This window comes from Snodgrassella communis (assembly GCF_914768045.1).
Lineage (GTDB): Bacteria > Pseudomonadota > Gammaproteobacteria > Burkholderiales > Neisseriaceae > Snodgrassella > Snodgrassella communis.
In genome coordinates this window covers 57,672-173,014 of sequence record NZ_CAJZCD010000002.1, presented here as the reverse complement: position 1 = coordinate 173,014, position 115,343 = coordinate 57,672, and the positions used below count along the sequence as shown (strand labels likewise).

The 115,343-nt window shown below is 43.1% G+C and carries 105 protein-coding genes and 1 tRNA gene (2 of these 106 cut by a window edge); 51 read left to right on the top strand and 55 right to left on the bottom strand.

Annotation, left to right across the window (positions count from 1 at the left end):
* The 6 genes from scpB to ubiA all read right to left on the bottom strand — a co-directional run.
* Nucleotides 1-594: the 5' portion of an SMC-Scp complex subunit ScpB gene (gene scpB / locus MJ761_RS02825; protein WP_093090569.1), read on the bottom strand. It extends 6 nt beyond the left edge of the window; only the first 594 of its 600 coding nucleotides appear in the window; the start codon lies at nt 592-594; its stop codon lies beyond the left edge, outside the window.
* A gap of 50 nt (nt 595-644) precedes the next feature.
* Nucleotides 645-1,568, bottom strand: coding sequence for a ribosome biogenesis GTPase YlqF (ylqF, locus tag MJ761_RS02820; protein WP_093090571.1), 924 nt, complete (start codon nt 1,566-1,568; stop codon nt 645-647).
* Between the two features lie 90 nt (nt 1,569-1,658).
* Nucleotides 1,659-2,519 carry an RNase adapter RapZ gene (rapZ, locus tag MJ761_RS02815; RefSeq protein ID WP_093090573.1) on the bottom strand — a complete coding sequence of 287 codons (861 nt, stop codon included), beginning with the start codon at nt 2,517-2,519 and terminating at the stop codon, nt 1,659-1,661.
* On the bottom strand, nt 2,500-3,462 hold the full coding sequence (hprK, locus tag MJ761_RS02810; protein WP_037405632.1) for an HPr(Ser) kinase/phosphatase: 963 nt from the start codon (nt 3,460-3,462) through the stop codon (nt 2,500-2,502). The genes rapZ and hprK overlap by 20 nt, the downstream gene beginning before the upstream one ends.
* Before the next feature lie 12 nt (nt 3,463-3,474).
* A complete protein-coding gene (gene ptsN / locus MJ761_RS02805; protein ID WP_037406051.1) occupies nt 3,475-3,930 on the bottom strand; it encodes a PTS IIA-like nitrogen regulatory protein PtsN in 456 nt (151 codons plus the stop codon).
* 147 nt (nt 3,931-4,077) lie between these two features.
* On the bottom strand, nt 4,078-4,917 hold the full coding sequence (gene ubiA, locus MJ761_RS02800) for a 4-hydroxybenzoate octaprenyltransferase (protein ID WP_093090832.1): 840 nt from the start codon (nt 4,915-4,917) through the stop codon (nt 4,078-4,080).
* A gap of 246 nt (nt 4,918-5,163) precedes the next feature.
* On the opposite strand from ubiA, the gene MJ761_RS02795 reads away from it, so the two are divergent.
* Nucleotides 5,164-5,628: a SixA phosphatase family protein gene (locus tag MJ761_RS02795; protein ID WP_093090575.1), complete on the top strand. Its 465-nt coding sequence runs from the start codon at nt 5,164-5,166 to the stop codon at nt 5,626-5,628.
* Nucleotides 5,629-5,668: 40 nt separating this feature from the next.
* A complete protein-coding gene (locus MJ761_RS02790) occupies nt 5,669-6,025 on the top strand; it encodes a YkvA family protein (protein WP_093090577.1) in 357 nt (118 codons plus the stop codon).
* Nucleotides 6,026-6,079: 54 nt separating this feature from the next.
* Here MJ761_RS02790 and MJ761_RS02785 read toward each other — a convergent pair whose 3' ends face one another.
* The 8 genes from MJ761_RS02785 to MJ761_RS02750 all read right to left on the bottom strand — a co-directional run bounded on the left by MJ761_RS02785 (nt 6,080) and on the right by MJ761_RS02750 (nt 19,405).
* On the bottom strand, nt 6,080-6,805 hold the full coding sequence (locus tag MJ761_RS02785) for a type 1 glutamine amidotransferase (protein ID WP_093090579.1): 726 nt from the start codon (nt 6,803-6,805) through the stop codon (nt 6,080-6,082).
* Between the two features lie 159 nt (nt 6,806-6,964).
* A complete protein-coding gene (locus MJ761_RS02780; protein ID WP_037405641.1) occupies nt 6,965-8,557 on the bottom strand; it encodes a bifunctional aspartate transaminase/aspartate 4-decarboxylase in 1,593 nt (530 codons plus the stop codon).
* A gap of 31 nt (nt 8,558-8,588) precedes the next feature.
* Complete coding sequence (gene aspT, locus MJ761_RS02775) at nt 8,589-10,289, bottom strand: aspartate-alanine antiporter (protein ID WP_093090581.1); 1,701 nt, start codon at nt 10,287-10,289, stop codon at nt 8,589-8,591.
* A gap of 938 nt (nt 10,290-11,227) precedes the next feature.
* A complete protein-coding gene (locus MJ761_RS02770) occupies nt 11,228-12,748 on the bottom strand; it encodes a patatin-like phospholipase family protein (protein WP_176715020.1) in 1,521 nt (506 codons plus the stop codon).
* Nucleotides 12,749-12,977: 229 nt separating this feature from the next.
* Nucleotides 12,978-14,456: an efflux transporter outer membrane subunit gene (locus MJ761_RS02765; RefSeq protein ID WP_093090585.1), complete on the bottom strand. Its 1,479-nt coding sequence runs from the start codon at nt 14,454-14,456 to the stop codon at nt 12,978-12,980.
* A 31-nt stretch (nt 14,457-14,487) separates the two neighbouring features.
* On the bottom strand, nt 14,488-15,615 hold the full coding sequence (locus MJ761_RS02760; RefSeq protein ID WP_093090587.1) for an ABC transporter permease: 1,128 nt from the start codon (nt 15,613-15,615) through the stop codon (nt 14,488-14,490).
* Nucleotides 15,616-18,405, bottom strand: a complete 2,790-nt coding sequence (gene rbbA, locus MJ761_RS02755; RefSeq protein ID WP_093090589.1) for a ribosome-associated ATPase/putative transporter RbbA — start codon at nt 18,403-18,405, stop codon at nt 15,616-15,618.
* 1 nt (nt 18,406) lies between these two features.
* Nucleotides 18,407-19,405 carry an HlyD family secretion protein gene (locus tag MJ761_RS02750; RefSeq protein ID WP_093090591.1) on the bottom strand — a complete coding sequence of 333 codons (999 nt, stop codon included), beginning with the start codon at nt 19,403-19,405 and terminating at the stop codon, nt 18,407-18,409.
* Nucleotides 19,406-19,656: 251 nt separating this feature from the next.
* Here MJ761_RS02750 and MJ761_RS02745 point away from each other — a divergent pair, with 251 nt between their 5' ends.
* From MJ761_RS02745 to MJ761_RS02700, 10 genes are all read left to right on the top strand, one after another.
* A complete protein-coding gene (locus MJ761_RS02745; protein WP_093090593.1) occupies nt 19,657-20,514 on the top strand; it encodes a chorismate mutase in 858 nt (285 codons plus the stop codon).
* Nucleotides 20,515-20,904: 390 nt separating this feature from the next.
* A complete protein-coding gene (ilvB, locus tag MJ761_RS02740) occupies nt 20,905-22,677 on the top strand; it encodes a biosynthetic-type acetolactate synthase large subunit (RefSeq protein ID WP_093090595.1) in 1,773 nt (590 codons plus the stop codon).
* Complete coding sequence (ilvN, locus tag MJ761_RS02735; RefSeq protein WP_093090597.1) at nt 22,674-23,165, top strand: acetolactate synthase small subunit; 492 nt, start codon at nt 22,674-22,676, stop codon at nt 23,163-23,165. The genes ilvB and ilvN overlap by 4 nt, the downstream gene beginning before the upstream one ends.
* Before the next feature lie 84 nt (nt 23,166-23,249).
* Nucleotides 23,250-24,266, top strand: a complete 1,017-nt coding sequence (gene ilvC, locus MJ761_RS02730; protein ID WP_037490844.1) for a ketol-acid reductoisomerase — start codon at nt 23,250-23,252, stop codon at nt 24,264-24,266.
* A gap of 87 nt (nt 24,267-24,353) precedes the next feature.
* Complete coding sequence (locus MJ761_RS02725) at nt 24,354-25,694, top strand: MFS transporter (RefSeq protein ID WP_093090599.1); 1,341 nt, start codon at nt 24,354-24,356, stop codon at nt 25,692-25,694.
* Between the two features lie 127 nt (nt 25,695-25,821).
* Complete coding sequence (gene smpB / locus MJ761_RS02720; protein ID WP_037405662.1) at nt 25,822-26,268, top strand: SsrA-binding protein SmpB; 447 nt, start codon at nt 25,822-25,824, stop codon at nt 26,266-26,268.
* A gap of 255 nt (nt 26,269-26,523) precedes the next feature.
* Nucleotides 26,524-26,778, top strand: a complete 255-nt coding sequence (locus MJ761_RS02715; protein WP_093090601.1) for a hypothetical protein — start codon at nt 26,524-26,526, stop codon at nt 26,776-26,778.
* A gap of 801 nt (nt 26,779-27,579) precedes the next feature.
* Nucleotides 27,580-29,145: a glutamine-hydrolyzing GMP synthase gene (guaA, locus tag MJ761_RS02710; RefSeq protein WP_093090603.1), complete on the top strand. Its 1,566-nt coding sequence runs from the start codon at nt 27,580-27,582 to the stop codon at nt 29,143-29,145.
* A 487-nt stretch (nt 29,146-29,632) separates the two neighbouring features.
* Nucleotides 29,633-30,829 carry an MFS transporter gene (locus MJ761_RS02705; protein ID WP_093090605.1) on the top strand — a complete coding sequence of 399 codons (1,197 nt, stop codon included), beginning with the start codon at nt 29,633-29,635 and terminating at the stop codon, nt 30,827-30,829.
* 135 nt (nt 30,830-30,964) lie between these two features.
* Entirely contained in the window at nt 30,965-31,936 is a 972-nt protein-coding gene (locus MJ761_RS02700) for an alpha/beta hydrolase (protein ID WP_202806157.1), read from the top strand.
* Nucleotides 31,937-31,998: 62 nt separating this feature from the next.
* Here the strand turns inward: MJ761_RS02700 and MJ761_RS02695 are convergent, their stop codons facing one another.
* On the bottom strand, nt 31,999-32,877 hold the full coding sequence (locus MJ761_RS02695) for a LysR family transcriptional regulator (RefSeq protein WP_093090607.1): 879 nt from the start codon (nt 32,875-32,877) through the stop codon (nt 31,999-32,001).
* A 294-nt stretch (nt 32,878-33,171) separates the two neighbouring features.
* Between MJ761_RS02695 and MJ761_RS10850 the strand changes: the two genes are divergently transcribed.
* The 3 genes from MJ761_RS10850 (at nt 33,172) to MJ761_RS02685 (ending at nt 34,559) form a co-directional block, all read left to right on the top strand.
* Entirely contained in the window at nt 33,172-33,303 is a 132-nt protein-coding gene (locus tag MJ761_RS10850; protein ID WP_255356333.1) for a hypothetical protein, read from the top strand.
* Between the two features lie 591 nt (nt 33,304-33,894).
* Nucleotides 33,895-34,134, top strand: coding sequence for a hypothetical protein (locus MJ761_RS02690; protein WP_093090609.1), 240 nt, complete (start codon nt 33,895-33,897; stop codon nt 34,132-34,134).
* Nucleotides 34,135-34,307: 173 nt separating this feature from the next.
* Nucleotides 34,308-34,559, top strand: coding sequence for a hypothetical protein (locus MJ761_RS02685; RefSeq protein ID WP_093090611.1), 252 nt, complete (start codon nt 34,308-34,310; stop codon nt 34,557-34,559).
* Nucleotides 34,560-34,644: 85 nt separating this feature from the next.
* Here the strand turns inward: MJ761_RS02685 and MJ761_RS02680 are convergent, their stop codons facing one another.
* Nucleotides 34,645-34,839, bottom strand: a complete 195-nt coding sequence (locus MJ761_RS02680; RefSeq protein WP_037405673.1) for a CsbD family protein — start codon at nt 34,837-34,839, stop codon at nt 34,645-34,647.
* 394 nt (nt 34,840-35,233) lie between these two features.
* On the opposite strand from MJ761_RS02680, the gene MJ761_RS02675 reads away from it, so the two are divergent.
* From MJ761_RS02675 to MJ761_RS02645, 7 genes are all read left to right on the top strand, one after another.
* A complete protein-coding gene (locus MJ761_RS02675) occupies nt 35,234-37,495 on the top strand; it encodes a tetratricopeptide repeat protein (protein ID WP_093090613.1) in 2,262 nt (753 codons plus the stop codon).
* A 173-nt stretch (nt 37,496-37,668) separates the two neighbouring features.
* The gene (gene dusA / locus MJ761_RS02670) at nt 37,669-38,742 is read left to right on the top strand and encodes a tRNA dihydrouridine(20/20a) synthase DusA (RefSeq protein ID WP_093090615.1); all 1,074 of its coding nucleotides are present in this window, start codon (nt 37,669-37,671) and stop codon (nt 38,740-38,742) included.
* A gap of 35 nt (nt 38,743-38,777) precedes the next feature.
* The gene (locus MJ761_RS02665) at nt 38,778-39,572 is read left to right on the top strand and encodes a thymidylate synthase (protein ID WP_093090834.1); all 795 of its coding nucleotides are present in this window, start codon (nt 38,778-38,780) and stop codon (nt 39,570-39,572) included.
* Nucleotides 39,569-40,066, top strand: coding sequence for a dihydrofolate reductase (locus tag MJ761_RS02660; protein ID WP_093090617.1), 498 nt, complete (start codon nt 39,569-39,571; stop codon nt 40,064-40,066). The genes MJ761_RS02665 and MJ761_RS02660 overlap by 4 nt, the downstream gene beginning before the upstream one ends.
* Nucleotides 40,067-40,284: 218 nt before the next feature.
* Nucleotides 40,285-40,782, top strand: coding sequence for a thiol peroxidase (gene tpx / locus MJ761_RS02655; RefSeq protein WP_093090619.1), 498 nt, complete (start codon nt 40,285-40,287; stop codon nt 40,780-40,782).
* Between the two features lie 123 nt (nt 40,783-40,905).
* Entirely contained in the window at nt 40,906-41,583 is a 678-nt protein-coding gene (locus MJ761_RS02650) for an epoxyqueuosine reductase QueH (protein ID WP_093090621.1), read from the top strand.
* Nucleotides 41,584-41,904: 321 nt separating this feature from the next.
* Nucleotides 41,905-42,237, top strand: coding sequence for a DMT family transporter (locus MJ761_RS02645; RefSeq protein WP_093090623.1), 333 nt, complete (start codon nt 41,905-41,907; stop codon nt 42,235-42,237).
* 49 nt (nt 42,238-42,286) lie between these two features.
* Here MJ761_RS02645 and hfq read toward each other — a convergent pair whose 3' ends face one another.
* From hfq to MJ761_RS02575, 14 genes are all read right to left on the bottom strand, one after another.
* On the bottom strand, nt 42,287-42,535 hold the full coding sequence (hfq, locus tag MJ761_RS02640; RefSeq protein ID WP_025330801.1) for an RNA chaperone Hfq: 249 nt from the start codon (nt 42,533-42,535) through the stop codon (nt 42,287-42,289).
* An 84-nt stretch (nt 42,536-42,619) separates the two neighbouring features.
* Nucleotides 42,620-44,071 (bottom strand): ribosome biogenesis GTPase Der, encoded by a 1,452-nt coding sequence (gene der / locus MJ761_RS02635; RefSeq protein ID WP_093090626.1) that lies wholly within the window; start codon nt 44,069-44,071, stop codon nt 42,620-42,622.
* A gap of 134 nt (nt 44,072-44,205) precedes the next feature.
* Complete coding sequence (locus tag MJ761_RS02630) at nt 44,206-44,832, bottom strand: YfgM family protein (RefSeq protein ID WP_093090628.1); 627 nt, start codon at nt 44,830-44,832, stop codon at nt 44,206-44,208.
* Nucleotides 44,832-46,124 carry a histidine--tRNA ligase gene (gene hisS / locus MJ761_RS02625; RefSeq protein WP_093090630.1) on the bottom strand — a complete coding sequence of 431 codons (1,293 nt, stop codon included), beginning with the start codon at nt 46,122-46,124 and terminating at the stop codon, nt 44,832-44,834. The genes MJ761_RS02630 and hisS overlap by 1 nt, the downstream gene beginning before the upstream one ends.
* 64 nt (nt 46,125-46,188) lie before the next feature.
* Nucleotides 46,189-47,457, bottom strand: coding sequence for a flavodoxin-dependent (E)-4-hydroxy-3-methylbut-2-enyl-diphosphate synthase (gene ispG / locus MJ761_RS02620; RefSeq protein ID WP_093090632.1), 1,269 nt, complete (start codon nt 47,455-47,457; stop codon nt 46,189-46,191).
* Between the two features lies 1 nt (nt 47,458).
* On the bottom strand, nt 47,459-48,343 hold the full coding sequence (locus MJ761_RS02615) for a RodZ domain-containing protein (RefSeq protein ID WP_093090634.1): 885 nt from the start codon (nt 48,341-48,343) through the stop codon (nt 47,459-47,461).
* Nucleotides 48,343-49,107 (bottom strand): type IV pilus biogenesis/stability protein PilW, encoded by a 765-nt coding sequence (gene pilW, locus MJ761_RS02610; protein WP_093090636.1) that lies wholly within the window; start codon nt 49,105-49,107, stop codon nt 48,343-48,345. The genes MJ761_RS02615 and pilW overlap by 1 nt, the downstream gene beginning before the upstream one ends.
* Before the next feature lie 4 nt (nt 49,108-49,111).
* Entirely contained in the window at nt 49,112-50,194 is a 1,083-nt protein-coding gene (rlmN, locus tag MJ761_RS02605; RefSeq protein WP_093090637.1) for a dual-specificity RNA methyltransferase RlmN, read from the bottom strand.
* A 660-nt stretch (nt 50,195-50,854) separates the two neighbouring features.
* The gene (ndk, locus tag MJ761_RS02600) at nt 50,855-51,280 is read right to left on the bottom strand and encodes a nucleoside-diphosphate kinase (protein ID WP_093090639.1); all 426 of its coding nucleotides are present in this window, start codon (nt 51,278-51,280) and stop codon (nt 50,855-50,857) included.
* Nucleotides 51,281-51,371: 91 nt separating this feature from the next.
* Nucleotides 51,372-52,538 (bottom strand): cell division protein ZapE, encoded by a 1,167-nt coding sequence (gene zapE / locus MJ761_RS02595; protein ID WP_093090641.1) that lies wholly within the window; start codon nt 52,536-52,538, stop codon nt 51,372-51,374.
* 147 nt (nt 52,539-52,685) lie between these two features.
* Nucleotides 52,686-53,003, bottom strand: a complete 318-nt coding sequence (locus tag MJ761_RS02590; protein ID WP_037405699.1) for an integration host factor subunit beta — start codon at nt 53,001-53,003, stop codon at nt 52,686-52,688.
* A gap of 6 nt (nt 53,004-53,009) precedes the next feature.
* Nucleotides 53,010-54,692: a 30S ribosomal protein S1 gene (rpsA, locus tag MJ761_RS02585; protein WP_093090643.1), complete on the bottom strand. Its 1,683-nt coding sequence runs from the start codon at nt 54,690-54,692 to the stop codon at nt 53,010-53,012.
* Between the two features lie 224 nt (nt 54,693-54,916).
* Nucleotides 54,917-55,591 (bottom strand): (d)CMP kinase, encoded by a 675-nt coding sequence (cmk, locus tag MJ761_RS02580; RefSeq protein ID WP_093090645.1) that lies wholly within the window; start codon nt 55,589-55,591, stop codon nt 54,917-54,919.
* A 195-nt stretch (nt 55,592-55,786) separates the two neighbouring features.
* Complete coding sequence (locus MJ761_RS02575; protein WP_141683395.1) at nt 55,787-56,407, bottom strand: nitric oxide reductase; 621 nt, start codon at nt 56,405-56,407, stop codon at nt 55,787-55,789.
* A 200-nt stretch (nt 56,408-56,607) separates the two neighbouring features.
* On the opposite strand from MJ761_RS02575, the gene aroA reads away from it, so the two are divergent.
* The 3 genes from aroA to MJ761_RS02560 all read left to right on the top strand — a co-directional run bounded on the left by aroA (nt 56,608) and on the right by MJ761_RS02560 (nt 60,501).
* On the top strand, nt 56,608-57,921 hold the full coding sequence (gene aroA / locus MJ761_RS02570) for a 3-phosphoshikimate 1-carboxyvinyltransferase (protein WP_093090836.1): 1,314 nt from the start codon (nt 56,608-56,610) through the stop codon (nt 57,919-57,921).
* Nucleotides 57,922-58,002: 81 nt separating this feature from the next.
* Nucleotides 58,003-59,043, top strand: a complete 1,041-nt coding sequence (gene ruvB / locus MJ761_RS02565; RefSeq protein ID WP_093090649.1) for a Holliday junction branch migration DNA helicase RuvB — start codon at nt 58,003-58,005, stop codon at nt 59,041-59,043.
* Nucleotides 59,044-59,112: 69 nt separating this feature from the next.
* Complete coding sequence (locus tag MJ761_RS02560; protein ID WP_093090651.1) at nt 59,113-60,501, top strand: phosphomannomutase/phosphoglucomutase; 1,389 nt, start codon at nt 59,113-59,115, stop codon at nt 60,499-60,501.
* Nucleotides 60,502-60,620: 119 nt separating this feature from the next.
* Here the strand turns inward: MJ761_RS02560 and MJ761_RS02555 are convergent, their stop codons facing one another.
* From MJ761_RS02555 to MJ761_RS02545, 3 genes are all read right to left on the bottom strand, one after another.
* Nucleotides 60,621-61,886, bottom strand: a complete 1,266-nt coding sequence (locus MJ761_RS02555) for an MFS transporter (protein ID WP_093090653.1) — start codon at nt 61,884-61,886, stop codon at nt 60,621-60,623.
* Between the two features lie 700 nt (nt 61,887-62,586).
* Nucleotides 62,587-62,916 carry a thioredoxin TrxA gene (gene trxA, locus MJ761_RS02550; RefSeq protein WP_093090655.1) on the bottom strand — a complete coding sequence of 110 codons (330 nt, stop codon included), beginning with the start codon at nt 62,914-62,916 and terminating at the stop codon, nt 62,587-62,589.
* Between the two features lie 171 nt (nt 62,917-63,087).
* On the bottom strand, nt 63,088-64,272 hold the full coding sequence (locus MJ761_RS02545) for an O-succinylhomoserine sulfhydrylase (protein WP_093090657.1): 1,185 nt from the start codon (nt 64,270-64,272) through the stop codon (nt 63,088-63,090).
* Nucleotides 64,273-64,480: 208 nt separating this feature from the next.
* Here MJ761_RS02545 and yaaA point away from each other — a divergent pair, with 208 nt between their 5' ends.
* Together yaaA and MJ761_RS02535 are read left to right on the top strand one after the other, a co-directional pair.
* Nucleotides 64,481-65,263 (top strand): peroxide stress protein YaaA, encoded by a 783-nt coding sequence (gene yaaA, locus MJ761_RS02540; RefSeq protein WP_093090659.1) that lies wholly within the window; start codon nt 64,481-64,483, stop codon nt 65,261-65,263.
* Between the two features lie 108 nt (nt 65,264-65,371).
* Nucleotides 65,372-65,462 (top strand) — tRNA-Ser (locus tag MJ761_RS02535).
* A 606-nt stretch (nt 65,463-66,068) separates the two neighbouring features.
* Here MJ761_RS02535 and MJ761_RS02530 read toward each other — a convergent pair.
* Entirely contained in the window at nt 66,069-66,428 is a 360-nt protein-coding gene (locus tag MJ761_RS02530; RefSeq protein ID WP_093090661.1) for a hypothetical protein, read from the bottom strand.
* A 760-nt stretch (nt 66,429-67,188) separates the two neighbouring features.
* Here MJ761_RS02530 and clpB point away from each other — a divergent pair.
* From clpB to MJ761_RS02510, 4 genes are all read left to right on the top strand, one after another.
* Nucleotides 67,189-69,762 carry an ATP-dependent chaperone ClpB gene (gene clpB / locus MJ761_RS02525; RefSeq protein ID WP_093090663.1) on the top strand — a complete coding sequence of 858 codons (2,574 nt, stop codon included), beginning with the start codon at nt 67,189-67,191 and terminating at the stop codon, nt 69,760-69,762.
* 459 nt (nt 69,763-70,221) lie between these two features.
* Nucleotides 70,222-70,401 carry a hypothetical protein gene (locus tag MJ761_RS02520; protein WP_218060181.1) on the top strand — a complete coding sequence of 60 codons (180 nt, stop codon included), beginning with the start codon at nt 70,222-70,224 and terminating at the stop codon, nt 70,399-70,401.
* 9 nt (nt 70,402-70,410) lie between these two features.
* Nucleotides 70,411-71,541, top strand: coding sequence for a serine hydrolase domain-containing protein (locus tag MJ761_RS02515; RefSeq protein WP_338054950.1), 1,131 nt, complete (start codon nt 70,411-70,413; stop codon nt 71,539-71,541).
* A gap of 98 nt (nt 71,542-71,639) precedes the next feature.
* Complete coding sequence (locus MJ761_RS02510; RefSeq protein ID WP_093090665.1) at nt 71,640-72,104, top strand: CYTH domain-containing protein; 465 nt, start codon at nt 71,640-71,642, stop codon at nt 72,102-72,104.
* A gap of 48 nt (nt 72,105-72,152) precedes the next feature.
* Here the strand turns inward: MJ761_RS02510 and prmB are convergent, their stop codons facing one another.
* From prmB to MJ761_RS02490, 4 genes are all read right to left on the bottom strand, one after another.
* Nucleotides 72,153-73,058 carry a 50S ribosomal protein L3 N(5)-glutamine methyltransferase gene (gene prmB, locus MJ761_RS02505; RefSeq protein WP_093090667.1) on the bottom strand — a complete coding sequence of 302 codons (906 nt, stop codon included), beginning with the start codon at nt 73,056-73,058 and terminating at the stop codon, nt 72,153-72,155.
* Between the two features lie 84 nt (nt 73,059-73,142).
* On the bottom strand, nt 73,143-73,649 hold the full coding sequence (locus MJ761_RS02500) for a DUF4157 domain-containing protein (protein WP_093090669.1): 507 nt from the start codon (nt 73,647-73,649) through the stop codon (nt 73,143-73,145).
* Between the two features lie 4 nt (nt 73,650-73,653).
* The gene (locus tag MJ761_RS02495) at nt 73,654-74,157 is read right to left on the bottom strand and encodes a DUF2062 domain-containing protein (protein WP_239392850.1); all 504 of its coding nucleotides are present in this window, start codon (nt 74,155-74,157) and stop codon (nt 73,654-73,656) included.
* A gap of 247 nt (nt 74,158-74,404) precedes the next feature.
* Complete coding sequence (locus tag MJ761_RS02490; protein WP_093090838.1) at nt 74,405-75,034, bottom strand: Smr/MutS family protein; 630 nt, start codon at nt 75,032-75,034, stop codon at nt 74,405-74,407.
* Nucleotides 75,035-75,201: 167 nt separating this feature from the next.
* Between MJ761_RS02490 and ubiM the strand changes: the two genes are divergently transcribed.
* Complete coding sequence (gene ubiM / locus MJ761_RS02485; RefSeq protein ID WP_093090673.1) at nt 75,202-76,416, top strand: 5-demethoxyubiquinol-8 5-hydroxylase UbiM; 1,215 nt, start codon at nt 75,202-75,204, stop codon at nt 76,414-76,416.
* A gap of 79 nt (nt 76,417-76,495) precedes the next feature.
* Here the strand turns inward: ubiM and pyrF are convergent, their stop codons facing one another.
* The 3 genes from pyrF to MJ761_RS02470 all read right to left on the bottom strand — a co-directional run bounded on the left by pyrF (nt 76,496) and on the right by MJ761_RS02470 (nt 78,893).
* Nucleotides 76,496-77,224, bottom strand: coding sequence for an orotidine-5'-phosphate decarboxylase (pyrF, locus tag MJ761_RS02480; protein ID WP_093090675.1), 729 nt, complete (start codon nt 77,222-77,224; stop codon nt 76,496-76,498).
* 141 nt (nt 77,225-77,365) lie between these two features.
* The gene (gene lapB, locus MJ761_RS02475; RefSeq protein ID WP_093090677.1) at nt 77,366-78,550 is read right to left on the bottom strand and encodes a lipopolysaccharide assembly protein LapB; all 1,185 of its coding nucleotides are present in this window, start codon (nt 78,548-78,550) and stop codon (nt 77,366-77,368) included.
* A 1-nt stretch (nt 78,551) separates the two neighbouring features.
* A complete protein-coding gene (locus MJ761_RS02470; protein ID WP_080701853.1) occupies nt 78,552-78,893 on the bottom strand; it encodes a LapA family protein in 342 nt (113 codons plus the stop codon).
* A gap of 327 nt (nt 78,894-79,220) precedes the next feature.
* On the opposite strand from MJ761_RS02470, the gene MJ761_RS02465 reads away from it, so the two are divergent.
* The 6 genes from MJ761_RS02465 to MJ761_RS02440 all read left to right on the top strand — a co-directional run bounded on the left by MJ761_RS02465 (nt 79,221) and on the right by MJ761_RS02440 (nt 84,386).
* The gene (locus tag MJ761_RS02465; protein WP_093090679.1) at nt 79,221-80,144 is read left to right on the top strand and encodes a branched-chain amino acid transaminase; all 924 of its coding nucleotides are present in this window, start codon (nt 79,221-79,223) and stop codon (nt 80,142-80,144) included.
* 88 nt (nt 80,145-80,232) lie between these two features.
* On the top strand, nt 80,233-80,424 hold the full coding sequence (locus tag MJ761_RS02460) for a zinc-finger domain-containing protein (RefSeq protein WP_037491685.1): 192 nt from the start codon (nt 80,233-80,235) through the stop codon (nt 80,422-80,424).
* 138 nt (nt 80,425-80,562) lie between these two features.
* A complete protein-coding gene (gene trxB, locus MJ761_RS02455; RefSeq protein ID WP_093090681.1) occupies nt 80,563-81,519 on the top strand; it encodes a thioredoxin-disulfide reductase in 957 nt (318 codons plus the stop codon).
* Between the two features lie 152 nt (nt 81,520-81,671).
* Nucleotides 81,672-82,481, top strand: a complete 810-nt coding sequence (gene fabI / locus MJ761_RS02450; protein ID WP_037405736.1) for an enoyl-ACP reductase FabI — start codon at nt 81,672-81,674, stop codon at nt 82,479-82,481.
* Between the two features lie 152 nt (nt 82,482-82,633).
* Nucleotides 82,634-83,083 (top strand): large conductance mechanosensitive channel protein MscL, encoded by a 450-nt coding sequence (gene mscL, locus MJ761_RS02445; protein WP_093090683.1) that lies wholly within the window; start codon nt 82,634-82,636, stop codon nt 83,081-83,083.
* A 241-nt stretch (nt 83,084-83,324) separates the two neighbouring features.
* Nucleotides 83,325-84,386 carry a beta/alpha barrel domain-containing protein gene (locus tag MJ761_RS02440; protein ID WP_093090685.1) on the top strand — a complete coding sequence of 354 codons (1,062 nt, stop codon included), beginning with the start codon at nt 83,325-83,327 and terminating at the stop codon, nt 84,384-84,386.
* Nucleotides 84,387-84,457: 71 nt separating this feature from the next.
* Here MJ761_RS02440 and MJ761_RS02435 read toward each other — a convergent pair whose 3' ends face one another.
* On the bottom strand, nt 84,458-85,144 hold the full coding sequence (locus MJ761_RS02435) for a glutathione S-transferase family protein (protein ID WP_093090687.1): 687 nt from the start codon (nt 85,142-85,144) through the stop codon (nt 84,458-84,460).
* Nucleotides 85,145-85,324: 180 nt separating this feature from the next.
* Here MJ761_RS02435 and MJ761_RS02430 point away from each other — a divergent pair, with 180 nt between their 5' ends.
* The 3 genes from MJ761_RS02430 to MJ761_RS02420 all read left to right on the top strand — a co-directional run bounded on the left by MJ761_RS02430 (nt 85,325) and on the right by MJ761_RS02420 (nt 87,805).
* Nucleotides 85,325-86,173 (top strand): 23S rRNA (adenine(2030)-N(6))-methyltransferase RlmJ, encoded by an 849-nt coding sequence (locus MJ761_RS02430; protein ID WP_093090689.1) that lies wholly within the window; start codon nt 85,325-85,327, stop codon nt 86,171-86,173.
* A 105-nt stretch (nt 86,174-86,278) separates the two neighbouring features.
* Nucleotides 86,279-87,259, top strand: a complete 981-nt coding sequence (locus MJ761_RS02425) for a class 1 fructose-bisphosphatase (RefSeq protein WP_093090691.1) — start codon at nt 86,279-86,281, stop codon at nt 87,257-87,259.
* A 54-nt stretch (nt 87,260-87,313) separates the two neighbouring features.
* Entirely contained in the window at nt 87,314-87,805 is a 492-nt protein-coding gene (locus MJ761_RS02420) for a peptidylprolyl isomerase (protein ID WP_093090693.1), read from the top strand.
* A gap of 140 nt (nt 87,806-87,945) precedes the next feature.
* Here the strand turns inward: MJ761_RS02420 and MJ761_RS02415 are convergent, their stop codons facing one another.
* The 4 genes from MJ761_RS02415 to MJ761_RS02400 all read right to left on the bottom strand — a co-directional run bounded on the left by MJ761_RS02415 (nt 87,946) and on the right by MJ761_RS02400 (nt 93,645).
* Nucleotides 87,946-88,443 (bottom strand): prokaryotic membrane lipolipid attachment site family protein, encoded by a 498-nt coding sequence (locus tag MJ761_RS02415; RefSeq protein ID WP_093090840.1) that lies wholly within the window; start codon nt 88,441-88,443, stop codon nt 87,946-87,948.
* Nucleotides 88,444-88,601: 158 nt separating this feature from the next.
* Nucleotides 88,602-89,534, bottom strand: coding sequence for a cysteine synthase A (gene cysK, locus MJ761_RS02410; protein WP_037405750.1), 933 nt, complete (start codon nt 89,532-89,534; stop codon nt 88,602-88,604).
* 346 nt (nt 89,535-89,880) lie between these two features.
* A complete protein-coding gene (gene acnB, locus MJ761_RS02405) occupies nt 89,881-92,466 on the bottom strand; it encodes a bifunctional aconitate hydratase 2/2-methylisocitrate dehydratase (protein WP_093090695.1) in 2,586 nt (861 codons plus the stop codon).
* Nucleotides 92,467-92,748: 282 nt separating this feature from the next.
* Nucleotides 92,749-93,645 carry a M48 family metallopeptidase gene (locus MJ761_RS02400; protein ID WP_093090697.1) on the bottom strand — a complete coding sequence of 299 codons (897 nt, stop codon included), beginning with the start codon at nt 93,643-93,645 and terminating at the stop codon, nt 92,749-92,751.
* Between the two features lie 366 nt (nt 93,646-94,011).
* On the opposite strand from MJ761_RS02400, the gene trkA reads away from it, so the two are divergent.
* The 4 genes from trkA to MJ761_RS02380 all read left to right on the top strand — a co-directional run bounded on the left by trkA (nt 94,012) and on the right by MJ761_RS02380 (nt 99,483).
* A complete protein-coding gene (gene trkA / locus MJ761_RS02395) occupies nt 94,012-95,409 on the top strand; it encodes a Trk system potassium transporter TrkA (RefSeq protein ID WP_093090699.1) in 1,398 nt (465 codons plus the stop codon).
* Between the two features lie 12 nt (nt 95,410-95,421).
* A complete protein-coding gene (locus MJ761_RS02390) occupies nt 95,422-96,927 on the top strand; it encodes a TrkH family potassium uptake protein (protein ID WP_176715021.1) in 1,506 nt (501 codons plus the stop codon).
* Nucleotides 96,928-97,037: 110 nt separating this feature from the next.
* Nucleotides 97,038-98,846: a lytic transglycosylase domain-containing protein gene (locus tag MJ761_RS02385; RefSeq protein ID WP_239392851.1), complete on the top strand. Its 1,809-nt coding sequence runs from the start codon at nt 97,038-97,040 to the stop codon at nt 98,844-98,846.
* Nucleotides 98,847-98,940: 94 nt separating this feature from the next.
* On the top strand, nt 98,941-99,483 hold the full coding sequence (locus MJ761_RS02380; RefSeq protein WP_093090703.1) for an isochorismatase family protein: 543 nt from the start codon (nt 98,941-98,943) through the stop codon (nt 99,481-99,483).
* 206 nt (nt 99,484-99,689) lie between these two features.
* Here MJ761_RS02380 and MJ761_RS02375 read toward each other — a convergent pair whose 3' ends face one another.
* Complete coding sequence (locus MJ761_RS02375; protein WP_037405757.1) at nt 99,690-100,160, bottom strand: universal stress protein; 471 nt, start codon at nt 100,158-100,160, stop codon at nt 99,690-99,692.
* Between the two features lie 103 nt (nt 100,161-100,263).
* On the opposite strand from MJ761_RS02375, the gene MJ761_RS02370 reads away from it, so the two are divergent.
* The 6 genes from MJ761_RS02370 (at nt 100,264) to MJ761_RS02345 (ending at nt 104,704) form a co-directional block, all read left to right on the top strand.
* Entirely contained in the window at nt 100,264-101,037 is a 774-nt protein-coding gene (locus tag MJ761_RS02370; protein WP_093090844.1) for a tRNA threonylcarbamoyladenosine dehydratase, read from the top strand.
* 8 nt (nt 101,038-101,045) lie between these two features.
* Nucleotides 101,046-101,879, top strand: a complete 834-nt coding sequence (locus MJ761_RS02365) for a segregation and condensation protein A (protein WP_093090705.1) — start codon at nt 101,046-101,048, stop codon at nt 101,877-101,879.
* Between the two features lie 58 nt (nt 101,880-101,937).
* A complete protein-coding gene (locus MJ761_RS02360; RefSeq protein ID WP_093090707.1) occupies nt 101,938-102,417 on the top strand; it encodes a PaaI family thioesterase in 480 nt (159 codons plus the stop codon).
* A complete protein-coding gene (locus MJ761_RS02355) occupies nt 102,414-102,845 on the top strand; it encodes a PaaI family thioesterase (protein ID WP_093090709.1) in 432 nt (143 codons plus the stop codon). The genes MJ761_RS02360 and MJ761_RS02355 overlap by 4 nt, the downstream gene beginning before the upstream one ends.
* A 100-nt stretch (nt 102,846-102,945) precedes the next feature.
* On the top strand, nt 102,946-104,184 hold the full coding sequence (pncB, locus tag MJ761_RS02350) for a nicotinate phosphoribosyltransferase (protein WP_093090711.1): 1,239 nt from the start codon (nt 102,946-102,948) through the stop codon (nt 104,182-104,184).
* Nucleotides 104,185-104,293: 109 nt separating this feature from the next.
* Nucleotides 104,294-104,704 (top strand): RNA-binding S4 domain-containing protein, encoded by a 411-nt coding sequence (locus MJ761_RS02345; RefSeq protein ID WP_176715022.1) that lies wholly within the window; start codon nt 104,294-104,296, stop codon nt 104,702-104,704.
* A 135-nt stretch (nt 104,705-104,839) separates the two neighbouring features.
* Here MJ761_RS02345 and MJ761_RS02340 read toward each other — a convergent pair whose 3' ends face one another.
* The 8 genes from MJ761_RS02340 to sdhA all read right to left on the bottom strand — a co-directional run.
* Entirely contained in the window at nt 104,840-105,400 is a 561-nt protein-coding gene (locus MJ761_RS02340) for a TIR domain-containing protein (protein ID WP_093090713.1), read from the bottom strand.
* A gap of 175 nt (nt 105,401-105,575) precedes the next feature.
* Complete coding sequence (gene lpdA / locus MJ761_RS02335; protein ID WP_093090715.1) at nt 105,576-106,988, bottom strand: dihydrolipoyl dehydrogenase; 1,413 nt, start codon at nt 106,986-106,988, stop codon at nt 105,576-105,578.
* A 151-nt stretch (nt 106,989-107,139) separates the two neighbouring features.
* A complete protein-coding gene (gene odhB, locus MJ761_RS02330; RefSeq protein ID WP_093090717.1) occupies nt 107,140-108,354 on the bottom strand; it encodes a 2-oxoglutarate dehydrogenase complex dihydrolipoyllysine-residue succinyltransferase in 1,215 nt (404 codons plus the stop codon).
* Between the two features lie 65 nt (nt 108,355-108,419).
* Complete coding sequence (locus MJ761_RS02325; protein ID WP_093090719.1) at nt 108,420-111,245, bottom strand: 2-oxoglutarate dehydrogenase E1 component; 2,826 nt, start codon at nt 111,243-111,245, stop codon at nt 108,420-108,422.
* A 197-nt stretch (nt 111,246-111,442) separates the two neighbouring features.
* Nucleotides 111,443-112,726, bottom strand: a complete 1,284-nt coding sequence (gene gltA / locus MJ761_RS02320) for a citrate synthase (RefSeq protein ID WP_093090721.1) — start codon at nt 112,724-112,726, stop codon at nt 111,443-111,445.
* A gap of 72 nt (nt 112,727-112,798) precedes the next feature.
* Nucleotides 112,799-113,065 (bottom strand): FAD assembly factor SdhE, encoded by a 267-nt coding sequence (locus MJ761_RS02315; RefSeq protein WP_093090723.1) that lies wholly within the window; start codon nt 113,063-113,065, stop codon nt 112,799-112,801.
* Nucleotides 113,065-113,769: a succinate dehydrogenase iron-sulfur subunit gene (locus tag MJ761_RS02310; RefSeq protein WP_093090725.1), complete on the bottom strand. Its 705-nt coding sequence runs from the start codon at nt 113,767-113,769 to the stop codon at nt 113,065-113,067. The genes MJ761_RS02315 and MJ761_RS02310 overlap by 1 nt, the downstream gene beginning before the upstream one ends.
* Before the next feature lie 12 nt (nt 113,770-113,781).
* On the bottom strand, nt 113,782-115,343 hold the 3' portion of the coding sequence (gene sdhA, locus MJ761_RS02305; RefSeq protein WP_093090727.1) for a succinate dehydrogenase flavoprotein subunit. The gene runs 208 nt beyond the window's last position; 1,562 of the gene's 1,770 nt are visible here — the last part of the coding sequence; the start codon falls outside the window, past its right edge; it ends in the stop codon at nt 113,782-113,784.

The window sequence follows — 115,343 nt, the reverse complement described above, 5'->3', positions numbered from 1 at the left end:
TCCTAATCCGTCATGAGACGGTTCTTCTGCGGTAGCCGGTGCCACGGCAGGTTCATTTAAATCGGGTAAAACCAGTTCACCCAATTCTGTTAAAGGTGGTAGTTGATTTAAGTTTTCCAGCTGTAAATCACTTAAAAAAGCTGTTGTGGTGGCCCACAGATTTGGCCGTCCCACGCTATCGCGCTGGCCGATAATTTCTATCCAGCCCCGATCCTGTAAGGTTTGTAAAACATTGCTTGAAACAGCTACTCCTCGGATAGCTTCAATATCGCTGCGTGTTACTGGTTGCTGATAAGCAATGATAGCCAGTGTTTCCAGTACCGCGCGCGAATAACGTGGTGTACGCTGTACATCCAGACTGGCCAGTTGCGGATAGGCTGCACTGTTTACCTGAAAACGCCAGCCTTGTGCGGTGTGTACCAGATTTAATGCCCGCTCCTGCCAGCGCTCACGCAGTGCAGACAGTATGCCTTCTAATTCCTCTGCTGATAACGGCGGTTCTCTCAAGGATGCTAATACTTGTTCGCTTAATGCCTCGCTTTGGGTTAGTAGTGCAGCTTCAATCAATGCTTCGATGGAAACAGAATGATTCATAATTATGTATCTGTATGCGTTAAATGCTGATTTAAATTGTCCATGAGGAATTAACCTTTGCGTGCTGCTTTTCTGGCTGCCCGTTCCATTTTAAGCTGTGCTTCGTGCTGCTGTCCTTTTTTCAGCCATACTGCCCATTGATTAGGTGTTTCCAGTGTGATACGGCCAATCAGTCCGTCACGGAAATCTGTGAGCAGACGTTCAGCGGCTTTCTGGTAATCAATGCGGCCTCCACTTAACAATGCACCACGCTTACGACCAATCCATTCTAACCATTTGTCATCAAGCCAGTGCGGGCTTTCACTCAGATCAGCCTGATACCGTTGCTGTAGTAAAGGCAGATAGTGCCTGCGCAGGTAGTCCAGTAATTCCAGCGCAACAATTTCTTCATCCAGTGCATTACGACCTACCGCCCCACTGGCAGCGAGATTATAACCGGCTTCTTCTACAATAATTTTTGGCCATAACATTCCCGGTGTATCATATAACCAGAAATCATCAGCCAGTATCAACCGCTGCTCGGCCTTGGTGATACCCGGTTCATTGCCTGTTTTGGCGCTGCGTTTACCCAGCATGCCATTTATCAGTGTAGATTTACCGACATTAGGAATGCCACAGATAAGCACTCTTAATGGATGATCTAAACCATGACGGTTTGGCATCAGTGCGCGGCTGGTTGCAATAATTTTGCTGGCCGCCTGTTTTTCCGATGCATCCAGTGCCAGTACGTTGGTATTGGGCTGAGAACGATAATCTGCCAGCCATAATTCAGTGCGCTTGGGATCAGCTAAATCTTGTTTATTCAGAATTTTCAGTTTGGGCTTGTCGCCAGACAGTTTTGCCAGCAACGGATTGGCACTGGAAGCCGGTAAACGGGCATCGAGTACTTCGATAACCATATCCACACTTTTAATCCGCTCGGCAATGGCTTTTTTGGCTTTGTTCATATGCCCGGGATACCATTGAATAGCCATAAACTGTCCTTGTCTGATACACAAAACTCTTATACAAAAAAACACACAGGCAGCCTAAATACGGGCTGCCTGAATAACTCACTTTTCTTATTATACCGTTTTTTCAGAATTTTTACTTAACTCTAACTGCCGGTGCCGTACCAGTACGCTATATACATTCAGCTGCTGCGCCAGAGCTTCTACGATATAAACTGAACGATGCTGACCACCTGTACAGCCGATACCAATATTAACATAGCTGCGACTTTCCTTTTCCATTTGCGGTAACCAGCGCAGTAGAAAATCAGCTAAATCTTTAATCATTTCAGCCATCACCGTCTGCTGGGCAAAAAAAGCCCTGACAGGTTCATCCAGCCCGCTAAAGGGACGCAGGTGGAAATCATAATAAGGATTGGGCAGAAAGCGTACATCAAAGACGAAATCCAGCCCAGCAGGTACACCATATTTGTAGCCAAAGGATTCCAGCACTACGCGCATAGGTGCCACGGGCAAATGCAGCCATTGCTGTATCTGCCGGCGCAATTGCGGCACATTCAGCAGTGAGGTATCAATTACATAAGCATAGCTTTGTAAGGTTGACATGTATTGCTGTTCAGCCGCAACACTTTCATTTAGGGTTTTGTGCTCCTGTGAAAGCGGATGACTGCGACGAGTTTCAGAAAACCGGCGGAGCAATACGGCCACTGAAGAAGTTAAAAACAATAAATCAACCTGATGTCCCTGAGCACGCAGGCGGGTTACCAGCTCCAGTACTTCAGCCGGATTAAAGCGAGAACGTATATCCACACTTACACCCAGCTGTGCTACATGGCTGGCTGCATAGTGTTCAATTAGACCCGGTAAAAGCTTTACCGGCAAATTATCGACACAGACAAAACCAACATCTTCCAGTAAACGCAAAGCAATAGATTTTCCAGAACCGGACAATCCACTAATCAATATTATCCTCATGAATCACAGCATCCTCTTTCAGCATTGAGTTATGACGATCCAGAAATTGCTTTGTACTGTCTTGTCCTCGCATTTGTAAAATAAAATTACTAACAGCTGCTTCTACTAATACGGCCAGATTGCGCCCAACTGCTACAGGCAAGGTCACACTGCGAATGGATACGTTCAGGATACTTTCGGTTTCGCTTTTTATACTCAGACGATCTATTCGCTGCATATGACTGTCATCGGCCAGTGCCAGATTGATTATGAGCTGTAATTGCTTTTTGGGTCGCACAGCCGTTTCACCAAAAATTGCTCGGATATTCAATACGCCCAATCCGCGAACTTCAAGAAAATCTTTCAGCATGGCTGGACAGCGCCCTTCAAGTGTTTCCGGCCCGATACGGTACAATTCAACTGCATCATCAGCTACCAGACCATGTCCGCGCGATATGAGTTCCAGCGCCAGCTCGCTTTTTCCCAGTCCAGACTGACCGGTAATTAATACGCCAACTTCAAAAACGTCCAGAAATACGCCATATTTAACGGTGGAGGCTGCCAGCACCCGTTGCAGATAGATGCGTAATACATCCATCAGAAAAGGACTTTCAGCCTTCGAAGTTAGCAATGGTACATTATGCGTATGACAATAATCACGCAACATGTAGGGTACGGGTAAATCGTTGGCAACAATAATCAGCGACATGGTTAAATCGAATAATTCATTGAGTGTGGTGGTAATTTCACCAGCCTCAATTTTATTCAGATATTCCACTTCTGCTATGCCGATCACCTGTACTTGATTGGGGTGAATGAAGTTCAGGTGGCCGACTAGTGCCAGCACTGGCTTATCGGCATCAATACTGATGCGATTATCTGCACCAGCCGTACCAGCCGACCACGCAAGTTTCAGTTTGGTCTGGTTGTCATGATATAAGCGCCGTACCGATATACTGGGCATGATAATTTGTCCTTAAATCTGATCTGCGAGCAGTATTTCGCGCACACTTTCGGCACTGTTTGCGGATAATAAGGCATTGCGTACAGATTTTTGTGAAAATTTTCCGGCCAGTTCTGATAAGACATTCAGATGTTTGGTGGAAGCATTTTCCGGTACCAGTAACACAAATACCATACTAACCGGCTGTTCATCCGGTGCATCAAATGCGATGGGTGTCTGCAATCGAAAAAAAGCTCCTACGGTATCGGTTACTGCACTAATACGGCCATGAGGAATAGCTACACCTTTACCTAATGCTGTAGAACCTAGTTTTTCACGCGCAAACAGGCAATTAAACACATCCTCCTGCGACAGTCCTGCTACTTCGGCCAATAAAAGACCAGCCTCTTCGAACAGACGTTTTTTACTGCTTACATTCAAATCCAGAATCACATGTGAAGCCGGTAAAATATCCCCAATTAAGCTCATGCTCATTTTCAATTCCTATCAAATTGCACGCTAAGCCGTAAGCATCCGAGTAAGGATATTTACCGCCCGATTAATGTGCAATTTATTTAAATACAATCAAAGTACAAAAAATTTAATCTCTTGTCTGCTTGGTACTGCGCTAATTATTTATGGCTTACCCAGCCAGTAATGCAGTAACAATCCGGCAAACCAGATAAGTCCGATCCGGTTATTGCGCACAAAAACAGTAAAGCATACTTTACGGTCACGAGTACGGATTTTGAGCCACTGCCAGTATTGCAAACCAAGCACTAAAGGCAGGGCAAGCCAGTACCAGAAACTGGCATGAATCAGCCAGCCAGCCAGAATCATCAAAATATCGAAGCCTGCATGGCACAGCATAGCCGCAGTAATATCATGTTCACCGAAAGTAATCGCAGAAGTATGAATACCAATTTTCAGGTCATCTTCTTTGTCGGCCATGGCATAAATAGTATCATAGGCTAATGTCCATAAAGTATTGGCTGCCAGCAACACCCACGCAATCAATGGTACATGATTGCTGACAGCAGCAAATGCCATAGGAATACCAAACGAAAATGCCAGACCAAGATACAGCTGCGGCAGAGGGAAAAAACGCTTGGTAAAGGGATAGGTAATGGCGAGAAACAATGCCGGAATACTCATCATCCAAGTTAGCCGGTTCATGGGCAGTAAACACAATGCCGCCAGAATACACAATACTAAAGTTAAGGTAAGTGCCTCTTTTTTGCTAACCTTATTTAAGGCAAACGGCCGCTGACAGGTACGTTCAACGGCACCATCAAAATGGCGGTCTGCATAATCATTAATTACGCATCCAGCACTGCGCATTAGAAATGTACCTAGCCCAAACAGCAATACCAGAAGCGCGTCTGGGTGCCCATCAGCAGCAATCCATAGCGCCCACCAGGTTGGCCACAGCAGCAGCAAAGTGCCGATTGGGCGATCTATACGCATTAGCTGCATATAAGTTTGAAGGCGATCCACAAGCTGCCAGCTCTTTTTATGCGCCAGCTCTTCTTGAGCAGAAATTCGATTCACACCAGTCTTTCAATGTTAATGCATGATTAAAAAATACAAAGATAGTCTGTATAACGTTGCCAGAACCATCATAATGCCACTACTATCAGATAACTGTCTGCAAACCAAACAATTGTAACATAAGCATAACAGCTCTCTGCACACAGATACTATTATCCAAAGGAGTAAGATATGGATTTAATTTTATGGCGTCATGCCGAAGCTGAGAACAATTCGGATGATCTGGCTCGCAAATTAACCAATAAAGGCCAGCAACAGGCTAAGCTTAGCGCTCAGTGGCTACAGCAACATCTGCCAGACAATTATCAGGTATATTGCTCCGAAGCAGTACGGACACAGCAAACGGCAAGTTATCTTAAACAGCCTGTATCTATTCATAAGTTACTTAATCCGGACAGCCACCCCCTCGCTTTGGCTACATTTCTGCAACAGCAGTCTCCAGCCACCACTCAGGTATGGATTGGTCATCAGCCGTGGATTGGCCAGTTTTGCGCCTATTTACTTAATGGTTCTTGGTTACCTGAACAATTCTGGTCGGTAAAAAAATCGGCTTTCTGGTGGTTTGATGTTCGCTTTTACCAGCAACGCCATCAGGCTCGGTTAAAAGTAGCCCTACTTCCTTCTGTACTTAAATAAGTTTGAGCAAGCAACCAATTGACACGAAAGCATTAGTACTATGAATTTATTACCCAAAAGTGTAAATAGACGCCGTCACTGGTTTAATGAGCAGAACTTTCTGTCCAAGCTGGCCAGAAATGCCTTGCATCTGGGCAAACCGGTTGCTGTTCAGTTATATACTTTATATCTGCTGTTTAAATCACCCGAGACACCTTTACGCAGTAAAATGCTGATACTGGGTGCATTGGTGTATTTTATCAGTCCGATAGACCTCATTCCTGATTTTCTAGGACCATTCGGGTTTACCGACGACATAGCTGTTATCACCATGGTATGCAGACAATTGCAAGCAACCATTACACCTTCTCTGAAAGCGCAGGCTCAAGCAGCTATGGCGCGATTCTTTTCTCAGTAAGCAACAGTAATATTCGAATAAGCAGTTAAACCGAAATCAGAGAATGCTGATTTATCATCCTTGCAGCGTCTGGTAACGCTGCACAAATTTATCCAGAAAAATAAATAATTCCTGATTCATGGCTGAGTAATCAAATGATTGGATTTCTTGCTCAGATTGTATAAAAGGCAATTTGCCCGCATTACTCAAATCAGCACTGGAATGCGCAATTAATGCATCAATCGCTGCTGTATTCAGCTCTAAATGACATTGAAAGGCATATACTAAGGGCGCATAACGGATAATTTGTCGCGGACAGCCGGTACTGTAAGCCAGAACTTCTGCCTGCGGTGTTAACCCTGGCATGTCACCATGCCAGTGCCCCACAGTTAGCACTTTACCAAAATGCATAATGAGTTCATCAGCCAGGCCGGCTGGTGTCAGATGTATCGGAAAATAGCCTATTTCCTTATTGGGACTTGTTTCTACCATTCCTCCCAGTGCCTGCCCTATTAACTGTGCGCCCAGACAGATACCCAGTACTGCTTTACCTTGTTCAGCAGCATTAATAATCAGTTTTTGTTCTGCGTTACTATCAAAATAGCTGCATTCTTGAATTGAAGTTAATGGTGATTGCGGGCCACCCATAATAATCAGCATATCCAGATTGGCGGCAGAATCCGGCAGTTTCTCGCCAAGATACAGACGAGAATATGAGATCTGATGATTTCTGTTTTTCGCCCACTCTTCGCAAGCCGCAGGGCCTTCAAAATCCTCATGAATAATAAAATGTACACGCATTTTTACGCTCCTTTATAAATTCAAATCGGGTTTAACAGAGGGAATCATACCAGTTTAACGGTGAGATTTCGAATCAGACAGTTTTATATGCTGATAAAGATATAATAATAACGCCGTACTTTCAAAAGTACGGCGCTGATTCAGGCTAAATAAAATTAATTATTTGTTAGCCTTAAATTCTTCATAATACTCACAAGCCAATTTATGTAGTGAGGTACCAATGGCTTTATACTGGTATTCATTCAGATTGGCTAAAGACACGCGGCCAGATGGGTGGCGAACAGCAAAGCCTTTACCCGGCAACAATACTACCCCGGACTCATCTGCAATTCTGAACAATAGTTCATTAGGATTTTTGGTTTTAACAACCCACTCTGCAAACTCATCGCCATATAACTGACGAGCCGTATCTTCCATATCTACCAGAGTATAGTAATCTACGCTGTTTTCATTAAACTCATGTTTAATGCCAAGCTGTTTGTACATGGCAGCACTGCGGTTGCGAATCAACGCCATCAGCGCATCTTTGTACTGTTTCTTGGTATCCATCATTTCAGCCAGAGAGAACAGCACCATTTGTACCTGTTGTGGCGTAGACAAACCAGCAGTATGGTTCAGGGCAACAGCACGGCTATCGGCAACCATACGGTCGATCAGTTTCAGTTTTTCCGGTTCTGGTGTAATGGACAGATAACGTTTATGCAATACCTGACGTTCTTCTTCAGGCAATTCAGCAATTTTCTTGTCCAGTACATTTTCTTTTGCTGTCGCGATGACGCCCAGACGCCAGCCAGTTGCACCAAAGTATTTGGAGAATGAGTAAACCAGAATAGTATTGTATGGACACAATGTGAAGAGGGATTCAAAGTTTTCAGCAAATGTACCGTATACGTCATCAGTCAGAATAATCAGATCTGGACGTTTCTTCACGATGTCAGCAATAATCTGCAAGCTGCGATCATCCATCTTCACTGAAGGCGGATTAGAGGGGTTAACCAGATAGAATGCCTTGATTGAGGGATCTTCCAGTTTGCGCAATTCGCTTTCAGGATACTGCCAGTCTAATTTCGGATCTGCGTTGATCAGTACTTCTTCCAGTTCGTAATCATTCAGTTCGGGGATTTCCAGATAAGGGGTGAAAATCGGCGCACCCAAAGCAATCTTGTCACCGTGACGAATCAAACCGTTTTGTTTCAGTGAACTGAAAATGTATGCCATCGCAGCAGTACCGCCTTCAGTTGCAAACAGGTCAATATCGTCATTACTCATTGTTTTTGCACCCATTTCATTAAGAATATAGGTTTTAACAATTTCTTCAGACAGACGCAGCATACGGTCTGGTACCGGGTAATTACAGCCTAAAATGCCTTCGGTCATTTCCAACAAAAACTGATGCTGGTTGTAACCAAGCTGGTCACGCACATAAGACATGGCTTTGCTCAGAAAATCTACACCTGGTTTGTGGCGGTTGCGACGGATAAAATCGTCAAAGCGTGCCATTAAATCATCTTTAAAAGGCATGCCGCCAATATTCTGATCCAGAAAGGAGAAAGAAATTTCAGATTCTTCAGCAGCAAACAAACCTAATTCGAAAAACGCATTGCGAGGCAATGTAGCCAAAAAATTAGGATTACCACGACCAGCATTCAGCATCATGCGATCATTGCGGCTCTGTGCCAAGTCAATCAGATGGTTTTTCAACTCAAATGGACTTAAATTAGCATATTTTTCAAAATCATGTTTTGAATTCATAATAGTTTCCTCAAGAAATTAAAAGCACATATCAAACAAGAGCCACAATCAATGGTCCTAACAATGTCAGGAACACATTGGCTAATGCATATGTAACAGCAAATGGTGTAGTTGGAATGGCATTACCTGCTTTATCCAGAACTTCACCAAATGCAGGATTGGCACTACGTGAACCAGACAATGCACCTGCAAATATTGCTGCATTATCGTAACGGAGCACATAGCGACCAAAGAAGATAGCCAGAATCATTGGAACCAGAGTAACCACGACCCCAATCAAAAACAGAGTTAATCCATGTTCTTTGATAGTCGTAATCGCCTGTAATCCAGACTGCAAACCTACTACAGACACAAATCCAGCCAGACCAAAGTCTTTCATGAACTGCGATGCCGCAGCCGGCATATTGCCAAATGTCTGTTTGCGGGCACGTAACCAGCCAAAAAACAAACCAGATAACAATGCACCACCACCAGCACCTAAAGTAATCGGAATATTGCCGACACGAACCACTATCCAGCCGATAATCAGACCAAGTACCACACCTAAACCGTGATAAGCCCAATCAGTTTTACTGTTAACAGTAATCGGTGCGCCAATGATATGAACAACACGATTGATATCGCTGGTAGCACCATAAATGGTCATTACATCGCCCAGCTTGAATTCGGTGTCTGGCGTGATATCCAGCTTTTCACCGTTACGATGCAAGGCAACCAGATAGATACCATGCTGAATTTCAAAGTCGGCGTCACTCAGATGTACTTTAGAGCGGATTTCAGCCATGGTTTTGTTGGCATACTCAGGGTTACGGAATACGACATTTCTAGTTTCAACAATAACTTCCAGACCATGTTCTGAATCCAGCTCACGACCAAACAAGCTGCTGACAGAGGTAACCGCTTCGCGACGACCGACAATCAGAATAATGTCATCCTGTTTCAGTAGTGTAGACGGCGTACAATCAATCAGATTGCCATGACGTTTGATGCGCTCGATAGTAATACCCAGATTTTCCAGCTCTATATCTTTGATGGTTTTATGAATATCACGCTCAACCACATAAATACGACCAACCATCTGTGTAATCGCCATCCCCTGATTACCTTCAAGTGCCATAGCACCTTTCAGTTGCTCAGCTTCAGCGGCTACCGCATCATCGCGAATGTCGCGCCCCATGATTTTCGGCAGCACATTCATACAGATAATGATTGCACCCAATGAACCAAATATATAAGTCACTGCATAACCAATGGCTACATTGGCCTGCAATTGCTGTAACTGGTCTGCGGGCAGCCCCATATGGGTTAAGGCATCAGCTGCTGTACCCAGAATAGCGGACTGGGTTAAGCCACCGGCAGCCAGACCGGCAGCCAAACCTTTATCTAGATGGAACAAACGCGCCATAATCATGACGGTAATGAAACCGGTAATGGCAATAAAGAGTGCCAGAAAAATTTCACGCAGGGTTTTTACGCCCAGAGAACGGAAAAACTGAGGACCACTCTCATAACCTACTGCATAAATAAATAAAGTGAACAGCAATGCTTTAAGACCAGAATCAATGTGAACATTGAGCAGACTTAAACACACAGCCACCAACAGAGAACCAGCAACCCCACCGAGCTGGAATTTACCGAAGCGGATACTGCCCAGTAAATAACCCAGACTTAACGACAGAAACAGCAGAATGACCGGCGATTCCTGAATATTAGTCAAAACCCAATTCAACATATGTCTACCTTCTCCTGAATGAACGTAGATTAGTCTGCGCTTGTGAGATTTTAATTTTTGTCTTTATTTTCATAGGTATGAAAATAAATGATAACTTTAGTATTTTGTTAAAACCAAAAGCATATATTTAATTAAAACAGTAACTTTTAATTCATATGTAAGAATAATTTCACACTTGTTCCAACAGACGCATTTGGAGATTTTGGCATTGATTTAAAATAGAAAAGTTAAGACTTTGTTTAGAACAATTTATTAATATATAAATAAAGATGATAAAAAAACATGCTATGAATATAAAAATTTAAAAATTAACTTATTAATGGTAGCTTAAGCATACAAACATATAATTCATTTTTTTTTAAATATATTTATATACCTAGCATAAATAAATATTAAGCTATATAAACGTTTCCGCAACCCAGAAAAACGCCATAATAAATTGAAATCAAAACAAGAATTTCAATTAAAAAGCTGGTCTTTTTTTCTTGTTTTTGTGTCCATATCACAACAAAATCTGGTTTTTTTCAAAGGAAAATGCTAATAAAATTAACACAAATTGTAGATTAAACAATTCATACTGGCTTGTAAGCAATTGATTCCAATTTACTACATAAAGTTTACACAATGTAATTTCATAATGATCTGTAAAATCTATCAGTAGAACTGATCAATAACAGGCAATACAAGACTAATCAAATAATTCATACATTGATTAGATCAGGTTCTGATTTTTATTGTTCACGCAGTATAACCATGTCTTGAATCTGACCAGCTCATTAATACTTACCGGCAAAAAGAAATTAAAAAAGCCTGAAAGAAAAGTTTCAGGCTTTTTAGTAATGATGTTTTGTGCAGAAAATTATTGAATTCTGGCCAAAGACAACCACAAAATGCAAACTGCTTCGATATCGGCCTGTTTAATTGCTTTGGCCGGCAAATCAGCGTAATACCGGCAGCGATTCAGTGTTAATAAAATTGACTACATTATTCAGATCATTTTGTGGTTTATTAACTATATCAGTGTCTCTCGTATCCGTTGCAGAATCTGCATCTTCACCAGATACTTCATCATCTGGCGTATCTGATTCCGTCGCAGTTGCTGAAGCAGGCACACCAATGTCTTTAATTAACTGCTGATACTCAGAAGATTGTTCCAGCAACTGTTTAGCAGCTTTGCGCAGATTATTGACTTCGCTATGAGCCAGATAAAATGTAGTTGGAATATGAATAACCTTTTCTCGTAAAGGTGAAGGTGGCAAATCCAGCAAGTTCACACTAATATAATAGAGACGCGGCGTTTTTTCACTACGGTTATCATTCCACCATTCGGCATATTTCTGAAACTGATTCTGCGTATCTTCGGAATACTTTTCAATAGGAATACTGGTTAATGCCTTAACCACATCCGCCGTGCCCGGAACACTGGCACTACCGTCAATTTCACTTTTTCGCTGTGACTGTGCATTGACATTAATGATAAAGATTTTATGAATATTCGCTGATTCCAGACGGTCGTAGAGCGTTTTATTACTATATAGTTCGGTTGTATCCAGCAAACTGCGCAAGCCAAGATTATCAGTCAGCCCACCATCCAGTAAATGAATATAAGGCCTCTTCTGACTGTCCTGATACTGTTTCAGATTGGCGCGGTAAGCCGCGCGCATCTTAGCACGGAATTCTGTTGTACCAGTAGCATCCACATTATTGCTGTCCACCATATCATTTGGTAACTGGTAGTGACAGTTGCCGCCATTGTTGTTGAACGTAACCGGAGCAAATACCAGAGGTACTGCACTGGAAGCAGCCACAGCCCGCGCAATAGGCACCTTGGTTAAATCCAGACAAAGTAAATCAAAATATTCTTGAGTAAAATCCAGCCGACTGCCCAGACTCATATCCGTAGCACTAATTACTATAAACGGCCCTTGACGTTTATTCTTTAAATCGGCATAGGTAGCACCATGATATAAATGTAAATCCAGCTGTTCTTGTAGCAAATCTCCACGGCCAAACTCCGGAGAAGCCAGCCGCGACCAGTTTGCCATCGAAAAAACCTGCCCGATTAACATTTTCTGCAAATTCTGATTGAGAAATTTTTTCTCAAATCTGGGAATCGTTTCAGCACCATGTAGACCAAAGTAAGTAGCCAGTACCGAACCACCGGAAATGCCATAGGCCACATCCACTGTATCCAGTAAACTGGTTTGCCTGTTATCTATTTTGACCTGCTGTTTTTTCAGCGATTCAAGAACACCATAGCCAAAGGCTGCTGCGCGGGTTCCGCCACCAGAAAACATAACAATACCGATTACACTATCTTTTTTATCTGTATTATCGTTTAGTAAAGCGTTTTGCAGACGATAGCCCTTGTGTTCATCAACGTGATCAATCGTAGCCACAGGCTGATATTGCAAAGTAGCACAGGCATTCAATCCGAATATAGCAATTAAAGTTAACATCAGCCATACTGTGGATCGAGTAATACATAGCGGCATTCATGGCTCCCAGATCTAAAACGCGTATCAAGATATTTCATGCAATTGTCAATAATACAAATATTTATTGATTAAAGTACCAGTGTAACTTGTTGCCACTATTTAACCTTATCAATCTTACTTTGCAATTTCACTATCTATTCTACTAAATTATCAATGCACTCCGGAAATAAAATCCTGTTGCGGATACTTGCTATTGTGCATCATTAACCTGCCAGCCGCCTCCAAGTGCTTTATACAGATTCACCAGATTACGTGCCATTTCCAGCCTAGCCTGAATCTGCTTATCGTCCAAATCTTCTGCATTCAGACGTGCGCGCAGACTTTGATCCAGCGTCATATTGCCATAACGAAATAATTTTTCAGCAGCACTGGCCTGACTGGCGGCCTGCGTTTGCGCCTGATGCATTAACTGAGTTTGTTTATACAGGCTAAACTGCATCTGATAGGCATTATCCACTTCGGCAAGTGCCTGCAAAATCATATTATCATATTTGGCAATGGCAGCCTGTAACTGCGCATCCGCTCGTTCTATATTGTGTTTAATCCGGCCGGCAGTAAATACTGGAATCGTCATTCCGGCATCAAGCAGACCACCAACATTTTTTAAATATGATGTATTGTTATTTAAATGTATCTGACCAGTTTGCCACAAAAAATTAAGAAAAAATCGAGGTAATCGATCAGCTTTGGCACTGGCCAGACCCGCACTCATTGCTTTCACTATATTTTCCTGAGTACGGATATCCGGCCGGCGGGTAATGACGTCCAGTGGCAGTTGCCCGGCTGGTGCAGCAGGAATATGCTGAAAAATGTCTAAAGTTGCAGAAGCAACTGTAAATCCTTGCGGTGATTGGCCGATTAATACCGCTATATTGCGCTGATAGACATCTGCCTGCGCCTGATAAGTGGCAATCTGTGCCTGCATCCCAGCCAGTTTGGCTGCAACTTCCCTGACATCATAAGCTGTAACCTGACCGGCGCGAAAACGGCCTACTGTATAGCGTTGCAACTGTTTCAGCGTGGCTACACTGTGTTCACCTACTTTCGCCCGCTGCTGCATAGCACGCATTTTCAGATAATTATCAGCAATCTCACTACTGAGAACCATCTGAGCACCATGCCAGCGCTCCGTTTCACTCAGGCTCAGATAATACATTTCATCTGCATCACTACGCTTCTGGCCGAATACATCCGGCTCCCAGCTGGCTGTAAACCCCGCCTGTACTGTATTACCATGCCAGCGACTGCGATTAGCACCCAAAGGTGAACCAGTCATCTGTAAATAATCTTTGGTATTGCCGATTCCCGGTAAATTGAGGTCTTTAAGCGCATTAGCACCATTATAGCGGTGGAAGCTGCCACTGCTTTCTACTCCAGCCTGCGGGCTGAGATCCGACTCCACCATGGCCGCACTGGCACGGGCTGAAAGCATATTGGCCTTCATCTTGGCTAAATCGCGGTTATTTTTTAAACCTGAATTAATTAAGTCATTCAATACCGGATCTGGCCAGCTCTGCCACCAGCGGCTGATATCAACCGTGCCACGGGCAGCAGCATTGTGATCAAATTGAGGCGCGACAGCTACAGTGGATTTCACCTGAATATCAGTTCTGCTACAGCCTGCCATTAAGCCCATAGCCAGTAATAGCGGCAACCATCTTTTATTCATTACCTTACTTCCCGAAAGTTTGGCACAATCATTATGAATGCTGCGCCAGCATGCCACGAAAGCGCGACAAAGCCAAAGCCAGAAACAACGCACCCATGATTGTCATCATAATAATTTTCGGCCAGACGATATTCAGCCCAGCTTGGCGAAACAGCACATCCTGACTAAACTGAGTAAACTGAGTTTCTGGTGATAGCCAAGTTATATACTGAAAAAAAGCCGGCATACTTTCCAGTGGTGATTCTGAACCAGAAAGCAAACGCATTACCACATATATCGGCAAACACAGCAAACCGAATTGCGGCATGGTTGGTGCCAGCGTTGCAAACCAGATTCCCAGCGAAGCCACCGAAAACAGATAAATCAGCATCCCCAGACTAAACAAAGACACTGAACCATTAATCGGAATATTCAGCCAGCCCTCTATTACCAGCCACAGCGAAAGCAGCGAAGCAACCGAAATCACCGCGCCATTGGCAAAAATCTTGGCCATCACAATTTCACTGGGATGTACCGGCATCACCAGCAGCTGCTCAATCGTTCCGTGTTCACGTTCACGGATTACCGCTGCTCCAACCAGAATAATCGCCAGTAAAGTCAGATTCGATACCACATTCATCGTAGCGATAAACCATGAGGATTCACCATTGGGATTAAACTGGATATTTAGCACCGGCGTAACCGGCGAAAACTCAGTTGCTACAGGCTGACGTAAAAACCCACGTGTCTGAGTATCAATAATCTGGCTTAAATAATTAAAGCCAATACCAGCCTGCGTTACCGAAGTAGCATCAGCCAGTACCTGAATGGTAGGTGAACGCCCTGCCACTACATCACGTTCAAAATTAGCCGGAATATCCAATACAAATACATAATCACCCTTATCCATAGCCGCATCAATTTCCTCGCGCTTCACCTCGACCGGAGGTTTGAAGTACGGTTCCAGCAAAGAATCACGGATTCGGTAAGACAGAACACTGTGATCAGCATCCATTACCGCCACAGAAGCATGACGTACTTCCGTAGAAATACTGGTGGCCACTGAATATATCGCTACAGACAATACCACCACCATTAAGGCAATCAGTACCACATCGCTCAGCAGACTTTTCAGTTCTTTAATGCTCAGTACCCATACATTTTTAAACCATTGCAGCATTTATACCTCCTGCTTTTTCAACAAGCAGCCGGCCAGAAATACATACACCAGACAAAATGCCAGCAGTATCAGATAGTAGTTAATAAAATCCAGAAAACCCAAACCTTTGGTAAAACCGCCCAGACTGATTAACTGATACCATGCAGTGGGAAAACTCCAGCCAAACCAGTAATTCACACCAGTTAGCGTAGATAAAGGATAAAGCAAACCGGAAAAATTCAGTGCCGGAATCAATGACAAGATCGCGGAGCCAAAAATCGCAGCTACCTGAGACTTAACAAAACTGGAAATAAGTAAACCAAACGCTGTGGCTGCACAAATCAGCGCCAGTGCCCCCAGACTCATGGCAAAGAAACTGCCACGTACCGGTACACCCAGTACCACTACAGCCAGCCACACCAGAATCAGATAGCTGATAAAGGAAACAAAAACATAGGGTATCTGCTTGCCAATCAGAAACTGCCTTACCGAAGCCGGAGATGTATACAGATTGGTAATTGAGCCAATTTCCCGCTCACGCACCACACCCAGCGCTGTCATCATAACGGGTATCAGCATCATTGCCATCATAATCATACCGGGTGTTATCGCAAAAATACTTTTAAAATCCTGATTGTATAAATAGCGCGGTGCAATCTGCGCATTAGGCTGAAGTGAAATCGGCAAGCCTTTTTGCGCCCACTGAACCGTAGCATAGCGATTCAATATCACCAGAATAAAACTTTTAATATTCTCCGCCATAAACGGCATGGTACCATCTACATAAAACCCCACTTCCGGCTTATCACCACGCATTAAATCACGGCCAAAATGCGGTGGAATATCAATAACCAGTCTGGCTTGCGAAATTTTCAACGTTTGATCAACTTCACTGGCATTGTGCAGATTGCCAGTAAAAGTAAAATAACGCGAACCACGAAAATGTTCGATTAAAGCACGGCTTTCCACAGTCTGATCACGATCTAATACCGCAAACTTGACATGCTCCACATCAAAAGATACTGACCACGCAGCCATCATCATCAAAACAACCGGTCCGAACAAAGCAAAAAACAGGCGGATTTTATCGCGCAACAATTCCTTACCTTCACGTACAGCAAAAGTCCATACCGTCTGTAGCCAATAATTCAGACCATCAACATTCATTGCTTTAGCAGCAGACTGCGTCAACCCCGCTTCCTGTGGCTGATTATCCTTAGCTACTGCTGGCTGATTAGATTGATTTTTATCTACTGCTTCCTGCAAATAATCAATAAATGCAGTTTCCAGATCATCTGTATCCTTGTTGGCACATAGCTCCGCTGGTGAACCAATAGCCAGCACTCGTCCCTGATGCATAAACGATATCCGGTCGCAGCGTTGTGCCTCATTCATAAAATGCGTGGACACAAAAATAGTGGTGCGGTTATTCCTTGATAAATCAAGCAGATGATGCCAGAACATATCTCTGGCCACCGGATCAACCCCTGATGTAGGCTCGTCCAGTATCAATACCTGAGGATGATGCAGACAGGCTGCAGCCAGTTGCAAACGCTGCCGGATACCCAAAGGCAGCTCACTTGGCTGAATATCAGCAAACTCAACCAGATCAAACTGTTGTAAAGATTGCTGCACCGAATGCACAATCTGCGCCGCATCCATGCGATATAAACGGGCAGACAAAACCAGATTCTGCCGAACAGTTAATTCCTCATATAAAGAAAACGACTGCGACATGTATCCAATTTTCATGCGCGTCGTCATATCATCGGCATTAACCGTGTGTCCAAGCAGCTGAGCCGTACCCGAGCTGGCGTCGAGCAGACCAGTGAGCATTTTCATGGTGGTTGATTTACCGCAACCATTCGAGCCCAAAAAGCCAAAAATTTCGCCACGCTCAATCGTAAAACTCACATTATTTACTGCAACAAAATCCCCGAAACGCTTAGTTAAATCTCTTGCCTCAATTGCCGGTGGCGAATCCTTATCGGGTACAAACGGCGTCAACTTTAAGCTGCCGGCCTTATCCTGTTTTGACTCAGGCAGCATTTTCACATAAGCCTGTTCCAGCGTATCCGTATGCGTCTCTTCCAGAACCTGCTGCGTTGGTGCATTAACAATCAGGCGGCCATCATCCATCGCCAGCAAATATTCAAAGCGCTTGGCTTCATCAAAATAGGCAGTGGCCACAATAACCGTCATATCCGGATTTTCCTGCCGCAATTCATCAATCAGCTGCCAGAACTGCCGTCGAGATAAAGGATCAACTCCAGTAGTTGGTTCATCCAGAATCAACAATTCAGGATTATGAACCAGCGCACAACACAAACTTAACTTCTGCTTCATCCCGCCCGACAGCTTACCAGCCTGCCGGTCGGCAAAGGGTGTCAGCCCCGTAGCCTGCAATAACCGTGTAATACGCTCATGCCGCATCGCTCCGCGCAAACCGAATAAACGTGCATGGAAATCAACATTTTCATTAACCGATAACGTCGGATACAGATTCTGCCCGAGACCCTGCGGCATAAATGCAATACGGTGACTTAACAACTGACGGCTGTGCTTATTCGCCATATTGTCACCAAAAACCAGCACCTCGCCCTGCTGAATAATCTTCACACCAGCAATCAGCGACAATAGCGTCGACTTACCTACTCCGTCCGGTCCAATCAAACCCACAGTCGCACAGCGCCGGATTTGCAGCGACACATCGCGCAAAGCTTCCGTCTGCCGGTACTGATGGGACACATGGCGTAAATCAACAGCCCAGTTTTCTCCTGTGCCAGCCTGCGCTTTGGCAGTACTATCCATCTCAGACACCTTTGGCGGGTTGTTTCACACTGGGTAGATTAACCTGCCACTGCTGCGGCCACGCCTTACTATTATCAAAACGGATATAGCCATTACCCGTTAAGCCGCCCTTGAGCAAACCACTATATTGCAACGCAACCTGTGGTGGAATTTTCAGCTTAACCTTATACATCAGCTTTTGCCGCTCATTCAGCGTTTCCACAAACTTGGGCGTGAATTGGGCATTGGAATCAATAAAATCAACTTTTGCCGGCCAGACAGCATTCATCCCGTCCAGAACAATCCGTGCTTCATCGCCAAGCTTAAGCTTACCAATAGTATCCGTAGGCAAATACACTGACAGCGTTACATCAGTTGGGTCCAGCAGCGACACAACCTTACTGCCTTCGCCCAGCACATTACCGGCTTCAGCAATACGGTACTCAACCCTGCCGGCTTTAGGCGCCCGAATCAGCATATCGTTGTTTGCGGAAGAAGTAGCATCAATTTGCGCCTGCGCCTGTTTCACCGCTGCCTGTGCCTCAGCGCGCGCCGCCTGCGCCGCTTTAACTTTAGCAATAGCCGCATCGCGGTCAGCCAAACGCCGGCGTAATTCCGGCGAAGATACCAGCTCATCTGATCTGAGCTGGCGCGTATTATCCAGATCCATCTGTGCAACTTTATGTGCCTGTTGCTGAGCAGCAATTTCCGCCTCTGCTTTAGCTACATTTTCCTGTGCGCGTTGTTTATCTGCACGCGCAGCCGCCAGCTTACTACTGGTCTGATCAGATGAAAGTTCAGCCAAAACCTGATTCTTGGCTACCATATCCCCCTCATCCACTTTCATTTCCACTACTCGGCCAGAATATAAAGTAGCCACATCCAGCCGTTTTAACTCCATGCGACCATTGCCGCCAGCAAAACCATCTGGTAAAGATGTATGGCTGCGCATATTAACCCACACCGCCAACCCCACCAATGCCAGCACCACCAACACAAACAACAGTCTTCTTGTTTTCATTTATCCGTCCCTGAGTGAACTGTTTTTACTGATTTCGCGTCACGAAATTCGCCAAACTTTTCTCACCCAAGTTAACACATAAAATATATACCCTATTTATCGATAACAATAGTTTACTATCACTGTTGTACAGTTACCATAATCACCGACAGCTTAAATTGAAAGACTGATTCCTGATCCATATCAAGCAGTACTTGTCAGCATCCTGATTTTTTCTGACAATCAGCAAACCGCTTTCAAGGATTACCGACATGATTATCGTAATGCAGCGTCAGGCAACAGCAGCCCAAATCAACAACGTTATTACCTTTATCCGCCAGCGCGGATTGCATGAACACATATCACACGGCGAAGAACGTACCATTATCGGTGCAGTCGGTGATGAAAGAGTATTCGAACCCCGTGAGCTTGAAGCCCTAGCCGGCGTAGAAAAAGCATTACGCATCCTACAGGACTGGCGCATCATCAGCCGCGAAACACAACAACAGGACACCATCATCACCGTTCGCGGCCAGCAGTTTGGCGGACAGCAATGTCAGCTAGTTGCCACAATGACCAGTTCACAACTGCCAGAAAGCACCAACATATTTATCGACCCCTTCTATCAAGCAGCATCACCCTATACACCACCATTACAGCACAGCATCAACATGCAGCAACAGATTAAACAGGCACATCAGGCTAATAAATCTGTTTGGTTACGAATCAGAGATGTACGCCAGCTCGAACCGGCCTTACAGGCAGAAGCAGATATTATCTATCTGGGGGGAGAATTAATGTCTAACCGTACCTTACTCAACGAAGTGGGCTGTCTGAACATCCCAGTAGTACTGTGTAAAGACAAACATCATCAAGTTGATGACTGGCTGATTGCAGCGGAGCACATCGCCCTTAAGGGCAACCACCATCTGATGCTTGGCGAAGCCGGAACATTAAGTCTGGAGAGAAACGCCCCATACCGGCTCGACGTCGAAGCCATTGTTAAAGCCAGACAAATTACCCATCTGCCCATTGTTGCTAATATTTCCCACCTTGCCCATGCTTATATGAATAGCGCAACACTTATGCAACTGGCACAGGCAGCAGGAGCACACATTGTCATCTATTAACTGGACAATAAGTCTAAAATCCTATAATTATCAAAAACATATAATTTATTCAAATTTAGACAAATAAGCACAGAAAAGCATCAAAATTTGTCTAAATTTAGCATTTTATTTCCCAAATACGAAAAAAAAGAGCATAAAATAAATCAAAGCAAGTATAAAAGTAACATTTTTTCTGAAATTAGCACTTGCTTAACATCTATACCTGCTTTATTGTAAAGACTCATTTAGCTAACCCAAACTTGCTAATCCGACTACCGGACACAGAACCAAGAGTTCATCACAATAAGTGCATTCGCGTACCTTAAATCGCTGTTTACATTTATTAAATCTTACCGGATGAAGATGCATTGGTAACGTGTCAGTCGGACTACTAGAACATAAGAGGTTGATATGCAACTTTCAGGTGCACAAATACTCGTGCAGAGTCTCAAGGCCGAAAATGTAGAATATGTTTTCGGTTATCCCGGCGGAGCAGTTCTCGAAATTTACGACGCCATTTTTCAATTAAAAAAATTTCGCCACATACTTGTCAGACACGAACAGGCCGCAGTACACGCTGCCGATGCCTATTCACGTGCCAGCAATGGTGAAAAAATCGGTGTAGCACTGGTTACTTCCGGCCCGGGCGCCACCAATGCCATTACCGGCATTGCCACCGCCAACTCCGATTCAGTGCCCCTCGTAGTCATTTCCGGTCAGGTTGGCACACCGGCCATAGGTTCCGATGCCTTTCAGGAAGTAGATACCGTTGGCATTTCCCGCCCGTGCGTTAAACATAATTTTCTGGTAACACACATCAGCGAACTGGCCGAGACCGTAAAAAAAGCATTCCAGCTAGCCCGTACCGGAAGACCCGGAGTAGTGGTTATCGATGTACCCAAAGATGTTACTCAAGCAATGGCAAAATTCAGCTATCCGCAGGATGACATCAACATCCGCTCCTATCAGCCGGTTATCCACGGACATACTGGCCAGATTAAAAAAGCAGCACAGGTAATGGCTGCGGCAAAACGCCCGATTATCCTGTTTGGCGGCGGTGTAGTACTGGGTAACGCCAGCAATATCCTCACCGATTTAATCCAGTCTACCGGCATCCCCTGTGTATCCACCCTGATGGGACTGGGCGCATTCCCCAGCACTAATCGTCAGTTTCTGGGTATGGTAGGTATGCATGGCTGCTACGAAGGCAATCTGGCCTTACAAAATGCAGATGTCGTACTGGCCGTGGGCGCACGCTTTGACGACCGCGTTATCTCTGTAGCAGATAAATTTACCGATGATGGCAAAAAAATCATCCATATCGATATTGACCCGTCCAGCATTGCCAAACGCGTGAAAGTAGACGTGCCGATTGTTGGAGATGTAAAAAACGTCCTTGCTGATTTACTCGCCCTGTGGCAGAAGCAAAATCTGGCTTTCAACAGCAACGCACTGGAAAGATGGTGGAAAACCATTGAAAACTGGCGCAGCCATAACAGCTTGTGGTTTGAAAACACCGACGAATACATCAAGCCACAGCAAGTAATACAGGCACTGGCCAAAATTACCAACAATAATGCCCTCATTACCTCCGATGTCGGCCAGCACCAGATGTTTACTGCACAGTATTACCCCTTTCAGCGGCCTCGCCAATGGCTCAACTCTGGCGGACTAGGCACAATGGGCGTCGGTTTGCCCTATGCCATGGGTGCCAAATTAGCCAGACCAGAGGAAGACGTATTCTGCATTACCGGTGAAGGTTCCATCCAAATGAACATACAGGAACTGTCTACCTGTTATCAGTATCGCCTGCCCATCAAAATAATCAACCTGAATAACGGCTTTCTCGGCATGGTTCGCCAGTGGCAGGAGTTGTACTACGACAACCGCTACTCCGAAACCTATATGGATTCACTGCCCGACTTCGTCAAACTGGCAGAAGCCTATGGCCACGTAGGCATTCGAGTTGAAAAAACAGCCGATATAGAAAGTGCCCTCAAAGAAGCCATTGCCCTCAAAGACCGGCTAGTATTTATGGATTTCATTACCGATCGTACCCAGAATGTCTATCCAATGGTTGGCAATGGCAAAGGTCTGGATGAAATGGTTTTACCACCACATATGAATACAACCCAAGCTGCCGCTGGCAGCGACCGTGAACAGAATAGCCGGAGTGCATCATGAGACACATTTTATCTATTCTGATGGAAAATCAATCCGGAGCCATGAGTCGTATCGTAGGGCTATTTTCAGCTCGAGCCTACAACATCGATTCACTGTCTGTATCACCCACAGAAGACAAAACCCTTTCACGTATGACAATCGTTACCAGCGGTAGCGATCTAGTCATGGAACAGATAACCAAACAGCTGAACAAACTGATTGAAGTTATCAAAGTAATCGACCTCAATGACAGCCAATACGTCGAACGCGAATTAATGCTCGTTAAACTGCGTGCCACCGGCAAAGATCGCGATGAAATATTGCGTCTGGTTGATATTTTCCGCGGTCATATTATCGATGTTACCGATAAAACCTACACCGTAGAAATCACCGGCACCAGTAACAAACTCGACGCATTTCTGGATACCGTAGGTAAAACACTGATTCTGGAAACCGTCCGCACTGGAGCCGCCGGCATAGGCCGTGGTGAGCGCATGTTGCGTATTTAATCAGACATTCTGACAACATAACTGGCTTCACGCCATACCAAAAACCTGATTTTAAAATCAAAGTATTAAACCAAAGGAATAACCATGCAAGTTTATTATGATAAAGACGCCGACCTGTCATTAATCAAAGGCAAAACCGTAGCCATTATTGGTTATGGTTCACAAGGCCATGCTCATGCCGCCAACCTGAAAGATTCAGGTGTTAACGTAATTGTAGGCTTACGCAAAAATGGTAACTCATGGCACAAAGCAGAAAATGCCGGCCATGACGTACGCGAAGTTGCTGAAGCAACCAAAGCAGCTGATGTAGTCATGATTCTTACCCCGGATGAATTTCAGCCGGCAGTATATGTAAACGAAATTGCCCCCAATCTGAAAGACAATGCCACCGTAGCTTTTGCCCATGGCTTCAATATTCATTACAACCAGATTATTCCCGCCAAAAATCTGGACGTAGTCATGATTGCGCCCAAAGGCCCCGGCCATACCGTACGCAGTGAATTTCTCAAAGGTGGCGGTGTACCTAGCCTGATTGCCGTGCATCAGGATGCAAGCGGCCGCGCCCGTGACATTGCCCTGTCCTACGCAGCAGCCAACGGTGGTACCAAAGGCGGCGTTATCCAGACCACATTCAAAGAAGAAACCGAAACCGACCTTTTCGGCGAACAGGCCGTATTATGTGGCGGGCTGGTTGAATTAATCAAAACCGGTTTTGAAACACTAGTAGAAGCCGGCTATGCTCCCGAAATGGCTTACTTTGAATGTCTGCATGAAATGAAATTAATCGTAGACTTAATTTACGAAGGTGGCATTGCCAACATGAACTACTCCATTTCCAACAATGCAGAATATGGCGAATACTTCACCGGCCCGCAAGTAGTGAATGAACATTCACGTCAGGCAATGCGCGAAGCATTAAAACGCATTCAAAACGGCGATTATGCCAAATCCTTTATCGTGGAAGGTGCTACCAACTACCCGTCCATGACTGCCCGTCGTCGTCAGAATGCTGAGCATCCGATCGAAATCATCGGTAACCAGTTACGCAGCATGATGCCATGGATTGCCAAAAACAAACTGGTTGATCAGGATAAAAACTAGTTTAACTACCTAAGTTTGCTTGTACCAGAAAAGCTTGTGTATGCAACTTCATATACAAGCTTTTTCAACCACGAACTCAAAATAATTATGACAAACACACCCGCATCGCAGTCCGAATCTGCACCTCAAATCACCCAAAATTCCCCTACTAAAGTTGCCGTTGCCAGCTTGGTGGGTACAGCCGTAGAATTTTACGACTTCTATATATACGGCTTGGCCGCTGCACTGGTACTGGATACCCTGTTTTTTACAAACAAGGATCCGGCACTTGCCGTCATGCACTCATTTCTGACCTTCGGCATCGCCTTTATCGCCCGCCCCATTGGAGCAGCACTATTCGGCCATTTTGGCGATAAAGTCGGCCGCAAAACCACCCTGATTGCATCCTTACTGATAATGGGTATCAGCACTACCCTGATTGGCTTTCTGCCAACCTACCAACAAGCTGGTATCTTTGCACCAGTCTGTTTATGCATCCTGCGCTTCTGTCAGGGACTTGGGTTGGGTGGCGAATGGGGTGGTGCCGCCTTACTGGCTACCGAAAATGCACCCAAAGGCAAACGCGCCCTCTTCGCCATGTTTCCACAAATCGGACCTCCTATCGGCTTTATTACCGCGAGCCTGATATTTATTATCCTGTCTAAAAGCCTGAGCAACGAACAAATGATGGCTTGGGGCTGGCGTATTCCCTTTCTGCTGAGCATAGTACTAGTTGGCCTCGGCATGTATGTACGCATGTCCATCATTGAAAGCAATGCCTTTCGCAGCATGGTTGCCAAACAGAATGCAGTAAAAGTGCCACTGGCTGATACCGTCCGTAAGCATTACAAACAGCTTATCCTTGGTTCACTGGCGGCCATGTCATGCTTTACCCTGTTTTTTCTGTCTACAGTATTTTCCCTGCAATATGCCACCACACAGCATCCATGGCAAAGCGCACCATTGTTTAACAAAATTGATTACCTATTCATCCTGATGGGTGCCATAGTATTTATGGCTTTAGGCTCGCCTGTCTCAGCATGGCTTTCCGATAAAATCGGTCGCCGTCCAATATTTTTAATTGGTGGCATCCTAACCGTCACAATCGGTTATTTCTACGGTGATTTAATCAATTGTAACAGCACAACTGTCGCAGCCATCTTTCTGTCCTTTTCTTTATTCGTTATGGGCATTCTATGGACACCACTGGCAGCGTATTTACCGGAAATATTTCCTACCAACGTACGTTATACCGGTGCGGCCATATCATTCAGCTTTGGCGGCATCTTGGGCGGTTCACTCACACCCTTTACCGCCGCATGGCTAGTTAAAGAATACAGCTTACAAGGCACCGTGTACGTTGGCTGGTTTTTGATCGCCTCCTGCGTGCTCAGCATGCTAGCCGTCCTGCTATTGCCTGAAACCCACCGTCAGGAAATTGACAACTGAAGCAAATAAGAAACCGATTAATCCAATCGGTTTTTTATTTATTCGCCACATTCAACCGTAATCTGTCTCCATTACCCATTCTTTCTGCTAAAATAGACACAAAAATACAGCGTAGCAGAAAACTAATATGAGCATCATCAACAATAAAAAAGCCTTTCACGATTACTTTATAGAAGAACAGATAGAAGCCGGCATCGTGCTGGAAGGCTGGGAAGTCAAAGCCATTCGTGCTGGCCGGGTGCAAATCAAAGAAAGCTATATCCAGTGGAAAAAAGGTGCTTTCTACCTAGTTGGCAGCCACATCACCGCATTACCCACCGCTTCCAATCACGTTAAACCTGATCCAGTACGTCAGCGGAAACTTCTACTGAAACAGTCCGAAATCAACAAACTGATTGGTAAAGTAGAACGCAGTGGCTATACCCTCGTTCCCGTCAACATGCATTACAGCCATGGCTACGTCAAAATCGACATGGGCTTAGCCAAAGGGAAAAAACAGCACGACAAACGCCAGAGCAGCAAAGAAAAAGACTGGAACCGCGAAAAACAACGGCTAATGAAACAGGCTCGCTAACTCATGCCAAATCAAAAAATATTAAAAAGGGAAATTGATGTTTTTCAATTTCCTTTTTTAATAGAATTCAGATACCTGTTAATCCACCTATGCATAAAATAACAGCCACATAGAAAACATACCCAACTCAAAACAAAATTAAAAAGTACATCTTTTCAATATATAACTACACAAAACCTGTTAAAATATATTACACATAAAACTTAAAAGTACAACATAACCATTGTTTTCAAAAACAAAAAAGAGAAATTAGCGATGAAAAAAACTGCTTTTCTTTTAGGACTGCTAATATTAAACGGCTGCATAACAGTCAACGGAGATTACCGTCTCATTGCTCAGGATGAAAATGGTAAAGATTTATTACCTAAAATGAAATTGCTGGCACATGGCACAGGCATCTACACCGTTAAAAATTCCCTATGTGCATCCTTTCCCAAAGCCACTATTCGTATTTACGATCTTCACACCAACCAAGAACTAAAGGGCGAAAGTCCGCGTAAATGCCGATAAATCCGGCTTCATTAGCAATGCACTAGAGAAATATTTCCTCTTCAACAACTAATAGCGAGACTTTAATTGAAAAAATAACATCCAGCAAAAGCATAAGCTATCAACCAAAAAACTTAAAAATCATACAGAAATAGCAATGCAATTCTAAAGCATATGCAAAAAATTATCCGTTTTTGCCAGCGAGAGTGCCTTAACATCCCTACTTTGCAGACTACCAATCCCAATCAATGATAGTGATTGCAGCGTAGTAATTTTTTATTAGCAGCAATAGGTACCATCATATCCTTAAACTATATAAAAACAAACGGCGCAGCATCAAACCAATTCATTTCACGCCCAAGGCTATTTACGTAGAAACACCAAAATAAATATCTGCTATCTAGAATCAGTTACCTATATTCAAAAAATTCACAACAGGTATCGCAACACCATAGCCATTGAGTTCAGCACAAACTTTACCACCAACCCCATCATAAACCCAAAAGCTCACCCCTCTATCAATTTTGAAAAAAAATATTTGATACAAAATGTTACAACCATCATAGCCAGTTTATCAACATTCTGAAATCTCTGGCACAAAACCGAAAAGAGAAACTGATAAAAGCCATAATAGTATTCAACTCACAAAACAGCAAAACCGAATAACAGCATCTATAAAATAAACACATAAATCATATTAGCCAGCCAGACAACCTATTCTTCACAATACTAATCTTCCACATACAGAGCACTTGCAGAAATAAAAGCAGAAAAGTGTTAAAATAACTCGCTTCATACTCAAACACCTGTCAAGAGCCTAGCATGAATCAGGATAAAATTTTAATTCTCGATTTTGGTTCACAAGTAACCCAGCTTATCGCCCGGCGCGTACGTGAAGCTCATGTTTACTGTGAATTACATTCATTCGATATGCCCATTGCCGACATCAAGGCATTCGCCCCCAAAGGCATTATCCTGTCTGGTGGCCCCAATTCAGTATACGAATCAGACTATCAGGCCAATCCGGAAATCCTTAATCTGGGTATCCCCATTCTTGGCATCTGCTATGGCATGCAATGGCTGGCACACACCATGGGTGGTGAAGTCAGCGGTGGCGACCAGCGCGAATTCGGTTATGCTCAGGTGCATACAGAAGACAGCCAGTTTACCAATGGTATTTTCGACAACCAGCCCAACACACTGGATGTATGGATGAGCCACGGCGACAAAGTAAGCAAACTGCCAGCAGGCTTCAAAAGCATTGGCCACACCCCTAGCTGTCCTTACGCCATCATCGAAAACCCACAAAAACACTTCTATGGCGTACAGTTTCACCCCGAAGTTACCCATACCAAACAGGGACGCGAATTAATCAACCGCTTTGTACTGGACATCTGTCAGGCCAAACCAAGCTGGACAATGCCTAACTACATCGAAGAAGCCATTACCAAAATTCGCGAACAGGTTGGCACCGATGAAGTTATCCTCGGCCTTTCCGGTGGCGTGGATTCTTCCGTAGCCGCTGCCCTGATTCACCGCGCCATCGGTGACCAGCTCACCTGCGTTTTCGTTGATCATGGCCTGTTGCGCTATCAGGAAGCGCAAATGGTTATGGACATGTTCGGCAAAAACCTTGGCGTAAACGTAATTCACGTCGATGCTTCTGTCGATTTCCTCGAAAAACTCGCCGGCGAAACCGATCCCGAACGCAAACGCAAAATCATCGGTGCCGAATTTGTCGAAGTCTTCCAGCGTGAAGCCGGCAAACGGCAAAATGCCAAATGGCTGGCACAAGGCACCATCTACCCTGATGTAATTGAAAGCGCCGGTGCCAAAACCAAAAAAGCACATGCCATCAAAAGCCATCACAACGTAGGCGGCCTGCCGGAAACTCTAAACCTGCAACTACTGGAACCACTGCGCGACCTCTTCAAAGACGAAGTACGCGAACTAGGCGTCGCACTGGGACTACCACGAGACATGGTATATCGCCATCCCTTCCCCGGCCCCGGTCTGGGCGTGCGTATTCTGGGCGAAGTTAAACGCGAATATGCCGACTTACTGCGCCGTGCCGACCACATCTTTATCGAAGAACTGCGTAACACCTGTGATGAAGATGGCCTATCCTGGTACGACAAAACCAGTCAGGCATTTGCCGTTTTCCTGCCGGTAAAATCCGTAGGCGTTATGGGCGACGGACGCACCTATGAATATGTAGTGGCATTACGCGCCGTGATTACCAGCGATTTCATGACTGCCCACTGGGCACACCTGCCTTACGACTTACTCGGCCGCGTTTCCAACCGCATCATCAACGAAGTTCGCGGCATCAACCGCGTGGTTTACGATGTCAGCGGCAAACCACCCGCTACCATTGAGTGGGAATAACGCACCACACACAACATTAACGCAATTCAAAAAGCCTTGTTCATACAAGGCTTTTTCTTTTTCAGCATCCTATCGTCCCAAAACCCTGCTTATTCCAGCCACCAGCAATAAAAAACACATATTCAGAAAAATAACAGCAATATTTTCATTCTTAACCTTACTTCCAATCACAAACTGATTGAAACATCTTTCACACCTTCACTAACTTATCTTAGCCAGCTAACGCCAGCATTTACTCCTCTCTCCCAAGCAAATTTCAGTACAAATCATCCATAAAAAAATTATCTAACCATGCTTTTCAGGCATCAATAGCCATAAAATATAAGTATTTTACATAGTAATTCTAGCTACTTATACTGTTTAAAACAGCGTAAAAGTAGCAATCGTAGAATAAAACAGACAATAAAACAGCGTGAATGCCTACACAATTGCCAAAAAACCAATACCACATCAATTGCACAAAGCAAATAACGGAGATTGAGCAATAATGCAGCAGCAAACCCATCAGCCACCAGCAACAGCACACTGGTTTGCCGTTTTCTCATTATTTATGGGCGTTACCAGCCTCATCAGCGCCGAATTTGTCCCGATTAGCCTGCTTACACCAATAGCTAAATCTCTGAACATCACCGAAGGCATGGCTGGGCAAACAGTTAGCGCAGTAGGTATTTTTGCCGTAATAGCCAGCCTCTTCCTTTCATCCGTAGCCAAAACCACCAACAGACGCACAGTTTTATTAATCATGTCGGCCATGCTCATAGGAGCAAATACATTAATTGCCTTTGCCCCGAACTATATACTGCTGCTTATCGGACGCTGCATATTGGGATTATGTGTCGGCAGTTTCTGGTCATTAGCATCCGCCGTCACCATACAACTGGTACCGGAAAAGGATATTTCGCGCGCACTCAGCATTGTCTACGCCGGCGTATCCGTGGCCACCATCATTTCTCTGCCATTGGCCAGTTATCTGGGCAACATCATCGGCTGGAGAAGCATCTTCCTGCTCACCGCACTTCTAGGTGTTGCCGCATTTATCTGCCAACTCCTCACATTACCCGCCCTGCCGGCACAAGCAGATAGCAACTTCAAACAAATGCTCTTACTCTTAAAACAGCCATGGGTTGCCACCGGAATGCTGGCCACCATCTTCAGCTATGGCGGCTATCATATTTTCTTCACCTACCTAAGACCCTTTCTGCAACATACCCTAGCCCTGCCAGCTAATACCTTATCCATATTGTTACTGATTTTCGGAAGCGGCAATTTTGCCGGCACCATTGTCGCCGGATGGATAATGCATAAACACTTTAAACCGGCCATGATAATCAGCCACATCATTTTATTCATTCTGGCCGTTACATTACTGTTCAGCCACAACAATCCGGCTACCGAATCAGCACTTATCGTTGCATGGGGTTTCATGTTTGGTTTTCTACCTGTCGGCTGGTCAACATGGATAGCCATTACATTGGCCAACAAAGCCGAAATAATGGGTGGCCTGTCTGTGGCCGCCATACAATTTGCCATCGGTTTAGCTGCGGCCATAGGCGGCATCATCTATGACCATCAGAGCATACAAGGAATTTTCTTAAGTTCAGCACTAATTTTTATCGCAGCACTACTACTCATCAAAACCAGCTTTGCACAACATACCCGCACAACAGCCAAACCCTTTTCATAAATTATTTTTCACCCTATTCAACAAAGAAAGTTGCAAATCATGCAAAACATCAGCCTTTATCTCAAAAAGAAAATTTTCATAACCATATGTCTCAGTTTTTTCGGACTGTTTTCCCCACTATCAATCGGAGCCAATATGTCAAACCACGCAGATAACTTTTATCAAAGCAAACAAGTAACCATGCACAAAGTCAGCTTTCTCAATCAGTATAAAATGAAAGTGGCTGGCAACCTGTTTACACCGAAAACATTAGCAGCAAACACCAAATACCCGGCCATCATTGTCGGCCACCCCATGGGCGCAGTAAAAGAACAAAGCGCCAATTTATACGCCACCAAAATGGCCGAACAGGGCTTTGTCACACTGGCAATCGACTTATCATACTGGGGAGAAAGCGAAGGACAACCACGCAATGCCGTATTGCCCGACATGTACAGCGAGGATTTCAGTGCCGCCGTCGATTTTTTAAGTACCCAGCCTTTTGTTGACCGCAACAACATAGGCGTAATCGGCATTTGTGGCAGCGGCAGTTTTGCCATCAGCGCCGCCAAAATCGATCCACGTTTCAAAGCCATTGCCACAGTCAGCATGTACGACATGGGGGCCGCAAGTCGCAATGGCCTCAATCATTCACTCACCCTGCAACAAAGAAAACAAATCATACAGCAGGCAGCACAACAGCGTGACATAGAATTTACCGGCGGACAAACCTTATATACCGGCGGTACCATTAATAAAGGGCAAATTACCGCCAAAGACAGCCCGATTGCCCATGAATTTTATGATTTTTACCGCACCGCACGTGGTGAATTTACCCCGGCAGGCTCACAACCGGAATTAACCACCCATCCCACCCTGACCAGCAGCCCCAAATTCATGAACTTCTACCCCTTCAACGACATAGAAACCATCTCTCCGCGGCCATTATTATTTATCACCGGTGATAAAGCCCATTCCAAAGAATTCAGCGAAGATGCTTACCGCCGTGCAGCCGAGCCTAAAGAGCTTTACTATGTCAAAAATGCCGGCCATGTTGATCTGTACGACCGCGTTGACCTGATACCATTTAACAAACTTACCTCATTCTTCAAGGCAAATCTGCACTAAAACCACCTCATAAATATTTATAACCTGCACATTAAGCATCGCTTATAAGTGCAGGTATAGCCTTACAAAATACCTGCTTTCAAGCGTTGTAAAAACAGAGTAGAAACCCGCGAAAATAACTGATATCTTTTCCAGACAACATTCACATCAACTTCCAGTAGCGGCTCCAACGGTCTGAAACAGAGCCTACTTTCCCCACTAGTATTAACCAGCTTGTCCAGACACAGCGCATAGCCCACATTCTGCTCCACCAGCAACGCCGCATTAAAAATCAGATTATACGTAGCAACCACATCAAGCTTGTCATAATCCCTTTTGATCCATCTGGCGATACCGTCACTCACATACTTCTGTCTCGACATAATCAGTGGCAAATCCCATAAATCTTCCGGTCGGATAAAATCACGCTCAGCCAGCTCATCATCCTTTCTCATCAATACCCCCCATTTATCTTTCTGTGGCAAACACAAAGATTCATAATTCTCCAGATGAACAGGATCAATCAATACCCCGAAATCCAGTAAACCCTTATCAATCCGTTCCGTCACATCATTCGCATTACCACTATAAATATGAATACGAACATGCGGATAATCCAACTGCATCGCCTTAATCACCTTTACTACCGGCCTTAAAGCGTCTGTTTCACCACAGCCAATATAAATATCACCACTAAGCGTTTTATCAGACTGATGAAATTCAGCTTCAGTTTTGTGTACCAGATCAAGAATTTCCTCAGCACGCTGGCGCAAATGCATACCTTCTTCTGTCAGCATAATCTTCCGGCTGCCCCGGATAAACAGCTTACTTCCCAGCTTCTCTTCCAGCTCCATAAGCTGGCGCGACAGCGTTGGCTGAGTAATATGCAAATAATCGGCCGCAGCAGTCACACTTTCCTGTCTGGCCAGCGCCAGAAAATAACGTAAAACCTTAATATCCACCCGTTCACCCCTCCCAACCAGACAGCCAAAATATGCCGTCTGGACAAAATATCTAATTCAGCATAACTACTCAGTATTAACTTAATATTTAACCAGCAATCAATCTTATCTATCAAAAATCAGCCTACCACATAATCACATTGCAACCACATCAGCTTAAAATCAAACCCGACTATCCTGACAAAATGATTCAGCAAAGTCATTTCCCATTCTCAATCACCACTTTACAAAGAAAACCAGCCACAACCCTTATTCTTCGCCGATACAAGCCCGATTTTTAGCCAGAGCAATAAAATGCGCCCAACACCAGCTTTAACAGCACAACTAAGCGTAGACAGACTACTGGCGACTAAGCAGAATCATTTACAACAGTTTTTTCTAGCCATTGTATTGCCAGCAGGTACCGATGCGTTGCAGGCTAACTAATAAAATTCAGCCTCTATCAACTTAGCACCTTCCCTGCCCGCCAATTTGCCTTGCAGATGGCTTGCAACTGCATACAGACCAAACCCAAGTACGCCTAAGCACCAAATATTGATAATATCCCGTACAAAACATACAGCATACTTCTTAACTAAATCAGCAGCGCCATAGACCGATGCTTATTTTTTTACTACTGGGATTATTGGGTTTCATTGCTGCATTTATTCTGGCCTTTATCCCGCCCGCCATACGGCACTGCCTGATTGGGACAAAAGCAGTTTGCAACAATTATTCACCTTACACACTTAAAATTCGTACATATGATTGCTTCTGCGGCCATCATCGCCCATTTTGCAACCTTACTCATATAGAAGTTTTTTGGCCAAACAAATAGCCATCACTACCAACCAGATTGCCATTTATCGGTTGGCATTTACAGTCGTTGGTGTGATTGGCAATCTGTTAATCAATGCACACAAATTTCAAAATAAATCCCACTCTAAATCAATATAACCTTTGACAAAAAATAACTTCTTATTTTAAAGTTAAATCACGTAAACATAAATCAATCTCTAACTAAGCGTAAATTTGAAAATGGATATTATTTCAATAATCAAATCTTTAATATTTATATTTTCTTTGAGTTGTATCCGTGAATTTTTCTCACAACAATTTCTTCCGTCTGAAGACGATATGAAAAAAATTTCAGAGTACTTAAAAACAACCAGAAAAGAGCTTAATGATAAAAATGCCAGCCCCATGGAAAGAAAGCTGGCATTAATGTCAATACCCTATTTAAAGTATCTGGATTTAAGCCAAATAGATTTTTGGTAAGAAAATCATAGTGATGATATAGAGCTTTTATTCAATCTTTATGTGGCACAAGGAGTTCACCATAAAGGCCTCAGACGAGTTATATGGAATAAAAACGATTTAAATTATTGTTATCATAATCCCTTTTCACTGAAAAACAAAAGCAAAAAAAAAAATTACGGCTAAAAAGACTTATGAGCAGCACAGCATGGTCAATTATTTTTATATTCATTCTGGCCATATTGCTAACACTAATGCTATCTATTTTGAGTTCAAGTATCGGTCCATCAATATTTTCTTATGCTTTTGGTACTATGATTGGAATCGATCTGATTTTTATCAGCTTAATCCTGTATCGTAATCGAATTGTTATGGATGCCACTGAAAAAATCATTAATCAATATCCAGATTTAATAAAAGGATTAGATCTGGAGGAGCAGAAATAAATTGACGATAAACCATCAATTAAAATATTTAAGCCCATCACCAAAAAGCCGCTCTTATTGAGCGGCTTATTTATCATTTCAGATATTAATCCTGAAGTTTTTTCTTAATCGAATCAACAGCGCCATCTATCGCATTAGACATATCGTGAACGGCGTCTTTTACACCACCAACAGCCTTGTCTACCATACCCTCAGACTGAGTTTTAGTATCACCAACTACCTTACCAACGTTTTCTTTTACTTCGCCTTTAGCTTTATCAACGAATCCATTGTCACTCATAACCATCTCCATTCTGTTTGTTTACTGTTTACAACAGCATTAAATTAAACTACTGCTAAATTCTTATCCTTCAAAAACTTATCATAGAGAGACAATCAATCGCCTGCAATGGTTAAAGCCCACTTTTGCAGCTAATTACAAATATCATTGCAAAATAAGCAAATCATACAATTAATTAACCTAAACAAACACTTATCCATAACTACATATTAATAATCGCCGCGCTACAGTGCTTTTTCTCAGGCAAGATAAAACCTGCTACCTCAACAATAGTTATATGGAGTTTTATTTAAGACGGTTTTTAAATATAATTATTTGTTAAATTTAAACAAGATAAGTCAATAACCTAAAGTACAGTAACAAAAACCTGAAACCCGCTAAAACAGGATTAGTAATGGAAAATAATGATATTGATGCGTTAATTAAGCAATACCGTCAAATTACACGTAATGATGGGAATGAAAAATATGCAGATGCCCAATTTGGATTAGGGTTTATCTACGATGATATAAAACACGATTATGATCAGGCTGAAGCTTATTATTTAAACATCACCAGAGAAGATTGTCCCGAGGCTTATGCTAATGCCCAATTTAATTTAGGACTCCTTTATATAAAAATAAAATACGATTATGATAAGGCTGAAGCTTGTTACTTAAATATCATCAGAGAAAACTGTCCTGATGCTTATGCTCATGCGCAATTAAACTTAGGAAATATTTATAGTGAAATTAAAGGCCATTATGATAAGGCTGAAGCTTGTTATTCAAATATTATCAGAGAAGACAGTCCTGAAGCTTATGCTAAAGCTCAATTTAATTTAGGACTTCTTTTTGATGAAATAAAAGGCGATTACGATAAGGCTGAAGTCTGTTATTCAAACATCACTAGAGAAGATAGTTCTGAAATCTATGCTCGTGCTCAATTATGTTTAGGACTTCTTTATCATGAAATAAAACACGATTATGATAAGGCTGAAGTCTGTTATTTAAATATCACCAGAGAAGACTATCTTGATAGTTTTACTACAGCTCAACTTAATTTAGGATTTTTATATACTGATATAAAACCCGACTATGCTAAAGCCGAAGCCTGTTACTCAAATATCACCAGAGAAGACCATCCTGATAATTATGCTAATGCCCAGTTTAATTTAGGATTTTTTTACTATAATAAAAAACACGATTATGATAAGGCTGAAGCCTGCTGGATAAATATCATCAGAGAGGACAGTCCTGAAGCTTATGCTCGAGCTCAATTTAATTTGGGTTTTATTTATGAATATAAGAAAAATAATTTGGTTAAAGCCATTGAGTCTTATTCAAATATTTTAGAAAGTGACTATCAGGAAGCTTATTCTAAAGCTCAGTACCAGCTAGCTAATATTTATTTTTTTCATAAAAACGACAGCAATAAAGCCCGAGATTATTATAATAAAATCAAATATTGCAGTTCTACGTCTTATATTTATGTTTCCACCAGAGTAATATCAGAACTAATTGATACTAATTCCAACCTTATTTCAAATAAAGAGGATTTAAAAGAATCAATTCTTGCTAATATTAAAAATATTTGTACGTCAGTTAATGATATAAAAAATAGATTATTAGTTTCTTTCAATCTAAACAACTCACCTGATGCTGACACAGAGGTAAAGGAGCCGGAACGGCGCGTTGCCCATTATACCAAGCCGGCAGTCTTGTTTAATCTGCTTAAAGGAGACAATCCCAGTAAGTTTCGGATGAATATCGTCGATTTTATGAATGATCCCAGTGAAAATCAGGTATTAACCAACTGGCTGAATATCACTAATAATTCGGATAATGAAATCAAAAGTTTTTTAGCCAGTTTTTCTTTTAATCATAATTCTTTAAACCAGTTCCGTTTATATGGTAATGAAGATAATATCTCTGGCTCCGGCGTGAGTATTGCTTTTAATCAGAATTTTTTTGGTCTGGATACAGAACGCAGTATCAGTAATGAAATAGCACTAGTAGGCAGCATTAAGCCTATTATGTCCATCGACAATAAACAAATAAAACTTGAAACTATACAAACAGAAAATAAAAGTAACGATACACTTCATCCTCTGCCTTTATATCGTTGCCTGTATTTTGACCCAAAAACTGAATATATGGCTTTAGCCAAACGCAATAAACAATCGTTTTCTCTGGAAATGTATAGTGAAGAAAACAAAACTTTTGACATAGACGCCAAATGGGAAAATTATATTGAAAAATTAGAAGAAGAAAAAAGAATAAAAGAAATTCGCAAAGAGTTAAAAAACATAAAAGATTTAATGGAAGAGCTTTTAGAAAATGCAGTATTGCAAAAGATATCCAATCTGGAGCAATTGCTTAGTTTGGCCGTCTTACCCATTTCCTGTCTGATAAAGCATGCCGCCTTTGAAGACGAAGATGAATGCCGTATGATTTATATTACTCATATTGCAGATGATAAGATTGTAGAACCACAGGATTACCAGTATGCTAATAGTTTGTATGTTGAATACACTAATGTAGAAAATTATATTGATAATATTTATTTAGGCCCGCAGTGTAAATTACAGCATAAATTATGGCTGCAAAATCATTTCAAGAAAAAACTGCAAGGAAAACAAATCAAGCTGATTAAATCTGAAATGCCGCTGCGTTAAACTGCATAAATAATTAGAGATTGATGCAAAGATTCATTTTTAACACGCAGCAAAGGCAAGCTGCTTAGTTAAGCCATGTATAATCTAGCTTTATGAGAAAATGATTAGAGTGAATGGCTGAGCTGAGTTTCTGGCTCAGCTTGATTTCACTGATGTTTTAAGAATGCTGGATTATGCAAGAAAATAAACGGTTAAGCAGTACAGATGTTTCTGTGCAAGGTGGTGGTTGTCAGCCTGATAACAGCCCTCAGCCGAAAAGAACCTTGTCTGTGGCACCCATGCTGGACTTAACAGACAGGCACTACCGCTACATGGCCAGACTGATTACCAGAAACGCATGGCTGTATACGGAAATGATTAATGCCAATGCAATCATTCATGGTAATAGCGATAAATTACTGGCTTATCACCCGCAGGAGCAGCCTGTTGCTTTGCAGCTAGGCGGCAGTGATCCCGCAGCTTTGGCGCAGGCAGCAAAAATTGCCGCCGGTTATGCTTACAATGAAATCAATCTGAACTGTGGCTGCCCCAGCCCGCGGGTACAGCAAGGTGCTTTTGGTGCCTGTCTGATGCGCGAAGTCACACTGGTAGCGCAATGCCTGAATGCGATGCAGGATGCTGTATCCATTCCGGTAACCATCAAGCACCGCATCGGACTGGATAAGGAAACAGCCTACCAGCCGCTGGCCGATTTTGTGGGTACATTACGCGAGCAAACAGCCTGCCGTATTTTTATTGTGCATGCGCGCAATGCATGGCTGGAGGGTTTATCCCCCAAAGATAATCGTGATATTCCGCCGCTGCGTTATGATTACGTTTATCGTCTGAAACAGGAATTTCCTGATCTGGAAATTATTCTTAATGGTGGCGTTACCACCAATGAACAAATCAGCCAGCATCTGCAATATGTGGATGGTGTGATGGTTGGGCGCGAGGCTTATCATAATCCGATGCTGATGCGCAGTTGGGATGCTGAATTTTATGGCAGCAGGCAGCCTGCCATTGAATACGAGGCACTGGTTGAGCAGTTAATCAACTATACGCAACAGCAACTGACCAAGCCAGATCATTCTTTACGCCATATGGCACGGCATTATCTGGGGCTGATGCACGGGCTGCAAGGTGCACGCCAGTGGCGGCGCATGTTATCCGACGCTGCATTGTTAAAAAATAACAATGCCAGCCTGATTACCGCAGCATGGCAGGCGGTGAAAAACAGCAGCATCAGCCAGTCTGTATCAATTTAAGCTACAATTGCCCTATTTTGTATTGGATAATCCGCATGCAACAGTATCTTGATTTAATGCAACACGTGCTCGACCACGGTGTAGATAAGGCAGACCGTACCGGCACTGGTACCCGCTCGGTATTCGGCTATCAGATGCGCTTTAATCTGGCTGATGGCTTTCCTGTACTCACCACCAAAAAGCTGCACTTACGTTCCATTATTTACGAACTACTGTGGTTTTTACGTGGGGATACCAATATCCACTACTTGCATGAGCACAATGTTTCCATCTGGGATGAGTGGGCCGATGCCGATGGCAATCTGGGCCCAGTATATGGGTATCAGTGGCGTAGCTGGCCTGCGCCGGATGGCCGCCATATCGACCAGATAAGCAATCTGCTGCAACAGATTAAAACCAATCCGGACAGCCGCCGCCTGATTGTTTCGGCGTGGAATCCGGCATTAGTAGATGAAATGGCTTTGCCTCCCTGCCATGCACTGTTTCAGTTTTACGTCGCCGAAGGCAAACTGTCGTGCCAGCTTTATCAGCGTAGTGCGGATATTTTTCTGGGCGTACCATTTAATATTGCCAGCTATGCTTTGCTGACAATGATGATTGCTCAGGTATGTGATTTAAAGGTAGGTGAGTTCATTCATACACTGGGCGATGCTCATCTGTACAGCAATCACTTCGAACAGGCAAAGCTGCAATTAAGCCGCAGCCCGAAAAAACTGCCGCAAATGCACCTTAATCCCGAGATTAAAGACCTGTTTTCATTCCAGTTTGAAGATTTCACACTTTCTGATTATCATCCAGATGCCCATATTAAAGCCCCAGTAGCAGTATGAATAAACACAACAAAATTACCTTAGTTGCCGCACTGTCTGATAACAACTGTATCGGTGAAAACAACCGTATACCTTGGCACGTACCTGAAGATTTTGAATTTTTTAAAAATTACACCATGGGTAAGCCCGTGGTGATGGGGCGCAAAACCTGGGAGTCACTGCCGAAGAAACCGCTGCCGGGGCGGCCAAACTATGTTATTAGCCGGCAACAAGAGCAGCAATTCAGCGGGGCTATTTTGTGTCACAGTATCGAAGAGGCGATTCAGCAACTGGCGGATTGCCCGGAAATCATCATTATGGGCGGAGCGCAAATTTACGCTCAGGCAATGCCGCTGGCCACTGATTTGCGCTTAACCAGAATTCATGTGAGCGTTATGGGTGACACCTTTTTTCCAGCAATTAATGTCAATGAATGGCAGCAAACAGAAAGCAGCAGTCATATCAGCAGTAAAAATAATATTGCTTATGATTTGCAGCATTTTGTACGACGCTGAGCTTTTATCTAAAGATTTTTCTTGATAGCCAGTTTGATTCAGCCTGAATACAGCAATATCTGTAACAGCCATGCTGGCTGGTTGCATTAATTAACTTTGCTTATGCGCCGGCTTTTTAACAACTGTAATCAGCATAGATAAACTTTGACAGTTACCCGCCAATCGCCCACAATAAGCCTACACCTCATTAACCAGATTAAACATCAAAGGATACAATCATGAGTACAGTTACCCTGAAAGGTACACCCGTAGAAGTAGGCGGCCAGTTTCTACAAGCAGGCAGCACCGCTCCGGCATTCAGCCTTACCGATGCCAGCCTGAACGAAGTATCACTTGCAGATTTCGCCGGCAAACGCAAAGTGCTGAATATTTTCCCCAGCGTGGATACAGGTGTTTGTGCTGCGTCAGTACGCCATTTCAATGCAGCCGCAGCCAAGCTGTCCAATACTGTTGTATTGTGTATTTCTGCTGATTTACCTTTTGCTCAGGCACGTTTTTGTGGTGCTGAAGGGCTGGATCAGGTAAAAACTTTATCTACATTCCGCCATCCTGAATTTCAGGATCAATACGGTGTTAAGCTCAGTACTGGTCCTTTGGCTGGTTTATGTGCCCGCGCTGTCATTGTGCTGGATGAAAACAATCAGGTATTACATAGCCAGCTAGTGGCTGAAATCACCACTGAACCAGATTATGAGCAGGCATTAGCTGCGCTGTAAAACAGCCCTCTCATACAAGCGTTCAGATATCTGAACGCTTTTTTTCTTTCCGGCTATGTTGTTGTGCTGGCAGCTTTGTTAAAATCTCTTCAGAAAAATATCGAATAACAGGAAATCACATCAATGAATCCACAACCAGTTACCACAGCGGTACAGCGCCCCAAATTAACTCCTCCCAATGGCGCAAATAAGGTATTGCTACACTCATGCTGCGCCCCCTGCTCCGGTGAAGTCATGGAAGCCATGCTGGCCGCCGGTATTGATTACACCATTTATTTTTATAATCCTAATATTCATCCGAAAAAAGAGTATGAGATTCGCAAAGATGAAAACAAAGCCTTTGCCGAAAAATTCAATATTCCCTTTATCGATGCTGATTATGATATGGATAATTGGTTTGAACGCGCCAAGGGCATGGAGTTTGAACCTGAACGCGGTATCCGCTGCACTATGTGCTTTGATATGCGCTTCGAACGCACAGCTTTATATGCACACGAAAACGGCTTTCCGGTTATTACCAGCTCATTAGGTATTTCCCGCTGGAAAAATATGCAGCAGATTAACGACTGTGGCAAACGCGCAGCAGAAAAATATCCCGACCTTACATACTGGGACTATAACTGGCGTAAAGGTGGTGGCAGCCAGCGCATGATTGAAATCAGTAAACGTGAGCAGTTTTACCAGCAAGAGTATTGTGGCTGTGCCTACTCATTGCGTGATAGCAATGCATGGCGCCGTGAGCATGGCAGGGAAACAATTAAAATTGGTACCAAATACTACGGTGTTGAAGACGAAGCATAAGCGATCAGCCTGAATACAATAGTATACAACTGCTTGCGCCAACGGCTCATCAAAAACAGTTTAGCTTGCAAGCGGATTCTGGTATAAATCCGCTTTTTCTTTGGTAAAAAATAGCAGCACAGAAATGAAATTATCAGTAATCCATTGTTTGGGTGCTGATAATCGAATTTTCTATTATCGGGCAACGCTGTCAATATTTCAGCCTGATAACCACACTGACTAAACCACACTACAGCGCGCTATATACAATATGACTGAACAGTGGCTTTTTTAGCTATGTTCTGCCATGCTTAAGCGCATAAGCAGCAAAAAAGGATCACTATGAATCAATGGCTTTTTCTAGCAGTAGCCATACTGGCGGAAATATTTGCAACCAGTATGCTTAAACTTAGTAATGGTTTTACACGGCTAATGCCCAGCATCTGTTCAATTGTGGGTTATATAATTTCATTCTATTGTCTGGCACAAACTTTGAAAACCATGCCGGTGGGTATTGCCTATGCAGTATGGTCTGGCGTAGGCATTGTATGTGTATCTCTGATAGCCTGGGTGAAGTTCGGACAAAAGCTGGATATGCCTGCTATTTTGGGTATTGGCTTGATACTGGTTGGTGTAATAGTTATTAATCTTTTTTCTAAATCAATGACCCATTAGTCAAAAGCCGTGGTTTCCCACGGCTTTTGACTAAAACAAAATAACTACATTACTCTGCAGATGCAGGTTTTGGTTCATGCTGCAAACTTACTGCTCGTGCAGGCACAATTGTAGAAATTGCATGTTTATATACCATTTGTGTTACTGAAGTGTTACGCAATAACACAACATACTGGTCAAACGATTCCACCTGACCTTGTAGTTTGATACCGTTAACCAGATAAATGGATACTGGCACATACTCTTTCCGCAGTGCATTCAAGAAAGGATCTTGTAACATTTGTCCTTTGGCGCTCATTTGGATACTCCGTTTTTTTGATTATGTTGTCGCTAAGCTGCACCCGCGTACAGCGATTAGAAAAGCGTAGCCAATCCTATCACATTACAGGGCATTTGTTTTCTTTGAACTGACTTTATTTTTACGCTTTACCTGCTTTTTCGATTGTTTAACCTGTTCACGCTTGGCTATACGGTTACTCAGTTTTACCCGCCGCAGGGGTCTGGCAGGTTTATCGTCTTTTTCGTCATAGGGATTTTTATTTACATTGTATTGAATACGTAAAGGTGTCCCCTGTAAATGAAATGCTTTACGAAATGTTTGCGTCAGATAACGGGTATAAGCATCACTGATGTGTTGCAAGGCATTACCATGTATGACAATGACCGGCGGATTCATGCCACCCTGATGGGCATAGCGCATCTTGGGACGAATCAGCCCTGCACGGGGAGGTTGCTGCCGCTCCAGCGCAGTTTGTAGCACACGGGTTATTTTCGGGGTCGGTAACTTAATCATTGCCGCATCATAAGCAGCCTGAATGGAGCTGAACAATCCATCAATTCCTTTTTCTTTCAATGCGGAAATAAAATGGAATTTGGCAAAATCCAGAAAATATAATTTACGCGCAATGTCTCTTTTTACCTGCTGCTTGCGCTCATCACTCAGTCCATCCCATTTATTTACCGCCACTACCAGAGCGCGCCCTGCCTCTAAAGCAAAGCCCGCAATGGTGGCATCCTGATCAGCTATATCTTGCTGGGCATCCAGTACCAGTACAGCAACATTAGCGGCTTCAATTGCCTGCATCGCCTTAATAACAGAAAACTTTTCTATTGCATTATCAACCTTGCCGCGCCGGCGTACGCCGGCAGTATCAATAATGGTAAATGGCTTGTCACCTCGTTCAAAGTCAATATGAATTGAATCTCGGGTAGTACCGGCCATATCAAAAGCAATTACCCTTTCCTCGCCCAAAATGGCATTCACAAGAGTTGATTTGCCCACATTCGGCCGGCCAATGACTGCAAAAACCGGATGATGGTTTTCAGTTTCCTCTTCTTCATCAGGAAATGTTTCCAAAACAGTTTCTATCAGTTCATAGACGCCGTCACCATGCGCCCCAGAGATCACAACAGGTTCACCAAGACTCAGCTCATAAAATTCAGCTGCCAGAACCGGCCGGTTACTGCCTTCGCCTTTATTTACAGCCAGATACACCGGGCGTGTACTCTGGCGCAGACGATTAGCGATAATCTGATCTTGTGGTGTTAAACCAGTACGGCCATCCACCAGAAAAATAACAGCATCAGCCTCATCAATAGCCTGTAGTGTATGTCGAGCCATTTCATACAAAATGCCACTGTCTACGACTGGTTCAAAGCCCCCTGTGTCTACTACCAGATAAGGTTTACTGCCTACCCGGCCATGCCCATAATGACGGTCACGGGTTAAGCCGGGCAAATCAGCAACCAGTGCATCCTTGCTACGGGTCAAACGGTTAAATAATGTTGATTTGCCTACATTCGGGCGACCAACCAGAACAATCGTTGGTTTCATAATTGATTCTTTCAGATAATTTTGCCTTGCTGTAAAACAGCAACAGCCTGCCAGCGGCAAGCTTTCAGTACAACTATAAACCTGAAATTCCAGCCAGATTGATCTGGCCGAGATTTCAGGTTTAATTAAACAGATTAGCTCAAACTGCTGATTTTCATCTGAAGTACTTCACGTTGTACTGAGTCTTTTGATAACAGATTTAGTGCCTGCTGATAGGCGGCAACTGCCTCAGCATTTTTCTTCTGAGCCTGTAGAATATCACCCTTAGTTTCCAGTAAAACTGGCTTAAACTGACCGGTTACTTTGATATCCAGTGCCTGCAAAGCATCATTATATTTACCCTGTTGTAAATAAACGGTAGCCAGTCTTTGGGCAACGATTGCCTGCAACAAATCATTATGCTGCTTATTTTTAACCCATTGTAAGTGACGGATAGCCTCATCATATTTACCGTCATCAAAAGCCGATCCTGCCATCATCAATGTGGCCTGAGTTGCATTCATAGTATCGGGATATTCTTCCTGTAATTGCCGCAACGCTTTTTTACTTTCAGCTATATTATTGGTCTTTGCCTGCGTCACAAACGTCTCAAATACTGCTGCCGCTTTTTCATTATTACTGCGTATATGGCTTTGGTAGAGGACATAGCCCAGATAGGCCAAAGCTAAAACAACCAAAACCGCAAAAATCCAACGCCCCCAGCGACGCCAAAAATATTTGAAATTCGCTACTTCCTGTTCATCCTGAATATGTACAACCATTATGCCTTCTTCCATTGTTGGATTAACTGTAAGGCTGCGCTGGCAGCGACAGTTTGTTGTTCATGAGTACGCAGATTTTTAATTGTCAGCGTATTGTTTAATTGTTCTTCCTGCGCCACGATAACAGCGATTGCTGCACCGCTGGCATCAGCTTTCTTGAGTTGCGCTTTCAAGCTTTGTTCACCACAATGCAGGTAAACATTCAGTCCTTCAGCACGCAGTAATGCAGCATGCTGCATGGCTACCAGATTACTGCCTTCACCCTGATGTAAAATATATACATCGGGGGCATTATTAATAGCCAGCTGTCCGAATTCCTGTACCAGTAATAATAAACGTTCAATGCCCAGAGCAAAACCAATTGCTGAAGCAGGTTTACCGCCTAATTCTTCAATCAGCCCGTTATAGCGCCCACCACCACACACAGTAGCCTGCGCCCCGAGCTTGTCTGTTGTCCACTCAAATACTGTCAGATTATAGTAGTCCAGACCACGTACCAGACGCGGGTTTTCTACATAGCGAATGCCCAGACCATCCAGCATATTTTTCAGAGCATCATAATGTGCCAGAGATTCAGTTCCCAGATATTCTGTCAGACGTGGCGCAGCATTGGCCATTGCCTGCAAATCCGGATTTTTGGTATCAAGCACCCGCAGCGGATTGGTATGCATACGGCGCCGGCTGTCTTCGTCCAGTATAGCCTCATGCTGTTGCAGATAGGCAATCAGCGCCGTACGGTGAGCAGCCCGCTCCTGCTGATTACCCAGTGTATTTAGTTCCAGAGTCAGATGCTCTCGAATGCCCAGTCGCTCCCACAGATTGGCACTCATGGCAATCAGCTCAGCATCCACATCTGGCCCATTAAAGCCGAGTGCTTCAACACCTACCTGATGAAACTGGCGATACCGCCCTTTTTGTGGACGCTCCCGCCGGAACATCGGTCCCATATACCATAATTTCTGCGGATTATTATAAAGTAAATTATGCTCAACTACCGCACGCAGACAAGATGCCGTACCTTCCGGCCGCAGACTGAGACTTAGCTTATCGTTAGAATCAGCAAAAGTATACATCTCTTTGCCAATCACATCTGTTTCTTCACCAATTGAGCGCACAAACAGGCCAGTTTGCTCCACAATTGGTGTCCGAATCTGATGGTAGCCAAAACTACGTGTCCATGCGACAACCACATCTTCAAATGCCTGCCAGAGCGCAGAAGTCAGCTTGAAATCTTTCTGCGCCACTGGTAATAAATCATTCATGCCTTTAACGGCTTGGATTTTCTGACCCATATTAATTAAATTAATTGTCCATAAGAAACTGTATAGCGACTAATAGCCATCACAGTAATGCTAATTATAAAGCTGTAATCGGAATAACTTTTGCCGTTTGCCGTTTTTTTCCCTGCTCACCATAATTGGTATGGATATATTCTTCTACCAATGCCAGAAACTCTTCGGCCATATGCTCCCCTTTTAAAGTGGTTTTCCGTTCGCCATCCACATAGACAGGAGCCACTGGAGTTTCACCAGTTCCCGGCAAAGAAATACCAATATCAGCAAGTTTGCTTTCACCCGGACCGTTAACTACACAGCCCATAACGGCTACATTCAGATTTTCAACCCCCGGATATCGCAGCCGCCAGACGGGCATTTGCTTACGCAAATATTGCTGTATATCACGCGCCAGCTCCTGAAATACTGTACTAGTAGTACGTCCACAGCCCGGACAGGCCGTTACCAGAGGTGTAAAAGAGCGCAGTCCCATGGTTTGCAGGATTTCCTGCGCCACGACTACTTCCTGTGTGCGTGCACTGCCCGGTTCTGGTGTAAGCGATACCCGAATAGTATCACCAATGCCCTGTTGCAATAAAATCGCCAGAGCTGCAGTAGAAGCCACAATGCCTTTACTGCCCATACCTGCCTCAGTTAGACCAAGATGCAAGGGATACAAGCAACGTGCTGCCAGATTATGATAAACCTCAATTAAATCCTGCACATTGGATACTTTGCACGACAAGATTATTCGGTTAGCCGGCAAACCCAGATCTTCTGCCTTCTGTGCAGATTCCAGTGCAGAAACAATTAATGCTTCTTTCATGACTGCTTCAGCGGGCTGTGGATCTGATAAAGCCAGATTGCTGTCCATCATACGTTTGGCCAGAGCCTGATCCAGAGAGCCCCAGTTTACGCCAATACGAACAGCTTTATCATATTCAGCAGCAGTGTGAATCATATAGGCAAATTTTTCATCTCCCTTCACACCTTTACCCACATTGCCGGGGTTAATCCGATATTTGGATAGTGCCCGCGCACAATCCGGATAGTCCTTGAGCAGACGATCGCCATTAAAATGAAAATCCCCTACCAAAGGAACATTACAGCCGATATCATCAAGACGTTGTCGAATTTCCGGTACTTTGGCAGCAGCCTGTGGTGAATTTACTGTAATCCGTACCAGCTCTGAACCGGCATCAGCTAAAGCTTTAATCTGGCTGGCAGTCTGTTCAGCATCTGCCGTGTCGGTATTGGTCATTGACTGTACCAGTACTGGTTCATCAGAACCAATTACAACGTGGTCAATTTTTACCTGATGTGTTTTCCTGCGTGTTCCAGCCAGCGTCATTTCAATTTCCACCTACCGTTATTACAGCTGTTCTTTTTTTATTTTGTGGGATAGCAACATCTTTGCCTGCAAACTGGATACTGGCACCCAGTGTTTTACCCAGAATAATTTTATATGGTGCAGCACCACTAAACTGATGTGTACTCCCCGCGTCAACAGTCTCTTTGATTAACACTTTGCCACTTCTGTCACTTACTTGTAACCATGTGTTGTTTTCAAGTTTAATAACCAGTGCCTCTGTACTCTCTGCAAGAGATTGCGAAGCCTCTCTACCAGTACGGCCAGCATCAGTCTGGCTGGCATTTGCTCCAGAGGAAGCAGCGCGTGTACTGGTTTGCTCACTGGCTGTCATCGGTACAATCCGGATATTACTGGCTGCGATATCACCGATAGAAGTTGCTTGTGCTGATATTTCCTGACTAGCCGTCGCAGTCTGTCTGGCGTTTTCTGAGGTTGATTTATGTTGCCAAGCATAAACCACGGCACCAATTAAAATGACCACAAGTACAACAATTAGCCAGCGTGGAAAATGGCGACGCTGTAACTTGTTCTGAAAATCCAATTCTTCCGGTGTTACCTTACTAACCTCGGAAGTTAATTGCTGATTGCCTGCCGGAAATATTTGTTGCAGATATTGCTTTAATTCTTTCTCATCCAGTTCAAGTAATCGGGCATATGAACTCAGAAAACCTTTGATAAACACAGCTTCGGGCAAACCCTTATAGCGGCCACTTTCCATTGCCTCAACCTGTCTGGCTGGTAATTTCAAGCGCTCAGCCACCTCGCCGACAGATAAGCCCTTTTGCTTTCGTGTCTGTGAAAGTATTGTTCCTAAAGTGGCTGCGGCATTTGAACCGGATTCAGGATTTGTGCTTTGCTCATTCATCAGAATTTTCCTGTAGAAACCTGCTCTAATTCAGCAGAGTAAGGGAAATTATTACGCAGTTGAGCTTCATATTCATAGGCTGCCTGCGTATTACCTAATGATCTTTCAATTCTCCACCCCAATAATAAATCATCAGCAGATAATTTATTTATCTGACTTTGATACTGCTTAAACATATAATTGGCTTCTGATACACTGCCTGACTGCAAATTGTTACGCGCCATTTCTTTTTTGGCAGCAATAAAATTAGGATTGGCAGCCAAAGCGCGCTCAAAATAACTATTGGCCAATTGATATTGGCCCATACGGCTGCTGCAAATACCTTTATTAAACTGAGCAGTTTCTGGTGTAGGATACGTTGGATCTGTCAAAGCTTTATCAAAATAGGCTATTGAAGCATTTGGCTTCTTTAAAGCATCACATAAAAACCAACCATAATTATTATTTACTTCAGCACTATTAGGTGCGATCGACAGCGCGCGCTGAAAACTTTCTTCAGCTTTAGCCGGTTCTTTTAGATATTGCCATATCTGAGCTCGTATCAACCATGCATCAAATGAACTACTATTGTTTTTTAATGCTTCATCAATAGCTTCTACAGCCTGACGATAGTTTTTGGTTTTCATATACTCAATTGCCAGTTGAGTTTTAATCTGGGCAACATCACGAGCCCGCTGAGCGGCTGTTGGTTTTTTATTGATACTTTGATTCGCACAAGCAGATAATATCAGTGCAAATAATAAAGTTAACCCTATTTTTTTCATCAAATCATCCCTGAACAAGTTGCCATTTTTGTTGACGTTGTGTTTTGTCTTTCACTTTTCCGGCCAGCTGGCCACATGCTGCATCAATATCATCACCACGAGTTTTTCTAACCGTAACAACAAAACCGGCTTCCTGCAATATTTCACGAAATATACGAATACGCTCACTTGTTGAACGTTCAAAACCGGAATTGGGAAATGGATTAAACGGAATCAGATTAAATTTACACGGTACATCCTTAACCAGCTCGATTAACTCGCGCGCATGTTGCGCAGAGTCATTGACATCTTTAAGCATTATATACTCGAAAGTAATAAAATCGCGTGGTGCCTTAGCGAGATAACGCTGACAGGCTGCCATTAGCTGGCCAAGTGGGTATTTTTTATTCAATGGAATAAGTTTATCCCGTACCTTGTCATTAGATGCATGCAACGAAATAGCCAGAGCAACCGGCATGACTTCTTTTAGTCGATCCATTTGCGGTACCATGCCTGAAGTAGATACCGTTACGCGACGACGCGACAGACCGTAGCCATGATCATCCAGCATGATACTCAGTGCAGTTACCACGTTGTCAAAATTGGCCAGAGGTTCACCCATTCCCATCATGACCACATTTGAAATGACTCTTTCATCTTTAGGCGTTACACCAAGTGCTTTATTTGCCCACCATAACTGCCCAATAATTTCCGCAGTAGTCAGATTACGATTAAATCCCTGCCTTCCTGTAGAACAAAACAAACACTCCAATGCACAACCTATCTGAGAGGAAATACATAAAGTTCCGCGTGTATTTTCTGGAATAAAAACTGTTTCCACGCCATTACCCGTACCAACATCAAGTAACCATTTGCATGTCCCATCAACAGATTTTTGCTCAAACAGTAAATCCGGTACCTTTATTTCGGCATGATCCAGTAATTTATGGCGTAAAGATTTGGCCAGATCAGTCATATCAGTAAAATCGGCTACACCTCCCGGATGTATCCAGCGCATAACTTGTCTGGCACGAAAAGGTTTTTCTCCCATTTGAGCAAAAAGGGCAGTTAAACCGGGTAAATCAAAATTTAGCAAGTTGGTCTTCATCAGGGTAATACAATAATATTGGGAAAAAGCAGTAACAATTAGTTTTTACACATGTCATTATGCTGATAATTCAAATTTATTCAACAATTTATACAATAATTTAATTTATACCAGACTGGAAATACTATACATTTTTAAGTCTTCTCTCCGTTTTTTCCTTTTGGATAATAACGTTAAACCGGCACCATTAATCATTATCGGGTCTGTCCGAACTTTGGTAGCATACCAGCTATTATCTGTATTCTTAAATAAAAAATCATTGCCATCACGTATATCTAAGCTTTTACAGTTTCAGCATCACTAATATCTGAATTTGTTTTGGCTATTTATTTACAACTTAGTGCTAAATATAACACGCCCATTTAATTTTCCAATTAAGTGAAGTAATTAAAATAGAGAATATGCGTGCCAATTTTATCAAAACTGTTTCACTATGAGGTAAGATTTCAGAACCTGTTTTGCCAACAATCCGCTTCAAACAAATAATGTATTTGCCAAGATTTAAGTGCTAGTGAAAAATTTCCTTATAGAAATCAAACATTTGAATTTCACATGCAAAATCCAGCCATACTTTCCAATTATTCCATTTGCATTTTCATTTCAATTGTAAATTAGCCCACCTATCTTCAGGTGGACTAATTCTATAAACTTACCTTTGACTTAGCGTACACATAACTCATCAGCAGCAAAGAAATAGGCAATCTCTGTAGCGGCATTTTCAAGACTGTCTGAACCATGTACTGCATTAGCGTCAATAGAGTCAGCGAAATCAGCACGAATTGTACCTGCGGCAGCTTCTTTAGGATTAGTAGCACCCATCAGTTCACGGTTTTTTGCTACAGCACCTTCACCTTCGAGCACCTGAATCATCACAGGTCCGCTGATCATGAAATTAACCAGATCAGCAAAAAAAGGCCGTTCTTTATGTACAGCATAAAAGCCTTCTGCCTCTGCTTTGGAAAGATGTTTCATTTTAGCAGCAACAATTTTCAGACCATTGCTTTCAAAGCGGCTATAAATCTGTCCGATAACGTTTTTAGCCACGGCATCCGGTTTAACAATTGATAAAGTGCGTTCGATAGTCATATTCTTCCATTATGTTAAATATATAGGTTTTACATACTGACACAGAAAATTGCCAGAAAAACAGCTTTATCTATTTTAACAAAATTCAGCTTTATTTAATATCTTTTCCTGCATTACTGGTTTCTTCATCTAAATCCAATGTCTGATGTAATAAAGTCAAATATTCTTCCGAACCCATTTCAGTAAGTCGGCTGGCAGTACGCGTAAATTCATTTGCAAAATCACCATCGGTATAAATGTCATCTATAGCAACTTCACAACTAACACAAAGTTTGATACGGTAATCATATAGCACATCAATCAGCCACGTAAGCCGACGCGCTTCTGCCATTTGGCCACCATTCATTTTAGGTATACCAGATAAAATTAATACGCGAAATCGCTTCGCCAGTTCTAGATAGTCATTTTGGGAGCGCGGGCCGCAACATAATTCATTAAAGTCAAACCAGATTGTAGTTTCAGATAGAGCTTTATATACCAGCTTTCGTCCCAGTATTTCAATTTCACCGCCAACTATCTGCTGCTGATCATTAATCTTATGAAATAGTTGTTCAAGCTTCTTTTCGCTGGCTGTATCTGCCGGAATATAAAACACATCGGCAGGCTTTAGCACACGCATACGATAGTCCTGCCCACCATCCACATTCAGAATAGTCAATTGTTTTTCAATTAATGCAATAGTAGGTAGAAAACTGGATCGATTCTGACCTTGGGGATAAAGTTCGGCTGGGGCATAATTGGATGTAGCAACCATAACTACGCCTTGCTCAAATAAGCCATCAAGTAAGCGCCCCAGTATCATGGCATCTGCAATATCACTGACGTGGAATTCATCAAAACACAATACCCTGACTTCTTTTGCAATGTCTTGCGCCACTGCACTTAATGGATTGGTCTGACTATGATGATCTTTCAGGCGTTGTTGTACTTCTGCCATAAATGCATGGAAATGTACTCTGCGTTTGCGCTGGTAAGGCAAACAGCCAAAAAACACATCCATCAAAAAACTTTTGCCACGCCCCACTCCGCCATACATATATAGTCCTTTGGGTGCGCGTGGAGAGCGTAAGCTACGCCCTAAAAAGCGGTTTCGTTTACGCTTAAACATCATCAACTCAGTCCATAGCCTGTCCAGTTGTTTGATTGCACGTAACTGAGCCTCATCATGAATGAAACCGGGTTGCTGTTGTGCAGTTTGATACCAGATCAGAGGACTTTGATTATTAAATTCGGGAGCAGCAAAGGAAGTGGTGGTCATATTATAGAATTTCTTCCGGAAATCAAGATTGTATATAGCAAAAGTTAAAAAATGTAACCTTAGCACATTTGCTAGACTTTCGACCATCCTAAAATAAAAATACGCCGCAGAAACTGCGGCGTTAACGTCTATCTCAAAAAAACAATATTATTTATCCGCAGACGGCAGTGATTTATCAACGCGCTCGCGTAACTCCTTACCAGGTTTAAAGTGCGGTACATATTTTTCTGGTACCGATACTTTTTCCCCTGTTTTAGGATTACGGCCAATACGAGCTGGGCGATGATTCAAATCAAAGCTACCAAATCCACGAATTTCAATTCGCTGGCCTTTAGCTAAAGCACGAGTCATGGTATCAACGAGAATTTTGATACTTTGCTCAACATCTTTAGCGTTTAATACAGTACTATCATTATTAGCAGTATATAGTTCCGCCAAGCGAATCATTAACTCCGACTTCGTCATAACCGCTTATTCGCTTTCACCAGATAATTTTGCTTTTAACAAATCACCCAAGCTGGTAGTACCGGCAGAGGCATTGTTAGCAGATAATGAACGCAAAGCAGCACTGTTTTCCTGTGCATCTTTAGCTTTGATAGACAGATTGATATTCCGGTTTTTACGATCTACAGTTGTGATCACAGCTTCAACTTCATCGCCTTCTTTCAGGGCATTGCGAATGTCCTCAACACGATCATTTGAAACTTCAGATGCACGCAGATAACCTTCAACATCATCAGCCAATGCAATAACAGCACCTTTGGCATCCAATGATTTTACTTTACCAGTTACAATGCTGCCCTTGTCATTCACGCTGACATAATTGCTGAACGGATCACCAGCCAGCTGTTTCACGCCAAGAGAAATGCGTTCTTTATCAACATCAATGGCCAAGACTACGGCTTCAACCTCTTCACCTTTCTTGAACTGACGTACAGCTTCTTCACCGCCATCACTCCATGACAGATCAGACAGATGCACCAGACCATCAATACCACCAGGCAAGCCTACAAAGACACCAAAATCAGTGATAGATTTCACCACGCCTTTGATTTTTTCGCCTTTTTCATGATTGGATTCGAATTCCTGCCATGGATTGGCTTGACACTGTTTCATGCCCAGAGAAATGCGGCGACGATCCTCATCAATTTCCAGAATCATCACTTCTACTTCATCACCCATCTGAACTACTTTGCTTGGATGAACATTCTTGTTAGTCCAGTCCATTTCTGAAACGTGTACCAGACCTTCAATGCCCTGTTCGATTTCCACAAACGCACCGTAGTCAGTCAGATTGGTTACTTTACCAAACAGACGGGTACCTTGCGGATAACGACGAGCCAGACCATTCCATGGATCTTCGCCTAATTGTTTCAGACCTAAAGAAACACGGCTGCGTTCCTGATCAAATTTCAATACTTTGGCTTCTACTTCCTGGCCAACTTCCAGTACTTCACTTGGATGTTTAACGCGACGCCATGCCAGATCAGTGATGTGCAGTAAACCATCAATACCGCCCAGATCAACGAAGGCACCATAATCGGTAATGTTTTTCACAATACCTTTCACTACTGAACCTTCTTTCAGGTTTTCCAGCAATGCCTTACGTTCTTCGCCTAATGTTTCTTCCAGCACTGCACGGCGGGAAACCACAACATTATTACGACGCTTATCCAGTTTGATTACTTTGAATTCAATTTCCTTGCCTTCAAAGTGAGAGGTGTCTTTAACCGGACGTACATCTACCAGTGAACCAGGCAGGAATGCACGAATGCTGTTGATCATTACAGTCAGGCCGCCTTTAACCTTACCATTGATCACACCTGACAGAATTTCACCATTTTCCATGGCTTCTTCCAGCTTGATCCAGTCAGCTGCACGTTTGGCTTTTTCACGTGACAGTTTAGTTTCACCAAAACCATTTTCCACAGATTCAATAGTTACAGTGACAAAATCGCCAACTTTAACTTCAATCTCGCCCGCTGCATTTTTGAATTCGCTCACCTCAATCAGGGATTCTGATTTCAGACCGGCATTCACAGTGACGAAATTATTGTCTATGGCAACAACTTCTGCGGTAATGACTTCGCCGGGATTCATCTCTTGCAAGGTGAAGCTTTCTTCCAGCAACTGGGCAAAATTTTCCATAGTCATATATTTATATTCTCAAACAAGTATCGTCAGGGGATACGGAAGTTAGTTAATCAAAACCGGCACACCCTGACTGTGCCAGCAATACTAAAATCTACTGATGCAAATTACCAATACATCAGCATAAAAAAACATGAAAACAATTATTTGGCACAGGGTTCATATCCTTCAAACATAGCAAGAATACAGAACACCCATACACAAAAGTCCAGAATTGTAACCTATTTTTAGATTTTTCGATACCAATCAAGCACTTTTTCTACACTTTCTTTAATGTTAAGCGAAGAGGTATCGAGGATTATTGCATCATTGGCAGGTTTAAGAGGGGCTACCGCACGGGAGCGATCAGCCTGATCCCGTTTTTCAATATCAGTAAGTATCCGCTGATAATCTGCTCCATCAGTAGCTAAGCCCAGTTGTAAGGCACGTCGTTGAGCCCGTATTGGTGCACTGGCAGTAAGAAATATTTTGAGTTCTGCTTGCGGAAACACTACTGAAGCCATATCCCGCCCATCAGCTACCAACCCTCGTGGCGCTAAAAAATCTCTTTGGCGTTGTAATAGCGCCGTCCGCACCGCCGGTAAAGCAGCAATAGCCGAAGCGCCCATGCCAATGTTTTCCGTGCGAATAGCAGCTGTTACATCCATACCATTCAATAAAATGGAATCTGTGCTGAAAATCACTGGTAATTTATACGCTAGTGTAGCAATCTCATGTTCATTATCCCAGTCAATATTCTGTTGACTAGCATATAAGGCAGTTAATCGATAAAGTGCACCGGAATCCAGATAGTCCCTGTTCAAAATAGCGGCTACTTGTGCAGCCACTGTTCCTTTACCGGAAGCACTGGGGCCATCAATAGCAATTACTTTCATTCGTGGCTCAGATTGCGACACAGCCATATCTTACCTTTTCACAAAATTTTCTGCACATTATACTGAAATTTATCCTCAAGCAATAACTGACTGATATTTTTATATTTTAAAGCAGAAAATTTGCTCTAGTCATAATTAGTAAAATTAATAAACCACCAATCTCACTTTCAACATCAGAAGGCCAGAATTCCATTTTTAGCCAATACCGTAATTTAACGTGCTTCAACTTGCTTTAATAATTTTCCTATCCGAACCAATTATTGTTCGCCATTGCAACGCAGCTGATATAGTAAACAAAGCCAATATAAAGGGACATTCATATAATTCTTCCAGCATATCATCATAAATAGGATTATACAGAATAAAATGTGCAATCCAGCGGCCACGTTCTACTGCATCAGCCAATAAAAAGCCTGTAGCAGCCAGCAGGAAATTCCATGCAGGAAAAGGCTGGTGATAGTAATATTTGATGCCGGCACGCAAACGTGGCCACAACAACATTAATATCAGCCCCAGAATCAATACTGCCGCTATACCATGATAGAACGCGTGCGAATAACCAGAAAAAGTTTGTCTGCCCCAGTTTTGATCACGTCCCAGCAATACCAGCCACCATAATGATGCCCACAACCAGAATGCTCTTTCTTCGCCAGTTAATCTACTATATAAAGTTGATAAGAGGGTAAACACAAAGCAAAATAGTAAGAAAAAGGTTTGCCCCTGTTCAATAAATATCACCCAATCAGGATTGATATGTAATCTCTGCACCCAAGGTACAAACAATATCATTAATAGCCAGACTGTACTGAACTTAGACCAGCGCCAGTCAAGATTCATTTTCATAGCCATCACATTAAAATATTAATATATTGACTATTATACTTAAGGTTACAATTGATTACCTGATTTATATATACTTTATTTATAGTTTGTTTGCGCACTTTTCTGTTTATACATGTCAAAATCACTGCATATATAGATATCCTGTAGCACAATTAACTGATAAACTTCCAGCCAAATCTTTGAAATTAGCCAATATCAGCATGAATACCCTGCATTTAAAAGCCAGTATTTGTCATTCAGCCAGTATCAATTTACCCGGTTCAAAAAGCATCAGCAATCGTATTTTGCTCCTAGCAGCACTAGCTGAGAATACAAGTGAAATTCATGATTTACTTGATTCAGATGATACACATTACATGCTGAAAGCATTAAAGAGCCTTGGCGTCAAATTTGAATATTTAGCTGCTGAAGATAAAAAATCGGGCTTACATATCAGAGTATACGGGTGCAAAGGTAAGTTCCCACAACAGCAGGCAGATTTATTCCTTGGTAATGCAGGCACAGCATTCAGGCCTTTAACTGCCGTACTGGCCATACTGGGAGGAGAATATTATTTACACGGCGTGGCACGTATGCATGAACGCCCTATTGGTGACCTCGTTGAAGCTCTGCAATTAGCCGGAGCAGTAATCGAATATAAGGGGCAGACCGGTTTTCCACCCTTACAAATTTATCCTACCCAGCAAAACAGAAATAACCATATCAACATTAAAGGTAATGTATCAAGCCAGTTTTTAACCGCACTGTTAATGGCTTTACCGTTAACCGGAAAAGCTTACACCATTGATGTCTGTGGCGAACTTATATCCAAACCCTACATTACTATTACCTTAAAGCTGCTTGAACAATTTGGTATTCAGGTTAAACACAAAGATTTTCAGACATTTCAGCTGCCTGCTGGGCAGCACTATCATGCGCCTGCACAAATTTTTGTAGAAGGTGATGCATCCAGTGCTTCATACTTCCTTGCTGCCGGACTAATATCTGGTAAATCTATTCGTGTTAATGGTATTGACGCCCACAGCATTCAGGGTGATATTGCCTTTATACACGAGTTGGAAAAAATTGGTGCACATGTACACTGGGGTGAACAGTTTATTGAGATATCACGTTGCTCTGATCAGCCTATTCAGCCCTTCGATATCGATGCCAATCATATTCCGGATGCAGCTATGACTCTTGCCATTGTGGCTCTGGCCTGTAAAGAAACGTGTCATATTCGCAATATTGCCAGCTGGCGCGTTAAAGAAACTGACCGCATCGAAGCCATGACTACTGAATTACGCAAACTTGGTGCTCATGTTATGGCCACTGAGGACAGTATCAGTATTACGCCTCCTGCAAAATTGCAGGCCGACGTCCACATCCATACCTATGACGATCATAGAATGGCCATGTGTTTTTCACTTGTCAGCCTGCTGGGCACTTCCGTCTATATAGATGATCCACAATGTGTCAATAAAACTTTCCCCGAATATTTCAAAGCTTTTACTGGCATGTGCACACCTATTTAAAATCAGAACTTTACCCAGTCTGTTTTCTATTTACTCTGACCTAAAGCCGTTATTGATATAATTTGTTTTTTTTATTTAGCCATGCTACAAACAGACCAACTTTCAGGTGCACAGCCACAACGTGTCATCAGCCCGCAAACTACCTCAGCACAGGAGGAACAGCTGGAACGCGCCTTGCGCCCGCGCGCGCTGACAGACTATATTGGACAGCATAAGACCAAAGAACAGCTTTCTATCTTTATTCAGGCTGCGAAAATACGGCGTGAAGCTCTGGATCATACCTTATTATTTGGCCCTCCTGGTCTGGGCAAGACTACTCTGGCTCATATCATTGCTCATGAACTTGGCGTTAATCTGCGCCAGACATCTGGGCCGGTACTCGAACGAGCTGGAGATCTGGCTGCACTGCTTACCAATCTTGAGCCACATGACGTTCTTTTTATAGATGAAATTCATCGCCTCAATCCGGTAGTAGAAGAAATATTGTACCCAGCTTTGGAAGATTACCAGTTAGATATCATGATTGGAGAAGGCCCCGCAGCGCGCTCGGTCAAAATCGATCTCCCGCCTTTTACTCTCGTCGGCGCTACCACTCGAGCAGGTATGCTAACCAATCCATTGCGAGACCGCTTTGGCATAGTCTCACGTCTGGAATTCTACAATAACACCGATTTAACTACTATTGTTGCCCGCTCCGCCCAACTGCTAAAATTACAAATTGACAACACCGGTGCAGCTGAAATTGCCAGACGCAGCCGGGGGACGCCACGTATCGCCAATCGCCTGTTACGACGTGTACGTGATTATGCCGAAGTAAAATACCAAGGTCAGATCAATGCCGAAGTAGCAGATGCGGCATTAAAAATGTTAGATATTGATCAATCCGGGCTAGATGTTATGGACTGCAAGTATCTGGAAGCCATTCTATATAAATTTGCAGGTGGTCCTGTTGGTCTGGATAACATTGCAGCAGCAATTGGCGAATCAACTGATACCATCGAAGATGTTATCGAACCCTATTTAATTCAGCAGGGTTTCTTACAGAGAACACCACGAGGACGAATGGCTACGGAATTAAGCTACAGCCATTTTGGCTTACCTGCTCCCAGCACTAAAGCCTAATTCATCTGTAAACAGATAGCCTTATCTTTAAAATTTAACCAAATACAAGAACAACCAAGGAAATTATTCATGACCTCAAAACAGATTGATGCCAGCATATTTAAAGCATATGATATCCGTGGCATTGTGGATGTTTCATTAAACAAAGATACAGCCGAGCTGATTGGCCGCGCCATTGCTACCGTAGCTCTCAGCAAGGGAATCGACCAGATTGCTATTGGCCGCGATGGCCGCCTGTCAGGCCCGATTCTGGCAACCAGTCTGATTCAGGGTATTAGCGCCTGTGGAATTAATGTAATTGATGTAGGTATGGTTGCTACACCAATGCTGTATTTTGCGGCGATTGAGCATTGTCAGGGTAGTGGTATCATGATTACAGGTAGCCATAATCCACCTGATTACAATGGCTTTAAAATGATGTTAGCTGGAACTACTCTTGCTGGTGACGATATTCAGACATTACGCAAAATTATCGAATCCGGTCAGTTGGCCTCCTCCGTCGAACATAGCGGAAGCGTGGTTTCCCTACCCATCGCATCTGAATACATTAATTATATTGCCAATCATGTTCAGCTTAAACGGCCAATGAAAATTGTAATAGATGCAGGCAATGGAGTAGCCGGCGCTTATGCTGGAGATTTATATCGTGCTTTGGACTGTGAAGTAACAGAATTATTTTGTGAAGTAGATGGCAATTTCCCCAATCACCACCCTGATCCGGCTAAGCCAGCCAATCTACAGGATTTAATTCAGGCCTTACAGAATAGTGATGCAGAAATCGGTATGGCTTTTGATGGCGATGGTGATCGTCTGGGCGTAGTAACCAAAGATGGGCAGATTATTTATCCCGACCGCCAGCTGATGCTATTTGCAGCAGATGTATTGGCACGCAATCCTAAAGCAAAAGTTATTTATGACGTTAAATCTACTCGATTACTCAAACCATGGATTGAGCAGCATGGTGGCGAATCCATCATGAGTAAAACCGGCCACAGTTTCATTAAAGCCGCAATCAAGGAACATGGTGCACTGCTGGCTGGTGAAATGAGCGGTCACGTATTTTTTAAAGAACGCTGGTTAGGTTTTGACGATGGCTTGTATGCCGGTGCCCGTTTACTGGAAATTTTGTCTGCAAGTGAAAATCCATCAGCAGTTTTAAATGATTTGCCTGAAGGCATATCTACACCTGAATTAAACATTGCCGTTCCTGCGGGACAATCAGGGCACGAAATTATCGCCAGTCTGGCACAAAATGCTCAGTTTAATGATGAAGTTGAACGCATCACCATTGATGGTCTAAGAGTGGAATTTAAAGATGGATTTGGGCTAATGCGCGCTTCTAATACTACCCCTGTGTTGGTATTACGATTTGAGGCAGACAACCAGCAAGCTTTAGACAATATCATAGCTCAATTCAAAGCTGTAATTTCACAAAATCCGGATTTAAGCTGGAATTAAATGTGTAAATTGAATTTGGCATCAGATGCAGTATCTGATTTGCACTAAAACCACAAACGGCTACTTAAAGTAGCCGTTTGGTTAATTTGCACACTGGTTAAAAAACCAGTTTAGACAATTTAAGCTTTAGCTTTACTACCCGTTTCGCGTACGAACATTGTCATAATAAAAGCCAGAATCAAACCACCAACAAAAACAAAGTCTGCAGTTTGGAAAATCTTCAGGCTTAGCTGGCCTCCTTCTGCGCTGGCTAAGTGCGCTATCAGTAAACTGAACAGATTGGTCATTATCGCACTGATCACAAACACAAAGAAGTTAATCACACCTGTAGCTGTACCCTTCACTTCATCAGGATTAACTTCTTTAATCATGGTGTAAGGAATCATTGCTGCTCCAGAGGCAACACCAAATAGTAAACCCATTATATAAGGTGGCATAACTTCAGGCAGATAAACAATAAAACCGCCAGTAATACCCATTGCAATTATACTGCCCATAACAACAGGCTTACGACGGCCAATCACATCGGATAAATAGCCCAGAATGGGACAGCCAATTACCCAGCCCAGTGGAACCATGGCCAAACGCAAAGCAGTATCAGTACCGGAACCCAAACCTTCCTGCAAAAACTGATTACCCCAGGCAATATTGCCGACATTAGTAGGCATAAACATCATGGCACCAATGAAAGCACAAATATAAGATTGCGGGTTTTTCAATACCACAAGATAAGGATGACTTAAACCAGTCCAATCAATTTTCCCTTCTCGAGTGCGTGGCGTGATGATTACAGAAGCAAAAAATATCACAGCCAAAACGCCGGCCGCCACCATCCAGAATGTTTGCCAGCCCATTATCTGATGTTTAATAATCGGTGATACTACAGCCTGTCCCATAAAACCACCGAGCATACCAAAGCACTGTGTCATGCCTACAGCAGTGGCCAACCATTTCTTTGGGAAACCACGAGTTGCCAGAAACACAGCACTAGTAAAGGCCAGCCCAGAACCAGCACCTTGCAAGAAACGGCCAGATTGAGCAGTGATAACAGTACCAGTACAGAAAAGTATACAGCCAGCAACTACCAGAATAATACCTAATGATGCTGTAAAACGTGGTCCGATCCGATCAAGCAAAACGCCTGAAACCAACGCAAAGAAAGCATAAGAATAGAAATACAGACCAATAATTGCAGCCATTTCCACTTTAGAAATCCTCAAAGTGGCGATCATTTCGCTCTGCATAATACTTGGTGCAGAACGCAATGCATATTGGACAAAATAGAAAATGGCGCAGATAAGCCAGGCAATTACAAATGTTTTATTCAATGCACTGGATTGATTGCCACCGGGAGTAGATACAGACAACTTGGATTCATGATTCATAGCGTACTCGCTTTCGTTTAATTCCGAATGAAATTTCACAAAATCATTCTAGCAAAACCGGAGAGACGTGTTCAATAAAGTCACTACTAACTCACATTTAACACAATACGCCTAAATTACAATATTTTAAACAACAAAATTAAAAAATATTTCAATTTCGGTACTATCAGAAATTTTTTATGACTTTAAAATACCATGCTAATAAATTTTTTTATTAATTTTACAAAAAAACTTTATTTTACTGAATATCTTATTTTTTGCTTACAATATATTTACATATAATCATAAGATTATATTATTACCAATAATATTATCCACTTAATTTATTATTATTAATAATAATTTCATTTAACTACCAGATTTACAATCAAAGCATCAACCAAGCAGAATTATAATTATTTATATTGTCGTCTGATGGCAATCAAAAGCAAGCTAGGATGAAAAATTATAAGAGTTAGCAGATCTCAATTTAGGTTACTTTAAGTCTATTTCGTAAACTGATACAAATCTTGAAATGTAAAATCTGTCTGAAAACGGTTTAGCATAATTAGGCAATATAGAAATACTCAGAGAGATTAGATTTTGATTATAATGAACAAACAATGCCCTCATAGCAGACAGCATAAATCATAAAATCTAAATTCAAAATTTTATAATCACTGCCAGCTTGAGGGCACTTATGAAATTGAGAAACTAATATTTATATTGAAGCATTAATAAACGCTTCTAATTGTCCTTTATTTAAGGCTCCTACTTTCGTAGCCACACTAGCACCATCCTTAAAAATCATCAGAGTAGGTATCCCACGAACATTGAATTTAGCCGGCGTTTCCTGATTTTCATCAACATTAAGCTTAACAATTTTCAGTTTGCCTTGATAAGCCGGGGCTAAATCATCCAGAATTGGCGCAATCATTTTACAAGGTCCGCACCAAGGAGCCCAGAAATCCAGCAATACTGGGGTATCTGCCTGTAAAACTTCTTGCTCAAAGTTGCCATCGCCAATATGAACAATTAAATCACTACTCATTATGATTTCCTTTTATTATCGGTTGTCTATATAAAATATAGCTAAATAGTCATTAATGCAACAGGAGTATCCAAAACTAAACAGCTGCAATAGTACACAGCAACTTAAAAATCAACTGTTACTGGCCATTACGGGCTACATCAATTCTTTAGAAATTTTCTTTACACCATATTAAACGTTGATCTGACTTAATGCATTGGATAAATCTGCTTTTAAGTCAGCAGCATGCTCCAATCCAATAGATAAACGAATCAACCCAGGCTGAATACCAGCATCAAGCTTCGCCTCCGGTGCCATCCGACCATGCGTGGTTGTCCATGGATGGGTAACCGTAGATTTCACATCGCCAAGATTAGCCGTTTTACTAAAGAGTGTTAATGTATCAATTACCTGCCACGCAGCCTGCTCTCCCCCCTTAATCTCAAAGGCCACCACAATACCACCACCTTGCTGCTGCTTATGTACCAGCGCTTTTTGCGGGTGGTTAGTCATTCCAGTATAGTGCACGGCAACAACCTGAGGTTGAGTAGAAAGAAACTGCGCTACTTCCAGAGCATTGGCGCTCTGCTTTTCCATACGGAGATACAAGGTTTCCACGCCACTCAACAGCACCCATGCATTAAAAGGAGACAATACCTCGCCAGTGGTGCGCACATGTAAAAAAATTTCATTAATTAATGCTGCACTGCCACAGATAACACCACCCATCACCCGCCCGTGACCATCAATTGCTTTAGTTGCTGACTGCACCGACAAATCGGCGCCCAGACGTAATGGCTGCTGTAATGCCGATGACAAAAAACTGTTGTCAACTACCAGCAAAGCCTGATGACGATGTGCCAGCTCTGCCAGCTGAGCAATATCAGCCAGCTCATTGAGTGGATTAGATGGCGTTTCCACAAACAGCATTCTGGTATTGGGTCGAATAGCAGCATGCCATTCAGCCATATCTGTCTGGCTAACCAGCGTTACCTCGATTCCGAATCGGGGCAATATATTATTTAACAAACCGATAGTCGTACCAAACAGGCTTTTACTGGCTACCAGATGATCACCGGTTTTTAATAAAGCCAGAAAAACTGCGCTGATTGCAGCCATACCCGTGGCAGTGGCTAAGCCTGCCTCACCCTGCTCCAGTTGTGCCACCCGTGCCTGAAATGCTGCCACAGTTGGATTATTAGTGCGTGTATAGGTAAAGCCCTGAGTGGAACCATCAAACAAGGCTGCACCGGTTTTTGCATCGTCAAACATAAAGCTACTGGTTAAAAACAGTGCTGAATTATGTTCATTGTATGAGGTTTGTTCCTTAACACCGCGGATAGCAATGGTTTCCGGATGCAATCGTAAAGTAGACATGGTTGTTTAATTTATCTATAAATATGAGTAAAGAATTGTGCCGTTTTTTTTATGATTATGCAAATAACCAGCTTACCTATAATAAAGATTATAGTATTCTTGAATTGCAAACCCTATATATATTAACCGCAATCTATTCTAAGCATATCGTTTTGCCGAGCATAAGTAGTACATGCAAAAGAGCAACAGTCAAATATCAAGGAAAAAAATGTATTTTGTTATATCACCCGCTAAAAAACTCAATGAAGAAGCAACAATCACAACCAAACAGTGCACACAGCCTCAATTAATGCAACAGGCGCAGCAGCTAGTGCCTTTACTACAGCAATTGGCGCCACACGAAATTGCAACCTTAATGAGTATTTCTGACAAGCTTGCTCTACAGAATGCCGAACGCTATCACCACTGGCAACCTCCCTTTACCTTGGACAATGCTAAGCAGGCTGTCTATCTTTTTAATGGCGATGTTTATGAAGGATTGGATGCCAACCATTTATCTGAAACAGGATTAAACTATCTACAGCAGCATCTGGCCATTCTCTCCGGTTTATACGGTGTACTCAAACCACTGGATTTGATACAACCATATCGTCTGGAGATGGGCACCAAACTTGCTAATCCTTACGGCAAGGATTTATATGCATTCTGGGGGGATATCATTACCAGCACCATTGAACAGAATATGCAGGCAGTACAAGATCAGGTATTAATCAACCTCGCCTCACAGGAGTATTTCAAAGCGATAAAGCCCTCAAAGCTTTCTGCTCAAGTGATTACTCCCGTATTCAAAGACCAAAAAAATGGCGAATATAAAATTATTAGCTTTTATGCCAAGCGTGCACGTGGTTTATTTATGCGCTATGCAGCCGAGAAGCAGTTAACTGAGCCAGAAGAGTTAAAAGATTTCGATTACGAAGGCTATTATTATGATAAAGCCTCATCCAGCGACAAACAGTGGGTATTTCTGCGTGATGAAAATATGCACTATTAAAATTTAATCAAAAATAAAATGAATGATTTAGCCTCATACCCTAAATTCACCTAAATAAAACACTTGGCAAATGTGCATTTATCGTCTATTATGCGCATCTTCAAAGACGGAAGCGTGGCAGAGCGGTTTAATGCAACGGTCTTGAAAACCGTCGTGGGTTGATAGCCCACCGTGAGTTCGAATCTCACCGCTTCCGCCAAGATATAATTCAGATGCTTTTACTTTTTTAAAAGCCCAAATATGACCTAAATAATAATATTTAGGTCTTTATTTTATTCGAAACTTTTTCAGCTACTTTCATACACATCTAAATCTTTGTGGTATTTTGGAGTATTCAAACTAAGTATGTTGTGACAATATGCCCGAAATAGTCATTCTACTCACTATGTTTGAATAAAATTCAAGGTTTCTAATAATAAGCCATACAAAAGCAATATCCAGAATTTCCACTTTTTGAAACACACAAAGACTACCAAAATATTGAAGATCTACTCTAAAAATATCGATACCTAAGCTAGTGTCTGCTAATATGTTACTTACTTATCAGCATTATTGATTTCAGCAATCAAACTAATTCAATAACTTAAGTTAATAATTGTTGATAATACTGCAATTTCTAAAACTATATACAATATAATTCATACTGATATCCGCTCAACATAGTTTACGAATGTACGTATTATTTATACTCATTAAAAAACAAAAGTTTCACCATTTACTTTAGCAAACTTTCGTTTTAATAACCGATTACACATCTAAGAAATGATTCATATTTAAAATTATTGAATTCAATCCGATAAAATAATCAGTTATCACCAAAATGATGAGACTGAATTCGATGGTAGTTGTACCAGTTTTTTTGGTTTGCCATTAAACTGTTTTGATTGTTTTGATTAAGTTGCAACTGATTATAGTTTTGCACGCCGTCTTTTGTACTAATACCTTCTTGATGATTTTCTGTGGCAGATATATTAGTCTGTACTTGCTGCTGAAATTCCATTCTGCGTGCTTTTTTATCTAACATGGAAATATGAATTTCAGTATCGTAAATGCTTTTCAATTCGAGCAGCTTTTGATAAGCAGCTATTAATTCTTTGTTGTCAGGCGTACGCATGATTTGCCCTTCAAGAAATTCACGACACTTATTAAATTCTTCGGTTCTCATGGTTATCTTAGAAAATATTCAAAACAAAAGCTAATTTTACACCATTACAAAAACTAACGCTAAAAAAAATAAGGTTTTAATCAGTTGATTTAACAATTGGTGGCATGATTACACATCGGTGTATATGTGATTTGTAGCACACACTATACTTTTTCAGCAGCACATTTTTAGCAACAATGAACAAGAAAAATTGCCCAAATTTTAATCACCATAAGACTGAGTTGATTCACCTTGTTTTTTTATAGTTATCCACAGATATACTCACAAAATTTGTGAAATTCTGCCGCCTGCAATCAGCTGATATCCTGTTATTAATTTGCCATTATCAGCAATTTATATATATGATTTTATTTTATTTTCTACAAAATCCGTATATGACATGAAATCAGTTAAATTTGACAAATAAATAAAATTATCTGTCTTAATTAATATAAGTTATTGAGTCAAAATTTTGCATTGGTTTTCAAAAGAATTTGTTATGACTTTAGCTGAGTAAAGATTATTTCTATATTTCGAATACAAATATTTTACATCAGAATTCTGTTAGCAAATAATCTGATAAATCTGTCGTATAAATTGACCCCAACATCTGTAATACTTATTAGTTAGAGAAGATGATATACAGCGGCACACAGATTAATATTTTTATATATAAAACAATAATTTTCTTCTAAAATGAGTTTTTAGCAATATTAACCCTTGACATTAATTTCCTAATACCAATATTTCCATTAATGGAAAATTAAATGAAAGAAATCAGATGCGATTCGATAAGCTTACAGCAAAATTTCAGCAGGCTTTACAGGATGCACAAAGTCTGGCGCTTGGACAAGATGCTGGTTATCTTGAGGCAGTTTTCATATTGAAAGCTTTAGTTGATGATACCGATAGTGGCAGTGCCGCCCTGTTAACTCAGGCTGGTGTTAATGTTGCACAAGTGAAACAACAAATAGAAATTACCATTGATGCTTTGCCCAAGGTTTCTGGTCAGGGCGGAGAGATTCTGCCCAGTACCGAGTTGCAGCATATTTTAAATCTAATGGATAAGGCTGCTATTAAACGCGGTGACGCTTATATTGCCAGTGAATTATTTCTGCTGGCTGCTGTACAGGAAAATGGGCAATGCGGCCGTATCCTGAAACAGGCTGGTGCTACTGAAGATAAACTGAATATTGCCATTGATGCTGTTCGTGGAGGGGCAAGTGTGGATAATCCAAATGCAGAAGACCAACGTGAGGCACTGAAAAAATATACAACCGACCTGACAGAAAAGGCTCGCGCCGGCAAGCTGGATCCAGTCATTGGACGCGATGATGAAATACGGCGTACGATTCTAGTGCTGGAACGGCGTACTAAGAATAATCCAGTGCTGATTGGTGAACCCGGCGTTGGTAAAACGGCGATTGTTGAGGGTTTGGCGCAGCGGATTGTCAATAATGAAGTTCCGGACTCTTTGCGCAATAAACGTTTACTGATGCTTGATTTGGCCAGCCTGATTGCTGGCGCCAAATTCCGTGGAGAATTTGAAGAGCGTTTGAAAGCGGTACTCAATGATCTGGCCAAAGATGAAGGTAATACGATTATTTTTATTGATGAGATTCATACCTTAGTGGGCGCAGGCAAGGCAGATGGTGCCATGGATGCCGGCAACATGCTCAAGCCGGCACTGGCACGCGGTGAATTGCACTGTATCGGTGCTACTACACTGGATGAATATCGCCAGTACATTGAAAAAGACCCTGCTCTGGAGCGGCGTTTTCAGAAAGTACTGGTTAAAGAACCTACGGTAGAAGACACTATTGCGATTTTACGCGGTTTACAGGAACGCTATGAAATTTATCATGGTGTAGAAATTACTGATCCTGCAATTGTAGCCGCAGCTGAATTATCCAATCGTTATATTACTGACCGCTTTCTGCCGGATAAAGCCATCGATTTAATTGATGAGGCGGCTTCGCTGATTAAGGTTGAAAGCCAGTCTATGCCGGAAAGCATGGATAAGCTTAAACGCCGCGAAATCCAGCTTGAAATTGAGCGAGCCTCTCTGGTTAAAGAAAGTGACGAAGCCAGTAAAAAGCGTTTGGCTTTGCTGGAAGAGGAGCTAGATAATGTTAAACGCGAATTTGCCAATCTGGATGAAATCTGGAAAGCTGAGCGTGCCAAAGCTCAAGGTAGTGTGACCATTAAAGAGCAAATTGACCAGCTCAAGATTAAGATGGATGCGCTCAAACGTGATGGTAAATGGGAGGAAGTGGCTAAACTACAATATGAGGAGTTGCCACGGCTGGAAGCGCAGTTGCAGGCAGCAGACAGTGGCAGGCAGGATAACCAACCCAACAAACTATTGCGTACTAAAGTCGGTTCGGAAGAAATTGCTGAAATTGTTTCACGCATGACTGGTATTCCAGTAACAAAAATGATGGCTGGTGAACGGGAAAAATTACTGAAAATCGAAGAAGTGCTACATGAGCGTGTAGTTGGACAGGATGAAGCGGTTCGGGCGGTAGCAGATGCCATTCGTCGTTCACGATCCGGTCTGGCTGATCCGAACAAACCTTATGGCAGTTTTTTGTTTCTCGGTCCTACCGGTGTTGGCAAAACGGAACTTTGCAAAACACTGGCAAGCTTTCTGTTCGACAGCGAAACCCATCTGATTCGGGTGGATATGTCTGAATATATGGAAAAACATTCTGTAGCTCGCTTAATTGGTGCGCCTCCCGGCTATGTTGGTTATGAAGAAGGCGGTTTTCTGACTGAGCAGGTACGGCGTAATCCATATAGTGTAGTCCTGCTAGATGAGGTGGAAAAAGCTCATCCAGACGTTTTCAATATCTTGTTACAAGTGCTGGACGATGGTCGTCTGACTGATGGTCAAGGACGAACAGTGGATTTTAAAAATACCGTTATTGTGATGACATCTAATATCGGTAGTCAGGAAATCCAGAAGATGGTAAGTGATGATTATGAAGCCATCAAAGCGGTGGTAATGGAAGATGTAAAACAATACTTCCGTCCTGAGCTGATTAATCGTATTGATGAGGTAGTGGTATTCCACAGTCTCAATCAGTCAAATATCCGTGCTATTGCCAATATTCAATTGGCAGGCCTACGTCAGCGTCTTGAAAAAATGGATTTGCATTTACAGGTTGATGATGCGGCTCTGGATGTACTGGCTAAAGTGGGCTTTGACCCAGTTTATGGTGCCCGCCCCTTGAAACGCGCTATCCAGACTGAAATAGAAAATCCGCTGGCTAAAGAACTACTGGCAGGCAATTATGCACCAGACAGTACGATTATGCTGACTGCAGAAAATGGTACACTGACTTTTGCCTGATAAATGATTAAAGAAACCTGCATCCATGCAGGTTTCTTTTTAACTGCAAAACAGCTTTGAGATTAATTTACGCTGATATCAGCGATAGCCTATAGCACAAGCATTATCAGGCATGGTATCCATCAATGTATAATTAGCTGATGCGGATACTCCCTATTCTGTTTTCGATTTTATTTTGCTGAAACAGAAATTAGGAAATTTATTTGCCAGTAGTCTTCTACTGTTTCAAAATCATGTTTTGAAAAGATAAAACTGGCTAATAGCAACTTTTAGCCTACACTGACACCTAAAAAATTGAATTTATAAATATATAAATATAAATTTTGGTTGTACATTTTAACTAAATACATTTTCCAGACATATATATATCTAAATATTCTCCAGCAAAAGAAAATAATATTATTGGTATATATTAATGAATGCTTACTTAGTTGTTTAAGTTCAAATTGGAGATATTTAATGTATTCCTCACATATGAAAATAAAAACGGTTTTACTGGCTTTTTGTCTAACCACAGCCTTTAATATTCAGGCCAGCCCAGCACTGAATAGCTGTAAATCATTGCATTTGAACAACTGTCCTACTCCAGTTGACACCAAACTGCCAGATGTTAAAAACATGCTCACTTGGAATCAGTAACAGCGTGCCATTGGTTTCCGTAATGATTACCGCTCTTATGATGCTGATGTATTTTATGCAGCCAATGGTCAGCCACTACCACGAGCACTGCACAATCTCTCTAAACTAGGTTATCAGTTAAATGGAAAGTTATATCTACTGAAAGACTATTTAAAGCGCAACAATGTCAATGGAATGATGGTTATCAAAGATAGTAAGGTGGTATGGGATTACTACGCCAATGGTAACAACCCTACTACATTGTGGACATCTCGCTCTGTAGGCAAATCGGTTGTTTCTACCTTGATTGGTGTTGCGCTGAAAGAAGGTAAAATCAAATCACTGGATGATGAAGTGGTGAAATACAATCACGATGTACGCGGCACGGCATGGGAACATGTTACCATTCGCCAACTGCTTCAGCACACTTCAGGTGTGAGCTGGAATGAAGATTACACCAACCCGCAATCAGATTTCTCTCAGCTTACCCAGTGTGAGGCTCATCCGAATACTTATGCCTGTGTTAACAATCTGGTCAAAGATCCGAAACGCAAAGCTTATGCCAAACCGGGAAAAGCTTGGTCGTATTCTTCAGGCGGAGCATGGTTACTGGGCGATACATTGGAAAAAGCCACAGGTGTAAGTATTGCCAAATATCTTCAGGACAAAATCTGGCAGCCATATGGCATGAACCGAGACGGTGTATGGCACAGCTATGCAGTGGGCAAACATGATGTTGGTGCTCATGGTTTTAATGCCACGCTTGAGGATTGGGGTAAATTCGGCCTGTTTGTGATGAATAACGGTATATTGCCCAATGGTAAACAAATTTTGCCCCAAAACTGGGTGAAAGATGCACGCAACTGGAATAAAGCTAAAAATTCTGTCAGCAAACTACATCCTGAAGGTACTTATGGTTATGAATGGTGGAATAACAGCATTCCAGCCACAGCAACTAATGTTGCGCCCAAAACAGGTTTGAACAATCAAGACAGTATGTGGGCATTAGGTATTTACGGGCAGATTATTATGGTTAATCAGGCACAGAAACTGGTTATCGTACAATGGTCAACATGGCCTAAAGCTGAGCCATCCATGCTGGAGCAGCCATTGGAAGCATCGCTAATGTTTAATGCTATTGCTAATAAACTGGCTTTGTAACTGTTATTATTAAGCTTAATATATATCTGCACCAGATAACTGTCAGGCAGTTTCTGGTGCTTTTCATTCAACACATGACTTAATGGCAAATACTGATTATGGCGGAAGAAATTGAACGTAAATTTCTGGTAGAAGGTAATGGCTGGCGGGGATTGGCACCTGCTATATATTTTTGTCAGGGCTATCTGTCTACTATCAAGGAGCGAACTGTACGTGTCCGTGTCTGTGATACTCAAGCCTGGCTCACCATTAAAAGTACTAATCAAGGCATTACGCGAACTGAATTTGAATATTCGATACCTGTTGAAGACGCTCAGCATATGCTACGTTATATGGTTGAACAGCCAGTAATTGAAAAATACCGTTATCACATACGCTTAAATAATCTTGTATGGGAAGTAGATGAATTTTTAGGTGCCAATCAGGGGCTGATTGTGGCTGAAGTTGAATTGAGTCACGCGAATCAGCAGATTGTTTTACCTGACTGGATTGGACAGGAAGTTTCAGATGATCCTCGCTATTACAATAGCAATCTGGTCAGTCTGCCGTTTACATTATGGTAAATACACCATAATTGTACGGTGAGGCAAACTGATCAGATGAGCAACAATTTATACTTCACCCAATAACTGTTCTCGAGTTAGCAGGAACACAAAACCATCACCACCACTGGTGGACATCCATGTAAATGGTAGTTCGGGAAATGCCTGCTCCAGTACTTCGCGGTTATGACCAATTTCAACCAGTAATACACCATGCGGATTCAGGTATTTGGCTGCCTGCTGGATAATCTGTCTGGTCGCATCCAGCCCATCAGTACCACTGCCTAGCGCCAGCTCCGGTTCATGTAGGTATTCATCTGGTAATTGCGCCACGGATTCAGCATCGACATAGGGGGGATTAGACACGATTAAATCATAGCTAGTATCGATACCTGTGAATAAATCGGTATGAATCAGGCTAATGCGTTCCTGCAAACCGTAGGACTCAACATTGATGCCAGCCACTTCAAGTGCATCCAGACTAATATCAACAGCATCTATTAGCGCATCCGGATAACAATGTGCCAACTGAATTGCCAGCGCGCCACTACCTGTACATAAATCCAGTGCCCTGTGTACCAGCTCATCGTATTCAATCCATGGCTGCAAAGGTTCACCTAAAAGCTCATAGATGAATGAACGCGGCACAATCACCCGTTCATCCACGTAAAATTCGTATTCACCCTGCCAGGCTTGATTAGTAAGATAAGCAACTGGAATTCGTTCGCTAATACGGCGCTGTATCAATTTCAGCAAGACTGATTTTTCTGTTTCCAGCAGGCGTGCATCTAAAAATGGTTCTAGTGTATCCAGTGGTAAATGTAAGGTATGCAGAATCAGATAGGCCGCCTCATCATAGGCACTATCATTACCATGACCATAAAACAGCCCAGCTTCTTCAAATTGGCTTACAGCAAAGCGTAAAAAATCACGTACACTATGCAGTTGCTGCGCTGCTACCTCAAATACAGACATGAATTACTCCGGCAAGAAAATTAAGCGCTGATTATAACAGTTTAACCGGATAACCCAAGATAGTTGACCAATACAGCTGAATGTTTAGTAATGTGGCAGTAAACGACGATTATCGGGATGGCGGATTAACGGCTTAAGCAGGCGACGAAAATGCACCAAAAAAGGCTGGTGGCGCTTATCTCCGACGAGTGCCAGAAAATAATCCTGCACCAACTGAGCCTGCTGCTCCATATTTAGCCGTCCAAGGCTTTTAATGGTGCTTAAAGGCGGATAGCGGTAGGCACGTGCCTGATAATAACCCGCTTTCAGTGTCAGACAGACACCAGCAAGTATAATTGGGAAACCATGCTGACATTGCCAAACATGCATTAATTCATGTATGAGCCACGCCTGTCGGCTCAAACTGGTCTGTGTAAAATCATCTGCATAGTAAGCTACTGGAAAAATAATATGATTGCCACAGGTAATGGCTGCATGCGGATGTAGCAGCCACCACGCACCGCAGACAATTTGCACCCGTGACCAGTCTGCGGCATTACCCAGAATTTTTCTAACCAGATTCAGTTCATTGCATGTTAGGGGACGTTGCATAATATTATTTCTGACCGCCGGTGTTTGTATGCCTGCTGGTAAACCATTGCCAACCATTCCAAACCAGAATATAACCGACAACAGCCAGTATTACACCCAGCACAGGCACCCCCAAGAGCAAAGGCTTGCCAAAGCAAATTAGCCACTGCCACAGCTCAACGCCCAGATGCCCCATAGTGAAATCGGGAAAAGCTGGCATTTGATGTCCCCACTGGCCATACATTAATCTGGCACCAATCTGATAGGCACAATAATATAATGGCACATAAGTTAGTGGATTGGTATAAAGTGTAGTTAGCAATGCCAGAGGTAAGTTCGTGCGCACAACATAGGCAACCAGCAAAGCACTGAGCATTTGCGTAGGTCCGGGCATTAAGCCGCAAAACATCCCTACTGCTACAGCCGAAGCTGCACGCTCACGATTCAATTGCCAGTAATACGGGCGATCAAACCAGCGTGCAAAAGGTTTAAACCACGCTGAAGCAAATATTGAGGCCTGAGTAGGCATTTTTTGTCTTAGAGACTGCAACCATTTGGCTATACAACTAAACATCATAATCGCTCAGATAGATCTAAATACCATTTTTCATACCGATTTAAATTTTAAAATAACTTATTTGTTTATCGTCTGCATCAGCTATTAGAGTTTGTGCCCTGATAGATTAGTACACATAGACATCTGTTTTGGCTCAAGTTGAGATTCTATTTGTTTTGTCTTAGTTTTAACATGTGAATACTGTTTATTTGAAAATAAATCACTCCCAATTCTTTGTACGGTGTTTCTTTTTAACCAATACATAGACAGCACCATCATTGCGTTCATTTGGCTGCGCATAGGCCAGCACCTCCGGATGAGCCATCAGCCAGCGTCGTACCAGCGTTTTTAAAACCGGCTGAAAATCTCTCGACCCCAACCCGCTGCCATGAACTATCTCGCCCACTACACCATATTGCTGGATATAATCAATAAATTCATTCAGCACTTGCTGTGCTTCTTCCTGACGATAGCCATGTAAATCAACATAAGCCACAATCGGCCAATGTTTGGACTGTAGACGCTGGATATCAGCCTTTCCACGACCATTTTTACTGAACACTGCCGGTGCTGCATCCTGCTGATTTTCACCAATGTAAAAATAGCTGGCATGGTTAAGTGATTCTTCCTGTTGCGATCGCGGTTTAATCGGAGCATTGTCACGCGGATGCTGAAACTGATTTCTAGCCTTTAATGGAATGACATCCTTACCCATCGCTTCAGTAAAGCTAATATCTGTCTGTTGCTTTTGTGCAGCTTTTATCTGCTTTTGCTGCTCTTGGGCTAAGCGATTAGCTTTAGCCTGTTTACCCAGTTGCTGCAATTGATCCTGAAAAGAGTGTTTAGCCATACGAGTAACCATTTATATATAAATACCATTTCCATGATTTTAACAGAGCCGCAAACTGTATACTAAGCTTGACTTTTATTAACTTTTTGACCAAAGAAGATAGGATTCATGCCGATTTTCAGTTATCCTAACACGGTATTGGATATATTCATTCGGGAATAGATTTTATGACAGCAAATAATGTGTCTTTATGTTCAGGCCAAGAAACTGATGTCATTATTGTTGGAGCCGGTCCTGCCGGACTAAGTCTGGCGCGCGCGCTGGCTCCTTCAGGACTGTCAATTACTGTGGTAGAAAAACAGGAACTGACTACGCTGGCACAACCACCTTTTGATGGCAGAGAAATAGCTCTGACACATTATTCAAAGGAATTGATGCAACAGTTGGATATGTGGGAAAAAATTCCAGCCAATGAAATTTATCCCCTGCGCGATGCCAAAGTAATAAATGGCAGCTCGAATTATCAGCTACATTTTGAGCAGCCGACCATGGCTCGCGGCAAACCCGCCAACTCACTAGGTTTTCTCATCAGTAATCATCATATACGACGTGCTGCATATGAAGCTGTACAATCATTTCACAATGTCAATTTCATAACCGGACACAGTATTGTTGACGTAAGAAATGAAGCTGCCAATCAGATCGAAGCCACTCTTGATAATGGCCAGACTATCTGCGCAAAGCTACTGATTGCTGCCGACAGCCGTTTTTCCAATACACGCCGCCAGCTAGGTATTTCTGCTCAGATTCATGATTTCGGGCGTACAGTTATTGTTTTCCGCATGCGCCATACCTTGAGTAATCAGCATACTGCTTTGGAATGTTTCCACTACGGCCGTACTCTTGCCTTGCTACCATTGGAAGAAAACCTCACAAACTGTGTGGTAACGATTAACAATGAACATGCGGGTGAAATTCTGGATATGTCTCCCTTGCAGCTGGCAGCAGATATTACCAAACAGCTAAAAGGAAAACTTGGTGAAATGCATCTTGTCAGTACCATTCATCACTATCCGCTTGTCGGCGTTCATGCCAACGCATTTTACGCTCAGCGCAGCGCTTTAATTGGTGATGTTGCTGTTGGCATGCATCCGGTAACAGCACACGGTTTTAATCTGGGATTAAGTGGCGTGAACATATTAGCCAAACTAATTAATGAAGCTGTAGACAAAGGCAAAGATATTGCCAGTCAATCCTTACTAGCACAGTACCAGAGACAACATATGCCACATACCCGTATACTGTATCATGGTACAAATGCGATGGTATCTTTGTTTACCAATGACAGCCAACCAGCGCGCCTGATTCGCTCATTGGTATTACGTATCAGCAATAATATGCCGCCAGTAAAAAAACTGATTAGCAAACAGTTAACCGGCTAATCAATATTAATAACTAATGGATTAAATGCCTGCTTTCAGCATACGCTAGCAGGCATTTTTACGTTGATGTTATACCGACCTAAATCAGACCGTTATTGATTTGTTGCAGTACCTCAGCTGGATTTTCACTTCGAGTAATCGGCCGCCCCATTACTAGATAGCTGCTACCAGCAGCCAGAGCTGCTTTAGGCGCCATAATCCGACGCTGATCGTCCTCAATTGCATCGTGCAAGCGTATACCGGGTGTAATCAGTAAAAATTCTTCTCCCAATTGCTGGCGTAACAAGGAGGCTTCCTGAGCAGAACAAACCACCCCATCCAGTCCTGATTGGCGAGTGAGTTCTGCCAGACGCATTACCACTTCCTCTATTGGCGAACTCAAACCTGTTTCAGCCAATTCAGCCTGCGTCATGCTGGTTAAAACCGTCACCGCAATCAATAATGGTGGCTGGCTGCAATTGCTCACAGCTTCGGCAGCAGCCTCCATCATTCTGCGCCCTCCCGAAGCATGCATGTCTACCATCCATACCCCCATATCAGCAGCCACTTTACAGGCGGAAGCAACGGTGTTAGGAATATCATGATATTTTAAATCCAGAAAAACCCGATAGCCTTGTAATACCAGTTGTTCTACCAGATAGCGCCCAGTGGCAGTGAATAACTCCTTGCCGATTTTAAGTTGGCACAAATTCGGATTCAGCTGCTGTACAAAGTCCAGTGTTGATTCGGCATTGGCAAAATCAAGTGCCACAATCACTGGTTTTGCTGGCTGATTAATCAGTGTGGTATCAAGCATTAATGGATTCATATTATTCGGAAATAGCAAGTAAATAAAAGAGGCAGCTACTCAAATTTATAAAATATCAATTGTAATTTAAGTAGTGAATTTCATTGATCAATGCAGGATGCAGCCAGAGCTGACTGGCCGATCCAAAGCTTATTAGAAGATTTAAACATCAATACGATTAGGCGTAAATGTTTCCCATTTATTACAGGCCGGACAGTGCCAGAAATAAACCTGTGACTTAAAATGGCAATGGCGGCAGCGGTACATCACAGATTTCTGCATCTGCATGCCCACTACCGAACGCATCATATCAACATCAACTTTCCATTTCGGATTAATATTGCTCTGCAATACCCCTAATAAACGGTACGTTCCGGTAAGAGTAGGCCTGCGTCGCACCAAATCAATAACGATTTCTCTGGCTCTGTCTTCACCAAAGACAGGCAGAGATTTTTCATAAATCACGCCAGACAAATCCAGCTGCGGGAAAGTCTGTGCAAAGCCAATCAAGACCTCAATTCCATCAGCCGCTTTCTGTAAACCATCATAAGCATCATACAAGCGTTCACCTACCAGACTCAGATACTCATAATTCTGCTTTTCGATAGCACTATAGGCATCTATTGCAGCCTGATAATTCTGCTGTTTCAGTTCAACATCACCCATAATCATATTGGCACGACTGCATTTGCGGTTTACAGCCAGCGCCTGAAAAATATATTCACGCGCTTTATTGTATTCAGACTGGTACAAAGCCAGTTGTGCCAGCTCACAATAAAACTGAGCAATCTCAAATTGATAAGTCTGGTCACCGGTGCTGAGTTCCTCCGCCAGCTTAATGGCTTTTTCCCAATCACGATCCTGCTGATAAATATTCAGCAGAATCTGCCGCGCCTGTTTGGCTTTACTGCCATTAAGTAAGCCAACCAGGATCTGTTCTGCACGATCGACCAGACCGGCAGCCTGATAATCCTGACCAAGCTCAAAGGCTACTGTATCACGACGTTCTGCAATGGTTTCTGGCAATTGCAACAAACTCTGGTGCAGGGCAATGGCTTTATCGTTTTCACCGCGTTGGCGATATAGCTTGCCCAAAGTCAAATGCAGCTCGTAAGTGCTTTGGCGAGCATCATTCTGCTGATCTACCACTTCTGCCAGCTCCCGCACTGCTACCGCACTTTTACGCTCCACTAGAGCATCCAGACTTTTATAAAATCCATCCGGAATGGCTTTCGCCTGCTTCAGCACTGCACGCATATCCACACGTGCAGCAAACCACCCCATAGCGAAAAATACCGGTAACAGAATAACTGGTGCCAGCCACATCCAGAAATCATTACTATCCATACTAATTGCTTGCCTTCATCTGCTTAGTATTATTGGTTTCTGCCGCTGTGGTGGTAACGACAATATTATCTGTTGGCACAGACTGGCTGGCAGCTTTAGCCTGTTTATTAAGTTGATTCTGCAACTGATTAACCTGACTGCGCAGGTGCAGCAGACGACCAAACATAGCAAAAACACCGAAAACCGCACCGATAATAAAAAATATCAGCAACAGTACAATTAACGGTAAATTCACCATCTGCCCAGGCAGATAATTAAATGCAATCAATTGGGTGTTGCTAACAGTCAGTAATAATAACGCCAGCAATACCACTATTTTTATTAATGTATAAATAATCTTCATGCTTATCCACCCTGTAATATACTGTTTTATGAAAAAACAATTATATGCCAGATACCATCCTGTTTATCCAAGAAGCAACACAGTTTAAACGATTTCACTACTTTTTAGCAAAAACTGTCCTTGTTTTCAGCATTGGCAAGTAAAATAGGCAGTGTATAATATTTATGTTTACATAAAGTAACAGCAGCCACTGGCTAAAACTAAGACCATAGGCTGCTTTTACCATTTTTTTGTACTGCCCAAGTCATCAGCTCTGCCTCGCCCTATCCATTGCAAGACAGAGTTCCGGCCACGCAGCTTAATGTCTTATTTTGGAGAAGTTTTACTATGTCTATGGCCGATCGCGACGGTTTTATCTGGTTTAACGGCAATCTTGTTGACTGGCGCAATGCCAAAACCCATGTATTAACCCACACATTACATTATGGCATGGGTGTTTTTGAAGGCGTACGTGCTTATGAAGCTCAGCAAGGAACTGCCATTTTTCGTTTACAGGATCACACCAAACGCTTGTTTAATTCAGCTAAAATTACCGGCATGAACCTGCCCTTCTCGCCGGAACAGATTAATCAGGCGCATATTGAAGTAGTTAAAGCCAACAAACTGAATTCATGCTATTTTCGTCCAATGGCTTTTTACGGTTCGAACAAACTAGGCGTGGGTCCAGATCTGAATGACGTACAGGTAATTGTTGCTGCCTGGCCGTGGGGTGCCTATCTGGGTGAAGAAGGCATGCAGCGTGGGATTCGCGTACAAGTCAGCTCATTTACCCGTCATCATCCAAATATCACCATGATTAAGGCCAAAGCCAATGGCAATTACATGAATTCCATCATGGCGAATACTGAGGCAACACGCAATGGTTACGATGAAGCCATCATGCTGGATGCAAATGGTTTTGTAGCCGAGGGTTCGGGCGAAAATATCTTTATTGTCAATGATGGCAAACTCTATACTCCGGCACTGGATGCTGCTCTAGACGGAATTACCCGCCGTACTGTAATGGCAATTGCCGCCGATATGCAGTTATCTGTCACTGAAAAACGCATTACCCGTGATGAAGTCTATTGCGCTGATGAAGTATTTTTCACAGGCACGGCTGCTGAAGTCACGCCAATCCGTGAAATGGATGGTCGTGTTATCGGCTGTGGCGCCCGAGGTTCGTTAACCACTGAAATTCAGCAACGTTATTTTGAAATTGTACATGGCAAAAATGCCAAGTATGAATCTTGGTTAACTTATATCGACTAAGCAGCAAGCAGCAGGCCTGATTAACAAAATATTAATTGTAATCAGGCCTGTTTCGCATAATAGTTCTGAACATATCCAAGGAAATATAATGAATACTACTGCCCAGCCCGTTACCACCATCACTCCACATGATTTACCCCTGATCTGTACCGGCCCAGAAAACGAAACATGGAACGGTCATCCACGGGTGTTTTTACCAATTCAATCAAACAGCAGCATCGAATGTCCTTATTGTGGCAAGCAATATCATCTGCATGGCATTGCTGAAAATCATCATTAAAATTTACCATTTGACAGCACTGTAGACAAAATACCTTCTTGTCGAGTCAATGCCGGAAGATTTAATCATCTGCGGGTATTGTGGTACAGTTACTACTATCGTTTCATCCCAGCATTGCTACAATAATAAGGAATTGTCATGACAGAACTCACACACAGCCGCTTAATTATTCTTGGTTCCGGGCCGGCAGGATATACCGCTGCCGTTTATGCTGCCCGTGCCGGCTTAAAACCTACTCTGATTACCGGCATGGCACAGGGTGGTCAATTAATGACAACAACCGAAGTAGATAACTGGCCGGCTGATGTCAATGGTGTACAGGGGCCTGAGCTGATGCAACGTTTTCTCGAACACGCTCAACGCTTTGGCACCAACATGATTTTCGATCACATCAATCAGGTGGATTTACAGCATCGCCCGTTCACCCTTACCGGAGATATGGGCAGCTATAGCTGTGATGCTCTTATCATCGCCACAGGTGCGTCAGCCAAATATCTAGGCTTACCCAGCGAAGAAGCTTTTGCAGGACGGGGAGTTTCAGCCTGTGCCACCTGTGATGGTTTTTTCTATAAAGATCAGGATGTAGCTGTAGTTGGCGGAGGCAATACTGCAATTGAGGAAGCTCTGTATCTGGCCAATATCGCGCGTACTGTTACCATTATTCATCGGCGAGACAGCTTCCGAGCCGAAAAAATTATGATAGATAAACTGCTGGAACGGGTAAAAGAAGGCAAAATCATTCTTAAGCTCAATGCCACCGTAGATGAAATTCTCGGTGACGACAGCGGTGTCAATGCTGTACGTATTAATTACGCCGGAAATGAAAGCGAAGTTCTTGCCATAACCGGCATCTTCATTGCTATCGGTCATCAACCAAATACACAGATATTCAAAGGGCAGCTGGATATGGATGCTACCGGCTATCTGATTACCAAAGGTGGTAATGAAGGCAATGTGGGTGCAACCAATATCCCGGGTGTATTTGCCGCCGGTGATGTTAAAGACCACATATACCGTCAAGCCATTACCAGCGCAGCATCTGGGTGTCAGGCGGCACTGGATGCCGATCATTACCTCTCTGGATTATACAGCTGATTATTTTAATTATCAGAAAACCAGCCAGCTGAGTATCTTTCAGCTGGCCGGTTTTAAAGCTTTTACTTTATCCAAGCATTTCGCGTAAAATTAAATATTAGTTATAATGCGCCCTTTAAGCTAAACACAAATCACGTTCAAGGATAATAATTATGGGCTTTTTGCAAGGCAAAAAAATCCTCATCACTGGTATGATTTCTGAACGCTCTATTGCCTATGGTATTGCCAAAGCCTGCCATGAACAGGGGGCAGAACTGGCCTTTACCTATGTAGTGGACAAACTAGAAGAGCGGGTTCGCAAAATGGCAGCCGAACTTGGTTCTGAACTGGTGTATCGTTGTGATGTACAAAGTGATGAAGAAATCAACCAGTTGTTTGCTGATTTAGGTCAAAGCTGGTCACAACTAGACGGACTGGTACACGCCATTGCTTTTGCTCCTAAAGAAGCTCTGAATGGGGATTTTCTGGACAGCATCACACGTGAAGCATTTATGACAGCTCACGAAGTATCTGCTTATAGCCTGCCTGCACTGGCTAAGGCTGCACGACCATTAATGAGCGGACATAACAGCTCTATTCTGGCACTTACCTATCTGGGGGCTGTACGCGCTATTCCTAATTACAATGTGATGGGTATGGCCAAAGCTTCACTTGAAGCCGGTATTCGCTTTACTGCGGCCTGTCTGGGACAGGAAGGTATTCGCTGCAATGGCATCTCAGCCGGCCCGATTAAAACACTGGCTGCCTCAGGCATTGCTAATTTCAGCCGTCTGCTGGCGCATGTTTCAGCACAAAATCCGATTCGCCGCAATATCACCATTGAAGAAGTCGGCAATACCGCTGCCTTCCTATTGTCAGATCTGGCTTCTGGCATCACCGGCGAAATCACCTATGTTGATGGTGGCTACAGCATTAATGCTTTGGGTGTACCAGAAGATTTAGTGAGTACGCATAACAGCTAATGCATAACATCCATTTAAGCTGTCTGAATATTCTTTCAGGCAGCTTTTATTATTTTTACATTACATAACTCTGCTCATGTTTGCCTGCCTATTTAATCGCGCTACCATGAAAAAACTAGATATTTTATTTGAAGCCAGCCAAGGAGGCTGATATGAAATTTTTTGAACAGTTCAAAGCTTTTTTATTGCGTGGCAATGTAATTGATCTGGCTGTCGGTATGGTAGTAGGTACTGCATTTACCAATATGGTCAAATCACTGGTAGACAATGTCATTATGCCACCAATCGGATTATTGATTGGCGGAGTGGATTTTTCCAATCTGTTTTTTACTTTGCGCAATGGTTCAAAATCGCCCGGCCCTTATGAAACGCTTGGTGCCGCACAGGCTGCCGGAGCCGTAACCCTGAATATTGGCTTATTTATTAACACCGTTATCAGCCTGATTATTGTAGGCTTCGCCATTTTTATGGTTGTTAAAGCAATTAATAAGCTGCATAAAAATCCCCCGCCCAAAACCACGACTAAACAGTGCCCACAATGCTGTACCGAAATTCCGCTTGAGGCCAAGCGCTGCCCGAACTGCACATCTGAGCTAAGTTAATCCAGATCATTATTTTGCTTTAAAACGTCGTGTACACTTCACATCAGCTAAAATTTATTTTGTTTAGAATATTCAAAAGCTACATATTGCCGTAGCTTTTTTTATGCCCGAAGACATGGTGTATGCTCCAATGAATTATGTACAGAAAGCTAGATGTAACTAATCAACCTGATTACTACACATTACAGCCTAACGGACATAATCAAACAAAGAAAAATTAAACCAGATTATCAGGATAATAATGCAAACTAACCTAACTCCGTTTTACAACCCTGCATTAAGCTACGAAGAGAACTATCAGCATGGCCCGTTTGGTGATTTTAGTAGTGCAGCACCGTCCATAGAGCACAATAAGCAAACTGAGAACTTTCTCAATCTGCAAGTTAACCTGCCTTTTGGCATTCCTGCCGGACCATTACTGAATGCCAACTTTGTCAAAGCTGCATTCAATCATGGTTTTGATTTGTGTGTTTATAAAACCGTGCGCACCCGTGCTCAAGCCAGCCATCCTTTACCCAATGTGCTTTCTGTTCATCCTACAGGTCGATTGTCAGCCAATACCGATACAGTGCTGGCCGATACCAACTACACAACTCCATTGTCTATCACCAATTCTTTTGGCGTCCCTTCATTTAATCCCGATATCTGGCAACCCGATATGGCCGAAGCTGTTAATGCTGCGCAAAAAGGGCAATATATTATTGGCAGCTTTCAGGGTACTGCCGGCAATGAAGCCAGCATAGAAAAAGATTATGCCTGTGCTGCACACTTAGTAGACGAAACTGCTGCACCGATTTTGGAGGCCAATTTAAGCTGTCCAAACGAAGGCGTAAACAAATTATTGTGTTTTGATTTTGATAAAGTAGAACGGATAGCCAAAGAAATCAAAAACGCTGTACCTGATAAGCCGCTGTTTCTGAAACTGGCCTACTTTGCCGATGACGATGTTATCTTTCCGCTTTTAAGTAGGCTGGATGGCACTGTTGATGGTTATAGTACGATTAATACCTTATCAGCCAGACCAGTTACAGCAAATGGTGAACCTGCGCTGGGGCTTGATCGTCCTACTGGTGGCGTCTGCGGTGAGGCCATTCGCTGGGCGGGGCTGGAAATGGTAGAACGTCTGGCCAGATTAAGAACACGCCTGAATAATCATTTTGCGATTATTGGTGTTGGCGGAGTAAGTAGTGCAGCACATTATCAGGCTTACCGCTTAGTCGGAGCCGATGCGGTAATGAGTGCCACCGGCGCCATGTGGAATCCGCAACTGGCTTTGGAAATTAAAAGCAGCCTGAATGGATAAAATTCCTGCTGGTGGCCTGAGCTGAATCAGGCTACCAGCACCACTCTTCACTATTATCAGAACATGATGTTTCAGCGTGCAATACGATAAGGTTCATCCATAGCAATGAAATCTTTTTCTTCAAGTGCCTGAGCAATCCATGCTGCTACAGCATCAGTAGAACATAGAGTATTAATATAATTGGCCAGTATTTCTGAAGTCTGAATCTGGAAGCCTTTTAACCTTAAACACATCGGGGCATAAAAGGCATCAGCAATACTGAACTCTCCAAACAGGTATTTTCCCGCCGATGCAGCAAGCAGTGACGACAAATGCTGATCGAGAAAATCGATTTCCTGTTTTACGGCAGGAAAATCACGCAGCACAATCTGGCCAATCTCTGGTAGCACCGCCTCAATATTCATTGGAAAATGCCTGCGTATATGATTAAACCCATTATGCATTTTGGCTACCACACTTCTGGCTTTGGCACGTGCTTTGTAATCTTGTGGCCATAAAGGTAATGGTGGATGGCGTTCAGCCAGATACTCACAGATTGCCAGAGAATCGCTCACCACCAAATCGCCATCGGTTAAAACCGGCACGGTACCATAGGGATTCAGTGGCAATATGGTTTGCTTAAAAACTGAATCAGCAGCAAAGCCATCAAAACGCACCAGTTGTTCAGTAAAGTCAATTTGAAAATGCTTCATCACCAGCCACGGCCGCATAGACCAAGTGGAATAATTTTTATTACCAATATAAAGCGTGTAACTCATAGCCTTTATCTTTCCTATTGTATTTATTTCAGTACATCTTAACTCATTTACGCCTTGTTCTCTGTACAAAATTGGCATCAGATTCAGTAATTGCTATTGATATTGATTTTTTTGCCCGTGCACATAAATTCTGTACAATAATAGTTTCAGTTCATAGTTTCTTACAGCAGCCACTCACTCATGCTCAGCTATCGTCATGCATTTCACGCCGGTAACCACGCCGACATCCTTAAACATTACTGCCTGATGGCAGTACTGGAATATTTCAAACTGAAAGATAAGCCGTATTGCTATATAGATACTCATGCTGGAGCCGGTCTGTATAATCTGATTAGCGATGAAGCCCAGAAAGTAGGCGAATATCGTGAAGGGATTGGCCGTATTCTGGCTGCAACAGATCTGGATAGCAGCCTGATACCTTTTCGTCATGCAGTAACAGCTTGTCTGCCTGACGCTGAAAACCATTATTGTGGTTCCCCGTGGCTGGCTCAGGCTCTGGCACGTGAGCAGGATCGCCTGCGACTGTTTGAATTACATCCGGCCGATGCAGAGTTATTGCGTAATAACATGCGCAACATTAAACAACCTAATCGCGCACAAGTATTCTGTGACGATGGTTTTAAAGGTCTGTTATCAATGCTGCCACCTCCCAGCCGGCGCGCAGTCGTATTAATAGATCCACCCTATGAATTAAAACAAGATTATCAGCAGGTAGTGGATACACTTAAGGCTGCCCTGAAAAAATTTTCCAGTGGTTGCTATATCGTCTGGTATCCATGTCTGAGTCGAGCAGAAAGCCAAAAACTGCCACAAAACCTGCAAAAACTGGTTCCAGATAATTTCGTTCAGGCAGAACTTTATGTCCATGCACCGCGCCCAGATGGCTTTGGTATGCACGGCAGTGGTATATTCATCATCAATCCACCCTACACTTTACCGCAGCTACTGGCTGAAGCGTTACCGCCGATGACTCGACTACTGGCTCAGGATGACAGCGCACATTTTGTTTTGCATTCAGAGATTAATTAAATTCATACAACCAACACAGATCAGCCCGATTGACTGCACCGGAGCTTTAGTCTGGCTGACAAGGCTATTGTATAATGGTACTCAATTTTAAAAGGGAGTATTTGCATGTCCGTTTTACTGTCTGATTATCTGCAACAACAGCAACAAAAGTATACTGTCACACCATTTTTACCTGAGGTCATCATCAGCATCAGTCAGGCATGTCTGCACATCAACTGCGAAGTCCGTCTGGGTGCGCTGGATAACATTCTGGGCAGTGCACATACAGGTAACATTCAGGGTGAAGAGCAGAAAAAACTGGATGTACTTTCCAATCAGATTATGATTGATACCTTATCAGCCAATCCGGCCATTGCCGGCCTTGCCAGCGAAGAAGAAGACTCATTTGTAACAGCCAATGACAACGGGCAATTTCTGGTTTTATTCGACCCTCTGGATGGTAGCTCCAATATTGATGTCAATATTTCCATCGGCACCATTTTTTCAATATTAGCCAAACCAGATGGCACACTTACTACTGAAAGCTTTTTACAGCCTGGCCGGCAGCAGCTGGCCAGTGGCTATGTTCTGTATGGTCCACAAACGATTCTGGTACTGACTTTAAAGCACGGCATCGCCATGTTTACCCTTAATGAACAAAATCAGTTTCAGCTCACTCAAGAAAATCCGCAGATACCTGCCGCCACTGCTGAATTTGCCATCAATATGTCCAACCAGCGCCATTGGCAACCAGCGATGCAAAACTATATTGCCCAGTTACTGGCCGGCAAAACCGGCTGTCGTGGTAAAGACTATAATATGCGCTGGGTAGCTTCTATGGTAGCTGAGGTGCATCGTATTCTCATTCGTGGCGGTATTTTCACCTATCCGCAGGATCAGCGTAATCCCGATAAACCGGGCAAGCTGCGTTTAATGTATGAAGCCAATCCGATGAGTCTGTTAATTGAACAGGCACAGGGTGCCGCTACCAATGCCCAGCAGAACATTCTGGATATTCAGCCAGAAGGCTTACACCAACGCATAGCCGTTGTGCTTGGCAGTAAAGAAGAAGTTGACTATGTTACCGCTATGCATAATGCAAGCTAATTATTGCAGCTAACACTGCAATCTTTTTTGTTTCACTCCCATCAGGAGATACCAATGATTAAATTAACTACCAATTTTGGCGTTATCGGCATCGAACTTGACCATGAGAAAGCACCGAAAACAGCTGCAAACTTCGAACGTTATGTGCATGAGGGCTTTTATGATGGCACAATTTTTCATCGTGTTATCGATAATTTCATGATACAGGGCGGTGGCTTTGACAAAGACATGCAACAGAAACCAACACATGAACCAATTGAGAACGAAGCCAATAATGGCCTGAAAAATGATCGCTATACCATTGCCATGGCTCGTACCATGCAGCCTCATTCAGCCAGTGCGCAGTTTTTTATTAATGTGAAAGACAATGACTTTCTCAATCACACCAAACCGGATTTACACGGCTGGGGTTATGCTGTATTCGGTAAAGTAGTTGAAGGACAGGATGTAGTTGATAAAATCAAAGGCGTAAAAACCGGTAATCATGGCGGCCATCAGGACGTGCCGGTTGAAAATGTTGTTATTGAAAAGGCTGAAATCGTTTAACCAGCATTTCACAACAGGCAACCAGTTACAGGTTGCCTGTTTTTTAGCTGTGAGTAACAGTCAACCATTTTAGACACAAAAGAATTTGATTCAAAAATACCCTGTCAACTTTAACAGACAGGGTATTTCTATATACAAAATCATTGTAACGGCTTCATATTCATCACTTCCAGCAGGAAGTTGGTAAATGCAGGATTAGCCGGTTTAGAACTCATTACCGGCCAGCGCTGCTGCCAGCCTGCCAGAGCTGTCTGAATATAAGCCTTGGATTGAGCAGTATCAATTGAACCTTGTTGGCTTTCTACAGCACTACGCAAATAAATAGCATACACATCGTCATCTACTACGTTATGCCCTACTTGAGCTATGCGAAACTGATCCAGCAACTGCGCAGCCTGAACTTTAGTAATACTTCCCTGAGAAACCTGAAAACTTAAGCGGGTAGCCTCATCACGAATTTTAGCGACATCAGACCAGTGGCTACTAGCTAAACGGTATTCAGCACTTGCCGCAGCCCCATTTACAACCTGTACCGGCTTTGTTTGCTTACCGCCATGTCTAGTCAATAAAGGTTTATCCATAGATGAACAACCACCTAAAAAGGCTGCTATGACACATAATACTAATGTTTTTTTCATCATTTGTTTACTCAACGTATATTGCTTAAAACAAAATAAAAGCCAGTTAGCTTGAGCGTATGGCTGAACATGTATTCATAATAATTGTACCACAGCTATGACTGCAAGAAAAAACCGAACCAGTTGACTGATTCGGTATTAATCGTAAAAAGTAGGATTTACGCCAGATCAGCAAATAATGGTGTAGAGAGATAACGTTCACCATAAGAAGGAATCAGAACGACAATCAATTTGTCCTTATTTTCCGGTTTCGCTGCCAACTGCAAACCCGCCCAAACTGCCGCACCAGAAGAAATACCCACCAAAATACCCTCTTTGGATGCCATAGCACGGGCTGTATCAAAACTTGCATCATTAGATACCTGAATAATCCCATCATAAACATGAGTATTCAGAATTTTAGGTACAAAACCTGCGCCAATACCCTGTATCGGATGCGGTCCTTTACACCCACCAGACAATACTGCTGAAGCCTCAGGTTCTACGGCATAAACCTGCACCCCAGGTTTCTTTTCCTTCAGCACCTCACCAACTCCGGTAACCGTACCACCTGTGCCTACCCCAGCGACAAAGATATCAACTTTACCATCAGTATCATGCCATATTTCCTGCGCAGTAGTTTCACGATGAATTTCAGGGTTAGCCGGATTTTCAAACTGCTGCGGCATAAAATATTTCTGTGGGTCAGAATCCACAAAAGCCTGTGCACGGCTGATGGCGCCAGCCATACCTTCTGCACCGGGTGTCAAAACCAGTTCAGCGCCAAATGCACGTAATAACATGCGCCGTTCCTTACTCATCGTTTCCGGCATGGTGATAATCAGTTTATATCCCCGGGCTGCACACACCATAGCCAGCCCTATACCAGTATTACCGCTAGTTGGTTCTACAATAACAGTACCAGAATGGATTTTACCCGCCTTTTCCGCTGCATCTATCATGCTGGCAGCAATTCTGTCTTTAACACTATTGCCTGGATTAAAAAATTCCAGTTTAACCACCAGCTTACCAGGCAACCCGGCACTCAAACGATTAAGCTGCACCAATGGCGTATTACCAATTAAATCAGTGATGCTAGAGGCGATATTCATTTTCTATCCTTTGTCATGAGAAGCAATCTTTATTATCATAGATTAAAACCAGAACTAACCAAAATAATTTATCAGCAGGTTAATACAATTAATATTTATAAAGGCTTTGAACAGGTTTTGGAATTGGTTTTAAACACCTAATTTAGTTCAGGTTATTAATACCAACAATCATGATTCATTATAGCAGTAATACGAAAATTTATTCACACAATCTAATACTTAATTTTATAAAAAATGCTAAAAGCATTTATTAATACCGACTATTATATGCATCATCAGATTCTACTCATACAAAAAAGACTACCTTCCGGTAGTCTTTCTATCATAATACTAAAAATGTCTTGCTCTAAACGTTAACTTTGGCGGCCACATCTACATAATCCTGAATTTCATTGAAGTTCATATAGCGATAAATTTCAATACCCTTATCATTGATAATGGCAATATTTTCGCGATACTCCTCAATGCTGGGAATATGTCCCAGCTTGGAACAAATTGCCGCCAGTTCAGCTGAGCTCAAATATACATTAGTATTTTTGCCCAAACGGTTTGGGAAATTACGGGTGGAAGTAGACACCACAGTTGAGCCTTCACGCGCCTGCGCCTGATTGCCCATACATAAAGAACAGCCCGGCATTTCCATCCGCGCACCCGCGCGTCCAAGAATACTGTAATAGCCTTCATCCGAAAGTTCTTTAGCATCCATTTTAGTTGGTGGTGCTACCCACAGGCGCACTGGTAAATCGCTTTTACCATCAAGCAAGGCAGAAGCAGCGCGATAATGACCAATATTAGTCATACAGGATCCGATGAATACTTCATCAATATGCGTACCGGCAACATCAGACAAGATTTTCACATCATCAGGGTCGTTCGGGCAGGCCAGAATAGGCTCTTTGATTTCGTCCATGTTGATATCAATTATGGCAGCGTATTCGGCATCGGCATCAGCCTCAAGCAATTTTGGTTCTGCAAGCCATTGTTCCATTTTCTGAATACGGCGTTTCAGGGTACGGGCATCCTGATAGCCATCTGCAATCATATTTTTCAACAACACAATATTGGATTTCAGGTATTCTTCAATTGGTTCTTTATGCAGCTTCACAGTACAGCCAGCAGCGGAACGTTCAGCAGACGCATCAGTCAACTCGAAAGCCTGCTCTACTTTCAAATCCGGCAAACCTTCGATTTCCAGAATACGGCCAGAGAAAATATTTTTTTTGCCAGCTTTGGCCACAGTCAGCAGGCCTTCCTTAATGGCCTGCAAGGGAATGGCATTAACCAGATCACGCAAAGTAATACCCGGCTGCATGGTACCGGAAAAGCGTACCAATACAGATTCAGGCATATCCAGCGGCATTACACCAGTAGCAGCAGCAAAAGCCACCAGACCTGAACCGGCTGGAAATGAAATACCCAGCGGGAAACGGGTGTGCGAATCACCGCCTGTACCCACCATATCCGGTAACAGCATGCGATTGAGCCACGAGTGAATAATACCGTCGCCCGGACGCAGAGAAACACCACCACGTGAAGACATAAACAGCGGCAATTCCTTATGGGTTTTTACGTCCACAGGTTTCGGATAGGCTGCCGTATGGCAGAAAGACTGCATCACCAGATCAGCACTGAAACCCAGACAGGCAAGATCTTTCAGTTCATCCCGAGTCATCGGTCCTGTCGTATCCTGAGAACCGACTGTAGTCATACGGGGTTCACAATAAGTACCCGGCCGGATACCTTGTCCTTCCGGCAAACCGCAGGCGCGACCAACCATTTTTTGCGCCAGTGTAAAACCGGCAGTGCTCGACGCAGGAGCCTGTGGTAAGCGGAAAACTTCTGAATGTCCCAGATTCAGTGCTTCGCGTGCTTTCGCAGTCAGGCCGCGACCAATAATCAGATTAATACGCCCCCCTGCCTGAACTTCATCAAGAATAACCTGAGATTTCAGTTCAAATTCGGCAACAGTTGCGCCATTTTTAATAATTTTGCCTTCATATGGCAAAATATCAACGACATCACCCATTTCCAGTTTAGAGACATCAACCTCAATGGGTAACGCTCCTGAATCTTCCTGAGTATTAAAAAAGATCGGCGCGATTTTGCCACCCAGACAAACACCACCAAAGCGTTTATTCGGTACATAAGGAATATCATGCCCAGTATGCCAGATTACCGAATTGGTAGCCGATTTACGTGAAGAACCGGTACCAACTACATCACCTACATACGCTACCAAATTGCCTTTGGCTTTCAGTTCAGCCAATTGTTTAATTGGACCTACTTCGCCCGGTTTATCCGGCTGAATACCTTCACGCGGATTTTTAAGCATAGCCAATGCATGTAAAGGAATATCCGGGCGGCTCCATGCATCTGGTGCTGGTGATAAGTCATCAGTATTGGTTTCACCCGCCACCTTAAATACAGTAACGGTAATCTTTTCCGGTACTTTTTCACGTGCGGTAAACCATTCTGCATTTGCCCAGGATTCAATCACTTCGCGCGCATATTGATTACCGGCACGCATTTTTTCTTCTACATCATGAAAAGCATCAAACATCAGCAAAGTATGTTTTAAGGCATTGGCAGCGGTAGCAGCCAGCTCCTCATTGTCCAGAAATTCTATCAGTGGCTGAACGTTGTAGCCTCCCAACATCGTACCAAGCAGTTCCACTGCAAATGTGGGGGTAATTAAAGGACTGCTAACAGTTTTTTCGGCAATGGCACCCAAAAAAGATGCTTTGACCTTAGAAGCATCATCTACGCCTGGTGGCACACGATGCGACAGTAAATCAACAAGAAATGTTTCCTCCCCTTTAGGAGGATTCTTTAGCAATTCAACTAATTCCTCTGTTTGCTTTGCTGTCAATGGCAAAGGTGGAATACCCAGCGCTTCACGTTCAATGGCGGCTGTACGATAGGCTTCTAACATCTTGGACGTCCTTAATGTAATGGTTTTTAAATTTTTCTTGTCATTTTATTATGCAGTTTTAATGCAATAGTATGAATGATAACCGAAAACATGGTCGATTGAAATAATTTGTAGTCAGATGTAGTGAACATCAGAAAATGTAAAAATTAAAATAAAAGCAGCCTGTTTCAGGCTGCCATACAATTATCGTCCAACTGAATTTAACATGCAGAATTAAGCTTTAGAATAACCAGTTGCATAAAATGCTACTGATTCCGTTTATTTCACTGATTTCAGTCAGTCTCAGGAACGATTTTTCTTTTTGCCAGTATTCTTGCGAACGTTATTGGCTCCTGAATATCTTTCTGTGACATTTGGTTTTTGCCGTGTAATATTGTTTTGTCTGGCCTGCTCATAAACAGGTAGTACTTCAGGCAACATTTTTTTCAATGCCGTAATGCGCGCATCGTTACTTGGATGGGTAGTTAACAGGCTCGTACCACTATTCTTGCCAAAAACCTTATTCATTTTTTCCCATACTGTAATGGCTCCATGCGGGTCATATCCTGCCTGAGCCATTAATTGCAAGCCGCCGGCATCAGCCTGATTTTCCCGATGACGTGAATAGGGCAGTGTCAGGCCATACTGATTTAATATATCTTTATAGAGCCCCACACGGTCAGCACTGACACCTGTTTTTGACTGCAACGCAGCACTGCCTACTGCAAGAGCAGTACTGGTGAGGATTTGCTGTCCTGCTGCTTTTTTACTGTGTTCTTGCAGAGCATGAGTCATTTCATGACCAACAATAGCTGCAATTTCATCATCGCTAAGATTCAAACGGCTTACAATACCGGTATAAACTACCATCTTGCCCCCGGGCATGGCAAAAGCATTGGGCTCATCGCTGCGAATAACATTAAGCTGCCAGTCAAATGGCACACCTGTCTGATTAGCAGCATTGGCATACGGTACCAGACGCTGAAATACAGCACGTACACGTCTGGCCACAGGTGTATTAGTTTCAATCACCCCTTCAGACTTTGCTTGGCTCATCATTTGGCTATAGCTTTTAGCCGCGCTGGCATTTAATGTCTGTGTATCATACCCCATGACATCGGCTACCTGAGCACAACCGCCCAATCCCATAAAAACTGCTGCCAGAGTAATTAATTTAGGTTGCCACCTGATTGAATACATAATTTGTCCATTAGTAAGTAACTGGTTGAAAAATTATAACTTCTTATTGTTTTACATTCAGTTATACATGTAAAACGCTATTTTATTATATTGTATTAATTTAATTAATACACACAATTATTAACAAATCTAAATATTTTAGAAAGTATGTATTCTTCCCTGTCAAATCAACATGGCACACACCTTTTAAAATCATAATAAATTTCAAATATTTAAATTATCTAGCACCAACCAGAGCGGGCATATCAATGACATATCCCATAATAGAGTCAGTTTACAGCTGTGTAGCAGTTTTGCACCAATATTTGCACCCGAGAATACAAAGGCTACAATGCTGATGATTACCACTAAAGTCATATAAATAACGTGAAAATATTGATTCTTGGCTGTGGACAGGTAGGTTCGACCATCGCCAGTAATTTAGCCAGAATGAACAATAATGATGTTACCATTATTGATATCAATGAGAACGCCCTGCAAAAAATCAATCAGCGTCTGGATGTGCAAACTATCGTAGGTAATGGTGCATGGCCTTCTGTATTGTCTGCCGCCGGTGCTCAGGATGCGGATATGATTCTGGCTTTAACCCAGAGCGATGAAACCAATATGGCGGCCTGCAGAATTGCTTATGAGCTATTCAATACTCCCAACCGCATTGCCCGGGTACGCTACAGTGATTTTGTTGAATTTGAAACCGGTAGCAACAATTACAAAACCAGTCTGGACTTATTCAATATTACCGAGGCAATCAGCCCAGAACAGCTGGTAACCGAGCAAATTGCCAATCTATTGCTGCACTCAAGTGCCCTGCAAATCCTGCGGTTTGCTCAGGATAAAATCCGTTTGCTGGTCATTCGTGCCCAGAATGGAGGCATGCTGATTAATAAGCCCATCAGCGCACTGAAACAGCATCTGGATGAAGACGTGGATTGCCAAATCTGTGCCATTTACCGTAATAATCGCCTACTCGTGCCAACAGGCAGTACCATATTACAGGTAGATGATGAAGTTTTTGTTCTGACACCCACGGCATATCTTGAAAATATCATGCGCGAGCTGCGGCCGATTAACAAACGTACCCGCCGGATTATGATTGCCGGCGGTGGCAATATCGGCTATCGGGTGGCCAGACAACTGGAAACTAGTCTGGATATCAAAATTATTGAGCGCAGACAAAACCGGGCAGAATGGCTGGCAGAAAACCTCAACAATACACTTGTACTAATGGGAAATGCATCGGATGAGAGCCTGCTAGAAAGCGAATATATTGATGAAATTGATGTTTTTTGTGCACTTACCAATGATGATGAAAATAATATCATGTCGGCAATGCTGGCTAAAAATCTTGGTGCCAAACGAGTAATGGCAATTATTAATCGCTCAAGTTACGTTGACTTATTGCAGGGAAGTGCCATTGATATTGTGATATCTCCGCATCTGATAACAATTGGCTCAATTTTGACGCATGTGCATCTGGGCGATATTATGGCGGTATATCCTTTGCGCCGTGGTTCAGCGGAAGCGATTGAAGTAGTGCTGCATGGTGACCGTCATACCTCCAAACTAATAGGTAGAACCATGTCGCAGTTACGTTTGCCAAGTGGCTGTTATTTCGGTGCAGTAGTGCGCAAGGAAAAAATTATTATGTATCATCATGATACAGTTCTTGAAGATGGAGACCATGTTATATTTTTTGTGGCTCGACGCAAGGCTGTACAGGATTTGGAAAAAATGATTCAGGTCAAACTGGGCTTTTTTGCCTGAGGCAGCATTCTTATGAGCCGCTTTACCAACCATTTTGTCTTGCACCACAAAGAATCAAGTTTTATCAACAAAATCGCGCCGACAGCGCATATTGTGGCTAAAACCGGTTTTTTGTTTTCCTTATTGCTGCTGGCACCAGCCATTGTTTCCTTACTATACATGGATCATGTATTCCCCGCTTTTGCCTTTACAGCAGGTATCAGCATGAGCGTATGCGCAGTAACCTGGTTACTAACTATGCGTTATAACCGTGAACTGCGTCCGCGTGATGGCTACACACTGGTATTCATGTTGTGGATTGGCTTTGCCCTGATAGCCAGTCTGCCATTTTACATTTACTTGCCCGGGCTGGGCTTTACTAATGCTTATTTTGAAGCCATTTCCGGCCTGACAACTACCGGGGCGACTATTCTCACCAGTCTGGATACGCTGGCACCGTCATTAAACTTTTGGCGCCATATGCTGAACTGGTTGGGTGGTATGGGTATTATTGTACTGGCAGTGGCGGTAATGCCGATGCTGGGTGTGGGTGGAACGCAATTATTCAAAGCCGAAATACCGGGGGTAAATAAAGACAGTAAAATGGCTCCCCGTATTTCAGAGACAGCCAAACGCCTATGGAGTGTTTATGTACTCTTTACCATCATTACACTTCTGGCGTTACGTCTGGCCGGCATGAGCTGGTTTGATGCAGTTTGTCATGCAATGGCCGCTTTTTCACTCGGCGGCTTTTCTACTCACGACAATAGCATATCCTATTTTAATTCCATTCCGATTGAGATTATTCTCAGCATGGCCACACTTCTGGGGGCAATCAATTTCACTAATCACTTTAATGCCTTACAAAAAAGATCATTGCGCTATTACTGGCGCGACGAAGAAGTAAGAGTATTGATGTGCGTACTGTTTTTCAGTATTCTTGGCATCAGCCTGTATTTGTGGTGGCACAGCTTTTATTCGTTTGCCGAAGCATTCCGCTACACCAGTTTTAATCTGATATCAATCGGGCTAGCCAATGGTTATTCTAATACCGATTTTGCCAAATGGCCTTTAATAGCCTCACTATGGATGTTTTTTCTGTCTAACATTCTTGCAAACGGGGGCTCTGCCGGTGGCGGTATCAAAACTGTACGCGCTATTGTGCTGTTTAAATTCAGCCTGCGTGAAATGTTGCTGATGTTGCACCCCAATGCAGTCAGCATGGTAAAAATCAATGGCAGCAATATTCCCGATAGGCGGGCGCTGACGGTAATGGCCTTTGTTTTTGTATACGTGATTACCATCATTTTATTCAGCTTTGCCCTGATGATCAGCGGACTGGATTTTCTGTCTGCACTTACAGCGGCGATCAGCTGTATTACCAATGCAGGTCCCGGGTTGGGTGCAGTTGGACCAGCAAACAGTTTTGCTTTTCTTTCAGATATACAAAAATGGTTATGCATCGTCATCATGCTGCTTGGGCGTCTGGAAATTTTTACTGTTTTTATCCTCTTTACACCAGCCTATTGGAAAAAATAAATTATATTATGAGAAAAATTGAAGGAAAAAAATTGATTAAGCACTTAATGACTCTGAAATCAAAATTGTCCGTTCAACCGCACTATCTGATTTCAGGCACCCTACTTCTGATGGCTGCATGCAGTAATCAGCATGAAGTGGTTCTTCAGCCAATTAACAAGAATACAGGTAATGCCATTCTCCCGGGCACTCAGGCTATAGAAACACCGGATAAAATCATCGGTAGCTTCCAGCAGTATCAGAATGCGCTTAAAGCGGCGAAAAACGGTGATGACGTTTTGCCAGCACAATTTCTGGCGCGGCAGCCAGCCAGTGCCATGAGCAACAGTCTGCGCAACATCTGGTTACAGCAATTAGGAAAACGCGAGAACTGGAATATATTTCAGCAGCAATATACGCAACTGGATAAAAACTTTCGCGAACAGGAAACACGCTGCTACGCTGCATTGGCTGGAATAGAGAATGATGCGGATTTACTTGCCAGCCTGAGCACAGAAACAGGTAATCTACCACAAGGGTGCAACCGCTGGCTGGAACAGGCGGCTGCTCGTCAGCAAATCAGTACACAGGCTGGCTGGCGCCGAGTACGATATCTATTGGCACTGAATCAAATTACCAATGCCCGTAATCTGGCGCAGGCATTGGGCAGTCCCTTGCCCGATCCACTCAGCAGCAGAACAGGTGGCAGTCAGGGTGCACAGGAAGCACTGCTCTATCAGGTAATTAACAAAGAAAATCGCAGTAAAGTAAGCGCAGCAATCACCTTACAACAGTTATCAGCCAGCTTGACCAAAGAGCAAACCGGTTTCGGCTGGGCGCAACTGGGGCTGGCTCAGGCTTATAACCAAAATGCCAGTAACGCACTGAACTATTTTGATCGTGCCGATCCGTCACAAATGAGTAATGATATGTGGGAATGGTATGCCCGTTCCGCACTACGTTTACAACGCTGGCAAAAACTGAACAACATAATCCTTAGTATGCCACAAGCACTCCAACAACAGGTTACGTGGCAATACTGGCTAGCACGCAGTTATCGTGCATTAGGACAAAACAGCCAGGCACAAGAGATATTCGAACAGACAGCACAACGCGGACGCAACTTTTATTCCCTGCTGGCAACAGAAGCCTTAGGCAGAAAAGCAAATACCCAAAGTACTGTAGCTAAAAGCAGTCATCAGGTTCAAAGCAAAATAGCAGCAGATGGCAATATCCATCGCGCCCTAACCTTGTTTAAAACCGCACAGTCAGAAAACAACTGGCCAATGCGTCGTCAGGCACAACAGGAATGGCGCTATGCCACACGCAACTACAATGATGAAACACAAATTGCCGCCTCAACACTGGCTGAAAATACTGGTTTTTATGAAATGAGTATTTATAGCGCAGACAAAGCCGATGGCCAATTGAACTATGAATTACGCTATCCTGCTCCATTCCGAGAACTGACAGTCCCTTATGCTCAGCAAGCTGGCATCGATCCGGCATGGGTTTATGGTTTAATCCGGCAAGAAAGCCGCTTCATGATAGGCGCCCGTTCAAGTGTGGGTGCTACCGGCCTGATGCAGGTTATGCCCGCTACAGCCCGTGATATAGCAAAACGACTGGGCATGGATAGCAGCGAACTGTATACCATGCGCGGCAACATTCGCATGGGTACATGGTATATGAGCAATGTACGCAACCAGTTTGCTGATGAAGTGCTGGCTACCGCCGGCTACAATGCTGGCCCGGGTCGGGCTCGGCGCTGGCAAGCAAATATTCCGCTGGAAGGCGCAATTTACGCCGAAACCATTCCCTTTGATGAGACCCGTACCTATGTCAAAAACGTAATGGCAAATGCCACTTACTATGCCAATCTTTTTGGTGAATCCCGTACCACACTGACAGAACGCATGGGCACAGTGCCAGCACGCTAATATGCCTGCCTGAGTTAACTTCAGCCAAACTCAGCTCCATATAAATAAAGCATAATTGACATGCAGATTACCCAACCATTGGTGAAAGCAAACTATGTTAATAGACAGTAAACGCTCCGCAGTATTAATGATTGATTTACAGACACGCCTGTTACCCGCCTTGAATAATACAGATGAAGTGCTGGCCAATAATATATGGCTGGCAGGATTGGCACATGATATGGCTATTCCCACCCTAATCAGCGAACACTGTGTTGACAAAATCGGCGCAACCCATGAAGAAATCATGACCGCTGCACCACAAGCCAAACTTGTACAAAAACAGAGTTTTTCAGTGTTCTCCGCCGGAGTGTTGACTAAAGATAACCTGCAACAAGCCAACCAGATTATTATTTCTGGTATAGAAGCCCATATCTGTGTACTACAGACTGCTTTAGACTTGCGCGCACATGGTTACGAAGTTTTTGTGGTTGCAGATGCAGTCAGCTCACGCCAGCAACGTGATGTTGAACTGGGTCTGGCACGTATGCAGGCAAGCGGCTGTCAAATCGTTAGTCGTGAGATGATTGCCTTTGAATGGCTGGGTAGTGCCAACAACCCACAATTCAAAGAGATTCACAAAAAATATATCCGTTAACCCGCCAATGTATCCGGCAAAATAACTACATCTTTATTAAATCATAAGTACAGTTTTATTGAATAACCAGTTCAACATCTAAGGTAATATCAGTTAAAAAGCTGAATCTGCTTAAATACGGATTCAGCTTTTATCTATATAAAACCTGTGGTAATGCCCAAAATTTTAACTACTAGCAATTTACTCTTTCAGGTTTATTGGTCTGTTTAACCTTCATCTGCGGCTGTACTGCGAATAACTAATAGTGGCAGATTTGTCTCACGCATAACAGTTTCAGCAAAACTACCCATTAGTAAATGCATCAAACCGCTACGACCGTGCGTACCCAGAATAATCAAATCACTGCCATTACCATCAGCATAATCAACCAACATTTGCGCCATTTCCTTTGCTCCCTTGTTGGCAATCAACAAATGACGATGCACTTTGTCCGCCGGCAAGGCCGCTTTGGCTTTTTCCACCGCAGCATCCAGTACCGTATTACCTTCTGATAAGGCAGCAGCTTCATAGCTTTCATGTTGCAGAAACTCAGGAGCCAGAGCCATATATTCAGTCGGATTGGCCACATTGACAACAGTTAATTCTGCATCTTCAACCTTGGCCAGACCAATAGCATGAGCTAAAGCATTTTCCGAAGTATGGCTGCCATCTACTGCCACCAGTAAATGTTTATACATGAAACTCTCCTTATCTTTTTTAACAATTCGAATCATTTAGCAGATACAGTATAATACCACTACCTGCTTAAAACAGCTTTCTGGATTTTATTACGTGTCGCAGATATTCCATTCCTCAGCAAATTATCACCGTCGTTTCGGCGGCATCGCAAGATTGTATGGCGAGGACTGCCTACAACGTTTTGCTTCAGCACACGTCTGTGTAGTCGGTGTAGGTGGCGTCGGTTCATGGGCAATAGAAGCGCTGGCACGCAGTGGCATCGGTGCACTGACATTGATTGATCTGGATAATGTGGCAGAATCGAATATCAACCGCCAGCTGCCAGCTTTAATCAGCCTGATTGGCAAGCCCAAAGTCGAAGCGCTGGCAGAACGTATTGCAGACATTAATCCTGAGTGTCAGGTAAACTGTATAGAAGATTTTGTAGATACAGAGAATCTCAGCCAGATATTCAGCCAGCGCTTTGATTTTGTGATTGATGCCATCGATCAGGTGCGCGTAAAAGCAGCAATGGCTGCATTCTTTATCGCCCAGCAACAACCATTTATTGTTTCAGGAGGTGCTGGCGGACAAAAAAATGCCGCATTGATTCAATGTGCCGATTTAAGCCAAGTAACCAATGATCGCATGCTGGCCAATATGCGTTATACATTACGCAGACAGCATGGATTCAGTCGTCAGCCTACTGATAAAATGTACATACCCTGTATCTATTCTCGTGAAAATATTACACCACCGCAAACTGGTATTTGCCATACCGAACAAGCTGCTCCGCAAGGCCTTTCCTGTGCTGGATATGGTGCAGCCATGGTTGTTACAGCCAGCTTTGGCTTGCGTTGTGCACAGGCATGTCTGGAACACCTGTGCAAAGATTGAATACGGGTATGAGTACAGTAAATACTGAAGAAAAAACTGTTGCTGTTCTTTTCGGACAGCCTGTCACTGAAATTCCGCGAGATTTATTCATTCCACCAGATGCACTGCAAGTCGTTTTACAGAGCTTTGAAGGTCCATTGGATTTATTACTGTACCTGATTCGCAAACAGAATATTGATGTACTGGATATTCCTATGCTCACTGTAACAGAGCAGTATCTGTCCTATATTCATCAAATGCAACAGCATGAGCTGGACTTAACAGCCGAATACCTGTTGATGGCAGCAGTACTGATTGAAATTAAAACCCGTTTACTCCTACCTACACCACCCGCCAGCGAGGAAGAAGTAGCCGATCCGCGTGCCGAACTGGTACGCCGCCTGCTTGCCTATGAGCAGATGAAACTAGCGGCTACCGAACTAGACACTTTACCCCGTGCCGGACGTGATTTTGCCTGGGCTTGGCTACCCGTAGAACTGGTTGCCGTAACCCAGCCACCACAAGTACAGATAGCTGATTTAACTCGTGCATGGCTAACAATTCTGGCACGTTCGCAGCACAACCGCAGCCATAATGTCGTCAAAGAAACCTTATCAGTACGCGCACAGATGACTGCTGTTTTACGCCATCTGCAAACCCATCAGCACTGTTACTTTACTGAACTTTTTGGCCGTAACGACAGTCTGGCACTGGTTGTTACTACTTTTATCGCATTGCTGGAGCTGGCTAAAGAAGGATTGATCTACATTACCCAGCACAGCACCGAAGACCGGATTGCTATTCAAACTGCCGGTATACAAACTAAGGACGACTTAACCGCAGTTAATAATCCAGCTTCGTAGTGACAAGCACCGTGAAAAACCCTAATATAACAATTACTATTTACATCAGGATGTCCTCATGCCTGCCCAGCCCGAATTATTTAAAGCCCTCTTTAATCATTATCTGAATCTACCGCATTGTCGCTGGCTAAAAATTTATGGAGATTGTAGTACCAATGAACCTGTTATCTCTATTAACTGGCGCGATGAGCTGCTTGAAAATACTGATAGTGGCAATATTCATGGCGGTGTAATCACTACGCTCGTTGATATGGCTTCTGCCTGCTCACTAGCCGCATTATTTCAGCAGTTTGAAACCACTGCCACACTGGATATGCGCATAGATTACTTAAAACAGCCCACAGCCCATCAATCCATTCATGTTCGTGCGCATTGTTACAAACATGAAAGGCAGATTGCATTTATCCGCAGCCATTGTTTTCAGGAAGATGAAAATCAGCCCTTTGCTCTGGGTATGGCTACCTTTATCCATACCCCGTTATCTGAAACAGAAAAGCAAGCATTGCAGAAATACCTGCAACAGGAGCAGGCCAAATGAATCCAACCATTTTCCAGCTGGATGAACAATTAACCAGCAAGGCTTATCAATCTATGCCCTATAGTGCCGCAATTAATCTGAAAATCGGCACAGACAGCCAGAACAACCGGCTCTACTGCTTACCTTTTGCCCAACAAAACATTGGAAATATTTTTCTGCCTGCACTTCATGGTGGCCTGATTGGCGGCTTTTTACAAAGCTGTATCAATTTATATTTGCAAGAACAGCAAAACCTTGCTGAACCGGCTCGAATAATCGACTACACAACAGATTATTTACTCAGTGGCAAGGCACTCGATAGTTATGCCCAATGTCAGATTCTGCATGCCGGCAAGCGCATTTCACACCTTACCGTCACAATGTGGCAAAACCAGCGAGATAAACCTATTGCTTTTGCACGTGCACAATTACAGATGCCTGGGCAATAAATAGCCGGATAAAAAAGTAAACTGCTAGCCTATACCAGAAGTCTGAAGATATATTTTCTGGAATAGCATTATCACTTCACTTAAGAGTTAAACCTGCGATATGGCCATAGATACCAACCGTCCGCCGATTATTCAGTCATTATTGGATACAGATTTATACAAATTCACCATGCTTCAAGTTGTCCTACATCAATTTCCACAGGCAACTGGTGTCTATGAATTTCGCTGCCGTAATAACAATGAGACTGAATATCCGCTGGGCGATATTCTGGCAGAACTCGACTGGGAACTGGATCGTCTTTGCCAAATGAGATTCACCGCAGACGAATTGCAATACTTGCGCAGCTTACGCTTCATTAAAAGTGACTTTGTCGATTACATGGAACTGTTCCAGCTGAAACGCCGCTTCATCAGAACATCCGTAGACAACAACCAGTACCTGAATATTCGTATCGAAGGCCCCATCATACAGGCAATGTTTTTTGAAATATTCGTTCTTTCAATTGTCAACGAACTGTATTTTCATCGACTGGAAACCCCCGAGATACTAGCCGAAGGCGAACGCCGCTTACAAGCGAAAGCCGAATTAATACACCGATACGAATCAGAACAACAACGTTATAGCTCACCATTCATCGTTTCCGATTTTGGTACCCGGCGCCGATATCGTTATTCATGGCAAAAACATGTCGTAAAAACTCTTCATCAAGCTGCCCCCAGCGTTTTTCGCGGAACCAGTAACGTTCATATAGCCAAAGAACTCGGACTGACTCCCATTGGTACAATGGCACACGAATTCTTACAGGCTTTTCAAGCCTTAGACGTGCGCTTACGTGATTTTCAGAAAGCAGCATTGGAGGCATGGGTACATGAGTATCGTGGCGATTTAGGCATAGCCTTAACTGATGTAGTCGGCATGGATGCTTTCCTGCGCGATTTCGACCTATATTTCGCCAAATTGTTTGACGGACTGCGCCACGACAGTGGGGATCCCTATATATGGGGAGAGAAAGCATATACCCATTATCAAAAACTTAAAATAGACTCTCGTACCAAAATGCTGACTTTCAGTGACGGACTGGACTTACAACGTGCATGGGATCTATATATCCACTTTAACAGCCGATTCAAAACCAGTTTCGGAATTGGCACCAATTTTACTTGTGATATGGGCTTAACCCCCTTGAATATCGTATTAAAACTGGTCGAATGCAACGGGCAGTCTGTAGCCAAAATATCTGATTCTCCCGGTAAAACCATGACAGACAACAACACATTTCTGGCTTATCTGCGGCAAATTTTCGACATACCAGAAAGCACAACCGTAAAACCGAATTAAAGCAGGGTAACAAGCGCAAATTTCTGCCTTAAATTTGCAAAATAATTTAGCTTACCATTTATAAGCATTTAAGATAAATCTAAGCAACCATTAGGATGAGCATAAATTAATGAGTAAAAACAGCAATATCAACACCACGAGTATGCGACTGGATAAATGGCTATGGGCCGCACGATTTTTTAAAACCCGCGCTTTGGCGCAAAAACATATCGAATTAGGACGCGTTCAGGTCAATGGAGCCAAAGTCAAAAACAGCAAAAATATCCAGATTGGCGACATTATTGATTTAACGCTCAACTCCCTGCCCTACAAAATTCAGGTACAGCAACTTAATCAAATGCGCCGCCCGGCACCGGAAGCGCGCTTACTTTATAGTGAAGACAGCAGCATTGCTGCCAAACGGGAACAAATGAAAGCCCTCAATCAGGCCAGCCAGATAAGTGCTGCCTATCCTGATGGCAGACCCACCAAACGTGACCGTAGAGCACTTGATAAAGTAAAAAGGCAATGGGAAGAATAAAATTCAACGCGCTTAATCTGGGCAAATGCCCTTTTCAGCCACGAAAATTTCCTTAAAAGCTTAAAACAAATATGAGTAAACATTTCCATTATCTATATCAGATAACATCATATTTACTGATAAAGCCAAATACAATCAAGCCGTCAACATATAATTATTTGGTTTGAAATCGTTACCTTTGACAAAATTATTCTTTTTCAGCGCCTTGGCAACCATTTCTTTATTGTATGGCACATGCAAAACCGGAACCTGCGATTTTAAATTTTTGAATATGGGTAATTTATTCCAGAAGTGATGTAACTTAAAATTTATATTGTTTTTTCCATTAATCAGCATATCATTTTTTTGACGCAATTCAGCATAAATCACAATCACTGGTAACTTAAGATATTCAATACCAAATTCAATCTCCTCTTTCAAACTTCGCGATTGAATAGTATTCTCACTCAAAATTAATATTAAATTATCAGCATCATTTAAACGCTTATGAATGCGTGGTTTTAAAACATTTTCCCAATCACTACCATCACGAACATCATACCTTTTATCATGAACATCATTAAATGGAAAAAGTGCATTCTGAATTTTCCAGCTTCTCAACTGATTATAATAAAAATAATCTTTCCGAGTTAATGCATCAGCAACAAATTCATTAAACGGTTCATCTACATGAAAAGCACAGTAATTGGTAGGCATAGATTTCTCTGACGTATTTATTACATGAAAAAACACAAAATTAACATATACTACCCTAAATAAAAACAAAATGCCACATAAAAGCTTTAATATACAAACACATATATGCAAACATACTAATATATAAAAAACCCGTATCTTCAGGATACGGGTTAAACTCATTTAACAAACAGCTTTATTTAACAGAAGAAGCTGCCTCATGCATTGCTTCAGATAATGTCGGATGAGCGTGAACAATACGAGTAATGTCTTCACTAGATGCTTTAAAGTCCATAGCCATCACAGCTTCAGCAATCAACTCAGAAGCAACTGGTCCGATGATATGTACACCTAAAACACGATCTGTATCTGCGTCTGCCAGAACCTTAACAAATCCTTTTGCCTGCCCCATACCAAGAGCACGACCATTAGCAGCAAAGCTAGACTGACCTTTCTTATACTTCACACCAGCAGCTTTTAACTGCTCCTCAGTCTGTCCTACCCACGCAATTTCCGGATGAGTATACATTACTGCCGGAATGGTATTCATATCCACAATAGGTTTCTGTCCTGCAATACGCTCAGCCACAGCCACACCCTCAGCAGAAGCTTTATGTGCCAGCATCGGCCCCCGAACCACATCGCCAATTGCCCAAACATTTGGCAGACTGGTACGACATTCATCATCAACTACGATAAAACCGCGCTCATCTTTTTGCAGGCCAACACCTTCGGCATTCAGACCATTAGTATTAGGAATACGGCCAATTGCTATAACCAGCTTATCAAAAGTTTCTGTTTTTTCTTCACCGGCAACAGTGTACTTAACCGTTACACTGTTATCCCCTTTAACAATTTCATTAACCGTTACACCAAGATGAATATTCAAACCCTGTTCTTTAGTGAAAACCTTAAATGCCTCCTTAGCTACCTGCTGATCAGCAGCAGCTAGGAAAGTAGGCATGGCTTCAAGAATAGTAACTTCTGCACCTAGACGGTTCCAAACAGAACCCATTTCCAGACCGATCACACCAGAACCAATCATACCCAGTTTGGCTGGCACAGCTTCAAGATTCAGAGCACCTTCATTATCCAGCACATTAACATTATCAATTTCAGTTAAAGGTAGCGGACGTGGCAGCGAACCAGTAGCGACTATCACATGCTTGGCAGTAACCAGCTGTTTCGTCCCATTAGTATCCACCTCAATCTGCCACAGACCATCAACCTGACCTTGCAGAGAACCTTTACCAAAAATACTTTCTACTTTTTCTTTTTTAAATAGAAAGCCAATACCATTAGTCAATTTACTAACAATGGCATCTTTACGTTCAATCATCTTCTTGGCATCAAAGCCTTTAACCTGAACATCAATACCATGTTCAGCAAATTCAGTTTGCGCTGCATGATAATTTTCGCTAGTTTGCAACAAAGCTTTGGAAGGAATACAACCTACATTCAGACATGTGCCGCCCAATGCAGGGCCATCACCCTTTTTATTTAAGCCAGCATCAATACAAGCTGTTTTAAAACCCAGCTCAGCAGCACGAATAGCAGCAACATAGCCACCAGGACCAGCACCAATTACCACAACGTCAAATTGAGACATCAAAATTCCTTTCAATCACGAATATTTCTGACTGATTAAATAAAACCGTAATGTGGCACAAACGCCCTTTTATTCGCTGTGACCATCATTACGGTTGTCATCATCAGGCTGATGCATCTTACGGAGTGATTACAGCAGCCTGCTCATTTACTTACAGCTCCAGTAGCAAGCGTGCAGGATCTTCCAGAGCATCTTTAATGGCTACCAGAGTCAATACCGCTTCACGGCCATCAATCAGACGATGGTCATAAGACAGAGCCAGATACATCATCGGACGAACCACAACCTGACCATTCTCTACCACAGCACGCTCTTTGGTAGCATGCATGCCCAAAATGGCTGATTGAGGCGGATTAATAATTGGCGTAGACATCATTGAACCGAAAGTACCGCCATTAGTAATACTGAAAGTACCACCAGTCAGATCTTCCAATGCCAGCTTACCATCTTTGGCTTTCACCGCATAATTATGAATAGCCTGTTCGATGTCAGCAATACTCATCTGATCAGCATCGCGCAGAATCGGTACCACCAGACCACGAGGGCTGCCAATAGCAATACCAATATCAAAGTAGCCATGATATACAACATCAGTACCATCAATAGACGCATTAACAACAGGGTATTTCTTCAAAGCAGCAACCGCAGCTTTAACGAAGAAAGACATAAAGCCCAGTTTAACGCCATACTCTTTCTGGAACTGTTCTTTATAACGGTTACGTAAATCCATAACCGGTTTCATATTCACTTCATTAAAAGTAGTCAGAATGGCATTTTCATGCTGAGACTGCAACAAACGCTCAGCAACACGAGAACGCAGGCGTGACATTGGTACACGTTGCTCTACACGATCACCAGTTGTGGCAGGCGCAGCAGCCTTGCTGGTAGCCATTGTAGGAGCAGCAGCCAAGGCAGATGCAGCAGCGGCAACGTCTTCTTTCAGTACACGACCATCACGGCCTGAGCCCTGAATAGTAGCTGTATTCACACCTTTTTCTGCCGCCAGTTTGGCAGCAGCAGGCATGGCAACACCAGCCTGAGACTGATTAGCCGGTGCAGCACTTGCAGCAGGAGCAGCAGGAGCCGCTTCCTGAGCAGTTGCAGTCTCAGATGCTGCTTCAGCAGTTGCTGAAGTATCAATTTTGGCCAGCAACTGGCCTGCTGTCACAGTTGCACCATCAGCTTCAATAATTTCTACCAGTTTACCGGCCTGCTGGGCTGGTAATTCCAATACAACTTTATCCGTTTCCAAATCAATCAGATTTTCGTCACGTTGTACGAAATCTCCCACTTTTTTATTCCAGGACATCAGAGTGGCTTCAGTCACACTTTCCGGAAGCATAGGAACGGTTACATCAATAATCATGGATTACTCCTAAAAAAGGCCAAAGGCCACCACCTAGGTGGCCAAATATTCAGAATGGATTCGTATTATTTTAATTCCAGAGCATCATCAACCAATTGTTTCAGCTGAGCGACATGTTTACTCATATAGCCCACTGCTGGTGAAGCACTGGCCGGACGACCGGCAAAAATAACTTTTTGCTGGCTGCCTGCAATTTTTTCAATACGATGACGAATCTGGAACCAAGCACCCTGATTTTTTGGCTCTTCCTGAGCCCACAGGATTTCAGTTGCATTAGGATAGCGGCTCAATTCAGCAGCCAGCTGTTCATATGGGAACGGATATAGCTGTTCCACACGTACAATCGCAATATCTTTGCCCAGATCACGTTCCAAACGCGCTTTATTAATATCGTAGTACACCTGACCGGCACACAGAATCACGCGTTTAACACTGTTTTCATTGCCTTCAACCTGATCACCAATTACCGGACGGAAAGCATGGCCTTCAGTGAAATCACTTAGTGGACTCATGGATTCATTGAAACGCAACAAGCGTTTGGACATGAAAATAACCAGTGGCTTGCGATATGGACGCAATACCTGACGGCGCAACACATGGAACATCTGAGATGCTTCTGATGGCATCACAACCTGAATATTCTCTTCAGAACACAATTGCAACCAGCGCTCCAGACGACCAGAAGAATGTTCAGGTCCTTGACCATCGTAGCCGTGAGGTAAAATCACAGTTAAACCACACAAACGACCCCATTTGGTTTCACCAGAAGTAATAAACTGGTCGATTGCAACCTGAGCACCATTGGCAAAGTCACCAAACTGCGCTTCCCAGATAACCAGCTGATCAGGCGCACTGCATGCAAAGCCGTATTCATAGGCCAGCACAGCTTCTTCATTCAGAATTGAATCAATTACCAAGAAAGAAGCCTGATTTTCGCTTAGATTGCGTAGCGGCACATAAGCACCAGCATCGCTTTTTTCGCGTTTCTGGTCGTGAAGTACAGCATGACGATGAGAGAAAGTACCACGACCGGAATCTTCACCTGAAATGCGCACACCATTGCCATTGCTTACCAGACTGGCATAAGCCAGTGTTTCAGCCATACCCCAGTCAACAGGCTGTGTACCCTCAGCCATAGCAACACGATTGGCCAGCATTCTCTTCACCGTATTATGTGGTGTAAAACCTTCCGGAAGCACAGTGAATTTTGCAGTTAAGCGTTGAATATCTGCGGCAGGAATACCCGTTTCAACCGGATGATTCCAGTGTGTACCCATATAAGGTGTCCAGTCTACTGCATACTTATGGTTGTAATCAGTCAGCGTAGTCTGCTCAACATGTTCACCTTTATCCAGCGCATCGCGGTAAGCCTGAATCAGCCCATCCGCCTGTTCTTTAGTAATCACATTTTCACTTACCAGACGGTCTGAATACAGCGCACGTGTTCCCGGATGCTGATGAATTTTGTTATACATCATTGGCTGTGTCAGCATTGGATCATCACCTTCGTTATGACCCAGTTTGCGGAAGCAAACAATATCTACTACCACATCTTTGCCGAATGACTTGCGATAGTCCATGGCCAGACTTACCACATAGCTCACAGCCTCAGGATCATCACCATTCACATGGAAAATCGGTGCATCAACCATTTTAGCCAGATCGGTACAATACACAGTTGAACGTGTATCGCGCAAATCAGAAGTAGTAAAGCCAATCTGATTATTGATCACAATATGAATAGTGCCACCAGTGGTGTAGCCACGGGTTTGAGACAGATTGAAATTAGCCTGATTCACACCCAGACCAATAAAGGCAGAATCGCCATGAATCAATACCGGCAGCACAGCTTGGCGACCAGATTCACCGCGACGTTTTTGACGTGCACGAACAGCACCTTCCACTACCGGATTAACAATTTCCAGATGAGAAGGGTTGAAAGCCAGCGAAACGTGCAACGGACCATTGCCAGTAGCCAGATCGGAAGTAAAGCCCATATGGTATTTCACGTCACCGCTTGGCAGAGTGGTAGTATATTTACCCTCAAATTCGCTGAATAAATCGCGTGGTTCCTTACCAAGGATATTTACCAGCACATTCAGACGGCCACGGTGAGCCATACCAATCATGACTTCTTCTACACCCTGTTCACCACAATGCTGCGTCAGATAATCCAGTGCAACAATCGTACTTTCACCGCCTTCCAGTGAAAAACGTTTCTGGCCAACATAGCGGGTATGCAAATAACGTTCCAGAGTTTCAGCAGCAGTCAATTGTTTCAGAATGCGACGTTTATGTTCAGGAGTGAAGCTACCTGCTGATAAATCTTTTTCTACCCGTTCCTGAACCCAATTGCGTTCATCCGGACGAGTAATGTGCATAAACTCCACACCTACCGTACCGCAGTAAGTCTGATCTAGTTTATTAATAATTTCAGATAAAGGGAGCTTCGGACTGCGTGAAAAATCACTACCAGTATAGAAACTAATAGACATATCGGCAGCCGTCAAACCATATTGTGCCGGATCCAATTCAGCCAGATACTCTTTAGAGCGGCGTTTTAACGGATCCAGATTGGCATTGCGACTACCCAGAATACGGTAAGCATTCATCAGATTTAATACTGACACCTGCTTTTGTAATATATTTAAATCAACACTACCTTGAGCAGCAGTTCCATGCTGTCTGGACAGATTGACAAAAGATTCCTGAATTGGTAATTGCGGTATATCTTTGGCAACGTAACCCGGCATTGCAGCTACTTTGTCAAAATAATCTTTCCAGTATTCATCAACTGAATTTCGATCTTTTAGGTAGCTCTCATAAAGCTCCTCAATGTAAGGAGCATTGGCACCATATAAATAAGAAAGACTGGTTTTTTCTTCCATCATGGTAAAAACCCTTTTTTACCTTAAACTAATAAAACAGGAATATCACTATCCCCTACCAATATTCAATTCGAGAATCGAATGCCGATTCCAGATTACCGCATATCAACATACCGATTCCAGATCACCACGCGCATACATGGGGATGAAGCATCAGTATGTTTCAGGCAGCTATAAAGCTGCCTGAACTCATAAAATGATTAGCGTTTATCTACAGATAGATAATCGCGTCGACCTGAACCAGTGTATAGCTGTCGTGGACGGCCAATTTTCTGATTCGGATCAGCTATCATTTCATGCCAGTGTGAAACCCAGCCTACCGTACGAGCCAAAGCAAAAAGTACAGTAAACATCGCAACAGGGATGCCCAATGCACTCAAAACAATACCCGAATAAAAATCGACATTCGGATAAAGCTTGCGTTCAACGAAATAAGGGTCTTCCAAAGCAATTTTTTCCAGAGCCATTGCTAATTTGAATTTGGGACTATCTTGCAATCCCAGCTCATTCAATACTTCATCGCAAGTCTGTTTCATAATTTTGGCACGTGGATCCATGTTTTTGTATACACGATGCCCGAAGCCCATCAAACGATAACGTTTTTCTTTAACCCCCTGCATAAATTCTTCAACGCGGGAAACATCACCAATTTCATCCAGCATTTTTAAAACTGCCTCATTGGCACCACCATGAGCCGGCCCCCACAAGCAGGCAATACCCGCAGCAATACAGGCAAAAGGATTAGCACCTGAAGAACCAGCCAAACGTACAGTTGATGTAGAAGCATTTTGCTCATGATCAGCATGCAAAATGAAAATCCTATCCAAAGCACGTTCCAACACAGGATTAACTACATAGTCCTCAGTTGGCTTAGCAAACATCATATGCATAAAATTGCCAGTATAAGACAGACTATTACGCGGATAATTAAATGGCAAACCTTTTGAGTAGCGGTAACACATGGCTGCCAGAGTGGGCATCTTGGCAATCATGCGGTATTCAGCAATTCGGCGATGATCAGGATTATTGATATCCAAACTATCCTGATAGAACGCTGCCAGGGCACCTACTACCCCTACCATCATTGACATCGGATGAGCATCACGACGAAATCCTCGGAAGAACCAGGTTAACTGCTCATGCACCATATTATGACGCAAGACACCCAGTTCAAACTTCTGCTTTTCGACTGCATCAGGTAACTCACCATAAATCAGTAAATAGCAGGTTTCCAGATAATCACTGTATTCTGCCAACTGCTCAATAGGATATCCCCGATAATATAACTGCCCCTTTTCACCATCAATGAAAGTGATTTTTGATTCACAGGATGCGGTTGAAGTAAATCCCGGATCAAACATAAACATATTAGTACCAGCATACAATTTATGAATATCAATCACATCTGGTCCCAAACTACCGGACAATACCGGCATCTCAAAAGGTTCTTGCCCTTCGATGGTAAGTATAGCGTTCTTAATCATCTCCAACTCCTTAATTTTCACTTTTTCTATTTAAATTAAATAATTTTAATAACATTAACAAAAAAAGGCGGTTTATAGAAATTGAGCCTGCCTGATTTTTTCAAGAACAGGCTCAAACTGCGGATACATATAGCTTTCAGACTGATCGGACTGATTGATCAATGCCAGAATTTCTGGATCCGGCAGATCCATTAACGCCACAAACGCATTTAAATCATCATCAGATAACTGGTCAAAGGCACAAGACATAAAGCGGCCTAAAATAATATCCAGTTCCAGCAAACCACGACGAGTTAACCAGCGTATGCGACGTTTAGCAACATCATCAAAATACTGCATCAGATCGCTCTTCTTAACATTAAATCTTTAATCTTACCAATAGCCTGCGTTGGATTTAAATGTTTTGGACAAACATCAACACAATTCATAATCGTGTGACAACGAAACAGCCGGTATGGATCATTCAGATTATCCAGACGTTCATTAGTGCGCGTATCACGAGTGTCTGCAATAAAACGATATGCATTCAGCAAACCGGACGGACCCACAAACTTATCCGGATTCCACCAGAATGAAGGACATGCCGTAGAACAGCAGGCACATAAAATGCACTCATACAAACCGTCCAGCTCCTTGCGTTCCGCCTGTGACTGTAAACGCTCCCCTGTCGGTGCCGCCGTATCATTAATCAAATAGGGTTTAACCGAATGATATTGATTAAAGAACTGCGTAAAATCAACAATTAAATCACGGATAACAGGCAAAGCAGGCAGTGGTTTCAAAACAATTGGCTGCTTCAAACTGCGAATATCAGTCAAACAGGCCAAGCCATTCTTACCATTAATATTCATCCCATCAGAACCACAAATGCCTTCACGGCAGGAGCGGCGAAAAGACAAGCTGTCATCCTGTGCCTTAAGCTTAATCAGCGCATCCAACAGCTTCACATCTGTAGGTTCGATTTCGAGTTCATAATCTTTCATGTACGGCTTGGCATCCACATCAGGATTGTAGCGGTACACTTGAAAGCGGATTTTTTCCATCTTGATAGTTCCTTAGTAAACGCGTTCAGCCGGCTTTATATATTCCACACTCAAAGGTTTGGTATGTACCGGTTTATATTCCAGATGCTGGTCTTCTGCGTAATATAGTGTGTGTTTCATCCAGTTTTCGTCATCACGGTTTGGATGGTCATCTGAAGCATGGGCGCCACGTGACTCTTTACGTGCAGCAGCGGAAACCAGCGTAGCCTGAGCAACCTCAATCAGATTATCCAGTTCCAGCGCTTCAAGCCGTGCTGTATTCCACACTTTACTCTTGTCATGAATCTGCGTTTTGGCTACGCGTTCAGCAATCGCATTAATTTTCTCAATGCCATCCTGTAGCAAAGCATCGGTACGGAACACACCTGCATGTGACTGAACACAGCGCTGCAAGTCATTGCGTACTTCAGATACTTCTTCACCATTAGTCTGATTTTCCAGACGGCTGAGACGAGCAAGTGTTTTCTCGCCCACATCAGCAGGCAACTCACGATGCGCACCCTGCTTCTTAATATAATCAATCATATGATCACCAGCCGCCTTACCAAACACCACCAGATCAAGTAATGAATTGGTACCCAGACGGTTAGCACCATGCACCGAAGCACAGGCACATTCACCTGCTGCATAAAAACCAGGCACTGGAGCTTCCAGATCATCCCCTTTGGCCATCACCACCTGACCATGATAATTAGTAGGAATACCGCCCATCATATAGTGACAAGTTGGTACCACCGGAATCGGATCTTTAATCGGATCCACACCAGCAAACTGAATGGAAATTTCGCGAATACCGGGCAATTTTTCCATAATTTTTTCTGCACCAAGATGATCGACTTTCAGCAGAACATGATCCTTATTCTTACCAACACCACGCCCTTCGTGGATTTCAATGGACATAGCGCGCGAAACCACATCACGGCAAGCCAAATCTTTCACAGTAGGTGCATAGCGCTCCATAAAACGCTCACCATCACTGTTTAGCAGAATCCCGCCTTCGCCACGTACACCCTCAGTAATCAAAACCCCGGCACCTGCCACACCAGTAGGATGAAATTGCCAGAATTCCATATCTTCCAGAGGAATACCTGCACGTGCAGCCATACCCAGTCCATCACCGGTATTCATATAAGCATTAGTAGAAGAAGCATAAATACGACCCGCACCACCTGTAGCAAACAACACCGCTTTAGCATGCAGAACGAAAACATCACCCGTTTCCATTTCCATGGCGATCACACCAATCACCACACCCTCGGAATCACGAATCAGATCAAGAGCAGCCCACTCAACAAAAAACTGAGTTTCCGCATGTACATTTTGCTGATACAGAGTATGCAGCATTGCGTGGCCGGTACGGTCTGCCACAGCACAGGCACGTTCTACTGCACGCTTACCGAATTCGGCAGTATGTCCGCCAAACGGGCGCTGGTAAATCTTGCCGGATTCAACACGGTCAAACGGCATACCCATATGCTCCAGCTCCACAACAGCATCAGGTGCGCGGCGCGTCATAAACTCAATCGCATCTTGGTCACCCAGCCAGTCCGAACCTTTAACCGTATCGTACATAT

Coding starts and splice junctions, on each gene's coding strand:
- rbbA (WP_093090589.1), bottom strand. CDS start 18,405: ATGGATAGTACTGCCAAAGCGCAGGCTGGCACAGGAGAAAACTGGGCT.
- MJ761_RS02700 (WP_202806157.1), top strand. CDS start 30,965: ATGTCAAACCACGCAGATAACTTTTATCAAAGCAAACAAGTAACCATG.
- aspT (WP_093090581.1), bottom strand. CDS start 10,289: ATGTTGAATTGGGTTTTGACTAATATTCAGGAATCGCCGGTCATTCTG.
- trxB (WP_093090681.1), top strand. CDS start 80,563: ATGACAGAACTCACACACAGCCGCTTAATTATTCTTGGTTCCGGGCCG.
- yaaA (WP_093090659.1), top strand. CDS start 64,481: ATGTATTTTGTTATATCACCCGCTAAAAAACTCAATGAAGAAGCAACA.
- hfq (WP_025330801.1), bottom strand. CDS start 42,535: ATGAGCGCCAAAGGACAAATGTTACAAGATCCTTTCTTGAATGCACTG.
- MJ761_RS02645 (WP_093090623.1), top strand. CDS start 41,905: ATGAATCAATGGCTTTTTCTAGCAGTAGCCATACTGGCGGAAATATTT.
- MJ761_RS02750 (WP_093090591.1), bottom strand. CDS start 19,405: ATGAAAACAAGAAGACTGTTGTTTGTGTTGGTGGTGCTGGCATTGGTG.
- fabI (WP_037405736.1), top strand. CDS start 81,672: ATGGGCTTTTTGCAAGGCAAAAAAATCCTCATCACTGGTATGATTTCT.
- guaA (WP_093090603.1), top strand. CDS start 27,580: ATGAATCAGGATAAAATTTTAATTCTCGATTTTGGTTCACAAGTAACC.
- MJ761_RS02665 (WP_093090834.1), top strand. CDS start 38,778: ATGCAACAGTATCTTGATTTAATGCAACACGTGCTCGACCACGGTGTA.
- MJ761_RS02770 (WP_176715020.1), bottom strand. CDS start 12,748: ATGTTAACTTTAATTGCTATATTCGGATTGAATGCCTGTGCTACTTTG.
- ispG (WP_093090632.1), bottom strand. CDS start 47,457: ATGACGCTGGCTGGAACACGCAGGAAAACACATCAGGTAAAAATTGAC.
- MJ761_RS02675 (WP_093090613.1), top strand. CDS start 35,234: ATGGAAAATAATGATATTGATGCGTTAATTAAGCAATACCGTCAAATT.
- hisS (WP_093090630.1), bottom strand. CDS start 46,124: ATGGGTCAGAAAATCCAAGCCGTTAAAGGCATGAATGATTTATTACCA.
- MJ761_RS02685 (WP_093090611.1), top strand. CDS start 34,308: ATGAGCAGCACAGCATGGTCAATTATTTTTATATTCATTCTGGCCATA.
- MJ761_RS02575 (WP_141683395.1), bottom strand. CDS start 56,407: ATGAAAATGAATCTTGACTGGCGCTGGTCTAAGTTCAGTACAGTCTGG.
- MJ761_RS02555 (WP_093090653.1), bottom strand. CDS start 61,886: ATGAATCATGAATCCAAGTTGTCTGTATCTACTCCCGGTGGCAATCAA.
- MJ761_RS02460 (WP_037491685.1), top strand. CDS start 80,233: ATGAATACTACTGCCCAGCCCGTTACCACCATCACTCCACATGATTTA.
- MJ761_RS02590 (WP_037405699.1), bottom strand. CDS start 53,003: ATGACGAAGTCGGAGTTAATGATTCGCTTGGCGGAACTATATACTGCT.
- smpB (WP_037405662.1), top strand. CDS start 25,822: ATGAGCATCATCAACAATAAAAAAGCCTTTCACGATTACTTTATAGAA.
- cmk (WP_093090645.1), bottom strand. CDS start 55,591: ATGGCTGTGTCGCAATCTGAGCCACGAATGAAAGTAATTGCTATTGAT.
- MJ761_RS02490 (WP_093090838.1), bottom strand. CDS start 75,034: ATGGCTAAACACTCTTTTCAGGATCAATTGCAGCAACTGGGTAAACAG.
- MJ761_RS02400 (WP_093090697.1), bottom strand. CDS start 93,645: ATGTATTCAATCAGGTGGCAACCTAAATTAATTACTCTGGCAGCAGTT.
- MJ761_RS02560 (WP_093090651.1), top strand. CDS start 59,113: ATGACCTCAAAACAGATTGATGCCAGCATATTTAAAGCATATGATATC.
- MJ761_RS02325 (WP_093090719.1), bottom strand. CDS start 111,245: ATGATGGAAGAAAAAACCAGTCTTTCTTATTTATATGGTGCCAATGCT.
- MJ761_RS02315 (WP_093090723.1), bottom strand. CDS start 113,065: ATGCAGTATTTTGATGATGTTGCTAAACGTCGCATACGCTGGTTAACT.
- hprK (WP_037405632.1), bottom strand. CDS start 3,462: ATGCCCAGTATATCGGTACGGCGCTTATATCATGACAACCAGACCAAA.
- MJ761_RS02510 (WP_093090665.1), top strand. CDS start 71,640: ATGGCGGAAGAAATTGAACGTAAATTTCTGGTAGAAGGTAATGGCTGG.
- ubiA (WP_093090832.1), bottom strand. CDS start 4,917: ATGCAGCTAATGCGTATAGATCGCCCAATCGGCACTTTGCTGCTGCTG.
- MJ761_RS02385 (WP_239392851.1), top strand. CDS start 97,038: ATGGCTGCATGCAGTAATCAGCATGAAGTGGTTCTTCAGCCAATTAAC.
- MJ761_RS02390 (WP_176715021.1), top strand. CDS start 95,422: ATGAGCCGCTTTACCAACCATTTTGTCTTGCACCACAAAGAATCAAGT.
- MJ761_RS02765 (WP_093090585.1), bottom strand. CDS start 14,456: ATGAATAAAAGATGGTTGCCGCTATTACTGGCTATGGGCTTAATGGCA.
- pncB (WP_093090711.1), top strand. CDS start 102,946: ATGGCCATAGATACCAACCGTCCGCCGATTATTCAGTCATTATTGGAT.
- rlmN (WP_093090637.1), bottom strand. CDS start 50,194: ATGAAGACCAACTTGCTAAATTTTGATTTACCCGGTTTAACTGCCCTT.
- MJ761_RS02545 (WP_093090657.1), bottom strand. CDS start 64,272: ATGTCTACTTTACGATTGCATCCGGAAACCATTGCTATCCGCGGTGTT.
- MJ761_RS02745 (WP_093090593.1), top strand. CDS start 19,657: ATGATTATCGTAATGCAGCGTCAGGCAACAGCAGCCCAAATCAACAAC.
- pyrF (WP_093090675.1), bottom strand. CDS start 77,224: ATGAATCCATTAATGCTTGATACCACACTGATTAATCAGCCAGCAAAA.
- MJ761_RS02680 (WP_037405673.1), bottom strand. CDS start 34,839: ATGAGTGACAATGGATTCGTTGATAAAGCTAAAGGCGAAGTAAAAGAA.
- MJ761_RS02375 (WP_037405757.1), bottom strand. CDS start 100,160: ATGTATAAACATTTACTGGTGGCAGTAGATGGCAGCCATACTTCGGAA.
- ilvC (WP_037490844.1), top strand. CDS start 23,250: ATGCAAGTTTATTATGATAAAGACGCCGACCTGTCATTAATCAAAGGC.
- mscL (WP_093090683.1), top strand. CDS start 82,634: ATGAAATTTTTTGAACAGTTCAAAGCTTTTTTATTGCGTGGCAATGTA.
- ndk (WP_093090639.1), bottom strand. CDS start 51,280: ATGACTATCGAACGCACTTTATCAATTGTTAAACCGGATGCCGTGGCT.
- MJ761_RS02660 (WP_093090617.1), top strand. CDS start 39,569: ATGAATAAACACAACAAAATTACCTTAGTTGCCGCACTGTCTGATAAC.
- MJ761_RS02465 (WP_093090679.1), top strand. CDS start 79,221: ATGTCTATGGCCGATCGCGACGGTTTTATCTGGTTTAACGGCAATCTT.
- pilW (WP_093090636.1), bottom strand. CDS start 49,107: ATGAAAAAAATAGGGTTAACTTTATTATTTGCACTGATATTATCTGCT.
- MJ761_RS02790 (WP_093090577.1), top strand. CDS start 5,669: ATGAATTTATTACCCAAAAGTGTAAATAGACGCCGTCACTGGTTTAAT.
- MJ761_RS02760 (WP_093090587.1), bottom strand. CDS start 15,615: ATGCTGCAATGGTTTAAAAATGTATGGGTACTGAGCATTAAAGAACTG.
- MJ761_RS02500 (WP_093090669.1), bottom strand. CDS start 73,649: ATGCAACGTCCCCTAACATGCAATGAACTGAATCTGGTTAGAAAAATT.
- MJ761_RS02785 (WP_093090579.1), bottom strand. CDS start 6,805: ATGCGTGTACATTTTATTATTCATGAGGATTTTGAAGGCCCTGCGGCT.
- ubiM (WP_093090673.1), top strand. CDS start 75,202: ATGACAGCAAATAATGTGTCTTTATGTTCAGGCCAAGAAACTGATGTC.
- MJ761_RS02355 (WP_093090709.1), top strand. CDS start 102,414: ATGAATCCAACCATTTTCCAGCTGGATGAACAATTAACCAGCAAGGCT.
- lapB (WP_093090677.1), bottom strand. CDS start 78,550: ATGGATAGTAATGATTTCTGGATGTGGCTGGCACCAGTTATTCTGTTA.
- gltA (WP_093090721.1), bottom strand. CDS start 112,726: ATGATTAAGAACGCTATACTTACCATCGAAGGGCAAGAACCTTTTGAG.
- MJ761_RS10850 (WP_255356333.1), top strand. CDS start 33,172: ATGCGCCCAACACCAGCTTTAACAGCACAACTAAGCGTAGACAGACTA.
- MJ761_RS02530 (WP_093090661.1), bottom strand. CDS start 66,428: ATGAGAACCGAAGAATTTAATAAGTGTCGTGAATTTCTTGAAGGGCAA.
- dusA (WP_093090615.1), top strand. CDS start 37,669: ATGCAAGAAAATAAACGGTTAAGCAGTACAGATGTTTCTGTGCAAGGT.
- MJ761_RS02380 (WP_093090703.1), top strand. CDS start 98,941: ATGTTAATAGACAGTAAACGCTCCGCAGTATTAATGATTGATTTACAG.
- tpx (WP_093090619.1), top strand. CDS start 40,285: ATGAGTACAGTTACCCTGAAAGGTACACCCGTAGAAGTAGGCGGCCAG.
- zapE (WP_093090641.1), bottom strand. CDS start 52,538: ATGACCACCACTTCCTTTGCTGCTCCCGAATTTAATAATCAAAGTCCT.
- MJ761_RS02345 (WP_176715022.1), top strand. CDS start 104,294: ATGAGTAAAAACAGCAATATCAACACCACGAGTATGCGACTGGATAAA.
- odhB (WP_093090717.1), bottom strand. CDS start 108,354: ATGATTATTGATGTAACCGTTCCTATGCTTCCGGAAAGTGTGACTGAA.
- lpdA (WP_093090715.1), bottom strand. CDS start 106,988: ATGTCTCAATTTGACGTTGTGGTAATTGGTGCTGGTCCTGGTGGCTAT.
- MJ761_RS02705 (WP_093090605.1), top strand. CDS start 29,633: ATGCAGCAGCAAACCCATCAGCCACCAGCAACAGCACACTGGTTTGCC.
- cysK (WP_037405750.1), bottom strand. CDS start 89,534: ATGAATATCGCCTCTAGCATCACTGATTTAATTGGTAATACGCCATTG.
- rapZ (WP_093090573.1), bottom strand. CDS start 2,519: ATGAGGATAATATTGATTAGTGGATTGTCCGGTTCTGGAAAATCTATT.
- MJ761_RS02420 (WP_093090693.1), top strand. CDS start 87,314: ATGATTAAATTAACTACCAATTTTGGCGTTATCGGCATCGAACTTGAC.
- MJ761_RS02795 (WP_093090575.1), top strand. CDS start 5,164: ATGGATTTAATTTTATGGCGTCATGCCGAAGCTGAGAACAATTCGGAT.
- MJ761_RS02615 (WP_093090634.1), bottom strand. CDS start 48,343: ATGAATGAGCAAAGCACAAATCCTGAATCCGGTTCAAATGCCGCAGCC.
- MJ761_RS02725 (WP_093090599.1), top strand. CDS start 24,354: ATGACAAACACACCCGCATCGCAGTCCGAATCTGCACCTCAAATCACC.
- MJ761_RS02780 (WP_037405641.1), bottom strand. CDS start 8,557: ATGAATTCAAAACATGATTTTGAAAAATATGCTAATTTAAGTCCATTT.
- MJ761_RS02630 (WP_093090628.1), bottom strand. CDS start 44,832: ATGGTTGTACATATTCAGGATGAACAGGAAGTAGCGAATTTCAAATAT.
- MJ761_RS02415 (WP_093090840.1), bottom strand. CDS start 88,443: ATGAAAAAAACATTAGTATTATGTGTCATAGCAGCCTTTTTAGGTGGT.
- MJ761_RS02310 (WP_093090725.1), bottom strand. CDS start 113,769: ATGGAAAAAATCCGCTTTCAAGTGTACCGCTACAATCCTGATGTGGAT.
- MJ761_RS02435 (WP_093090687.1), bottom strand. CDS start 85,144: ATGAGTTACACGCTTTATATTGGTAATAAAAATTATTCCACTTGGTCT.
- ilvB (WP_093090595.1), top strand. CDS start 20,905: ATGCAACTTTCAGGTGCACAAATACTCGTGCAGAGTCTCAAGGCCGAA.
- ptsN (WP_037406051.1), bottom strand. CDS start 3,930: ATGAGCTTAATTGGGGATATTTTACCGGCTTCACATGTGATTCTGGAT.
- ruvB (WP_093090649.1), top strand. CDS start 58,003: ATGCTACAAACAGACCAACTTTCAGGTGCACAGCCACAACGTGTCATC.
- acnB (WP_093090695.1), bottom strand. CDS start 92,466: ATGTTAGAAGCCTATCGTACAGCCGCCATTGAACGTGAAGCGCTGGGT.
- ilvN (WP_093090597.1), top strand. CDS start 22,674: ATGAGACACATTTTATCTATTCTGATGGAAAATCAATCCGGAGCCATG.
- MJ761_RS02520 (WP_218060181.1), top strand. CDS start 70,222: ATGTATTCCTCACATATGAAAATAAAAACGGTTTTACTGGCTTTTTGT.
- MJ761_RS02440 (WP_093090685.1), top strand. CDS start 83,325: ATGCAAACTAACCTAACTCCGTTTTACAACCCTGCATTAAGCTACGAA.
- clpB (WP_093090663.1), top strand. CDS start 67,189: ATGCGATTCGATAAGCTTACAGCAAAATTTCAGCAGGCTTTACAGGAT.
- MJ761_RS02495 (WP_239392850.1), bottom strand. CDS start 74,157: ATGCCTACTCAGGCCTCAATATTTGCTTCAGCGTGGTTTAAACCTTTT.
- MJ761_RS02690 (WP_093090609.1), top strand. CDS start 33,895: ATGGATATTATTTCAATAATCAAATCTTTAATATTTATATTTTCTTTG.
- prmB (WP_093090667.1), bottom strand. CDS start 73,058: ATGTCTGTATTTGAGGTAGCAGCGCAGCAACTGCATAGTGTACGTGAT.
- MJ761_RS02470 (WP_080701853.1), bottom strand. CDS start 78,893: ATGAAGATTATTTATACATTAATAAAAATAGTGGTATTGCTGGCGTTA.
- MJ761_RS02425 (WP_093090691.1), top strand. CDS start 86,279: ATGTCCGTTTTACTGTCTGATTATCTGCAACAACAGCAACAAAAGTAT.
- der (WP_093090626.1), bottom strand. CDS start 44,071: ATGAAACCAACGATTGTTCTGGTTGGTCGCCCGAATGTAGGCAAATCA.
- aroA (WP_093090836.1), top strand. CDS start 56,608: ATGAATACCCTGCATTTAAAAGCCAGTATTTGTCATTCAGCCAGTATC.
- MJ761_RS02360 (WP_093090707.1), top strand. CDS start 101,938: ATGCCTGCCCAGCCCGAATTATTTAAAGCCCTCTTTAATCATTATCTG.
- MJ761_RS02430 (WP_093090689.1), top strand. CDS start 85,325: ATGCTCAGCTATCGTCATGCATTTCACGCCGGTAACCACGCCGACATC.
- MJ761_RS02715 (WP_093090601.1), top strand. CDS start 26,524: ATGAAAAAAACTGCTTTTCTTTTAGGACTGCTAATATTAAACGGCTGC.
- MJ761_RS02340 (WP_093090713.1), bottom strand. CDS start 105,400: ATGCCTACCAATTACTGTGCTTTTCATGTAGATGAACCGTTTAATGAA.
- MJ761_RS02650 (WP_093090621.1), top strand. CDS start 40,906: ATGAATCCACAACCAGTTACCACAGCGGTACAGCGCCCCAAATTAACT.
- ylqF (WP_093090571.1), bottom strand. CDS start 1,568: ATGGCTATTCAATGGTATCCCGGGCATATGAACAAAGCCAAAAAAGCC.
- rpsA (WP_093090643.1), bottom strand. CDS start 54,692: ATGACTATGGAAAATTTTGCCCAGTTGCTGGAAGAAAGCTTCACCTTG.
- trxA (WP_093090655.1), bottom strand. CDS start 62,916: ATGAGTAGTGATTTAATTGTTCATATTGGCGATGGCAACTTTGAGCAA.
- MJ761_RS02365 (WP_093090705.1), top strand. CDS start 101,046: ATGAGTACAGTAAATACTGAAGAAAAAACTGTTGCTGTTCTTTTCGGA.